Origin of the sequence: Oceanospirillum sanctuarii, from assembly GCF_002150805.1 — a bacterium.
Lineage (GTDB): Bacteria > Pseudomonadota > Gammaproteobacteria > Pseudomonadales > Halomonadaceae > Oceanospirillum > Oceanospirillum sanctuarii.
Genome location: NZ_MTBA01000004.1, coordinates 288,216 through 403,558 on the forward strand (window position 1 = coordinate 288,216; position 115,343 = coordinate 403,558).

Here is a 115,343-nt window from a genome sequence, read left to right on the forward strand (position 1 = left end):
TGCGAAACGCTCGCTCCAGCTCATTTTCTCCCCCGGAGGACCGGCTTCAGGATTACGCCATACGATATAACGTACCGCCGCCAGATAAAGCAGAATCCCCAGCAGACCGGGCAGGAAACCCGCCGCAAACAGCTCACGGATACTGGATTCGGTCAGCAGACCGTAGATCACCAGAATCACACTTGGCGGAATCAGAATACCCAGCGTACCACCGGCTGCGATAGACGCGGTTGCCAGAGAGTCGGAGTAACCAAATTTACGCATTGGCGGCATTGCCACCTTCGCCATGGTTGCAGAGGTCGCCAGAGAGGAACCACAGATCGCGGAGAAGCCACCACAGGCCACAACCGTTGCCATGGACAGACCACCTTTACGATGACCCAGGAAAGCATAAGAAGCCTGATAAAGTTCCTGAGACAGACCGGATTTGGTCACCAGGTTACCCATCAGAATAAACAGAGGAATAACGGACAGACCGTACTCCTGTGCAGTGTCAATAACACGGTTCGACGCCATAGACAAAGCGCCGGTCCAGCGGAAATCAAAGAAGTTGTCAAAGCCCAGCCCCTGCAGGTAGGCGAAGCCGAAGAACCCTACAAAACCCATCGCGAAGGCGATCGGGATTCGCACGATTACAATCAGCGCCAGCAGAATAGCAAAGCCGATAAGTGCTACAGTCATAAACTTGGTCCGGAAAAAACGCAGATGACAAAACTCAGCCTGACCGGTGGCAGACAGAGCCGTTAGCTCTGCAACTGCACCAGACGATGAAACGATAACTCAGGGCCGAGCCACGGGTTTCAAAAAGCCACGAATTTCGATTTAGTCACGGGTTTCGATAATGATCCGATAAACGCCATAGGTGATCATCAGTGCAGCAGTGGCATAACTCATAACTGCGATGTACTGAACGATATAACCTACAGGTATTTCGAGGTACTCCGTTACCACGCCACGACGCAGAGAACGGCCACCCAGGTAGAACATACGTTCCGCCAGGAAGTAGAGTCCGGCAGACATCAGCAGTGCAGAGAACAAACCCAGCACGCGCATCAGTTTGTTGCTGATAAAGCTGTCCAGAATATCAACCACAACATGGCCACCACGCCAGGTAACAATCGGCATCTGGGCGAATACAATCACCGCCAGACCAATTTCTGTCAGCTCTACGGCACCATCAACTGCATTATCGAAGAAATATCGCCCGATTACGTCCATGCAAGTCAGAGCCATCAAAGCAAACAACACTACCGCCGCACAGGCCTCAAGGAAAAAGGCCAGCCATACGACTGGCCCTTTTTCTTCGTAGTGCTCTGCCACCCACTTAGGAAGCATTGCGAGAGACATACACTACTCCACTTAGTTGCTGGCAGTTTTCATGTTGGCTTCGTAGTCGTGAGCGATCTTACGCAGCTCTTTCAGTGCTGCTTTCGCATCAACGTCACGATCTGCAACAGAGTCGATCCAAACCTGATCCATACCTTTGGTCAGTTTCACGAACTCTTTGTACATAGCGTCGTTTTTAGAGATACGCTTCACGTTTACGCCCGCTTCCTGTGCAGCTTTGTAGCCGTCCAGGTCAGCACCGTCCCACGCGCTACCTGCCAGTGCAGACAGACGCAGACCAGATACGCGACGGATCGCTTCACGATCTTTCTCAGACAGGTCTTCCATGAAATCAGGGTTGATGAACATGGAGAAACTACCCAGGTACATACCACCAGGCAGAACGGTTACGTGGTTAGTTACTTCGTTCAGACGCAGAGACTTCTGCTCACCCATAGGGATGAATACGCCGTCAATAACGCCCTGCTGCAGCATTTCGTACACTTTAGGAGCCGGAGCACCTACAGGTGTTACGTGCATACGCTCAGCCAGAACACTCTGAACACCACCACCTACACGGATCTTCTTACCTTCAAGGTCAGTAAGAGAGTTGATTGGATCTTTGGAGTGGATCAGGCCAGGACCGTGGGTGAACATACCCAGAACTTCCAGACCTTCAAATTCGCCCGCCTGTTTGAAGTGCTTGTTGTACACTTTCCAGAGAGCAACGGATGCAGCTTCAGCGCCTACACCCAGACCAGGCTGCTCAACCGCTTGTGGCAGTTTAAAACGACCCGGTACATAACCGTGATAGCTGAAAGATGCGTCGATTACACCATCTTCAACCAGCTGGAACATGGTTTTAGGGTGACCCAAACCTTGTTCGATTTTGATTTTTACGCGTCCTTCAGTCGCCTCTTCTACCCATTTAGCCCATGTAGGCCAAACGATAGCGTTCTGAGCTGCAGTTGGCGGTAACCAGGTACCTACACGCAGAACGGTTTCAGAAAAGGCTGCATTAGAGGCCAGCATAGTGGCACCTAAAGTCAGACCAACCAGGGCTTTTTTGAAGGTTTTCTTCATTATTGTCATTGTTGTCTCCTGCTTAGGTTTTGCCCTATGGCCAGCCGTGCAGTAGGGTTGAGCAGGCCATAGTTCACTCTTCTTATCGTTGTTAGTGCCTTTTAATCCAAGAACACCTTAATTTTCAGAACGCCTCTGCAGATCTCTGCCTGCTGAAACGAGTTTTAAATCACTTTAAAACTCTGAAAAGTATTTTCTGTATCAAATTCAATTCGTTAGCTGAAGCCATACCGGAGGAAAAAGCCGTAGCAGTGCTAATTTCAACCATCAAGGGTACAGATCAAAGCTCCCGAATTTAAAATCTGACTTAGATCAGATTTCCAAGATACAACATTCTTTGCGATACCAAAAGAGAATCCTAAATAAAATTTATGTATCTATTTGATTCGCAAAGCTCAGGCCCCAGAGGATTCACGGGGCCGAGCACTCACTTACCCACAAAAAGGGGATGGATGTTGTTCTTATTGAATTTGAGCACTGGATCCAGCTCTGTCATCTCAAAAGAGATCTGGCAGTAGCCGTTATCCGTAACCGGCTTCATCCAGTCACACAGAATTTCAAACACCTTTTCCGCGACCTGCTTTTTCAGCTCCATATCACGGCCATGGCCGATCTTCAGATTCAGGTTCAGAAAGGCAAACTCATCGCGGCCATCCGCCACACGATAGTCATAGCAACGGATTGCACGGCTACGGACACCACCGATCGGGAACGCACCGGTAGAAACCACGTACTCGTGCAGGGCTTTGAACAGCGGCTGAAAATCAAGCTGCTCATGCAGATTATCGGAATACTCCACAATAAAATGTGGCATAGATCACCTCAGTGTCAGCTAAAAGCACGACCGGAGTGCATTAAATGCACTCCGGCTTATTCCATCAGAAAATCACACGCCCCATTTAGGGATGTGGTGTGAGCCCATGCTGATGCAGACGTTCTTAGGTTCACAGAACACTTCGAAGCTGTAATCACCGCCTTCACGACCGGTACCGGACGCTTTAACACCACCGAACGGTGTACGCAGATCACGTACGTTCTGGCTGTTAACAAACATCATGCCCGCTTCGATGCGGTTAGCGATGCGATGCACCTTGCCCACATCCTGAGTCCACAGGTAAGACGCCAGGCCGTAGTCGTTGTCGTTCGCCATGCGGATCACATCTTCTTCGTCTTTAAACGGAATGATCACCGCCACAGGACCGAAGATCTCTTCACGGGCGATACGCATATCGTTGGTCACATCACGGAATGCAGTCGGACGAACGAAGTGACCGCCTTTCAGGTGATCCGGCAGCTCATCAACCGGCTTATCAGGGCCACCTGCGATCAGGGTCGCACCCTCTTCGATACCCAGCTTGATGTAACCGGTTACTTTCTCCCAGTGCGCCTGACTGATCAGAGAGCCAACCTTGGTGTCCATCTCGGTAGGATCACCCACCTTGATCTTGTTAGCGCGTGCTGCGAACTCTTCACAGAACTTGTCGTAGATACCTTCCTGAACAAACAGACGGGAACCTGCTGTACAACGCTCACCATTGATAGAGAAGATACCGAATACCGCAGCATCCAGAGCGCGCTCGTAGTCACAGTCATCAAAGATGATTACCGGAGACTTACCGCCCAGCTCCATGGAGAACTTCTTCAGGCCTGCATTTGCGATGATGTGCTTACCGGTTGAGGTGCCACCGGTGAAAGAGATCGCATTGATGTTAGGGTCAGTGATCAGAGCGTTACCTGTGGTGCCGCCGAAACCGTGAACGATGTTGAATACGCCTGCCGGAACACCGGCTTCCAGGGCCAGATGCCCCAGGAAATCAGTAGACAGTGGCGACAGCTCAGACTGTTTCATTACAGCGGTGTTACCCAGCGCCAGCGCAGGAGCTGTTTTCCAGGTACCTGTCATAAAAGGCACGTTCCATGGCGAGATCAGAGCACATACACCTGTTGGCTGATACAGGGTGTAGTTCAGCATCTGGTCATCCATCGGATAGGTGTGACCGTTCATCTGACGGGACTTCTCAGCAAAGAAGTAGAAGTTGTTGGAAGAACGTGGAATCAGCGCATTCTGAGTCTGGTAGATCGGCAGACCGGTATCAGCGGTTTCCAGCTGAGCGATCTCTTCTACGTGCTGACCGATCAGATCACCCAGCTTTTCGATAATTTTAGAACGCTTGGCAATCGGCATATTGGCCCAGGCAGGGAATGCATCTTTTGCCGCCTGAGTTGCTGCTGCAACCTGCTCAGGTGTCGCGTGAGCAACCTCAGCCAGAACTTCACCGGTTGCCGGGTTTACGGTTTCAAAAGTTTCCGGGCTTTCTACCCATTTGCCATTAATCAGGTTCTTAATCATTGTTCTTTTCCGTCCTACCGTATGCACTTAGCTGACCGCTCTGGTGAGCCGATCGCCTGTCTGTAAAGAGTGAGCCGCTGTTCTTTCCGGCAGTGAGTCTGAACACATCCTGCCAGCTAACAACTTAACATATTAATCAATTTATTTAACATATTAACGATTGTCAACTCAGAAGTTGCTCCTGAAACTAAAATTGGTCTGATAACTTTAGTCTACTCTTAGGCAAAAACGACAAGAACTGCTCCACAGAGCAGATAAATACGGAACAAACAGAAACTGGTCACGGGATCAGAAATTTAATTAACATATTAAGTTATTGACATTCCCAGCCTTAATCGCAAAACTAGTTAACATAGAAAGTAGTTGGCCTAGACACCCATCTGCATATCCACACATATCCAACAAGAATTCAAAGAATCTGGAGATTTCGCCATGAGGCACAGCCGAATCCTGAAGGATGGCGTAGCAACTGAGCTGGCTATCGACCCGAATCAAAAGCAGGACATGACGTCACAGCAATGGCTGCCTGCAACCACAGGCACCGTGTTTGGCATCGCGCTGAACGACAAAGAGCTTTGCGCCAGCCTGGAGCAGGCTTTTAACGAAAAGCCCCATGTTAATCCGCCGAAAACTCCGGTACTGCACATCAAAACCCCTAATACCCATATCGGTTATGGCGCGGCGATTCCTGCTCCAGCTGATGGCACCACCATCTATGCCGGTCCTTCTGTAGGTATCGTGATCGGCAAACAGGCAACACGCGTTTCTGAAGAGAGCGCTATGGATTACGTTGCCGGTTACACCATCGTGAACGAAGTCTCTCTGGCTGAAGGTTCTTTCTACCGTCCTGCGGTAAAAGCCAAGTGCCGTGATGGTTTCTGCCCAATCGGCCCTTGGGTGGTTAATAAAGAAGATGTATCCAGCCCGGAAAAACTGGCGATCAACACCTTTATTAACGACGAACTGGTTCACAGCACCAGCACCGATCAGCTGGTTCACAGCCTGCAAAAAGTTGTCAGCTACCTGAGCAGCTTTATGACGCTGCAGGAAGGTGACCTGATTATCGCCGGCACACCACTGCGTACTGAAAAACTGGCACTGAAAGCCGGTGATACCGTTGCCATCGAGATCGATTCTATCGGCCGACTGGAAAACACTGTCATCAACGAAGCAGAGCTGGGTTAAGGGGAAGTCACCATGAAACGCGCACGAATTCTTTTAAACGGTGAACTGACCAACGTAACCGTTAACGACAATCTGGATGCTGTTCTGGCTGACGGTACTGTTATTGCTCAGGCAGATGCTGACTGGCAGCCACCTTGCGACGGCAAGATCTTTGTTCTGGCGATTAACTATGCCGACCACGCTGCCGAGCTGTCTTTCAAAGCTCCGGATGAGCCTCTGGTGTTCCTGAAAGCGCCAAACACGCTGCTGGGTCACAACAAAAACACCTACCGTCCGGACGGCATTGACTACATGCACTACGAGTGCGAACTGGTCGCCATCATCGGTAAAACCGCGAAAAACGTTTCCCGTGAAGACGCGATGGATTACATCGGCGGCTACACCGTAGGTAACGACTACGCGATCCGTGACTATCTGGAAAACTACTACCGCCCTAACCTGCGGGTTAAGAGCCGTGATACCTGTACGCCGGTTGGCCCTTACATCGTTGATGCTAACGAAGTTGCTGATCCGCACAACCTGACCCTGCGCACCTATATCAACGGTGAACTGAAGCAGGAAGGCAACACCTCGGATCTGGTATTCAACATTCCTTATCTGGTGGAATACCTGAGCAACATCATGACCCTGGAACCGGGCGATATGATCTTTACCGGTACGCCGGAAGGTCTGGCAGATGTGAAGCCGGGTGACGAGATTGTGACGGAAGTTGAAGGCGTAGGCCGTCTGGTGAACCACATCATCAGCGAAGACGACTACCTGAAAACTCTGGGCTGATCCGCCTGTGGCTGAAACACCGTTTCAGCCACAAGCAGAAACACAACAAGAATAAAAAAACCGCTGGCCGGTCTGACTGAACAGACGTTAAGCAGATCTCAGAAGGACAGCCGGCGGTTCGCACACAGGACTATCAAGATGCTTTCCGAAGAGATTATTAAAGATTGCGCGGCACAGCTGCATCAGGCTGAAAAAGACCGTAAACAGATTCGTCAGATCTCCCTGCAATACCCTGAGATTACCATTCCTGACGCTTATAAGATTCAGAGCGAGTGGCTGAAACTCAAACTGGCGGAAGGCCGTAAGATCATCGGCCATAAAATCGGCCTGACCTCCCGCGCCATGCAGATGTCATCCCAAATTGATGAGCCGGACTACGGTACCCTACTGGACGATATGCTGTTTGAAGATGCCGGTGATATCCCGACCGATCGCTTTATCGTGCCCCGTATCGAAGTGGAACTGGCTTTCATTCTGAAGAAGCCTCTGTCCGGCCCGAACTGCACCATCTTTGATGTTTACAACGCCACCGATTACGTGATTCCGGCACTGGAACTGATCGATGCCCGCTCTCAGTCCATCGACCCTGAATCCGGTCGTCCACGTAAAGTATTCGACACCATCGCTGATAACGCAGCCAACGGCGGCATCATCATGGGTGGTCGTCCGATCAAACCATCCGAGATGGATCTGCGTTGGGTATCCGCCATGATGTACCGTAATGGCGTGATCGAAGAGACCGGCGTTGCCGCTGGCGTACTTAATCACCCGGCAAACGGCGTGGCATGGCTGGCAAACCGTCTGCACCCATACGGCATCACACTGGAGCCAGGTCAGATCATTCTGGGTGGTTCTTTCACCCGTCCGGTTGCGGCACGCAAAGGTGATACCTTCCAGGTGGATTACGGCCCTCTGGGTAGCATCAGCTGCTTCTTTAAATAAGCATCCACCAGAACGTCCCGCGATTAACTTTCCATCTGGCTTTCAGCACATGCGGCTAGCTGCACTGTGCGGAAGCCGGATTTCAGGAGAACACCATGCCTGCTCCAACCAATACCTTTAAGCAAGCCCTGAAACAGGGTGATACCGCGCAGATCGGCCTTTGGCTGGGTCTGGCAAACAGCTACACCGCAGAACTGCTGGCCGGTGCCGGTTTTGACTGGCTGCTGATCGATGCCGAACACGCTCCAAACGACCTGCAAACCATTCTGGGTCAGCTACAGGCGATTGCGCCTTATCCGTCACATCCGATTGTGCGTCCGCCATGGCCGGATGCCGTTCGCATCAAGCAGATTCTGGATTTAGGCGCACAGACCATTCTGGCACCTATGGTAGAAACCGGTGAACAGGCAGCGGATGTGGTTGCTGCAACCCGCTATCCGCCGCAGGGCATTCGTGGTGTGGGCAGCGCTCTGGCGCGTGCTTCCGGTTTCAACCGTATGCCTGAATATCTGCAGACCGCCAATGACGAAATCTGCGTACTGATTCAGATCGAAACCCCGAAAGGCGTTGAGAATCTGGATGCCATTCTGACTACCGAAGGTGTCGATGGCGTCTTTATTGGCCCGTCTGACCTGAGCGCCTCTATGGGCTATATCGGTAATCCGGGTCATCCGGAAGTACAGAAGGTGATCGAAGAGAGCATCGCCAAGATCGTTGCTGCCGGTAAAGCGCCGGGTATTCTGATTGCTGATCAGGCTCTGGCTCAGCGTTATATCGAACTGGGTGCGCTCTTTGTTGGTGTCGGTACGGATACCGGCCTGCTGATGAAGTCTTCCAACGATCTGGCTGCAAAGTTCAAAGCCAATATCGAAGCGCCAAAAGCAGAGAAAGGCTCCGTTTACTGATAGATCTGTGCTGAGACACAAGCAGAAACTGAAATAAAGAGATGCCTCTTGCTGAACCCGGTGCTTTTTCTCCACCCCGAAAAAGACCGGGTGTTTTTTCTTCGCCCAAGACAGGCTAGGTTATGCTTGTCAGTGATAACCAACGATTTGTCAGCAGATTGAAGCCCCATGCCGGTAAACCATAACGACGAATGGATCCCCAACATTGTTATCGGTCAGGATTACGACCAGCACTTTGCCGAAGCCTCCATCCACTTTGATGTACTGGGGCGCATGGCGGATTTCTTTGGTCGTGATATGCCAGTGCATCTGCACGCCCAGTTTCTGCAGATTCACTTTATTCATGGCGGCAAAAGCCACTTCTATATCGATGAAGCGGTTTACAACTGCGAAGGTGCCTGCGTATTCCTGACACCACCTGCGATCCCCCACTCCTTTATGACCCAGCCGGGTATTACCGGCTACGTGCTGACCGTGCACCAGTCACTGATCTGGTATCTGCTCAGCGACAGCCAGAACAACCAGCTGGACAGCGAACATATCCGCCCCATCTGCATTGAAAAACGTCTGTTAAGCGAAGATCAGCTGAAACTCTGGCACCGACTGGAACACAGCTTTGAAGCTCTGCAGGATGAATGGCAGGACGAACATAGCGACAAGAACTTTGCTCTTGAAAGCATCGTGCGCCTCCTGCTACTACAGATGATGCGCCTTGCACCGGAGAAGACCGAAACCCAGACTGTTGCCAGTGAAGAGCTGCGACAGTTCCGCCGCTTCTCCGAGCTGCTGGAAAAAGAGTTCCGTAATCGCTGGCCGCTGAGCAAATACTGCTCCACCATCGGCGTATCCGAAAGCCGCCTGAATCATATCTGCCAGCGGGTCGCCAACTGTCCGCCGAAAAAACTGATTCATGAGCGCGTCCTGCAGGAAAGCAAACGTATGCTGCGCTACTCCAACCTCAGCATTAACGATATCGGCTTTGAGCTGGGCTTTACCGACCCCTCCTACTTCTCACGCTTCTTCCGCAAGCAAACCGGCCTGACCCCGAAAGACTTCCGTCTGCAGAGTTCACTGTAGCTTTCCGCCCGAAAACACTTTGTATCCCTACAAATCCCCGCAGAAGCCTTACATTCCCCGAAAAATCGGTTAGACTAAACAAATACTTAATATGTTAATGAGATTTTGATTTTGACCACCGCAACCACCACGTTAAAAAGCCGGAGTTTTCCTACCGGTATTTTGCTGGTTCTGACCTGGGCGCTGACCCTGACGGATACGCTGCAGCTGGCAGATACCCGTCTGGCGGCGACGGCGTTGGTGTGGTTGTTTATCGGGGTTGAATTTACCCGCCTGACCAAAAAGCAGCGCACGCCGGTTGTCGCCCTGATGGCAGCAGGCAGTGCTTTCGGAGTTTGGGCATGGTGGGAGACCGGCGAGCTGGATCTGTTTGGCCTGCTGGATGAACATATAAAACTGGCGATGCTGCTTACCGCCGTCAGCTTTATCCGGTTGGCGACCAAGGTTCATGCCGGTGGCAAAACCCGTGGCATGAAGAGCTTTGCGGCCACCCTCGGCGGTATGCACCTTTTCTCTTCGGTGGCGAACTTCTCCTCCCTGTTTCTGTTTGGCGATCAGGTTCGGCAGAACCAGAGCAATGGCGCGCAACTGAATCCACTCTCATATCGATTACTGACCCGCGGCTTTTCCCTGGCGGTTTTCTGGTCGCCCTTCCTGAGTATGATTCCGCTGGTGCTGGAACTGGTGCCCGGGGTTGAGATGGGTAAGGTTTACCCTTGGGCACTGGCGATTGTGGCCTTCGGTTTTGCAGTAACCCTGATCGAAGCCCGTATCCGCAACCGTGACGATCTCACGTCCTATCAGGGTTATCCGATTACTCTTTCCTCGCTGGCGCTGCCGGTGCTGCTGATTGCGACACTGCTTTTAGTCCATCAGCTACTGCCGGATCTGCCGATGCTGGTGATCATCTCAACAGTTGCGGTGGCCGTACCTCTGCTCTGGATTCTGCTGCTGAAAGGTGCGACTGAAACCAGTGAGAAAGTTCAGAATCACATCACCGAGCAACTGCCCAACACCCGTCCTGAGATCTCTCTCTTTCTGGCGGCGGGCTTTCTGGCTGCCGGGGTGAAAACCTGCATTGCAGCCGGGCTTATCAGCTCACCTTTTGGCGATACCAGTGCGCTGGTGGCGTCTCTGGTGATGCTGCTGATTTTTGCCATCTCCTGCCTTGGCATTCACCAGTTCGCGCTGGTGGCTATTTTTGCCGGTCTTATGGCACACAACACCGTTACCCCGAACCAGATGGCGATCGCCTACATGATGGGCGTATCACTGGCAATGTCCGGTTCTCTGTTCAGCGGGGTCAATATCATTATTCATAATCAATTTAAGGTTCCCAATCGAGCCATGCTTCGGGACAATATGCCCTACTCTATAATCATGCTGCTCTTTGGCACCGCCATCCTCTTTACCATGGAGGCCAACGGTGTTCGCTGAGCCCAAAAAATACAATACAGCCACTACTGCCGATACGCAGGAACATGAGGCTGATCAGGCCGAGAGCCTGCAACGGAAATTTGATCAGATGCGTAAGTTTAACGATTCGATCCCGCTGAAACTGCTGAAAGCCCGTGAAACGACCATGTCGTTCTTCCGGCCGATTCTTCAGGAAGCGGGGCTGACGGAACAGCAGTGGCGGGTGATCCGGGCGCTGAATGAATATGAAGAGCTGGAATCCAAACAGCTGGCAGAGCTGTGCTGCATTCTCAGCCCCAGCCTGACCGGTATCATCAACCGACTGGAAAGCCAGGGCCACCTGAAGCGCCGCAAGTCCACCGAGGATCAACGTCGTGTTCTGATTAGCCTGACCGATCAGGCCAAAGAGCTGTTCAAAGAACTCAGCCCCCGTCTGGAAGGCCGCTACGGTGATCTCACTAACCAGATCTCGAAAGAGAAACTCCAGCAGCTGAATGAACTGCTGAGCGAGATTATCAATCTCGAGCCCTGATCATTCGTCCAGGCGACACCTGAAAGCAGCCCCTATGGGGCTGTTCTCACTTCAGCCCCCAACGAAACCCTGACCTGTCTCAATAGAAAACTACCCCAAAGACCGCATCCTGCGTTGACAATAGTTAACATGTTATCTATATTTTTACTTAACATATTAACTTTATCCGTTTCGCTCAGTATCGAGCCACGGTACAGCTTGTTATGTGTTTACGGTTCAGGGGCCGGCAAGACGAGACAACAGAGCCAAGTGAAGGATCAGGAATACCTGAGGCAGGCTCTGCCACTAAAACCACTTAGAACAAGAAAAGGTGAAGAAGATGGGTGAAATTACTATTGCCGCTAAGGTGACGCACGTACCCACCATGCTGCTTTCCCAACAGCCCGGTGCTCTGGAGGGCTGCCGCGAACCTGCCATTGAAGGCCACCGTGAACTGGGTCGTCGCGCCCGTGCCGCTGGCGTTGATACCGTTGTGGTACTGGATACTCACTGGCTGGTAAACGCTGGTTTCCACGTTAACAGCAACGAGCTGTTCGAAGGTGTTTATACCAGCCACGAATTCCCGCACTTTATCCAGAACATGGAATACAAGCATCCGGGCAATCCTGATCTGGGTGATGCGATTGCAGCACGCGCTACCGAGAAAGGTGTTCACACCCTGTCTCATCAGGTGCCAACGCTTGATCTGGAATACGGCACTCTGGTTCCTCTGCACTTTATGGATCCGGAAGGCGAGTTCAAAGTGGTATCCATTGCGGCCTGGTGCACGGTTCACAACCTGAACGATTCCCGCAAGCTGGGTGAAGCGATTGCTGAAGCGATCCGTGAAAGTGACAGCAAAGTGATGCTGCTGGCATCCGGTTCTCTGTCCCACAAAATCTGGGAAAACGAACTCTACGCAGCCAACAACGGCACCTTCACCATCTCCAAAGAGTTTAACAAGCAGGTGGATCTGCGGGTGATGGATCTGTGGGCGCAAGGAGAATACGGCACTTTCCTGAAGATGCTGCCGGATTACGCGCTGCAATGTGCCGGCGAAGGTGGTATGCACGACACCGCGATGCTGTTTGGCGCACTGGGTTGGGATAAGTACGACGGTAAAGCAGAAGTGCTGACCCCATACTTTGAAAGCTCCGGCACCGGCCAAACCAATGTTCAGTTCCACCTGTAAGCGAACACTCCTCAGACCTGAAACCTGGGCCTGAGACATAAGCCCTGAATCCAAACATTCTCAAAGAAGGATGATCAGGCAAAACGCCTCAGCGACAGGCACCTGCTCCGATTTACTGCAACGATCTGAGCTTAAATTAAAAGAATAAACAGAACGAAATAACGACTGCATAAGCAGCGAAAAGGCTATCCAGTGGGCAAGATGGGAATCATCGGCCGGTAGCAGAACACCCCAAAGCTCTGAATAAAGAAAATAACAAAGCACTGATAACTAAAAACACTAGCAACGATAACGAGAGCAAAACGCATGACTCTTTCGCTTCAAACACTGCATGAGCTGAGCACCGACTCCGCTCTCTCCATGCTTCAGGCTGCTAAACAGAAAGCAGAGCAACTGGGCATCAAAGTCTGTATCTCCGTTGTCGGCCCCCAGGGCATCACCCTCGCCAGTATTCGTATGAACGGCGCACCTTTGCTTTCAGCCAGTCTCGCTGAAGACAAGGCCTACACCGCCGTCAGTTTCAATCGCGCTACCCATGAGTGGGATGAACGCCTCGCCAGTCAGCCCAAGGTTCAGCAAGCCCTTGGGCAGCAGGATCGATTCACCATGCTTGGTGGCGGCCTGCCGGTTAATGTTCCGGCTGATGACACAGGTAAAGACTCCGGCAGCACAGGTTCCCTGACCTCTTCGAGTTTGCTCGTAGGTGCTGTCGGAGTCTCCGGTGGCGCTGTCCATCAGGATATTGAGTGCGCTGAAGCCGCCATTGCCGCTTTAGGCATTTGATATCCTGCGCGCCTCTTTGAAGGTTCGCTAACAACACGCCCGACCCGTTTCCTATTTCCAAACTATAAAAAAATATTAAAAAACGCGTTAATCCGCTTTTAAAACAGAAAAACAAAACGACGACTACGGAGCCCAGCAAATGCTACAGGCAAGCTACCCTTACTATCTGGCCAACGAGCCGGTGACACCCAATCAGGATCTGGCAGTAACCAACAAGTACACCGGTGAGATCGCAACCCGCGTTGCCATGGCAGATGTTGATGCCATTGATCGCGCTATCGCTGCTGCCAACGAAGCCAGCGATGCGATGCGCAAGATGCCAGCGTTTAAGCGCCAGCAGATTCTGGAATACTGCGTAAAACGCTTTCAGGAACGCTTTGAAGAGCTGGCTCAGGCGCTGTGTATCGAAGCTGGTAAGCCGATCAAAGATGCCCGTGGCGAAGTGACCCGCCTGATCGATACCTTCAAGATTGCGGCCGAAGAAGCCACCCGCATCTACGGTGAAGTGATCCCTATGGATATCAGCCCGCGCGCCAACGGCTACAGCGGTCAGTGGAAGCGCGTGCCAATCGGTCCTTGCTCCTTTATTTCGCCATTTAACTTCCCACTGAATCTGGCGGCACACAAGGTTGCTCCTGCGATTGCAGCCGGTTGCCCCTTTATTCTGAAACCCGCTTCCCTGACGCCAATCGGCGCGCTGATTATTGGTGAAGTGCTGGCGGAAACCGATCTGCCAAAAGGTGCTTTCTCTATTCTGCCGTGTCACCGTGATGGTGCTGATCTGTTCACCACTGACGACCGTCTGAAGCTGCTGAGCTTTACCGGTTCTCCGGAGGTTGGCTGGAACCTGAAAGCGAAAGCCGGTAAGAAACCTGTGGTACTGGAACTGGGCGGCAACGCAGCCTGTATCGTTGATGAAGGCACCGACCTTGAAGATGCGGTTGCCCGTATCGTATTTGGTGCTTACTACCAGTCTGGTCAGAGCTGCATCTCGGTTCAGCGCATCATGGTGCACGAAAGCCTGTACGATGAAGCCCGCGAGCGCCTGATCAAGGCAGTTGGTGCTCTGGTTCATGGTGATCCTGCGGATGAAAACACCTTTATCGGCCCTATGATCTCCGAGAAAGAAGCCGCCCGTCTGCACGGTTGGGTGGAAGCCGCAAAAGCAGGTGGTGCTAAGGTGCTGGCCGGTGGTAACTGCAACGGCGCTATGCTGGAAGCAACCCTGCTGGAAGGCGTTTCCCCTGAGATGGATGTCAGCTGTCAGGAAGCCTTCGGCCCTGTGGCGATTCTGTCCAAGTTCAGCGATTACGATGCCGCGCTGAAAGAGGTGAACAACTCTGACTTTGGCCTGCAGGCCGGTATCTTCACCAAGGATATCTACAAAGCACAGAAAGCCTGGGATGAGCTGGAAGTCGGCGGTGTTGTCATCGGTGACGTACCGTCCTGGCGCGTGGATCACATGCCCTATGGCGGCGTGAAAGATTCCGGTATCGGCCGTGAAGGTATCCGCTATGCCATCGAGGATATGACTGAGATCCGCCTGATGGTTCTGCGTAATCCAAACCCGTAAGCGGTTTAAAACTGTGACCAACAGAGAGCCTTAATGAAAGCAGCATCCATTCATCCGTCATCTTCCCTGATGACACTCTTGTCAGCCATGGCGCTGACCAGCCCGCTGGCACTGAACCTGTTCGTGCCGGCGATGCCGGATGCTGCCCGCTCTCTGGGTGTTGATATCAACACCATCCAGCTGACCTTCACCAGTTATCTGTTGATGCTGGCGGTGGGTCAGCTGATCTCCGGCCCTTTGGCCGACTTTTTTGGCCGTCGTCCGGTACTGCTCTGGGGCCTTGCCCTGCACGTGATTGGCAGTGCGCTGGCGGCAGTCGCTCAGGATATTACCTTTCTGGTAGCCGGTCGTGTGCTGCAGGCGTTAGGCGGCAGTACCGCTATGTCGCTGGCACGTACTGTGATTGTCGATCTTTATGGCCGACAGGGTGCCGCCGGAAAGATGGGCTATATGGTGATGGCGATCGCTATCGCTCAGTCCATTGCGCCAACGCTGGGAGGCTTTCTTAACCTCTGGTATGGCTGGAATGCGACACTGGTGCTGCCGATTGTGATCGGCACTACCGTTATGGCTGCCACTTTCAAATGGCTACCGGAAACCTGCGAACAGAAAAGCGATAACCTGCGACTGGGTCGGGTACTGGGTCAATACGGCAGTGTACTCACCTCATCGGAATATCTCGGTTACGCCCTCTCCACCACCTTTATCGCCACCGCTTTTTATATGTTTGTCGGCAGCTCTCCCTATATTGTCGTGGATCAGTTGGGGGGCAACTCTGCCCAGTTCGGCAGCTGGTTTCTGACGGTTTCCCTCGCCTTTATGGCAGGCAGTTTTCTCTCTACCCGCATGGCCAAATGGCTGAATATTGATCGCATGGTGATGCTGGGTAATGGCCTTTCCCTTGTGGGAGCTGGCCTGCTGCTGATGTTTGCGCTGGAAAGCCAGCTCAGCCTGACCACCCTATTTTTACCTATGGCGCTGGTGACCTTTGGCCGTGGCTTCAGCCAGCCCAATGCGCAATCCGGCGCGATTGCTTGTGCGACAGGTTCAGCCGGAACCGCATCCGGCCTGATGGGCTTTATTCAACTGCTGACCGGAGGCGTCATGGCTCAGGTCACACCCTGGCTTATGCAGCAAGGTTTAGTGGTACTGATGAGCTGCATTCTGGCAGCACCGATGCTCGCCATCTGCTGCCACAGTTATTCCTGGCGCAGACGGCGTCAGAAGATCAGCGCCCAAATGAATACCTAAGACGAATACCTTAGCTAACATCTTAAAAAGCAATCCAAGACGTTAAACGACCAACCCTGACAGTACTTTTTAAACGGCATCTCACTGCAACCGATGCCCGGCAAAACCCAAGAGGATAATAACAATGGGAAAACTTGCACTAGCTGCCAAAATCACTCACGTACCGTCCATGTATCTGTCCGAACTGGATGGCCCGCGCAAAGGCTGCCGTCAGGCTGCGATTGATGGTCATATCGAGATTGGCCGCCGCTGCCGCGAGCTGGGCGTGGATACCATCGTGGTATTTGATACCCACTGGCTGGTGAACTCCGGTTATCACATCAACTGCGCCGAGCACTGGGAAGGCAACTACACCAGTGGCGAGCTGCCGCACTTTATCAGCAACATGGAGTACGACCTGAACGGCAACCCTGAGCTGGGTAATCTGCTGGCGAAGGTGTGTAACGAACAGGGTGTGGAGACGCTAGCCCATGACGGCACCACACTGGCTCCTGAGTACGGTACGCTGGTGCCGATGCGCTATATGAATCAGGACAACCACTTTAAAGTGATCTCGGTATCGGCTCTGTGTACCGTTCACTACCTGAACGACAGCGCCCGTCTGGGTTGGGCGATGCGTGAAGCGATCGAAAAACACTACGATGGCACAGTAGCGATTCTGGCCTCCGGCTCTCTCTCTCACCGCTTTGCTCAGAACGGTCAGGCACCGGACTTCTCCGATAAAGTGTGGAGCCCAATGCTGGAAACACTGGATCACGAAGTGGTTAAAATGTGGGAAAACGCCGAGTGGGATAAGTTCTGCACCATGCTGCCGGAATATGCCATTAAAGGCCACGGCGAAGGCATGATGCACGACACCGCCATGCTGCTGGGCGCACTGGGCTGGTCAGGGTATGACGGCAAAGCCGAAGTCCTCACCCCTTACTTTGGTAGCTCCGGCACCGGCCAGATCAACTGCGTATTCCCGGTGACACCACAGGATGGCAGTAAAGTGCCAGCGCCACAGGCTTCCAAACAGGCTGAACTGACTTATGGTGAGAGCCGGGTTTAAGTTTTCTCTTACCATAAACGCCCTTCCCTGAAGGTAAGGGCGTTTATCCCATTATTCAAAGTCTATCCAGACTCCTGAATGAAATCTCGCAATGAGATTATTACAGCTGCAAAACCATAATCCAACGCCTCTCAAAGCTAACAAGCTCTTTGATTTCAAAAGGTTATAAATTATCCTTTAGTATCAATTTAGTACTGAATCATGCCTTGGGAAAGGAATCTCTCCGCTTAGGAGCAAACCATGAGATTCCTTTTCTTCTGTGCCAGCCTTGTGCTGTCATTGTCTGCTATTGCCGCCCCCAACTTTTCTGCTGCTAAAAAAGATGCCGTAAAGGTCTATCAGGGTCAGGAAACCAGCTTTTACTGTGGCTGCGAGTATCGCCGCGAAGGGAAAAAACTGGTGCCCGACTGGGAGAGTTGCGGCTATTCACCCCGTAAAAACGCCAACCGTGGCTCCCGCATTGAATGGGAGCATGTGGTACCGGCGTGGCACTTTGGTCATCAACTGCAGTGCTGGCAGAACGGTGGCCGCAAAAACTGCACCCGTAATGATCCTAAGTTTGCAGCCATGGAGGCCGACCTGATGAATCTGGTTCCAGCAGTAGGTGAGCTGAATGGCGATCGCAGTAACTACAAGTTTGGAATGATTCCCGGTGAACCCCGCGCCTATGGCCGCTGTGACTTTGAAGTGGATTTCAAAGGCAAAACCGCCGAGCCACCGGAGAATGTCCGTGGCGATATCGCCCGCATCTACTTCTATATGCGAGATACCTACGGTCTGCAGATCAGCCGCCAACAACGACAACTACTGGAAGCCTGGAACCGACAGGATCCGGAATCGGATTGGGAGCGTGAACGCAAACGCCGGATCGAAAAGCTGCAGGGTGCGAAGCTGCCTGTTGCAAGCCCAACACGCCCATCACAACTCAGCTGTGATGAACTGCCTAAAACTTGCAGCCGAATGACCAGCTGCGAACAGGCGCAGGCGGCATTGGCCTGTGGGAATGAAAGGTTGGATCGGGATAAAGATGGCGTGCCGTGCGAGGCGCTTTGTCGGTAGGTAAGCCGTATCAGTTCCAATTCCCGAAGAAAGTATCAGTAGTGTGAGTCGATCCAATCCATCATTGGAACGACTATAAACAGTGGCCGCCAACCTGTGCGGCCTACGCATTTTTCCGCTATAATCCGCCGCTTTCGTTTTACCGTATTCAGACCATTCAGCCTTTACAAAGAATCCTGCCGATATGCCTTTTACGCCTACTACCGCTATTCAGAAGCACCGTCGTTTTTCCGTTGCCCCTATGATGGACTGGACTGACAGGCACTATCGCTACTTTGCGCGTTTGCTCTCCAAAGAAGCCCTGCTGTACACCGAGATGGTGACAACCGGTGCGATTCTGTTCGGTAAGGATCCGGATCGTTTTCTGGCATACAACGATGAAGAGCATCCTATCGCGCTTCAGCTGGGTGGCAGTAACCCGGAAGACTTGGCCAAGTGCAGTGTAAAGGCGACAGAATTCGGTTACGACGAGATCAATCTGAATGTGGGCTGCCCGAGTGATCGTGTACAGAACAACATGATTGGCGCTTGCCTGATGGGCCATGCGGATCTGGTAGCGGAATGCATCTCTGCCATGCAGGCAGCCACTGAGGTTGAGGTAACGGTGAAATGCCGCATCGGTATCGATGAGCAGAACCCTGAAGAAACCCTGCCGCAGTTTATTGAGACGGTTGCCGCAGCAGGCTGCAAAAGCTTTACTCTGCACGCCCGTAAGGCGTGGCTGGAAGGCTTAAGCCCTAAGCAAAACCGTGAAGTTCCGCCGCTGGATTATGATCTGGTTTACCGTATGAAGCAGGCTTATCCGGAGCTTGAGATTGCGATTAACGGGGGTATCACCACTTTCGATCAGATGACGACCCATCTGGAGCATGTGGATGGTGTGATGGTGGGTCGTGAGGCGTATCAGAACCCTTACCTGCTGGCAGAAGTTGATCAGAAGATCTTTGGTCTGGATACGCCGGTCATCAGCCGTCATGAAGCTTTGGCGAAGATGCTACCGTATATCGAGCAGCAATGTTCGGAAGGCACCTATCTGGGACATATCACCCGTCATATTCTGGGGATTTTTCAGGGCTGTCCGGGTGGACGTAAGTTCCGTCGTCACATCAGTGAGAATGCCTATAAAGAGGGTGCAGGCCCTGAGGTTCTGGAACAGGCGATGGCGCTGGTTTCTGAGCAGGCGATTCTGGATGCCGCTTTTAGCGAGTAAAAGCCGCCTAAGGCTGTGACCCACTTCCTATAATGCGACCAGCACCACCTTAGTGCTATTGCGGTTCTGTTGAATTCTCTTTAAAAACAAAGAACTTAACGAACCGCAGGAAGATTCACTATGGCCAGTAAACTGGAACAACTGCGTCAAATGACCGTTGTCGTCGCCGACACCGGTGATATTGATGCCATCGCACAACTGAAACCGCAGGACGCAACCACGAATCCCTCTCTGGTTCTTAAGGTTGCTGACAAGCCTGAGTATCAGGACCTGATCAAACAAGCGGTTCAGAAAGCTAAGCAGGAAACCACGAACCCTGAGCAGCAAAAAGATTTCGCCGTTGACCGTATTGCAGTAGCCATCGGCGCTGAGATCAGCCGTATCATTCCGGGTTTTATCTCTACTGAAGTCAGTGCCCGCCTCTCTTTTGATACCCGAGCTACCGTTGAAAAAGCCCGCCGTCTTATCGGTCTCTATAAAGAGCTGGGCGTAGGTCGCGAACGGGTGCTGATCAAGATCGCCTCCACCTGGGAAGGCATTAAAGCCGCGGAGATTCTTGAGCAGGAAGGTATTACCTGTAACCTGACACTCCTGTTCTCACAGGCTCAGGCGGTGGCTTGTGCCGAAGCCGGCATAACTCTGATCTCACCTTTTGTGGGTCGTATTCTGGACTGGAATAAAGCCGCTTTCCCTGAACAGGATTTCACCGGTGCAAAAGACCCCGGTGTGCTGTCCGTTCAGAGCATCTACAACTACTACAAGCAGCACGCTTACGACACGATTGTGATGGGTGCCAGCTTCCGCAATACCGATGAGATCGAACAGTTGGCAGGTTGTGACCGGCTGACCATCAGCCCGGCACTGCTGGAGCAACTGGCCGCTGATGAGGCTCCACTAGAGTGTAAGCTGCGAGCGAATAAGCCTCTGATGCCACGCCCTGCAGCGCTTACTGAAGCTGAATTCCGCTGGCAGATGAATCAGGATGCGATGGCTACTGAAAAACTGTCAGAAGGTATCCGTCTGTTTGCTGCGGATCAGGCCAAACTTGAAGCCCAGTTAGCGCCTCTTTTTTAAGTAAGCCTAACTAACTCGCCGCTTTAGCAACAGACACAAAAAAGCCCCGGATCACTTTGCTTCAGTTAATAGCAAATGTCGGGGCTTTTCTGTATTTTGAATTTTATCTGAGGAACCGGCTTAGGATCAGTGAAAACTCTTCAGATCCGGCGTTGCCTTACAGTTTTCCAGCGCAAAAACGACGGGTTCAAACTCTTCTTTGTTGCGAGGGTTTAACCCCATCAACGTTCGGTGTGCATCGATCACTTTCTGGCGGATGCTATCAGCGCATTCATCATCCAGTACAGGCGCTTCCTCCAGAGAGTAGTCCAGTGCAATCGGTTGATGGCGCAGATTGAAGTAATGCTCAAAGCCCATACTGTCCAGTACACGGGTAATATCTTCACGGGTGCTGACGATGGTTGGCTTGCGGGTCATTACCTCTTTGGCGTTGACGGCAATTTTTGCCAACAAACCGAGAGCCGTGCTGTCGATGCCATCGGTTTCGGTCAGATCGATTACGACCGATTTAAGGTCTTCACCACCAAAAATTCGTTTAAGCAATGAATCTATGGTTGAGCAGAGTGTTAAGCGCACGTCACCCATAAATTTGAGTACGTACACACCCCGGTTTTCCGCAACCAGAATTTTGCCTTCTTGCATATTAAGAACCTGATACCGCCAACAGGCTGACATCGTCAGGGGCGTCCTGCATGCCTAACTCGGTAAAGTGTCCTACCATGGCGTCATGTTGCCCTGCAAATTGAGTTGCTATCTCTAACAGCGCTTGTTCTTTGGCCGCCAGAGAGGTTTCTTTGATCACTTCAAACACACCGTCTGAAAAGAGGGTGAGATGGTATCGCGGGTGCAACAATAACTCAAACTCCTCATAAGTCGCATCCGCAAAAAGTCCTACAGGCATCCCCTTTCCTTCCAGATAGCGCGCGCCCTCATCATCCACTAACACAGGATAAGGAAAGTGCGCACCATTACAGTAGCGCAGATGGCGGGTTTTGCTATCTAAAAGACCAAGAAAAATAGTCAGGTGTTTACCCAGACCGGTTTCCAGCAACTCGCCGTTCACTCTTTTTAAGATATCGGCAGGATTAACCGGCTCTCCAAGACGCAGAGCCCGTTTGACGTAACGGCGGATATACACCCGAAGAAGAATGGTGATAAACGCAGAGGAGGCACCGTGGCCGGAAACATCAGCCAGATAGAAGACCACCTGATCATCTGTGACCGGAAAGTAATCAACAAAGTCGCCACTCAGGTAAAGTGAAGGACAGATCATGTAACTGAAGTGGTTCTGGTCGAAACTCCAGGGAGAATCCGGCAGCATCTTCTGTTGAACGTAGCGCCCTGCTTGTTGATCCTGGCGCAGAAGATCGAGACTGGTCATCAGTTCAAGATTCAGTTGTTCCAGCTCATCATAGGTCTGCTGACTCTGCAGCAGCTCCTGCTTGCGGCTCACCGCACGCTGCAGTACCAGAGTTGTCAGGCTAAGATTCTGATCCGGGTTGAGAATGTAATCATCAGCACCAGCTTCCAAAGCGCTGATCAGGGTATCAGTAAGCGCCTCATTAGCGATAACAACCAGTGCGTAATCACGGCTGGACACCAACCAGTTCTCAAGAGAAAAAATATCATCTGCTGCTTTAATCTCAAAAACCACCAGTTTGGTCGCTTCCGGCAGCTTCGCAGGGGAGTATTCAGTAGGTAAAGGCTCTGTTTCCAGCGCATCAAGCAGCTTCTGGGATACGTGATGTTCTGAAGATGTATCAGATGATGAACCTGAGACATAAACCGCATCCAGCAATGTTGTAAGCATAAGTTCCAAGTGTCCTTAGCAATATCCTGTTGCCTGTGTCTCAAAATCGAGCAGCAGAGATAGCAAATGGATTAAGCCTGCCTATAGTGAATAGTGTAAACCCTATCATAGACAAGGGAAATGCAGATAAGTGCACTGGATCAAGTGGCTAAAAAAAATGTAATATTTCCGAGACTGCTTTTAAGTATAGGATGTCGACGATGGAATTTTTTCTGCCAAGCGGTGAAAAAAGAGCTTTTCCGAGAACACGTCTGAGCCTGAGCTGCGAACTGCAGCTGACAGAGCAAGAAGATCGTTTGCTGGGTCAGTGCCTTGACCTGAGCACAACAGGTGCACGGGTGGTGCTTTCTGAGGCAATACCATCCGGAACAAAGGCTCACTTTAAGTTGAGGGAGCATCTTGGCAAAGAACCCTTTGAAGCGATAGTGGAAATTACTCGGGTTGCTGAAATGCCTGTTGAAGTGGCTGAGGGTGATCTGGATTCAATGGAAGAACCGACACGCTACTGTGCCGGTCTGAAAATTATCGAAATTATTTGAGGCTGGCTGAAACGCCAGCCCCCACCTTCTTAGATTTTCCATCATGACGAAGCGCAACAGCCTACCTTAAAAGTCTTCGTCAAAGTCCATATCTTCAAAATCATCAAAGCCAGCATCAAAGCTGTCTTCTACGACTCCATCTTTGATCTCATACTCACGATTCTGCAGATAAGCATCACGGAAGAAAACGTATTTATCGCCGCTGATCAGGCTCTCTTTATCCAGTAGGCTTTCTCTGCGATGCACCAGATCTACAGCCAGCACACCGTAAGTTTCTTCTTCTGTCAGAGGCGCATATTCAAGCGGATTCAGCTGATAGTTCGGGTAGATGCTGAGAGAGTCTCTTAACGTGCTTGGACCAAGGAAAGGAATGACGACATAAGGGCCACTACCAACCCCCCAGACCGCCAATGTCTGACCTAGATCCTCTTTATGCTCTTCAATACCGACCCAGGTGGCAACATCAAATAAACCGAAAATACCGACCGTTGAATTGATAACAAAACGCCCGGATGACTTCAGGGCATCACCGGGTTTAGCCTGAAGGAGGTCGTTAACCGCTGTGGGGACTTCACCCAGATTACTGAAGAAATTACTGACACCGGTTCGGACAAAACGCGGCGTGATAAAGCGATAACCTTTCGCCACAGGCCGGGCGATGTAGGTATCCATCACTTCGTTAAACTCATGTACGTTGCGGTTCCAGCCTTCCCAGGGATCTCGATCCTGACTGGCATGACTGGAAACAGAGAGAAAAACTAAACCGAAGGAAAGAAGAATTTTTGTCAGAAAAACACGCATTCACAAATCCAAAAGTAAGACATTCTGTTTATCCGTACCGGAGCGTTTAAGACCCCTTCACCTCCGAGGACCAGAGTATAAAACACTCTGTCTCAGACCTCAGATACTCAGTTGAGCCCCCAACCGAACGCCATGGCCAAAGCCATCTTCCTGATCAGAAACAAAGACTGAATCTGCCTGAGAATAGCGCCACAGAGAATAAACTTTCACATTGGGGTTTGCATACCAGTTATGCCCCAGAAACCAGGAATAATAATTCTCCGTTTTCCCGGTATCTGATCGATTAACATTCAAAGCATCCACACCTGTTATCCATTCGAAACTGCCCCATGCACCTACTGGATTTGGCTGCTGAAGGATACCGTCACGACTGAAATAACGGGGTTCACCTTTGGTTAACCAACTGAGTTCAACGTAATGACCGTTTAACGATTCATCTACACCATCATGGACTGCGTTGATCTGGCGATAAAAGCTCTCTGACTGGACCGTAAAACCTTTACGGTGCCAGACAAATTCCAGAGCGCCACGCTGTTCACTATCAATCGCATTGCTCTCTGAGTTGAACAGGGAAACCGGCGAAATCAGAGCGGAATCACGGAAACCGGTATCCAGCTGGTAAGCACTCTCCTGCCAACGACTACCGACAAAGATATCTTTTAGCCCCAGACTCAGACCAAACTGAAACTGCCCCATCGCCGCAGGTTGCGTTCGGACAGCCAACCGTAAACTCCCACTCCACGGTCGACTGGCGTCACCCACGACATCAGCATTACGGTGATGAAATACTCCGAATTGGGTAGTGGATTGATCGGTAAGATAGGAAAGACGCAATCCTTCCGGATTGTCAGCATCTGTTGCTGCGGATGACGCAACGGATGGTGCCAGAAGAGTGAGATCCTGTGGGCGCGCTTGATTTTGTAAGCCAAATGACTCCCGCATACGACCAGCATGAAGCCAGAGCCCCGAACCCGAAGTCACGCCCGAAGCTATCTTGCTTGCAGGATTCGCTACGGAACGATTATTCACAACGCTGCTATGAAGAAGAATTCGTCGAAGGCGATTTGAATCACGCTGGCCTTGCTCCGGGCTAATCAGATAACCGACATAGGCTTCCTGCAGCCTGAGACGGATGTCATCCGCTTCAAGGGCGACATAGATATCTGTTCGGGGAGCAAACTCCCCTTCAAGATAAACCCGTGCAAGGGGCAGGCTGGCAGCTTCTTCTAACGCCAGAGATTTCGCCTTTGAGATACCCTGGTGATCTTCGAACTGCCCGCGAACCAGCAAGCCAAGTTTCAGATCCTGAGCTGATGCCTGACTTTGCTTTGCCCCAAGCACTCCGGCAATCAAGAGAGTAAACAGAACGAATAGCCTGATGGACAAACCCTCATTCTGAAAAAGCTGACGGTTTATCCAATAACCTGAAATACGCGAACTGGCGAACATACTTGTCCCGGCAATTGCTAAATCAGGATCAGGAAGCGGCCTGAATATCCTGATTCTGAGGTAAAACTTCTTTCATCCATTCCAGAATCAGCGGGAAGTAATCCTCTTCCGCCTTCAGATGTGTACAAAGCTCATTGCGGGCGTAGTTAGCTTTATTACCGACCTTAGAACCCAGCTTGATCATACGGCCATTGTGATGCCCCAGCTCAAACATAAAGGCACGGCAGTCATGCTCAAGGCCTCGCCAGGCTTGTTTTAAGGTAACAAAGTAAAGACTTGGCGGCAGACTGATATTTTCCATAGCTGCCAGATAATCAAAACCATCCCACTGATCTTTCCACTCACCATTACGCCACTGAAGCGCATCGGAATAGAGCGGCAGGGACTCATTTTTCTTACCGATTTTGAAGCGCTGGGAAGGGACAAAGCCCAGAAGTTTGCCCAGCTTCGGCATCATGCTGCGCTCAAGAAAGTCATACCAGAAATTTTTACGTTTGCCGCCCGGAATCAAAGCACGCTGTGGGCAGAAATGCAGAATCCCACGAACCTTATCCAACAGTTCCGGCTGTCGAGCCAACATAGCACTCCAGAGCAGGCTGCCAAACTGATAGCCCACCAGATAGATATCCTGATGACGGCAACGCTTCTCAACGGATGACCAGATAAGCGGCAGATCTTCCTGCAGTACCTGCTTCAGGCCAAAAGGCTCCAGCTTCAACTGATCATTGGTAGCATCACGCCCACGCAGCTGACAAACAAAAACATCGTAACCCTTTTCCGCCAGATAATAGGCCAGACCTCCGCCCCGTACCTGATCAAAGAACACATCACTCCCCTGCATTAAGCCATGCAGCATCAGTACGGTTCCCTTTACCTCACCATTGCGGGGTGTAAAACGGTGCAGCCCTGCGGTCATCATAGGGGTTACCGGTAAAGAGATTCGTTCTTCGATAATTTGGCGATCTAAAGCCATCAGGTTAACTCACTCCATAGTTTATCCAGCCGTTTTGCCGATACCGGCATTGCGGTGCCAAGTTGCTGTGCAAACAGAGATATCCGGTACTCTTCCAGCATCCATCTGAAAGGTAATAACCGGTTGGCACTGCCTTCACGCTGCTTTAATTGTTCTGCTTTGGTTTGGTATTTTTCCCAGAGATCCGCCAGCTCCTGACTCCAGAGCTGATCCCGCCCCCGGTTGATTCCCGCCTTATCCAGACGGATCAGAATACCTTCAAGGTATCGCGGTAATGCCTCCAGCCACTCTGGCCCGGTCTGATGTAAGAAACCGGGGTAGACCATATGTTCCAGCTGAAAGCGAATATCGCTGTAAATAAAAGCCAGCGCCAGCGGAATTTTACCCTTTAAGCTCTTTTGAATCTCATGATTTAATTTAAGAATTGTGTGGCAAAGCTTCAATACTACTTCCGCTTCTTTGCCAATAGATTCTCTACGGCTATTCAATAACTCGGCAAATGCCTCTGCATCACGGGGCACCAAATCGGTTTTCGGGTCTGCTGTCGCATCCAATTTAAAGACACGATCGAACACTGCCAGCTGCAGATCCTGCACAAACTGCTCTTTTTTACCCAAACTGTTAAACAGCAAGGCGGTCTGATTCAGACCCGGCAGGGATTTCTCAATCCATTTCACCTGTTGCGGCAAGGCCAGCATCAGCAGGCGACGGACACCCGGCCAATGGTTGGCTTCGGCTTCGCCCTGCAGATCAAACAGGCTGACATCGACACTATCCTTTTTATCCACCAGCGCTGGGAAGGCTTTCAGGACGATACCCTGCTGTTCCTGTTCCAGAGCCTCCGGCAAGGTCAGATCCGAAGGCCATTCGGTTAAACCCTGACGCTTGAAATTGTCATCACCGCTGATACGTACCTGCTCAACGGAATGGCCGGAGAACTGCTCCAACAGCTCAGCAAGATCCCGGGACTGACCGATCACTTTGCCTTTAACGTCCACCACCTGAATCAACATCTTCAGGTGAGGTTCCAGAGTATCTGTCTGCCACAGGGCCGGATCGATACGCAGGCCGGTTTTACGACGCAGGCGCTCGGCCAGATGGTCGGTCAGCGGCTCATCACAGGGTTCCAGCAACGGCAGAATCTGATCGACATAATCCGGAATCGGCACAAAGTTTTTTCGCACCTGCTTGGGCAGGTTTTTAATCAGCGCGATGCATTTTTCTCGCAGCATACCGGGCACCAACCACTCCAGCCGGTTTTCATTCACCTGCTGCAGACCTGCTACCGGCACCTGAATACTGACACCATCCTGCTGTTTGTTATCCGGCTCGAACCGATAATCCAGCGCCAGCTTCATACCCTGTAACCCCAGCTGATCGGGGTATTGGGTTTCCAGTGCAACCTCATCCGGATCACGCTGTTTCAGGGCATCCGGATCAAAGAACAGAATCTGGGAGTCGTCTTTTTCAGCGGTTTTACGCCACTTCTCAAAGCTGGAACCGTTGTAGATACCCTCAGGAATACGCTCATCGTAGAAGCGGAACAGGGTGTCATCATCCACCAGAATATCCCGGCGGCGCACCTTGGATTCTAACTGTTCGACATCGGCAATCGCCTGTTGGTTATAGCGGTAAAAGGACGCTTTACTGTCGTACTCACCTTCCACCAGACCGTTACGGATAAAGATCTCACGAGAGACCACAGGGTCGATCGGGCCGTAATGCACCCGACGATTTGGCACCACCGGCAGGCCATACAGGGTGACCTTTTCATCCGCGACCACCTGAGCACGCTTTTTCTCCCAGTGGGGTTCACTGTAGCTGCGCTTGGTCAGGTGTTTGGCGTAACGCTCCACCCATTCCGGTTCGATTTTTGCCACCTGACGGGCATAAAGGCGGCTGGTTTCCACCAGTTCTGCCGCCATCAGCCATTTAGGCTGCTTTTTGAACAGTGCTGAGCCAGGGAAAATATGGAACTTACGGTTACGCGCCCCCAAATATTCACGGTCTTCCAGCTTCATACCCAGATGGCTCAACAAGCCCGGCAGCAGGGATTTATGCAGATCCGCAGTACCCGCCGGATTGGAATTAAACTCAAGCTTCAGCTCTTTACTCATCAGTTTCAGCTGATGGTGCACATCACACCATTCGCGCATACGCAGATAAGAGAGGAAATTCTTGTGGCACCACTTGCGGAACTGGCTGTTGGAAAGCTCCTGCCGCTGCTCTTCATATCCGTTCCAGAGGTTCACATAGGCGAGGAAGTCCGAGTGATCGTCTTTCCACTGCTTGTGTTTCTCATCTGCCGCCTGCTGTTTGTCGTGCGGGCGTTCCCGTGGGTCCTGAGCACTCAGGGCACTGGCGATAATCAGCACTTCATTCAGCGCGCCGTGTTGTGCACCGGAGAGCACCATACGACCGATACGCGGATCAATCGGCAGGCGCGCCAGCATACGTCCCACTTTGGTCAGACGCTCTTTGTCATCCACGGCACCCAGTTCATGCAGCAGACGGAAGCCATCACGGATAAAGCGATTATCCGGTTTATCGACAAAAGGGAAAGATTCGATCTTGCCCAGACGCAGATTCAGCATCTGCAGAATCACCGAGGCGAGATTAGTACGGCGGATCTCCGGATCGGTAAACTCCGGTCGTCCCATAAAGTCTTCTTCGCTATACAAACGGATACAGCAACCTTCAGCGATACGGCCACAACGACCTTTCCGCTGATTGGCACTGGCCTGAGATACCGCTTCTACCGGCAGGCGCTGTACTTTGGAGCGGTAACTGTAGCGGCTGATACGGGCAGTACCCGGGTCGATCACATAACGGATGCCCGGCACGGTTAGAGAGGTTTCCGCCACGTTGGTGGACAACACAATGCGGCGTCCAGCATGACTCTGGAACACCTTGTTCTGCTCTTTGGCACTTAAGCGGGCGTATAACGGCAAGACTTCCGTACCCCGCAGATTGGCGCGACGCAGTACTTCAGCGGTTTCCCGGATCTCGCGCTCACCGGGCAGGAAGATCAGAATATCCCGCGGCCCGGTGCCCCACTTGCGTTCCCGCTCGATCTGCTCAATCTCTTCCACTGCTTCCAGAATGCCCTGATGCAGATACTGATCGAAGTCTCGCTCGTCATCTTCTTCCAGCTCCATCAAAGGGCGGTACAGCACATCTGCAGGGAAGGTACGACCAGAGACTTCAATGACCGGAGCATTGTTGAAGTGCTTAGAGAAACGCTCCACATCGATGGTGGCGGAGGTAATAATCAGCTTCAGATCAGGACGTTTCGGCAGCAGCTGCTTCAGGTAACCCAGCAGGAAATCGATATTAAGGCTGCGCTCATGGGCCTCATCGATAATGATAACTTCATAACGATTAAGAAAACGGTCGTTCTGGGTTTCCGCCAGCAGAATACCATCGGTCATTAGCTTAACCAGAGTATTGTCTGTTACCTGATCGGTAAAACGAACCTGATAACCCACCTGCTCACCCAAAGGCACTTTCAGCTCTTCGGCAACACGGTCGGCAACGGTTCGGGCGGCTAAACGACGGGGTTGGGTATGGCCAATCAGACCTTTGGCACCCAAACCCAGATCAAGGCAGATTTTCGGAATCTGAGTGGTTTTACCGGAACCGGTTTCACCGGCGATCACTACAACCTGATTGTTTTTGATCGCTTCAGCAATGTCCTCTTTCTTCTGGCTGACCGGCAGATTTTCAGGGTATTCCACCTTAGGAATCAGCTTGGCCCGCTCTCCCGCTTTCCGGGCTGAATGCGCAATCTGAGCAGAAAGCTTCTGCAGTTTCTCCTCATCATTTTGCTTCTTCGCCTGACGCCAGCCCTGCTGCAGCCGGAAACGGTCTTTCAGCATCACCTTGGCCAACAAGGATTCAACCTGAGCATGGGTTAAGTCTTTCTCAGGTGCAGCCTTATATTCAGGCTGTTCCGGGGCAGCGGTTTGCGGGGTAGTGTCTGAAGCCATGCAGGGAGAAACCTCTGGTAAAACTCAACGCGTATTCTGAGGACAAAACGATTAAGGGGCAGTATTTTACCCTGTTTGCGTATAAAACGCAGAGGATTTCCGGTAACAGCCTGAAAACCCAGTGTTTCCTGTCAGTCTCAGTCAGCTTTAACTGAACATAAAAACCCGGACATAAAAAAAAGGGGCCGAAGCCCCTTACCCACAGACATTGCGCCGCCGATCATGCGATCAGTACCGGCGCTTCAATCTATATTCAGCAATCAGGCAACCTGAGCCTGCTTCTGTTTGATATTTTCCAGTTCTTCGTCACGCAACGTGCGACGCAATACCTTACCTACGTTGGTTTTTGGCAGTTCATCACGGAACTCAACCTGCTTGGGAACCTTATAACCGGTCAGGTGGCTACGGCAGTATTCCTGAACCTCTTTTACGGTCAGGTTCTCGTCACGACGCACCAGGAACACCTTGATCGCCTCACCGGTTTTATCATCCGGCACACCAATCGCCGCCGCTTCGATAATACCGGTATGTGATACGATAACGTCTTCCACTTCGTTCGGATAAACATTAAAGCCGGACACGTTGATCATATCTTTCTTACGATCCACGATGCGGACAAAACCATCATCCTGAATCACGGCCATATCACCGGTATGCAGCCAGTCATCGGCATCGATCATCTCTTTGGTGGCTGACTCATTTTTCCAGTAGCCCATCATCACCTGAGGGCCTTTCACACAAAGCTCACCCACTTCACCGTGTTCCAGATCCCTACCTTCTTCATCGACGGTTTTAAGATCGGTAGACGGAACCGGCAAGCCGATAGTACCGAGCTGAGATTTGCACGGAATATTGAAGGTCACAATCGGCGAGGTTTCAGTCATACCGTAACCTTCGTTGATATGACAGCCGGTAATCGCATGCCACTCTTCTTCTGCGGCATGGGTCAGAGCCATACCACCTGAGATAGTGAGTTTCAGTTTAGAGAAATCCAACTGCTTGAAGTCTTCACGGTTCGCCAGCGCGACAAACAGAGTGTTCAGACCAACAAAGCCGGTAAATTCGTTTTTACCCAACTCTTTAACAAAGGCAGGAAGGTCACGGGGGTTGGTTACCAACAAAGAGTGATTACCGGATTCCATCAGCACCAGACTGACGGTAAAGGTGTAGATGTGGTACATCGGCAGAGGCAGAACGATGCTCTCTTTGCCCTCATCCAAAATGGTGTTCAGGATGATGCGGGCCTGCAGCATATTCGCCACCAGATTACGGTGACTCAGCATTGCCCCTTTAGCAACACCCGTTGTTCCGCCAGTGTATTGCAGCACCGCCAGATCTTCAGACGCAGCGTGATGCTCCTGCAGAGGAAGCGCTTTACCCACTGCCAGAACATCACGGAACGGGATTGCATTTGGCAAACTGTAATCAGGCACCATTTTTTTCACATAACGTACAACACTGTTAATCAGGGTACGTTTAACGAAGCTGTGCATATCGCCCAGCTCGGTCACAATGACGTGCTCGATACCGGTATCCGGCAGCACTTTCTCCGCCAGATGTGCCATATTCGCCAGCACGACCAGCGCCTTGGCACCGGAATCCTGAAACTGGTGACGCATCTCACGTTCGGTGTACAGAGGGTTGGTATTAACGACAACAAGTCCGGCACGCAAAGCACCGAACAGGGCGATAGGATACTGAAGAGTATTAGGCAGCTGAATGGCAATGCGCTCACCAGGCTTCAGCCCCAGATGATTTTGCAGGTAGGCTGCAAAGTCGCGTGCCAGCACGTCCAGTTCTGCAAAGGTGATGCATTTACCCATATTGGAAAAGGCCGGACGATCAGCAAAACGCTTACAGGCCTCGTCGAGAACATCCAGTACAGAGCTGTATGCGGTCAGGTCGATCTCGCTGGATACGCCTTCCGGAAAACGCTCTTTGAAGAACGGACTCATCATGACTTCTTCTCCCGTTTCTTTATTGTTATTGGCTCACTCGCAAGGGAGCTACAGAGGTTGTTATCTTTATGCGCATCAACATAAACCAGTTACAGATAAAAGTAAAACAACCGATTGAAACGCACGTTTGTTTTATTAATCAGATAAATCAAATAGACGTAAATCTATCCTGTCACTGAGGCAAAAGCGAATCCCCTTATCTGACAAGATAGCAGCTGAAAATAACCAAACACACTCTTATTCAGAATAGACCGAAATAAAACAGGAAAGTTTTAAAACAGAGAGAAAGCATTCTAACGCAAACAGCAATGGCGCGCTAAGTAACGGTAAAACCAAGACTTTTTCTCACCGCAATAAAAAAGGGAGCGCAATGCGCTCCCCGAATGCCCAAAGCGGGCAAAATTTTACAGACAGGAAAGGACAGGACCTCCGAAGCGAGTTATTCCGGCACGTCCTGTCTTGAGCCCTAAGGCCCGGTTAAGCCTTAAAGCTCTTTGGCACGATCACGCAGCATAAACTTCTGGATCTTGCCGGTAGAAGTTTTTGGCAGATCGCCAAAAACAACATTCTTCGGAGCCTTAAAGTTCGCCATGTTGTCACGGCAGAACTGGATAACTTCAGCTTCAGTCAGCTCAGCACCCGGATTCAGTGCAACGAATGCACAAGGAGTCTCGCCCCATTTCTCATCCGGCTTAGCAACAACCGCAGCTTCCATAATCTGAGGATGACGGTACAGAACATCTTCAACCTCAATAGAGGAGATGTTTTCACCTCCCGAGATGATCACGTCTTTAGAGCGGTCTTTAATCTCGATATAGCTGTCTTCATGCCATACCGCCAGATCGCCGGAGTGGAACCAGCCACCCTCGAAGGATTCATCGGTGGTATTCGGGTTTTTCAGGTAGCCCTTCATGACCAAGTTACCGCGGATGAAGATCTCACCCATGGTTTTACCATCCTGAGGAACCGGCTCCATGGTTTCAGGGTGAGCAACCATCAGGCCTTCCTGCATCGGTGCACGAACCCCCTGACGGGCTTTCAGTTTGGCACGCTCGCCCGGAGGAAGTTCGTCCCACTCACTGTGCCATTCACACAGTACACATGGGCCGTAGGTTTCGGTCAGGCCGTAAACGTGGGTCACTTTAAAGCCCATCGCTTCCATACCTTCGATCACAGAAGCCGGAGGCGCAGCGCCAGCCGTCATCACCTTCACTTCGTGGTTGATGCCGGCCTTCATCTCTGCATCAGCGTTGTTCAGCATATTCAGAACAATAGGAGCACCACAGAAGTGGTTTACGCCGTGTTCTTTGATCGATTCATAGATAGGCTCAACACGAACGTGACGCAGACTCACACTTACACCACACGCCAGCGCCACACTCCACGGGAAACACCAGCCGTTGCAGTGGAACATCGGTAGCGTCCACAGGTAAACCGGGTGATGCCCCATATCCCAGGAGATCACATTGCTTTGCGCATTCAGGTAAGCACCACGGTGGTGGTAAACCACACCTTTCGGGTTACCGGTTGTGCCTGAGGTATAGTTCAGAGTGATCGCATCCCACTCGTTACCCGGCATTTCCCATGCAAAATCGGTATCGCCTTCAGCGATGAAAGCTTCGTAGTTGGTATCACCGATCAGCTCACCACCTTCGTAGTAAGGATCGTCAATATCGATAATACGGGGTTTGTTGTGCAGCATTTTTACCGCACGACTAATCACATCAGAAAATTCACGATCAACAAAGATCACTTTGGTTTCAGCGTGCTGCAGAATAAAGGCGATTGCCTCAGCATCAAGACGGGTGTTCAGTGCGTTTAAAACTGCACCGGACATAGGTACACCGAAGTGCGCCTCAAACAGAGCCGGAATATTAGGAGACATAAAGGAAACGGTATCGCCCTTCTGGATACCCGCTTTATTCAACGCAGAAGCCAGACGTACGGCACGCTGGTAGGTCTCTTTCCAGGTAATTTTCTCTCCGTGGTGAATCTGCGCAGTGTAGTTCGGATATACGGAAGCCGCACGTTTCAGATAGCTTAACGGAGACAGTGCCTCATAGTTCGCAGGGGTTTGTTCCAGCCCCATATCGTAAATATTCTGATGCATCGGAGATACCTTTGTTTCTGAGCCCTGTTATTATTCTGAGCGTTTAGAGTTTTAGTTATTTTCTGCAGACGGACAATTGGTGCAGCACTTGGCTGTTCCGGGTCCACCCTGTTTGGTGTTAGCGATCGGTTGGCACCTGCACAATGCCGGAACCTGTGCTGACCTAAAGAAGTGGCAGAAGCCTGGTCAGAATCTAAAACTAACCTTGCCAGTTAGCATGTGAATTAAGCATTACGCTGCATCGCAAAAGAATCAGACTTTAGTTGAGTCAATAGCGGATTTTCCTAATAATTTGCGACCAGACAGTCATAATTTATTAGTTTTTTCCTGAATCCCCGCGTTTAGAATCAAACCTCAGCATACTTTTCTATCATCTTGTTTTTTTCAGGATTATCCATCTAATGAGTTCATCTCCGGTTCTTTTTCTGCACAGTTCGATGAGTAGTGGTCAACAGTGGAATGCGCTCAGAGAATCCATCAACCAGCCATCTGTTGCACCGGATATTTCCGGCTACGGTAAAGCCGAAATGCCAACGAGCCAGCGCTCGGAGCATCAGCTGGCGTTTGAACTAAAAGCATTATCGGATCAGATACCGGAACAACCTTTCCACCTGGTAGGACACTCCTACGGCGCAGCCAACGCCCTTCGTCTGGCACGTCTGCGTCCGGAAAAAGTGATTAGTCTGACTTTGTTCGAGCCTGTCGCTTTTCACTTACTGGGTAAGGATGATCCTCAACAGCAAAGCGTGCTCGCCCTGAGCCAGAAGATTGAGAACTTTATCGATCAGGATGATCCGGCATCTGCTGCCGCCTGTTTTATCGATTACTGGAACGGTGAAGGAACCTTCAGCCGCTTAAATGAGAAGATGCAGTCGATTTTCTGTCAGGGCATTATCAAGGTAGCTTATGACTTTGCCGCCCTGCTTAATGAAGACTGCCAGCCCAAGGATTTGAAAACCATCCTCTGTCCGGTTCTGTTGTTGGAGGGTGCAGAGAGCCAACCAACAACTCACGCGGTAATGAGTACACTGCGATCAGTTTTCCATGAAGCAGAACACCACAACCTGCCCTGCGGACACATGGGGCCTTTGACTCATCCTCACCTTGTGAACCCACTGGTCAGTCAGTTTATTGCGACGCACAACAAAGCACGCTAACCTTTCGCAAATTAACTGTGGCTATAGGGAATAGAAATGCGCCTGCCTCTGCAGCCTGTTTTAAACAAAACATCTTGTTTTTATTAACCGTTGATTGCCACAAGTCAGTCCGAACCTCAGATTACATCAGGCGTCATTATCACGTAATATACGTGATCATAATCTGAGTTAAACGCTGGCCTGATAGAAGATCATTGACGACGGATAGAAGGTCAGTGATCAAAGATCTGTGTTCAGAGTCATGCGAAACAAGACAACAGTAAGTAAACGATATCTGGAGAATGAAAATGACCGTACTGGTTAACAAAACCTACGATGAGATTCAGGTTGGCGATACCGCAACACTGGAACGTGCTCTGACCGAAAAGGAACTGGTTCTGTTCGCTGCTGTTTCCGGTGACGTTAATCCGGTGCATCTGGATGCAGATTTCGCAAAAACCACTATGTTTGGTGAGCAGATCGCCCACGGTATGTGGTCCGGTTCTCTGATCTCCGCTGCTCTGGCAACGGTTCTGCCAGGACCTGGCACCATCTATCTGGGTCAGGAACTGAGTTTCCGCCGTCCGGTTAAACTGGCGGACACTCTGACCGTTACTCTGACGGTAAAAGAGAAGCTGAGCAAAAACCGTGTTGTGATCGATACTCTGGTAACCAACCAGAATGACGAAAAAGTTGTTGTGGGTACTGCAACGGTAATGGCACCAACTGAGAAGTCTGAACTTCAGGCGCCTGAGCTGCCAGCCATCACCATCGGCTAAGACCTTAAGTCTGATGCTGCTGATGATAAAAAAGGGAGCTGATCGCTCCCTTTTTTATGGTTTTGAGTTAGCTCTTTTTCGTTAAAAGATTCATCGCTTCAGTGATACCTGACAGCGTTAGCGGAAACATACGATCATGCACCAACTGACGGGTCATACCGATCGACTGTGTGTAATCCCAGTAGCGTTCCTGTACCGGATTAAGCCAGACAATATTCTTCCAGGTATCCGTCACACGTTGCATCCACTGAGCACCACTTTCCTCATTCCAATGCTCAACACTGCCGCCAGCCATGGCAATCTCATAGGGCGACATCGAAGCATCACCAATAAAGATCACTTTATAGTCAGAGCCATACTTGTGCAGCAGATCATAGGTTGAAATGCGTTCATCAAAGCGACGCAGGTTATTTTGCCAGACCGATTCATAAATAAAGTTATGAAAGTAATAGTACTCAAGGTGCTTAAACTCGGTTCGGCAAGCGGAAAACAACTCTTCGCAGGTCTTGATATAACCATCCATAGAGCCACCCACATCAAAGAACAAAAGCACTTTGACACTGTTATGGCGTTCCGGCACCAGTTTCAGGTCCAGCATGCCTCCGTTATGGGCTGTTGAACGTATGGTATCGTCCAGATCCAGTTCAGAAGCCGCACCACTTCGGGCAAACTGGCGAAGGCGCTTCAGGGCAACCTTGATATTACGGGTGCCCAGCTCAACGCTATCATCCAGATTCTTAAACTGGCGCTTATCCCAGACCTTAACGGCACGGTTGTGGCGGTTGCCATCCTGCCCGATACGGATACCCTCAGGGTTGTAGCCATACGCACCAAAGGGCGATGTACCACCGGTACCGATCCACTTGTTACCACCGGCATGGCGCTTTTGCTGCTCTTCAAGCCGCTCTTTAAAGGTATCCAGAAGCTCCTGGAGACTGCCCAGAGATTTAATCTTCTCCCGCTCTTCCGGAGTCAGCATCTTCTCAAACTCTTTACGGATCCACTCTTCAGGAATCAGGCTATCCAGCAGATCCTCTAAGCCTTCCAAGCCGTTGAAGTAAGCACCAAAAGCCTGGTCAAAGCGATCATAGTAGCTTTCATCTTTAACCAGACAGGTTCTGGATAGAAGATAAAAGTCATCCAGATTGGCAAAGGCCACGCCTTTCTCCAGCGCTGCCAGCAGATCCAGCAACTCTCGCAGACTGACAGGGATACCAACTTTGCGGATATCGTTAAAAAAATCGATCAGCATAGCAGCCCCCTAGCGGGATTGACGGCGGTGCATAAAGGCGAGTTTTTCTAACAGAGAAACGTCCTGCTCATTCTTCACCAAGGCACCGTGCAAAGGCGGGATCGCTTTACTGGCATCGCGCTCCTGCAACATCTCAAGGCTCATTTCATCTGCCATCAGGAGTTTCAGCCAATCGATCAGCTCTGAAGTCGAGGGCTTCTTCTTAAGCCCACGCACTTCACGCAGATCAAAGAACACTTCCAGGGCTTCAGAAACCAGCTTCTGCTGAATGCCCGGATAGTGCACATCAACAATCTTCTGCATCGTGTCCTTATCGGGGAAGTTGATGTAATGAAAGAAGCAGCGACGTAGGAAGGCGTCCGGCAGTTCTTTTTCATTATTACTGGTGATCAGGATAATCGGGCGCTGCTTAGCTTTGATGGTTTCTCCGGTTTCATAAACGTGGAACTCCATCTTATCCAGCTCGAGCAGCAGGTCGTTCGGGAATTCGATATCCGCCTTGTCGATCTCATCGATCAGCAGTACGACCTGCTCGTCGGATTCAAAGGCCTCCCAGAGCTTACCCTTGTTAATGTAGTTCTTGATGTCGTGAACCCGATCATCACCCAGTTGGGAGTCACGCAGCCGGGATACCGCGTCGTATTCATAAAGCCCCTGATGAGCCTTAGTCGTGGACTTGATATGCCACTGAATCAAACGCACACCCAAAGCATCTGCCAACTGCTCTGCCAACATGGTTTTACCGGTTCCCGGTTCACCTTTAATCAGTAACGGGCGTTCAAGCGCGATACAGGCATTCACCGCCATCTGCAGTTCATCAGTCGCAACGTATTGATCAGTACCCTGGAATTTCATAGCTGAGAATCTCTTGTTTTTTTAGTCGAGAATATGACCTGTAAAGTCACAAATATTTCCGCCTAGTTTACTGGGTCTTTTAATAAGAGAAAGCCAGTGCATGACCCGAAAGTCATCCATAAACAATTAAATTAAAAATTAATCAAAAAAATGCTAAAGATGTAACCGAATGTGTCGATAGATTCAGAAGAAATATCTCTTTCTATGCTCCATTGCATCATCAGATCGACTTTTAATATCAAAAAGAGATAACAAAAACTGGCTGGGACTGCTTATGCTTTTTGTAAATACAAATGTTAGTGCTCTTAAAGGCATGGACTTTATGTCTAATGTCACAGATCGACTGAACCGATCCTTTGAGCAACTTTCATCTGGGAGCCGTATTAATTCAGCCAGAGATGACGCGGCAGGCCTGCAAATTTCGAATCGACTCGAAACTCAGATTATCGGCACCAATCAGGCAACCCGAAATATTCAGGATGGCCTATCTGCGCTTCAGATTGCTGATGGCGCGATGGGTGAGATCACCAATATCACTCATCGTGTTAGGCAACTCGCTATTCAAATGTCGAGCAACACTCTAAGTCAGGAAGACAGAGATGGCGCGCAGCTTGAAGTTGAAGAACTCATCCGTTCGGCCAATCAAATTGCAGAGTCGGCTAGCTTGGGTGGCAAAACACCTTTGTTACAAGGTCCCACCGTTGACGAAGATCCAAGCACCCCTCTTTCTGATCAGGATATTCTTCTTCAATTAAACGGGGCTCTTGAACAATCTGAAGCTAACATCAAAGCTTATTTCGGTCTCGAAGGAGATGGAGTAGATGAATTCACAGTCAATGTAGGCGCAGCAGGGGGGGCAGTCGCTTCAGTCTCTTTTGGTGTAGGAACAAATAATGTAACTGCTCTTAACATCGACAGAGCTGCTTTTCAGGCTGGTTGGAGTGGTGACACCACACAAAATGACCGCGTCATCATGCATGAAATGGTTCACGCCGTGATGGTAAACCAGCTTTCAACCGGTTTTCAGAGTTCTGACTGGTTTGTTGAAGGCGCTGCAGAGTTAATTCACGGAGCGGATGAACGAGTTTTGGCAGACCTAGGCGCAACTGCGCCTGATACATTTATGGCTGCATTCAGTAATTCTTCTGCTGCATCAGCTGATTATTCTCGCGGCTATATCGCGACCCGCATGCTGCACGATGAAATGAAAACCTTAGGTCATGCTGATGGAATTGCAACTTTCATGCAGTATCTAAAGCCAGAAGGCAGAACCGTCAGTGATGCTCTTGAACACTTTTTAGGAATGACAGAAGCTGAGTACATTACCCATGTTCAAAACACTGGTGGCAGTTATATCACCAACAATATGAATCTCACCAATAGTGATGTAGGAGCTATTGGTGGACTTGATGCAGATGGTATGGGCATCAAAGATGCACATGACTCCGTTGGAGATTCAAAAAGTTATTCTGAGCAGCCTCTGGAAGGTTTCAAAATCGACTGGTCTGCAGTTAGCTTTACCCCACCGCATAAAAAAACATTTCAGCTCCAGACAGGAAGTCAATCAGGCGAACAATCAGGGTTCTCAATTAGGGGGGGAACCGCAGAGCGTATCGGCTTGGCTGGTATAAACGTATCTGCTAATGCGCGAGGATCGATTGAAGTCGCTGACAAAGCACTCAAGAATATCCACGAAATCCGCCGAGAGATCGCAGGAACCATGGCTGAGCTTGAGTCCATGCAGCGTAATAACACCGGAATGGTCGTTAATACCTCTGATGCTAAATCCCGTATTCAGGATACCGACTTTGCTGCAGCAACTGCCGACCTGACCCGAAACCAGATCATTCAACAGGCCTCATCAACCATTCTAGCTCAGGCGAATCAGACTCCAAACATCGCCCTATCTCTTCTCAGATAAACCTCTATCTGAACCTTCAAATAAGAACCTAACCGAATAAGCGGTTAGGTTCTTAGCTTAAAACATTATTGAATTAAGTTCTGATAGCTTTTTTTTCTGCCCCCACCTAATCTAGCTAACAATCGTTGAAACCCTTTTCCGGTATGAATCCATCGGGTTTTAACGCAGCAAACAATCAAGATTAGGGAATAAAAATGAGCAAGGTTTTTGATGATAACTCGCTAACCATCGGCGAAACTCCTCTGGTAAAAATCAACCGCCTGACCTCCCATGGCAAAGTATTCGCCAAACTGGAAAGCCGCAACCCTGCGTTCTCCGTAAAGTGCCGTATTGGCGCTAACATGATCTGGGATGCGGAAAAGCGCGGTGCTCTGAAACCGGGTATGGAAATCGTTGAACCTACCAGTGGTAACACAGGTATTGCACTTTGCTTCGTGGCTGCATCCCGTGGTTACAAAATTACGCTGACTATGCCATCCAGCATGAGTCTTGAGCGTCGCAAGATGATGAAAGCACTGGGCGCGAATATTGAGTTGACTGAACCAGCCAAAGGCATGAAAGGCGCGATTGCTAAAGCCGAAGAGCTGGTTGCCTCAAATCCTGAGCATTATTTTATGCCTCAGCAGTTTGAAAACCCTGCTAACCCTGAAATTCACGAAAAGACTACTGGCCCTGAAATCTGGAAAGATACCGACGGTCAGATTGATATTCTGGTAGCAGGTGTAGGTACTGGCGGCACCATTACCGGTATCTCCCGATACATTAAGAACACTCAGGGTAAAGCCATTACCACAGTGGCTGTGGAACCTGTTGATTCTCCGGTTATCACTCAAACCCTGAACAGCGAGGAAGTAAAACCAGCACCTCATAAAATCCAGGGTATTGGTGCTGGTTTTGTGCCAAAAAACCTGGACCTGTCTCTGGTAGATCAGGTGGAACAGGTTGGTAACGATGAAGCGATCGAGATGGCGCGCCAGCTGATGCTGAAAGAAGGTATTATCTGCGGTATCTCATGCGGTGCCGCTATGGTTGCCGCTCTGCGTTTAGCTGAGAAGCCAGAAAATGCGGATAAAAACATCGTTGTAATTCTGCCGGATTCCGGCGAACGCTATCTGTCTACTGCTCTGTTTGAAGGTATGTTTACTGAGAACGAAACCGTTCAGTAATAGTTCTCAGCAGAAATAGAAAGGCCGCTCAGGATCTGACAATCCTGAACGGCCTTTTTATCATTTTCAGGCTATTGAATATGACATTCGATCCAAGACAGCATCAACCGGAGTTACTCTGCTTCTTCTGTAATGGTCTTGCTGAAATACTGCTGCACAACCCGCCCCTCTTTGAAAACGACTAACTCACCAGTCTGAAGAGTCGTCCAGTTTTCGTTATCCGTCAGTGGTTGCGTTGCTATCACAGTCACCACGTCATGAGGCGTTGTTTCCTCTTTGAAGTCCACTTTCATTTCAACATCGGAAAGCTGCGCCTCACCGAAAGGAGCCTCACGGGTAATCCAACTGAGTTTGGTTGAGCAATAAGCAAACAGATACTCGCCATTTGAGAGCAACATATTGAATACGCCCTTACCCCGTAGCTGCTCACACCATTGGTGAATCGCCTGACTCAAGGGACCAATCGCGCATTTGTCCGTAAAATTGAGACGTATCTGGGCCAAAAGCCAGCAGAAAGCCTGCTCACTATCTGTGGTTCCTACCGGTAAATAGAAGCTCGCCGGAAAATGCACAGCACTCTCTTCCAGCTGACCATTATGGGCATAACTCCAGTAATGCCCCCACAATTCGCGACTGAATGGGTGCGTATTTTCCAGGCAGATTTCACCAACATTCGCTTGTCGGATATGGCTGATCACCGCTTTACTTTTAATCGGATAGTTCTGGATCAGTTTGGCGATTTCTGAATCTACAGATGGATTCGGATCACGAAATTCCCGATAGCCCTGCCCCTCATAAAAAGCAATGCCCCAGCCATCTTTATGAGGTCCAGTTTCACCTCCGCGCTTTACCAGCCCGCTAAAGCTGAAACAGATATCCGTAGGTACATTGGCACTCATGCCCAGCAGTTCACACATGACGTTCGGTCCGTTGTCGAATTCGGTAAGTCTGATCAGACCATAAAAGATGGTCAAAAAAATGGCCCCTGTAAACACAGAGGCCACTTGTTACATCCCTATCATTTTACCTGAAGCTGAAGGAAATTCAGCTAAACCATGGGTTAATCAGAGAGACAGATCATCATTACGCTGATTTTCGCGTGCTTGCTGACGGGCAGCCATGCGGCGCTGAACAAAGCGCTTATACAACCAGAAAGCTCCGGCAAACAAAGCAATATTTGCTAGCGCCACTGCCAGGTATACCCACAGCAGGTTTGCATCACTTGGTTTAGATGAGTCCAGCGGCTGATCATTCGGATCCAAAAGGTTCATCGGTTTTTTTGGTTTATCCTCTTCCTGACCGAAGCCACCAGAAGAACCGGATGGCGCACTATCATCAATAGGTTGAGCATCCATTTGCCCTGGTTGCTCCAGAGTCTCGACCTGAGGCTCAGGGTTTAACGGCGGAATAACGATAGGATCCAGCTCAACATCAAATGCTTTACCCTGAATAGTACCGGAGGCAAAAGCACGAATACGCTGCTCCTGTTCACGGTTCATTTCCGGAAGATCCAGCGACCAGGATTCCTGACTCATCAGCTGGGCACGCTGTCTTAGGCCATTAATCTCAGCAGTGATTGTTAAATCGCTGGCTTTCAGCTCAGGAAGAACCTTCGTGAAGAAGATTTTAGTCGGATCATTCGCATCATCGTAATCAACTTTTGAGCTGACCACATCCTGTACAAATACCGGTTGAGAAACGGAGCGCTGAAAGGTTTTGCCATCCAGGCTCACCTGAATGCGGTAGTTACCCGTGGTGTTAAACGGTCCAAGTTTAGTAACAAATACGCCTGCTTCACCCGGTTTAGCGGTCATCAGATCAGATTTAAGAACCTGATCGCTATCCGCCAGTTGTTGTGCCTGAAGGGTTACAATTTTCAGGAACTCAGGTCGAGTGATGGTCTCTCCCTCTTCCTGAATTGAAGCTTCAATATCCAGGCTTAATCCACGGAATAGAGTTGCCGGCACATCACTCACCTTAAGACTAAGATCCGATACCACTGTTACACGGTTATCCGGGTGCATCTCGGTCTCTACCAGCCACTCGCCATCCTCCGGATCATTCACGGTGATCAGGTCATAACGGCTCTCGTAGTGCCAACGCACATTATCCGGATGTGTCAGCGAGGTATAACGCTCACCCTTCGGTGAGATCAGGAAAACCCGCTGGCTATCCGGCTTATGGAAGATCAGAGCAGTAAATTCATTGATACTGCTATCAACCAGGAAACGGTTATTCTCCAGAGGAACCTGCTCACTTGGAGCAGTACGATCCAGAGCCTGCATAAAGAGCTGCATCAGCTCTTCCGCATTATTCGCTACAGCAGCCAGACCACCGGTACGCTGAGCCAGCTTCAGCATCAGGTCTTTGTCGGCGTTGTCAGAAAGTGCAACGGTATGAATGGTATAACCCGCTTTTTTCAGTTTGGGCAGAAGATCAAACTGAATGCTATCGCGGGACTCATTATTCTCCTGACGCTTGCGGCGCTCATTTCGGGATTCCGAAATATCCACCAGACCATCGGTCAACAGAATAATGTGTCGATCGAAATTACTGTCAGGGCGATCGGCATCGTAACTGGCACGCTCAAGGGCATTTTCAATATCGGTAAACATTGCCGATGAGGTGATATCACGGCTTCGGGCACGGGCATCCTGGCGCCACTGCTCAGAAACACCTTTATGAGGAACCAGTTCATTGGTGTAGGTACCAAAGGTCCAGACACCGGCACGACTTCCTTCAGGAAGCAGATCAACCAGAAGATTCAGCGCAGGAACCCTGAGGTTAGAAGGGTCGTTGTGCTTCATACTCCCGGAAATATCGATAAGCACGCGAACGTCTGGCTTAACGTCGGCTGCAAAGCTGACGGAAGCCGATACGAAGCTAGTCAGCAAAACTACAGCTCGTAGACCGCGCATGCTAATTTTCCGGAGCATTCCAGTCAGCCCCCGGCTATTTCCTGATGATCGATCTGCAAAAACTGGCATTTCGGTTCCTTTACTTACCGTTGAAAACCGGCAAAAGCCGGTTTTTTATCTCTAAATTCTGACAGATTAAACAATAGACTCTGCAAGCTTGCGGCCACGCTCAGTAACGTACCAGCGCATCCCCCAGCCACTGTTAACACGGCCTGCCATACCTTTACCCACAAGAACCGCCAGACTTTTCTGCAGATCCGTTTCATCCAGCTCAGTTTCAGCACACAGGGTAGGCAGGGCACGATAGATATGTCGGCCGCTGGCAAGACTTTTCAAGACTGCAGTCGAAGAAACATCCAGAGTATCCAGTTCAGTCGCAGACACTTCTGCCTGATCTTCATGCTCAGTTTCAGTTTCCAGCAGAGGCAAGAGTGAATCCTGCAGCTGCTTTAGTTGCTGTTTCAGTTCTTCCGTTTCCGTCTTAGCTGTTTCTGCAGCGACCAGCGTACGATCCAGAGTATTCGTAGCCACCATGCGTGATGCAATGGCAGCAATCAGACAGATACCGGTGTAAATTAACAGCTTAGAAGCATCCGCCTGACTCTGGGATACAATATCGCTACCCAACAGATCCAGTGCTACCGGCACAAGAAACGCGGCACTCACACCCACCACAAGAGAACGAGCCAGAGCAATCGTATCTTTATTGTTCTGATTCAGCAGGTAGAAGTTAACCAGGCCACCAAAGACCCCTGCAAAAAGCATTACTAAAACGAGAATAATGACGTGTGTTGTCATACGTAAGTCCTGAAAAATTTTCCTTTAAGCCGTAACAACGACTCACCTGTTAAAAATACTTTCCCATAACCCTGTTTGCTCTTGGACAGACTATGCAAAAGCTCGCTGCCAAAGCGGCAACTGATTTCCGTTGTACTAAGTTCTAGAAAAACCGTTCTAGAAAAATCTTCTTTCTAAACAAATCTTCGAAGCAAAGATTCCGAACAAAGATGTCAGGCAGCTTCCTCACCACCCTCTTCCTCAGTTTCCACCTGACTACGGCGGACCCACAGAAACAGAGCTAACACCAGATAGCCCAAAGCTAAGCCACCCAAAAGTGGTAACCCGGCTCTCATCCAGGAGGCCCCCTCAACACCACCAAAGGTTTCGAAGAAGGTAATAATAACTGCCGGAGCCAGAGGCCCACCGCTCCCCTGGACATACCAGGGGAAAGCAAAGAGTACTGCTGCCGTTGTCACGATAAAACCACGCAGAGTCATTGGCCAGCTGCGTGTGATTCTGAGGGTGACAATCATCACTGCCAAAGCGGATAATAGATAGATGATCCAGCTCAGAAACTGATAGTTCTCAAACGCCATAGTCGTCAATTCCTTTAGCCGCCACATTGCGGCATAACACCCTGATTCTTAAGCGCCCTTATTATGTCTCAAGCCAAACAAAATAACGACCTCAGCACCACTTCAGGTAACCAAATGCCACAATTTTTATCCCGGGAACTTGAGACAGATCCTCTTTCCGCACTGGAAGAAAAAAGCGACGATACTCTGCGTTTCCTGAAAAAATGCAATGAAGATGCCAACTCAGTCCTCAACGAACAGCTTCAGGAAGCCCTTTTCCGGGAAATACGTCATCGAACCCCACTCGATCACGACAGTTATCCGACAGACCTTGAGCACTTTCGCTATTTCGTTCGTCAAAGAGAAGCCTTTGACTACCCGCAGTTCTGGCGAGCGCCACTGACCGAACATAACCGTCAGAATCAGGAATTTCTTGAAGAGGCGAGCTGTTATCTGGACAACAATGCTCTTGCTGAAGGTCACGACTATTTCGACCTGGGAGATATGGCGATCTCCCCGGATGAGCAACTACTGGCCCTGACGACAGATACCGAAGGCGATGAGATCTATGAACTCAGTCTGGTCAATCTCAAAAGTGGTCAATGGCAAACTTTTGACGAACTACCACCACTGGCCTCAGACCTTATCTGGTCTGAAGATCAGGAAACCCTGCTCTGCTTTCCTCTCGATGATACCCAGCGCCCATGGCAGGTTCTGGCACTGAATATTGTGACCGGCGAGCAAAAGATCATTTTCGAAGAGACTGACGCCCGCTTCTGGGTCGGCTGCAGCAAGAGTCGCGACCGAAAACATATTTTTATCGAGAGTCTCAGTAAACAGAGCACCAGCTATTCGATTCTGCCTGCCGATCAGCCTTTAGCAGCGCCAAAACTTCTGATCGAGCGTCAGGATGGCCATGAATATCACGCAGACAGCATCGGAAACCTGATTTATATCCGAAGCAATCTGCAGCAGCCCTTTTTTGGCCTTTATCAACTAAGTACTGCAAGCTTTCAAACACCGATGACTGCGGCTGATTTTATCGCACAGGCACAGGTCATTCATGCACCCTCGGCATCAAAAACCTTCGAAGGCTTTGAGCTGTTTGATCGTCACCTGATGGTACTTCTGCGGGATCACACAATCGGCGGTCAGGAGCTGAGTATTCATGACCTGAATGGCCAGTTAAAGCATCCCTTCAAACCACCTTACCCTCTAGTCAGTATCAATCTGTCAGATAACCCGAACAGCGACACCGATGAGGTGCGCCTTGAACTGGAATCCTTCAATCAGCCACCAACGCTCTACCGCTACAACATGGTGGAGCAAAGGCTGACCCAACTTCGACAGATGCCACTGAATAATACAGATCTGAGCTTGTTCAGCAGCCAACAGATTTTGTTCCCTGCCTGGGATGGCACACCGATACCGGTTAGCCTGGTGGGAAAAACTGAGCTACTGAATTCTGATAAACCTCAGGCAGTTCTGCTGTACGCCTATGGTGCTTACGGCGATCCACTTGACCCCTGGTTTTCCCCAAGCCGTTTGTCTCTGATGGAACGAGATGTGATTTTTGCCGTTGCTCATATTCGTGGTGGTGGTGATTGCGGCGAGCATTGGTATCATCAGGGTCGACTCGGTTACAAAGAGAACAGTATCCGGGATCTTGAAAGCTGTATTGAAGGTTTGATCAAACGAGGTATAACCGATCAAACTCAGTTGGTCATTCAGGGTGGTAGTGCTGCAGGCATTATTCTCGGGGCGCTTTATAACCGTTCACCGGAGCAGGTTTGCGGCATCATTGCTGAGGTTCCTTTTGTCGATGTTCTGCGGACCATGTCCCGGCCCGAGCTGCCTCTGACCGTTGGCGAGTATGAAGAGTGGGGTAATCCGGAAGAGGCAGAAGCTCATTGGCGTATCCGGCATTACAGCCCTCTGGATAACCTTAAGCCTGAGTCTCACCTCAACATTGAGCGGCAACCCAAACTGTGGATCGAAGCGGGACTGAATGATCCCCGTGTACAGTACTGGGAACCTGCAAAATGGGGCTACAGACTAAAAGAGGCCGGTATCGATAAGGTGTGGCTGCGAACCCGAATGGATTCAGGGCATGCCGGTGGATCAGGTCGTGACCAAAGCTATCGCGAGACTGCGGAAACTCAGAGTGTTGCGCTGATGATGCTAAACAAAGACTAACGCCCTAAAAACTCCATTAAAAAAGCGCCACCTTAGTCAATAAGGTGGCGCTTTTTTATGCTTGAACGGCATCTTCAGAAGAGCCAATCACTCAACCCAGTTGATAATGTGGTACTCGAGATCTTCCTGATAAACCACATGTTCACTGATAGCCCGCCCTTTAATACTTTGCCGGGCTTTATGAATACTCTTTGGGTCACCGGTAATCAGATGATGCCATTCCGGTAACGGCTTACCCTCTTTTACCAATCGATAAGCACAAGTTTTGGGCAACCAAACAAACTGATCGATATCTTCGATGCGCAGCTCGACACAATCCGGAACCAGTGTTTTCCGGTTAGGGTAGTCGTTGCAACGGCACTGGGTAATATCCAGCTGTTTACAGGCAACTTCGGTGTAGTAGACCGTATCGTCATCTTCATCCATCAGTTTATGCAAACAGCACTTACCGCAGCCGTCACACAGAGATTCCCACTCTTCGTGACTCATCTCTGCCAGACTTTTCTGTTCCCAAAAGTGTGCCGAGTCGCTCATTGTCAGTATTTGCCTTCAGTCGGAGCCTTATACAAATCTAGCAGGTATTCATCTTTTTTCGGTGGCATCTGCAGGTAGAAACCTTTTTCACGGATTTCACGCAATACGTCTTCCACCTCTGCACGAGCCAGTTTCTTCTCTTCAGTAATCAGAAGTGTCATTGCAGATTTAGGCGTACCAAAAATTTCCAGAAGCTCTTTTGGGACGCGTTTCAGGCCTTCTCTTTTATCCACGTAAAGATACATCTCATCTTTGCGGGGACTTTTAAAAACTTCGCAAATCACTTTCACAGCTTTTTCTCGTTAATTCCAGATAAGTTTTGTACATGATTTGTCGCTTTCAATAACGACAAAGCAATGCATTAACGGCTTCGGAGTTTATCCAACAGGTCAATCAGAGGCTGTCCGACAATAGCCTCACGCCAGCCTTTCCACTCATCAGGCACATAGTTGAGCTCGCCACGAATAGCGCGGTTCAGCACTTGTTCAAGCTGACGTTTTTTCACTAAAAGCTCTGGCGGCAAATTATTAGCCTCTGCAGCTTGGCGAACGGTTTTCTTCATCGCCTTGGACCATTCACGATAAGGATGACCAATCGGCGATGGCAGAGAAGCAGGCCACATCGCCTGAGCACGGTTACGGGCGATATCCACCAGTTCCAGAATATCATCACCATCTTTCTTAATAGTGCCGTGGCGGATGCCCTCAATACGGGACAACTCCATACGGTTGGCCGGTAGTTTCAAGGCGATCAACCAGAGGAGGTTGTCTGATAACAAGCGACCACGGGGAATATTACGCTCCCGCACCTCCTGTTCACGCCAGGCGGCAAGCACCTGAAGTACAGCCAGCTGCTCCTGATTCAGTTTCCACGCCTGCTTTACGCGCAGAAAGTAAAACTCATCATCGGGTGCCTGTTCCGCCAAACGTACAATCTGAGCACATTCCTCAAGACACCAATGCATGCGGTTTTCCTGATTCAGCTTCTGTTCGATCTTTGGCCAGATCTGATAAAGATAGAAAACATCAGCTGCCGCATAGGCACACTGACTATCCGTCAGAGGACGTTGCAACCAGTCAGAGCGGGTCTCTTCTTTCTGCAGAGTGATCTCAAGCCAGTTTTCCACCATTCGCTGATAACCCACAGACAGGGTTTCACCCAGAAAGGCCAGGGCAACCTGAGTGTCCATCATGGGTTTCGGAAGCGCACCGGTTAATTTGGCGAAAACATCCAGATCTTCTGAGCAGGCATGCAACACCTTTAAAACAGACTCTGATTCCAGAACCTCTCTAAAGGATTCCCAATCATTGATCTTCAAGGGGTCAATCAACCAACAGCCCTGATCATCCTGAATCTGAATCAGAGCCGCTTTGGGATAAAAGGTATCCACCCGGATAAACTCAGTATCCAGCGCCAGAACATTGCAGGACAACCAGTGAGAACAACGCTCCTTCAGCAGGGCGTCAGAATCAATAAAACGGTACTCAATTGTATCTTCGGTCATTATTTCGCCATAGGTAACCGGCCGGCCATTGCACGACTCAGGGTTCCACCATCGATATATTCCAGCTCGCCGCCCACAGGAATACCATGAGCCAGGCGGGTTACGGTTACCGGTAAATGTTGCAGCATTTCAGAGATGTAATGAGCGGTGGCTTCGCCTTCCACCGTTGGGTTGGTCGCCAGAATGACTTCCTGTACCTGATCCCGGCGAACCTTCTCTTCCAGCTGATCAAGTCCCAGAGCATCAGGGCCAATACCATCAATAGGGGACAAGTGACCGGTCAGAACAAAATAACGGCCACTGAAACCACCGGCCTGTTCCATCGCAATCTGATCCGCGGGAGTTTCCACCACACACAGAAGAGAAGCATCCCGACGCTCACTGCGACACAAACCGCAAACCGGCTCTTCGGTCAGGGTTCGGCACTCCTGACACTGGCCAACATGCTCCAGAGAGCGCTCCAGGGTTTCAGCCAGACGAAAACCACCTTCGCGTTCACGCTCAAGCAGGTGCAACGCCATACGCTGTGCAGACTTAGGGCCAACGCCCGGTAGGCAACGCAGAGCAGTGATCAGTTCTTCAACCAAAGGGCTGAAAGCCATAAAAGGTCCTTAATCAGGCAAGTGTGGTTCAGTTTAATGACGAAGACAGATAAGACTGCTTGTTAAGAGATGCAGTCTTGTCACCAAAAAGCCGCTCTGCAGCGGCTTTTTGTTTTACCCATTCAGAATGGCATTTTAAAACCCGGAGGCATCTGCATGCCACCTGTGATCTCAGCCATTTTCGCCTGAGTGCTTTCTTCGACACGACGAACCGCGTCATTCACCGCTGCAGCCAGCAGATCTTCCAGCATCTCTTTGTCTTCACCCATCAGGCTATCGTCGATGGATACAGCACTAACATCGTGACGGCCATTCATGGTGACTTTTACCATGCCTGCACCTGCTTCGCCGGTAACTTTCTGGTTCGCAGCTTCTTCCTGCAGTTTCTGCATTTTTTCCTGCATCTCCTGCGCCTGCTTCATCAGGTTACCCATTCCGCCTTTAAACATTGCAATATCCTCGAGTCGTTAAATTCGCAGCTGCCAATACTCCAAAACCAGCTTTTACCGATTTGGGCACTAGCAGCCTGTATTCTTTTGATTTGATAAACAGCTTAGATCAAAGGTTCAACTGATGCGTTGACCACCTCTGCTCCGAACGCCTGCTGAAGCCCCTGAACCACGGGGTCAGCCGCAAACAGGTTTTCAGCCTGCCGCTGACGGGTTTCTTTTAGAGCTGCTTCATAATCTTCTGGTGTATCTAGATCTGTGCTGAAGGCTGCAATTTCAATGGTCAGCGTATCATTAAACAGGGTTTGAATACTTTGCTGCCAACTGGCTTCCCGCTCAGGTGTCAGGAAATTCTCGGTCACAGCCTTCAAGGCAAACTTAAGGTGATTCCCTTCACGGGAAAGAAGTGCAGCATTTTTCGCCAGAGAGCGATCAAGCCCCTTAAGCGGCAGGTGCGCAAATGCCTGCAACCAGTCCTGATTACTAGTCAGCTGAGCCGGGCAAGGACCGACCAAAGGAGTGATCTCAGACTCTTTCGCCTCAGGCAGCTTAGCATCCCGCAACACAGGGGCTTGTCGCGGTTGTTCGGATACCGGTTCCGGCATCATATTCTGATAGCTGGCATCCATAGATTCAGTAGCAAATCCCGACTGTTCAGGATAGCCTGATGAATGCTCATCCATCACCGGTTGACCATACCCCATATCCAGCGGTGGCATTCGCTCATCAAATACGGGAGCCTCATGTCCTGAGACTGAGCTCTGAGGCTCAAACTGACTATCAGCCTGAGGTTGAGTCGGGTCAAACGAGACGACGTTGTTCTCAACAGGATGTGCGGTATCTACAGCTGGAATCGTTTCAATTTGACTGTCTGTGTGAGTTTCAACCTGCTCAGGAATAACCGGCAACTCTTCCCAAGGCGGCACATCTGACGGATTGCCCGGATTAGTCGCCTGAGGTGGAGTTTCTGCTGCTAGCGAGGAAGTCGACTCCATCGCACCAGGCTGACTGGCTCGGGCTTCAGCCTGGGCCACTTTTTCAGCACTCGCGGTCGGAAATTGAACCGTTCGCAGCCCGCCGCCCAAAGAGGCTCTGGCATTCTGTACTGTCGATCCCGCTTCTGGAGAAGGCGCTGGTTGATGCCCTTGTGGCTCCGCAGAATGAGATTGTAGTCCAGAGGGTACTTCTGATTCAGCTTCAACCTGAGGTACTGGACGTGGCCCCGGAGGAGAAAACTTAACCAGCTGTGGTTCCTGGCTATTTGCCGAGGATTCAGGGCTATTTGTCGAAGGTTCAGGACTGTGTGATTTTGATTCAGGGCTGAACGCCGGAGAAGGAGCGGCAGACGTAGGTATCTCTACAACCGGTTCAGGAGCCGTATTCTCAAAAGCAGGTTCAGGAGACCTATTCTCAGAAGCAGCATTAAGGCTCTCCTGAGGAACAGATAAAGATGCGTGATCCTGAGCCTCTGCCGGAACATCAGTTAAGGCTTTTTTTTTAGCCTCATCCTCTTCCGCAATAGGTGCAGAAGCCTGAGGTGATGCCTGATTATTTAAAGGAGCGGCCTGACTGGGTAAAGGGTTGCCATTTTCGCTCGGTACTCCCTGAGGCGCAAAGGCGACCATACGGATCAGCGCCATCTCAAAACCGGTGCGGGCATCAGGTGCCAGCGGCAGATCTTCCTGACTCTTAATAGAGATCTGGTAGTAAAGCTGTACATCTTCTGCTGTCAGGCGTGAAGCATGGGACAAAACCTGCTCACGATCACCCTGAGCATTATCCACCGCATCCGGCAGCACCTGAGCCACAGCCATCCGGTGCAGATAAAGCGCCATATCGGAAAGGATTGTTTCGAAATCTGCAGCCTGTTCCGACAGACGAGCAACTTCAGACAGTAGCGCTTTGGCATCACGATTAATCAGATGATCGATCAGAGCACCAACGTGTCGATGATCCACCAGTCCCAGCATCTCGCTGACCTGAGCAGTGTCGATACTGCCCTGGCCATAAGCGATCGCCTGATCAGTCAGACTGAGCGCATCACGCATACTGCCATCGGCCGCGCGTCCCAGCTGCCATAATGCAGCATCTTCAAACGGGATCTGCTCCTGAGTCAGTACATTACTCAGGTGCTCAACCACACGCTCCGGCGGCATATTCTTCAGATTAAACTGAAGACAGCGGGACAAAACGGTCACCGGCAGCTTTTGTGGATCTGTCGTTGCCAGCAGGAATTTAACGTGCGGAGGTGGCTCTTCCAGTGTTTTCAGAAGGGCATTAAAACTGTGCGTGGACAGCATGTGCACCTCATCGATCAGGTACACCTTGTAGCGGCCTCGGGACGGCGCATACTGCACGTTGTCCAGCAGCTCCCGGGTATCTTCTACCTTGGTTCGGGATGCCGCATCCACTTCAATCAGATCAACAAAGCGACCTTCATCAATTTCGCGACAGCTGGTGCATTCACCACACGGGCGCGACGTAACGCCGGTTTCACAGTTAAGGCACTTGGCGATAATACGGGCGATGGTCGTTTTACCGACCCCCCGGGTACCGGTAAACAGATAGGCATGGTGCAAACGGTCGTTATCCAGTGCACTGACCAGTGCTTTACGCACATGATCCTGCCCGACAAGCTCATGGAAATTTTTAGGACGCCACTTTCGGGCCAGTACCTGATAACTCATATTAACCAGTCTGCTGATAGAAAATTTCGGGTAAACCCGGTTCAGAATACCGCTTCAGGCGGCAGAAATTCGAGCTGAGCATTGTACACCAAATGTTGATTCCGGTGTTGCACTTCTTGATGCCCCTACCCAGCTGCCGACAAGGCTAAGCTATTGCCGGATCAATCTTTTTTTGCCCGAACGCGCCGTACAACCTGGCTCTCGCTCACCACTACATCCGGCACTTCATCCAGCTCCAGATCCGGACCGTAGAACTCTTCCAGCTTGTGGGTCACGCTGTACCAGTAATCCAGAAAGTCTTCCGTGATCTCTTCTTCGATGCGGGTCGCTTCCTGAGTCGGACAGAAGATGGTTACGATAAAGACGTTACGGGCTGTGTCATTGGTTGCGACACGGACTTTCAGATCGGAAACGCTCAACGCGATACCCAGACGTTTTTCGATCAGAGTACTGTAACGATCAGCGACCTCTTTGAAGGGACTGCAATATTCCCGCACCAGATCTTCCAGATAGAGACGGGCATCACGAACGCTGATTGCATCAGCTTCACGAACTATGTTGAAACTGTGGGCGACATAGCGACGCATAAAGTTCAGGTTCTGAATCACACCAGTGCTGAATTTATAATTCGGAATAACAAGACTTCGGCCAGTGTATGAGTAACTCATCCCCTCAACATCAACTTCCAGCAACGTGGTTGTCAGCCAGTCACTACGAACGACTTCACCGTAGTGGTCACCAACTTTGATCCAGTCACCAATACTGAAAGCCCTGCTACTGGCGATATAAATCGCTCCCAGAAAACACTGAATCTGTTCCCGTGTTGCAACCACAAGAGCAACTGCAAATGCGGCAATAGAAAGCGCCACAAAACGCAGCTCACTCAACCATATAATTACCAGGCCGATAATGATGACTAAGCTGGTAATATTGGTGATGGTATTGGTCCATCGGCGGTGCAGATTTTCCTCATCCTTTACCACGCGTTTTACAAAGCGAACGGACAACCAACGCAATACCAGACAGGCAAAGACAAAGGCTATGGAAATAATCCATTGGTTGTCATTCACGATATCTTTCATAGCAGCCTCAAATGATGAATAATGAATAAATCTTCGATGTCAGTAATAACTGACTAACAGGTTATAAAAGCCGGGATTTTAAATGGCTACGGCCAGATGTTAAGGATATTCAGGGTATCACTATGCCTTTAGTGAAGCGCTATTCTACCGGGTTTGTAACCCTGGTTTTATTGTTTTTTTCCGCATCAGCATCTGCTGATGAGTTTGATCAGTTTTTTGAAAAACACTCCGTTGTAATGCTCTTGATCGAACCTCAAAGCGGGAAAATATTTAAAGCCAATCAGGCCGCATCGGAATATTACGGCTACAGCCGCAATAAACTGAATCAGATGTATATTCAGCAGATTAACGCGCTCTCCCCTGAAGCCGTTGCCGCTGAACGGGAACTCGCCCGCAAAGAGAATCGCAACTACTTTATCTTCCGTCATCGTCTGGCCGATGGCTCTATCCGGACGGTTGAAGTTTCATCGGTGCCGGTCAAACTGAATCGTCAGAACTACCTCTTCTCGATTATCACAGATGTCAATGACCTGCGGGCTGCTGAAGATAGTCTCTGGCACTATCAGAACCGTCTTGAAGAGATGGTGGATCAACAGCTCAGCCATCTGCGATCCAAAGATATCTTTATCTACACCCTGCTGGCGATTGCACTGACCTCTCTTTTGATTGCAGCTATCGCTATGGCTTACATGCTCTATCGCAAGCGTAAAACATCGACCCGTCTGCAACTGGAAAAGTCCCGTCTGGACGATATTATCTGGGGCACCAATGCCGGTACCTGGGAGAGGGATTTTCTTTCAGAGCGCATTGAAATTAACCCCCGCTGGGCTGAAATTACAGGCCTTGAACTTCAGGACCTAGAGCCCTTCACCCTCTCTGCACTGGAGTCCATGATTCACCCTGATGATCTGGCGGAGATGCAGCATAAACTGAATCAGCACCTCACCGGCAAACTGGATCACTATCAGTGCGAATACCGTATCCGCCATCAACGCGATCACTGGGTTTGGGTTCTTGATCGGGGACGCATCGTACAAAGAGACCGATCCGGCAATCCGTCCCGCCTGTGTGGGACCTTGCAGGATATCTCCAGTTCCAAACGGGCACACATTCAACTGGAACACATGGCGCATTATGATCAGCTGACACACCTGGCCAACCGCACGCTGTTTTATGATCGCCTGAATCACGCTCTGGCTAGTGCCAAGCGCTATCCAACCCGGTTTGCGGTCATGTTTCTGGATTTAGATGGTTTCAAAGCCGTCAACGATCAATACGGCCATCATGTGGGTGATGCACTGCTGGCTGAAGTCGCCCGACGATTACAGGCCACTATCCGGGAGTCAGATACCTGTGCCCGAATGGGCGGGGATGAATTTGCACTACTGATCTACCATCTGGACAAAGCCAGCTCAGCCACCGTAGTTGCTGAACATATCCTGCAAAGTCTGAGACAACCTTACGAGTTGGAAGGCCACAAACTCACCAATATATCCTGCAGTATCGGTGTAGCCCTCTATCCGGACCATGATTCTTCATCCGGCAACACTCTGGTTCAATTAGCAGATGACGCCATGTATCTGGCCAAGCGTTCCGGCAAGAATAAGTTTGCGTTTGCTGTGGAACGTGCAGGTTCTGCCAATGAGAATGCGGATACCCACCAGCAGTCCGTGGATAGCTAACTCAGGCTTCCAGATAAAAATCTGATCCGCTATCAGCTCCGCCTGAATGTCAGGTTATAACGAAAATGATCCGTTATTGGGTGCTGATAGCGCTGCAGCTTTTTAACACCGTGAAAGCGCATCCGATCAGTACCGCCCCAGACCAGAACATCACCATGCTCTAACAGAAACTCCCGGGCAGATTCCTGCCTTTTAAAACCTCCCCAACGAAATATCACTGGCGCTCCCAACGAGAAAGATACGATTGGAGCTGATAGGTCACTCTCGTCTCTGTCCTGATGCAGCCCCATACCTGCACCCGGAGCGTAACGGTTTATCAGGCAGGCATCCGGCACAAAAGCTCCAAAACCTGCCTGCTCCGAAAACCGGGTTGCCCAACGCAGCCACTGATCCGGCATTGCCAACCAGTTTTCTCCGGTTTCCGGTTCACTCTCGCTGTAGCGATAACCGTCCTGATCCGTCACCCAGCCGCATCGGCCACAATTGGTCATAGCGGCAGACATCAGCTGTCCGCCCGGTGTTCGACGCTGACGAAAGGGGGTTACTTTGGCAATGGCCTCTATTTGCTGCAAAAGATCCAAAGCAACAGGTTTTAACGCCGCCTTAAAAAGCCAGGCCGCATCAGAAACCTGCACCTTAGGTGCGCTAAAATCCGGAGTCTTATTAATACCCTCATCTGACGCACAATCACCTGATGCGCAATCCTCCGGCGAACAGCCGCCCGATGAAGCATCATCCTGCTGAAGAAAGAGATCCTGCTGCATCTTAAGCCTCCTCAATATCAGGTTTGTTATTCAGCTTTAAGTTTAAATTAAGGCGGCCTGCTTAAACTGCAATCCTACTGATGAGCAACAGCATCCAAGATGCCTTGCCCGCTTTTCATTGATGAGGATTTCGCCATTAAGGATAACAGCCGCATTAAAGTCTGGGACCCTTTTGTACGTATTTTCCACTGGTCTTTGGTTCTTCTTTTTATCATTGCCTTCGCCAGCGAAGATGGCCCAGAGAACATCCACGTCTTCGCCGGTTACGGTATCAGCCTCTTGGTGTTGTTCCGGATTTTCTGGGGATTTGTTGGTACCCGATACGCCCGTTTTTCCGACTTTGCCTATGGAAAGGCTTCTCAGAAGCGGTATCTGAAAAGCCTGATCAAACGGAAACCTGAGCACTATACCGGCCACAATCCAGCCGGAGGCCTGATGGTTTTCATCCTGCTCGGAGCCCTTTTAATGCAGTGCTTTCTGGGTATGGTGATAATCTCGGGTGATGGCGAAGGCCCTTTCGCAGGAACCTTTTTGAGTATTTTCAGCAACCCCTTTATTGAAGAGCTGCACGATGCGCTGGGACACGGACTACTGCTTCTGATCGTTATTCATATCGGAGGCGTGATCGTCAGTAGCTTACTGCATCGTGAAAACCTGATCCGGGCGATGGTAACAGGCAAGAAAAACCGTCCAAAAGAGGAGTGCTCTGATGTTACTCACTCCTGATTCATCGTCAAAAACAGGTAGCTCCAGCAAAACATCGGCCTGGATCCTATCAGCCCTGTTACTGACGCTCGCGATTCCGTCATACGCGCAAAGCGCGAATCCTGTCGTCGAGCAGCTACTGAAAGAGTATCGGTCCGAGGGAGTAACAGAGTTCAGCTCAACCCGGGATGGCAATTTATGGCAGCAAAGCTTTGATTACTCAAAAGCTCCTGCCTCACGAAGCTGCACCAGCTGTCACGGCAAGGATATTCGTCAAAAAGGACTGCACATCCGAACCCAAAAAGAGATCAAACCTTTAGCACCCAGCATCAACCCCAGCCGCCTTACCGACGAAAAGCAGATCCGAAAATGGTTAAAACGCAACTGCAAATGGACGCTGGGCAGAGAGTGCAGCCCTCAGGAAAAAGGCGATCTGCTGCTCTGGATTCAGTCTCAATAACGTTCCGTTTCTGATTCGAACAAGCATCGAAATATCTGACTGATGCTTCTTCTGAATAACAACTTTAGGGATACCAAGACAATGAAACTTATCACTAAAATTCGCTGGCCTTTAGGTGGTGCACTCCTGAGTAGCGCACTTGTGATCGGACTGAGTGGTTTTGCACAGCAAGCTCAGAGCAGCTGGTGGGGAGAAGGGCATGAAGAGGGCTATCGGGCGAAAAACGCTGGTAACCCAACCCATATCGAAGAATGTGGCGCCTGTCATATCGCCTACCCCGCGCAACTGTTGCCTAAGGCTGCCTGGCAGGAAATTCTTTCGAATTTGGATAACCACTTTGATGAAGATGCCAGCCTTGATGATGCGACACGGGATGAACTGGCCAGCTTTCTCATGAAACATGCCAGCGATAGCGAAAACGCCGGTAAATTCAAAAAATTCACCCGGGGTATTGAGCTTCAAAACCCACCGATACAGATCACTGAGTTAAAATACTTTGAACGTAAGCATGATGAGATCAATCACCAAAGAATGGTGATCAACAACCCGGATGTTGGCAGTTTCTCTCAATGTCAGGCTTGTCATGAAAAAGCAGAACAGGGCATCTTCGATGAAGACACCGTTAATATTCCAAATTTTGGCCGCTGGGACGATTAGGTCAATTCGTACCACACTCCGGATCACCAGACTCAGAACGGTAAACACACTGCCTTTGATCCTCCTGCTGGCGACTGGGGGCGTAATGTTAAGTCTAATGCCTTCGGTTCAGGCCAGCGACAAATTATCAGCCAACGAAGTTTTGGAGTTAATGCAGCAAGGCAAAATTAAACCTCTGCTCACTCTGATCAGTCAGCATAACTTTGAAGGCACGTTGCTCGATGCAGAGCTGGAACGGGAACATGGCCAACTGATCTATGAACTGGAATATCTGAACGACAAAGGCGAAGTCTGGGAATACGAGCTGGATGCCGCAACCGGTGAGATTCTTGAGCAGGAACGGGAAGACTAAGCTTGCTATTACTCTTACCCAGGCTCTGGCTCTGGCACTGATTTAAAAAATAGGAATTAGCCGCTGTGAAAATACTGCTTGTCGAAGATGACCTGTCACTGTGCAACGCACTCGCCCCTGAACTTCGTCAGGCTGGTTTCGCTGTGGAGCTGGCTCACAACGGTGTTGATGGTCTACATCTGGCACAGGAGGAAGATTTTGATGCCATCATCCTCGATCTGGGGCTACCACAAAAAAACGGGCTGGAGGTATTGGCTGAGCTTCGTCGGCAAAACAATCCGACGCCCGTTCTTATCCTGACGGCTCGGGATACGTGGCATGAAAGAGTCGACGGCCTTAAGGCCGGAGCCGATGACTATCTGGGCAAACCCTTTCACAGTGAGGAACTACTGGCACGCTTGGACGCCGTGTTGAGGCGTCATCATGGGCAGGCCTGCAACCAGATCAGTGTTGACGATATCGTGCTGGATACCGATTCCCGGGAACTGATAATCAGGCAGCAAAAAATTCTGCTGAGCGCTATCGAATTTAAACTACTGCGCTACATGCTACTGCACCCCAATCAGGTGTTATCCAAGAACTGCCTGAGCGAACATATCTATGAAGATGACCACCTGAGGGACAGTAATGTTATCGAGGTTTATATCAACAAGCTGCGTCAGTACCTTGGTAAAAGTCGTATCAAAACCCTGCGCGGCCAGGGCTATCAGTTACTCACCAACACCTCTGCAAGCACAGCTGCAAACTGATGTTATCTAGCGAGGTTTGATGATGCTGGGCTTTCGAAAACGTCAAAGCTCTATTGAGGGTGTTCTTCGCTTCAGGCTGTTGCTGTCACTTTTAATAGTGCTGGGTATTACTCTGGTGCTGATCAACGTCTTCTCCAGAGAGCTGACTCGTAATTATGTCCTCAGTCGACTGGAGCATGATGCAGAGAGTCTGATTGCCGCGCTGGAACCTGACACTAGCGGTAAGCTGGTATTGGAAGGTCTCAGAATACCGAACATCTACCGACGGGCCTTCTCAGGCCACTATTATCAGATCACACTACCGGATCAGGTACTGCGCTCCCGCTCCCTGTGGGATCTTGAACTACCCTCGCAGCTATTGAACAAAACACTGATTCCGCCGGATACCCTGATTGAGGATCAATTACTGCTCACTCTGAAAATGGATGTTCGCCTGAACGGACAGGCTGTATCTGTCTGGATTGCGGAGGATATCCACCCTCTGGCTCATGACACACGGCGATTTAATCTGAGTGTCATGCTATTCCTCCTGATCGCTTTTGCTCTGCTTTGGTGGCTACAGGGACGAAGTTTGCGCCAGAGTTTCCGTTTCTTTGAACAACTCAGGCAAAGAGTACAGTCGCTGCATCAGGGCAATACCGAGAGCACCGGCTTTAGCCCGCCGAGAGAAATTAAGCCGCTAAGCGATGAAATAAATCGCCTGGTGGATCAGCTGGGCCAGCGAACGGAGCGCTCCCGAAATGCCCTGGGCAACTTTGCCCATGAATTGAAGCGCCCATTACAGCAGCTCAATATTCAGAAAAAGGAACTGACGGAAGAGCAGCAACAGAAGATGACCGAAGCCCTGAATCAGATTCAGTATCTGCTTGACCGGGAACTGAAACGGGCACGAATTGCCGGACGCTGCCTGCCCGGTCAGACCTTTTTTCCTCTGGAAGATCTGCCACCACTGATAGAGGTTCTTAAGCGAATTTATCCCGACATCAACTTTACCTGCGATATGCCCACCCCACACAAACTGACTGACGGCATCAACATCGACAGAGATGACCTGCTGGAGCTTTTGGGGAATCTACTGGATAACGCAGCGAAATACGCCGTTGGTCAGGTAAAACTGACACTGAAATATCAGCCGGACAACTCACAGCCGGATGTGATTCTTATCATCGAGGATGACGGTACGGGAGTCAGTGAAGAGTCACGGAAACAACTCACAGAAAGGGGCAATAAACTGGACGAAAGCGTCGCTGGACACGGACTTGGCTTATCCATCTGCCAGTCCATCGTCCAAAGCTATCAGGGAGAATTGAAGTTTGATCATTCTGCCCTGGGTGGACTTAAAGTCACAGCCTTTCTTAAAAGTTAAGAGAAGCAGTCATAAAAAAGCCCCACAGATCTTTTCGATCTGCGGGGCTTTTGTGTTCCGGCTACCCACAAAAGATGAAGGGCAGCCTGCGATTGAACACTTCTGAAAAGGTGATAGTAAGTCGAGCTTACAGTTTACCTTCCAGCTCAGGCAGTGCAGCGAACAGGTCGCCTACCAGACCGTAGTCTGCCACCTGGAAGATCGGAGCTTCTTCATCTTTGTTGATGGCTACGATCACTTTAGAGTCTTTCATACCGGCCAGGTGCTGAATCGCACCAGAGATACCAACCGCGATGTACAGCTCAGGCGCAACGATCTTACCGGTCTGACCAACCTGCATATCGTTCGGTACAAAGCCTGCATCAACCGCTGCACGGGAAGCACCAACCGCTGCACCCAGCTTGTCAGCAACCTTGTTCAGCAGTTCGAAGTTTTCACCGTTGCCCATACCACGGCCACCGGAGATAACTACTTTAGCAGCAGTCAGTTCAGGACGGTCAGATTTCGCCAGCTCTTCACCAACGAATGCAGACTTAGCGGCATCCTGTGCGTTATCCAGAGATTCAACTGCAGCAGAACCGTCAGCAGCAACTGCATCAAAACCAGTACCACGAACAGTGATAACTTTGATCGCATCTTCGGACTGAACCGTTGCAATCGCGTTACCGGCGTAGATAGGACGCTTGAAGGTATCCGCAGATTCAACAGCAATGATGTCAGAGATCTGAGCTACATCCAGCAGTGCAGCAACGCGTGGCATGATGTTTTTGCCGTTAGACGTCGCAGGAGCCAGGATATGGCTGAAACCTTTACCAAGGTCAGCCACCAGCAGAGATACGTTTTCAGCCAGCAGGTGCTCATAAGCAGCGTTGTCAGCAACAACAACTTTTGCAACGCCGTTTAGTTTTGCAGCTTCTTCAGCCGCCGCACCACAGTTGCTGCCTGCAACCAGTACAGTGATATCGCCACCGATCTGCTGAGCAGCTGCAACAGTGTTTGCAGTTGCACCAACCAGAGCGGCATTGTTGTGATCAGCTACGACTAAGATACTCATGATCAGATCACCTTCGCTTCGTTTTTCAGTTTTTCTACCAGCTCGTCTACGCTGCCCACTTTGATGCCCGCACTGCGCTCGGCAGGTGGCTCAACTTTCAGGGTCTTAACTTTAGACGCAACATCAACACCCAGATCAGCAGGGGTCTTAACATCAAGCGGCTTACGCTTGGCTTTCATGATGTTTGGCAGAGACGCATAACGTGGCTCGTTCAGACGCAGGTCCGTGGTCACGATCGCAGGCAGATTCAGTGCAACAGTCTGCAGACCACCATCGATTTCACGGGTTACGTTGACTTTCTCGCCATCAACAACCACTTCAGAAGCAAAAGTACCCTGAGGCATGCCCGTCAGTGCACCCAGCATCTGACCCGTCTGGTTGTTATCAGAATCGATAGACTGTTTACCCAGAACAACCAGACCCGGCTGCTCTTCTTCCACCAGCTTAGCCAGCAGTTTAGCAACACCCAGAGAATCTACTTTATCTGCAGTCTCAATCTGGATCGCACGGTCTGCCCCCAGAGCCAGTGCAGTACGCAGCTGCTCCTGAGCCTCTTTAGGGCCTACAGATACAACAACGATCTCAGTTGCGATACCTTTCTCTTTCAGACGAACCGCTTCTTCCACTGCGATTTCGCAGAACGGATTCATCGCCATTTTCACATTGGTCAGATCAACGTCAGAGTTGTCCGCTTTAACACGAATTTTGACGTTGTAGTCAATGACTCGTTTGACAGCAACTAATACCTTCATAAATTCCTCGTTCTTTGTTCTTAGTACTTAACGTGACGAGCTTGCGCTGGCAGGGCTCTTATATAAGCAGAATAACCTGCCACATCTTTTGGCCAACACAACCTTTCGCATAGGGGTTGCAAGGTCGGCTGTGTTGCCGGAATTCGTTTCAAACGAGCGTTTGCTGCACTCGCAATCCCATAATGACTATTTTTTGAGTTTAGGTCAAATTCCTTTCTAAACTGACTGGTCACAATTTAGTCGCTATACTTGCTGCACCGCATTAAACGCTCAGTTTAATTTATCTGCTGTTTTTTTCGTCTCACCCGGACACTCTGTAATCAGCCTGAGACTTACCCTGAGTTAAAATAAGGGTTGACCAGAAGCAAACGTCCGTTTTAAATGAGACCATAAAATAATTACATGCGTCTTACAGAGTTTTCTGCAGCCAAAAAGCAGAAACCAAGACGCACTACGCTGTTTGAGGAGTGTATCGTGGAAAGAGAAGCGATGGAGTTCGACGTTGTAATCGTTGGCGCAGGCCCTGCGGGCCTTTCGGCGGCAATTCGTCTGATGCAACAGGCGAACGACGCCAGCCAGGAACTGACAGTTTGCGTGGTGGAAAAAGGCTCTGAAGTAGGTGCCCATATTCTGTCCGGTGCTGTTATCGAACCAACAGCTTTAAACGAGCTGATCCCTGACTGGAAAGAGAAAGAAGCTCCTCTACTGACTGCTGTGACCAAAGATCAGGTCGTTATGCTGAAAGACAGCAGCTCTTCCAAAACCTTCCCGAATGCCATCGTACCTAAAAATATGCACAACGATGGTAACTACATCGCCTCTCTGGGTAACGTTTGCCGTTGGCTGGCTACTCAGGCTGAAGAGCTGGGTGTTGAAATCTTCCCGGGCTTTGCTGCTGCAGAACCACTGATTGAAGATGGCGTTGTTAAAGGTGTTATCACAGGTGACATGGGCGTATCTGCTGACGGTAGTGAAAAGCCGGGTATGTATATGCCGGGTATGGAACTGCGCGCCAAGTACACCATCTTCTCTGAAGGTAGCCGTGGTCATCTGGGCAAACAACTGATCAGCCAGTTTAAACTGGATGAAGGCAAAGATGCTCAGCACTATGGTATCGGCATCAAAGAGCTATGGGATATCGATCCGGCGAAACATCAGCCTGGTCTTGTGGTACACGGTTCTGGCTGGCCACTGACTGAAAACGGCGCCAGCGGTGGTTTCTTCCTCTACCACGCTGAGAACAATCAGGTTGTTGTCGGTCTGATTACCGACCTGAACTATGACAACCCGTACCTGAGCCCATTTGACGAATTCCAGCGCATGAAGCATCACCCGGAGCTGAAACAGCATCTGGAAGGTGGTAAGCGCGTATCCTACGGTGCGCGTGCGATTACTAAAGGCGGCTATAACTGCCTGCCTAAGATGACCTTCCCGGGCGGCATTCTGGTAGGTTGTGATGCTGGCACCCTGAACTTCTCCAAGATCAAGGGCACACACACCGCGATGAAGTCTGGCATGATCGCTGCTGAAACCATTTTCGAAGCAGTGAAAGGTGGTGATGAAGGTGGTCAGGAACTGACTGCATTCACCAGCGCATGGGAACAGTCCTGGGCATTTAAAGAGCTGTACGCTACCCGCAACTTCGGCCCTGCAATGCACAAATTTGGCCCTATGCTGGGCGGTGCGTTCAACTTTATCGACCAGAACCTGTTCAGCATTCCAGTAACCCTGCATGACACCCATGAAGATTACTCGATGCTGAAGCCTGCAGCTGACTTCCAGCCGATTGAATATCCGAAGCCGGATGGCGTGCTGAGCTTCGACAAGCTGTCTTCTGTGTTCCTGTCTAACACGAACCACGAAGAAGACCAGCCTTGCCACCTGAAACTAAAAGACGAAACCGTACCTCTGCAGGTGAACCTGCCTAAGTGGGCTGAGCCAGCACAGCGTTTCTGCCCGGCGGGTGTTTACGAAGTGGTGAAAGACGAGGAAACCGGTAACGACCGCTTCCAGATCAACTCTCAGAACTGCGTACACTGTAAAACCTGTGATATTAAAGACCCGTCCCAGAACATTACCTGGGTAACTCCGGAAGGTGCCGGCGGTCCGAACTACCCGAACATGTAACACCGTCGCGAAACGACACAAAAAAGGGAAAGCAGTGCTTTCCCTTTTTTAATGCCTGATCAATCAGGTTTCAGATTCGAGGTAACTGAACCGTAAAACAACTTCCCCCGCGCTCGCCGGGTCGGTAACGAATATCACCGCCACAGGCTCTGATCTTTTTTCTCGCCATAAAGAGACCAAGACCAACACCCTCAATATTAGGTAAGAGATCAAAGTGCAATCGTGAGAAGGGCTGAAACAGGAGTTTCTCTTTCTCTGTTGGAATGCCGATGCCGTCATCAATCACTTTAATCAGCAGACTTTCCTCATCATCGGAAAACATCGCTTTCAGTTCGATCTGACCACCGGGCTGGGAATACTGCAGTGCATTCTCCAGCAAGACCTTAAACACTTCCCGTGCTGTTTCCGCAGGAATCGGGCTCATAGCCTCCTGATCCAGCCCCCATTCGAGCATCTGAACCGATTTCTGAGCCGCCTGCGCCTGATAACGCTGATACATACCGGCAAGGACAAAAAAAGGATCGCATTTTCCCTGCAAGCCCTGGGCAAGACTATCTTCCATCGTCGTCAGTTTTAACGCCTGATCAACAATATCCGTTAGTCGTCCACTGGCTTTGATAATTTCAGCAAGGGAGTCTTTCTGCTCAGAGTCCGTAACCTCTTCCTGCAGCAGCTGTGCAAAACCTGAAATCGCATTGAGCGGTGTTCGCATCTCATGGCTCATCTGGCTGCTGAACCGGGTTTTCTCTTCACTGGCAGCCTGAACTTTGGCCAGAGCTTCATAAAGCTCCTCAGTACGAACCTCCACCAGATCTTCCAGCTGATTCTTATGCGATTCAAGCTCTGCTTCAGCCTCTCTTCTGGCCTGAATCTCCTGATCCAACAAACTAGCTCCGGCTCTCACCCGGTTGACGTACCAGATAAAACACAGACTTATCACCATCAGCATCATCAGAATATTCGGGCCGATGGCATCATAAACATGATCAACCGTAAACGCGGGATACCAGGAAAGTTCAGCCAGCGGTATCCCCTGAATGTTCATCAGAGGCACTGCAGCTCGCTTAACACCAGGCTTACTGATCCGCAATGACGGGTGAGACACCGGATTCCCCGTATCATCAAACAGCGCCAGATGAATATCCGTTGACTGCTTATGACGACTCAGACCATCCAGCACGGACTGATCAATTCTCTTAAGCAGTAGCAAAGCAACTCTGTCATTGGCATCCGGTTGATAGCCATCTTCATCAGAGGTCACTAACGCACCATGAAGGGAGTAAAGGTTGCCATTGAAGCGAAAAAAAGCAGCTCGCGGCTTTGCCGGAACTTCCTGCCAACTGTTCATCAGCCGGGGAACAACCTGCTCCTGCCAGAGAGCCTTTTCCAGATCCTCTTTGGAAATCCCCTGTTGCGCATAGAGATCATCCCTCTGCCACCAGAGAATTTTTCCGTTCTGATCCAGCAACAGGCTCACAGCCAATTCAAAAGGTTTGGTCAGGTTTTCCCCGATCTCTCCTTTGGCCCAGTCCGGATCGAGATGACGGGTAAAATTCAGGGTTTCATCCCAATGAGCATAATCGCTCAGCACCAGATTGAGGCTTTTCTGCTTCTCCTCCAGTGTGACTATCATGGTTTGCTCTGAAAGCTCCGTCACAATCTCCATCTGCCGGGAGCGGGCATCGGATAAACTCCAGGCCAACATAGCCAGCCCCAGGATCACAATAAGAATGACAGGATAGGCCAGACTCAGAACACGTTGGCCGGAGGATATATTCTGAGCAACTTTCTGCTTATTCGGAGGGGAGGACTTCATTCACTCTCGCTTAGCCGCAATCAAATGCAGGGCAACAAACGTCGTATTCCAGGCTAATAAACACATCCGGTCAGCCCGGATTGCGCAGTGCTTGTCGTAACAGCTTATCCATAAGCAGGGGAAGTTTCTGGCTGAGATCAGATTCAAGCCTTGGAATCTCTACAAAGGCTTCAGCCAGCTTGTTTTTTCGTCGCATCCGTTGCGACATACCCGCAAGAGATTTACGGATATGCTCGGCTTTAGTATAGGAAACCAGCCAGTCATTTTTCACCATATAATGCACCATTTGCTGCATTGAATCCGGTTGCAGATCACGATAATGGATTAAAAGCTGATACTGGTTTTCAGCGAACGCAGATAAAGACTGACCGGAGTATGCTGACCAGGATCTCGCCAAATGGTGATCCCAGGCCATATCCAGCACGATACCCGCGTAACGGCGGTACTCACCTGAAAACTTGTCACGCAGCTCTGCAATGAATGGTGAATGATCAACAGTATGATCGATATGCCGATGATAGCGGATACCCGCGATCAACTCTTCCGCGAGCTGTTCAGGATAGTCCTGAGGCAGAAAGTCTAAAGCTTTCTCAACCGGTCCCTTAATGTGATCCGCCATCAGATTACCCAACCGAAAGATCTCTCCTTCTTCCCGGGCAAGAAAAGCATGTGCCAGATAGTTCATATCAACAACCTAAACCCAGCGTCTGAAACTCTGACTAAAGCCTGTTTGTTTCTAAAACCAGCTTATTTAAAGACAGCACGCAGCTCTTAACCGGCAAGACGCTTGATCGGTGCCCGTTCTGCCAGCAACACCTTAGAACCCTGATCAAAGCGGACGGTAATTCGGGTTTGGGCACCCGGCTCAATATGGGTTAACTCTCCCCGACCAAAAACCTCATGCTCGATCAGATCCCCGATGCGATAAAAGGTCGTATGGCTCGCCTTGGAAGCCAGACGCTTCGCTTTAGCCGGCCGTTTTTTTTTCTCAACAGGCCGCGAACCGACCTGAATCCCCTCAAGACCACTGGCAGAGAGGTATTGCCGGATCAGGCTAACATTCTCAACCATAAGCTCACGGTTTTCAGAACCGTCCGCTTTAAGGCGGTCAGCTACCATACGGCAGTCATCAAGATTCATTTCAGCCACAAAACGGCTGGGGCGTTTTTTGCGCTCTTCAGACAAGCCGTGATCCGTTAACAACCAAAGTGTCTCTCTGGCCCGTGTCATCGCCACATAGAAAAGGCGTCGCTCACCCTCCTCTGCCTTTTCATCAAAATCCGTAATATTCTGATAGCAGGGAAAGCTACCTTCCGTCAGTCCTGCAAGAATAACATGAGGCCACTCAAGACCTTTCGCTCCATGAACCGTGGTTATCGTGATGACATCGTCGTGATGGCTCTGACTGGCACCGGATTGTTTCTGCTGCTCAATATGGTTCAGCAACTGAGAAACACTCATCCTTTGCTGTCGAATATAGTTCACCAGCGCCTGAAGGGTTTGCTTACGCTCCTGAGCCTGATCCTTGGTCGCGGCAGCCTTATCGATCAGATCATAGGCATCGGTTTCCTGAAGCACCCGAATCGCCAGAGGGCCAACGGGCTGATCCGCCGGCTGACGTTGCAGCTCAAGAAGCAACTCAAGGCGCTTCTTCAGACGCTTAGCGGTATAAGGCTTCAGATCCATGCCGGAGATAATCGAGTCAGGACTTAAGCCATGATGCTGTACCTGCTGCTGAATCCCTTGTTGCTCGCCCTGACTGAGAAATAATGGCGGGAAGCTCAGCATCTGGCCCAGTGCCTCTCCCCCTATCTCGGCATTAGCCTCACCCGCTGCTAATTGCAGATAAGCCAAAAACTGGCCGACCAATGGCTGATTGAAAACAAAGTGTCCCTGCTGATGCAGTCGGAACGGAATCTGCTGCTGCAGAAACACCAGCTGAACCGGCACACTCAGCGCCCAGCTGCGAACTAAAACAGCGATATTAGCCGCACCGGATTGCTCCAGTACTGGCTGGATCTGGCTCACAAGCTGATTAAGCTCCGGTAGCACCTGAACCTGAGTATCAGCATGATCCGGTGTCGCCAAACAAAGCCCTGCATCCCGGTTTTTATTTCGACCAATCAGATGATTAGCGGCCAGAGCCAGCGTTGCCCCATAGCGAAACGAATAAGACAGCGGGTAACTCACCGGCTGCTGAAACTGCAGAGCAAAGTCCCTCAGCATAAATTCTGGTCGGGCACCACGCCATTCATAGATACACTGATCGACATCCCCTACAACCATCACCCGAGCCCGCTCACCGGCCAGAATGCTCAGCAGGAACTGCTGGATGCTGTTGATATCCTGATATTCATCGACAATAACGTGGTCAAGGTGATTACTGATGCGGGTTTCAAGCTCGGGCTGAGCAAGAATCGCCATAGCAGGCCGGTAAAGCAGGTCCGAGAAGGTCATCACACCTTCACGGGCCATAATCTGCTCAAGCTGCTCAAAGGCTTCGATAAAGTATCTCTGGTCGTCCGGTAAGCCCAGCAAGCGGAACTGATCCTTTGGCGTTTCAAGATCCGCTTTTACCCGCTCAGCAAACTGCATAAAAGCTTCAAGATGATCCTTGTCCAACGCTTTGCGACGGGTCGCCTGATCGGCATTTGGCAATGCCTGATTGATCCCCTGACGTACCAGTTTCTCGTAGGGCCAGCCTTCTCTTACCAGCTGTCTGGGCTGCAGAACACCCCAGCGAACCATGCTTTCGCAAAGTTTATGGCCGATGGAGTGGAAGGTTCTGATATCCGGTTTAGGGTAATGCACCTGCTGACGTTGATATTCTCTTTGCAGCTTGGCTTCAAAGTCGACCCTAGCGGATCGGTTGTACATAAGCACCAGCACACGGCGTGGTTCATAACCCTGAGAAAGCAGAAACAGAACCCTGTGCACCAGTGTTGTGGTTTTGCCGGAACCGGCTACAGCCATCACCCGCGCATGCTCATTACCATGATGCACCACACGTTGCTGTTGGGGTGTCAAATGCAGAGGGGCAGAAAAAATATTAACCGGGTCAGGCTGAACAGATGGGGACACAGGATCTCTCAAAACGTTTAATATCGAACGGATATACTAGCGTAGAACTCAGAAGCTCAGTGCTTGCAGCACTCAAAAAAGAAACAAAACCGAGGAATAGATAAAGATCGGCATCCGAACACAGGATCAGGGATCAGGGATCAGGGATCAAGCAATGAGCGGATTTATTCCGGCAACTCGCCCAACGACCAATAACAGTCATCACTTTTCAGCCCTAGAAAAGTCTTACCATCCTCTTCATAAGGTTCAGCCTGCTCGATCAGCTGATAGAAGAGATTCCGGTGTAACCGCCCCATTAATCCAGCGCGGACATACAGATAGGGTTCAGGCTCACCGGTATCAGAAACTGAAACCGTAAGGGGATGCTCTTTATCCAACAACACCTCATCACCCACATTAGTGACAAAGCGTAGTTTGCTCTCTACAGGCTCAAGCTGTTGAGTAATGACAAAAGGCACATCATCGACCTGGATGCCAACCTTTTCGACCGGAGTCACCAGAAAATAGCGATCATCTTCCCGCTTTAAAATGGTGGAGAACATACGAACCAAGGCAGCACGACCGATCGGTGATCCCATATAGAACCACTGGCCATCTTTAGCGATGCGCATATCGATATCACCGCAAAATTCAGGGTTCCACTTTTCAACCGGAGGGAGGCCTTTTTCCCCGCTGTTTTTGTCGATGTGCTGAGCCAATTGTGCCGGTGAAAAACTGCCGGATAACATACTTTCTCTCCCGTAATTTCTGCCTGATATTTTAACGCAGTAACGGAGAAAATGCTGTGGCTAAAACCACTAGAGATGACTAACCCAACAAAAATAAGACCATATTATTTAAGCGGATAATCCATCAGATAAGGTCATTCAAAATAATAATGAAAACATTTCACGCACAAATTAAGTGCACAAACCAGCCTAATACCCTGAAACAGAAAATGAAGTGGTTATAGTTTAGAAATTGCAGGCATAAAAAAAGCAGCCGAAGCTGCTCTTTTGTTCATCGTAAAACAGACTTACGATGAGTAATATGAGGGCAATTCCTCATATTAACAGGATCAGGAAACTTTCCAGCCCTGTACAGTTTCTTTACCGTACTGCTGGATCCACTCCTGATAATCTTTCTGACGGCCACCGCGTACAGTGATCTCTTCGCCAGTTTGAGGGTTCTTGTAAACACTTGGCGTACGCTTACGACGGGATTTACCTGCCTCAGCTACATCTTCATCGCCTGCAAACAGAGCAATCAGATCAGATTCAGACTTATCGAACTGCTTCAGTACATCTTCAATTGCAGTTTTAAAAGCCAGCTCCTGTTTCAGCTCTTGCTTTTCTTCCATCGCCTGCAGTTCTTCCTGCAGTTGGCGCATCAGACGTTCTTTCTCACGATATTTATTGATAATAGACATTACTATTCTCTTCTTAACATACAGGTGTTGGGGGAAATGGGGTTTCTTATCTCAGGCAACTTTATGCAGTGATGCAGGAGTTACACTCTCTTTGCATTACATACGCGCACGATTGTCTTTCAGACCACCTTCAGTACTCAAAACATTCTTTATTGAATAACTTTAGGGGGAGAATAGACTTTGAAGACCCTTTCAATACGCCTGAACAAGAAGCTTTAATGCAAGTAATACTAATAGTACTTATATGGAATTACAAGAATTAATAAAGCCCCATCAAATGATCCAAAAACGATCTTGCTTGCATTCAGAGGCTTTATTAAACAACAGAGGTTAGCTTATTAAATATTTTGCAGAGCAATATCAGAGAAACGCTCGCTATGTGAAATCGCCTGCTCAATCTGATTCAGCATCATCTCTTTATCCCGACCTAAAGTACCTTTCAGAACCAAACGGTTAGAAATATGATCGGAACGAAAGACCGTTGATTCAAGATTTAGTTCAGAAATAAATCGATGCATTTCTGAGAACAGGCCTTTGTTGTTTAATTCAACAAAGTCGTTACCAAAATCATCAACAAATCGCTTAGGACCTCGATGGAAGGTCAACACCAAGGTCGACAGGTAATCCGGCTGAGCCTGATTGATCAGCCGGGCAGAATTAACAGCATGCTGTTCTGACAATTCAGCTCCGCCTAAACCATTCAGCACCATAACCGACGTTTTAATACCCGCCTGCTTTATTTTTTCCAGAGCCGATAACGTCGATTCAGCGGTTTCACCCTTTTTAATCCGGGTTAGTACTTCATCATCACCTGATTCAACACCGACATAAAGAATAGATAAGCCGTTATTTTTTAACTCAATTAATTCATCAACCGTCTTTCGGGCAACATTACGCGGTAAGCAATAAGCTCCTACACGTCGTAACTCCGGGAAGGCTTTATTCAGCGCCTGAAGAATGGTCAGCAAACGCCGGGAGGACAGCACCATCGCATCACCATCCGCCAGAAATACCCGACTGACGCCTATCAGCTGTTGCCCTGAGCGGTCAATATCCGCAAGAACTTCAGCCTCTTTTCGGGCAGAAAACTTCTTCTGAGGATCAGTATACATCTCTTAACTATAACCATAAAAAACATACCAATCCAGTGAGTGAGTGCGCAAAGCAAGGGCTTTACATATAGTATGCATACTAAATTGACATAACAAAACATCACGGCAAAATGCAGAGGGCTCTGCCCTCTCTTCGCTTCGCTCGATTCACCCGAGGTATTTAATGACCAGCGATGATTTTCCCTGTCGGCAGTAGCGCCTTGTTATCCCAACTAGCAGGTCTCATCGTTTATCATTTTTTGCAAACATCAACTTACCAATCATGAAAATAGACTCACCAACATTGGAGATCAATTGTTGCCCTTGTCTTAGAAATGAGCTCTCTTTGTCGATTCCTGCAAGTTCTAAGGCTTCTCCGATACCTGAACTTGTGGGGTGCGCATCGCCTATTCGCATATCATAAGCACCTACAATTGGCCCAAAAACTCTACGAGCATCATCATTACCAACCTTCTGGGATAGGATGTCTTGTAGTATTTTGATGGAGCCAAGTTTGTCTTTGTTCTCATGCTTTGATAGCGTCCTCAACTCTTTGACATTAAGCCTATCAGAGAAAGCACGGACAATTTCTTTGGCTAGTCTCAGCAATGAGGCTTGATCTTTGCTTTCGAATCTTGATATTTGCTTTAAGGCTTCCGCAAAATCCAACTCATGTGAGAAAAGAGAGACATCAAACTCTCGTCTGAATCCGTCTTCAAGCATGTTCATTACTTCTAAAAACAGCACCTCTACTGCACGTGTGGATGCAGGTTGAGCTTTCACTTGTGAATCGAACAACTCACTAGAAATCTTGCCTTCTGGAACAGCATTATGTGCAGCCCATATATGTTGCTCCCACGAAGGGAGGCGAGCGATGTCATAAGCATATACGGTAATAAAATCCGCAGAGTTTATTCCAAAGTGAACTCGATATCCGGACGTTGAACGGATAGAACCTGTTTCAGATGTATGCCATTCAAGCGAGAAGCCGCGAAGCCCTAACAATTCATTTACAATACTTGAACGAAACCACAGCCATCTTCCAACGTATTCACTGTTCAGCTCCGATGATGGGATACGAGTACTATCTGTTTCGACGATGAATTGAGGTAGATTTGTATCAGCATCCCCTCTGATGCGCTTGCTAATGCCCTGATGATCAACCCATTCATCTCGCCAAAACTCTCCTTCTACCCGCACACCATCATAGCCGGACCTATTCCCTTCAGACTTTTCATAATCAGTATTTTCGTTTGTTTCAGGCCCCATTATGGGAGCATCTTCCTCTTCATCTACATCAGTGCGCCAAGAACGAAGCATTGCCCAACTTCCACCAAAGACATCATTCAAACTCCGAATAAGCAGTTCATATTGGCCTCCATCCCTCTGCTCTTGGTGACTTTCCAGACCAGAGTATTCACTATTTTCAAGCGAGGGTACGTTTTCCACTCTTTGTCGATAGTACGAGAGCTTTAGAGACAAATCTCTAGCAGCTAGATAGTCCAATAGGAACTCTTTTTTGATTTCGATTAGGCGTGGCTGCCCTTGCTCATCGAGAATCTCCCGAGCCACTATTACAAAATTTTCTTCTGGCCTTACCCAGTTATTCCCTTCTTTTATAAGTCGAAGCGCCACCACCAAGTCAGGGTTTAATCCCCATAAGGTTCCGCCAACTACAGGTTGAGGATATTCAAAAACAAGGTGGATTCCGATTGGCTCTTTGTCATTCCATTCATACTGATCAATTGGGGAATAATAGCCATCCTCGTAGGCGTAGGGCTCGGGAGTACGTCCAATACCGATGTCGCCCCAACTAGCTTTCTCAGCTATTTTTCTGTGCTCGGGAGGAAATGCCACAGAACCGCAACCAAAGTATTCGGCAACATGGCCCGCATAGTAAGCATTTCCTTTTTCATCTTTAACGGATGCTCTCAATGGCACCCAGGTGGAGTTTGAAAAAGTCCGGCGTGTTTCCCTCTTTTGAAGAATCCAATCTTGATTCATTAATTGCCAACTCCCTTGGTATCAGCGTACTGCTGGTTGTTTTGAATTTATTTCACTCGGGTGATTTTTTGTCGATTAAGTCTTCTGAATGATATGGGCCTGTCAATTTCTTTTGAGCCTTCATTCTGTATTTCATCAATGCATTCTTCTAGCAGCCCATAAATTTCACTTGCCGGACTTTTGAAATTCGTTAGCGCCAAATTGAATCTATCTTGCGCCAAGCCTCCAAATCTTCTGTGCATACCCAGAACCACAACCTCACCAGTCTCAACAAGCTGCTTTTCTGTAAAAGCAACCAAAACACCGTCTTCTCCGCGCTTACTTCTCATCCTAAAAAGGTAAAGTTCATGGCGCTTTTCATAGGGACACCATGTGCCACATACGAATTCTGTGTGCATAGCCTCAAATTCTGCCATTGATAGTTTGTATCTACTTGCAGAGTGCAAAGCTTCGTTGATGGAATATTCAACGAAATTTGCTATGACTTCCCCCTTAAGCAAACCTTTGAAATCGTTGTCTAAGAATGTGTCATCATCCCAGTTCGAGATACCTCGCGAATCCAATGGGTTTTTCTGACAATGCCGGATAACTTCATATTTAATAGCATCAGAAAAGCCTTCCCTAGAGTAGCTTATTCTTAACCTTCCCAAGTGTTCACTTATGCTATTAAGTATATGTTGTGCTGTTAGTGTGCTTCCCGCAAAACCTATAAAGAAAGGCCGCTTTTCATATACCTGAGAATATCCTCTGAAAGAACCATCTGGCATGAAATCTGGCTTCCATAGCCTTGCTTCCATTTCGTAAACTTTTCTAAATCCATTTAGAATAGTTCTTCCTCCCTGATGGCTGGTGATTGCGCTATCAGCAATAGCAAAAAGGCCATCAACCTTCATTTCAGGAACATAGGGTCGAGCTTCATCGGAGAACCTTGAGTAATCTACCGATTTCTCATGCTCATAACCCGCAATCACTAAAGTCATAACATCCCTCTCTGGTCTTCCTTCTTAGATAGTGTATTGGCTAAGTGAACATAGCCGCATAAAAAGCATGTTCCTTATAATACTTTCAAAAAGTAAGCTATATTCTTAGAAATGGATAAAACTGTAACCAGTTATCCCATATTGCACAGAATGTAGGCGGTAGCTATTATGATTTGGCGGCACAGGGAGAGGTCCCGTTGGCCGTGACCGGCGAGGAGGGGGATCTTGTGCTTTAAACAGCCAACCCCCAATTCCCTTAGGCAGCCTCTTGAAGCAATTCTCGCAAGAAACTTAACCTCCTGTTCGCATTGCTTGTCTTCTTCACAATCTCCGCAAACTCATTTGCTCTGCCGACCAGATGAATCTCTGATTCGGCCCGTGTAATAGCTGTATAGATCCAGGCCCGGTCTGTAATCATTCCCTTTTCTACCGGAACAATAATACGAGGAAACTGAGAGCCTTGAGCCTTATGCAAGGTGATTGCATAGCCAAGCTCAATACAATCGAGAAGGTCTTCACTGATCTGAATTTCTTCACCCGTATCCAGTGTCACGACTCCAAACATGGCAGCGTCATCCTCCTCAGCAGGAGTGAATACCGCTGCTGTTAGCCTGCCGAGGGAGCCGTTTTGGATACCAATCTTATAGTTGTTTTTGGTGAATAGGATAGGGTCCCCCTCCCTTATATCCAGAAAGAGTTCATCCCCATCCATTGTAAACTGAAGCCTGGCACCATCTGCATTGATGAGCTGCTGACAGTCTTTGTTTACGGTGTGTACGAGAGCCTTTGTCGCCCCAAGAATTTGTGTATTGTGTGGTGATTCAGCGTACAGCTCTTTACACTTATCGACTACGTCATCCACATGCGTTTCGTGGAAGGTGATTGAGCCAATAGACAGGCTTTCAGGCAGAGCCCCTTGATTGATCGTTGCAGAGTATTCAGGTATCCCCGTTGAGCCTTCTTGCCGCTTAACGATGTCCAGCTTCACAGTGGCAATCAAACCGGATTCAATGATATCGGACAGAACCTTGCCGCACCCAATAGGAGGCAGTTGATCGGGGTCTCCAGTGAACACGATGCTAACCGATGGATCTATGTGAGTGATGATCTGATACATCGTCGGCAAGTCAATCATGCTGGCTTCATCAATGACAAGGAGGTGCTTTGGTTTAGCCAGACACGGTATGACAGGGTCTTTTAAAAGAAAGCGGGCTACCGTCGAGGTTACAAAGCCAATGCTTTCATGCAAACGCATGGCTGCACGCCCAGATAAAGCCACAGCATGGATCTCGTAGCCCAGCGATTCATAAGCCCTGAGCACAGTCCGCAGAACGGTAGTTTTACCCGTACCAGCGCCTCCTGTAATACAGGAAACAGTGTTCGTTAGGCTGGATTCAACGGCTTTGATCTGTTGTTTCGTCAGGTCGTAGGGAAGCTCTGATACAGCCGCAACCATCGCTTTGAAAACGGTGTCATTTTCAGCCTTTATTTTCGATAGCGCTATCAGTCGCTTGGCAACGACAGACTCCATCATGATCTGGGCAGTAGGATGATAGGTTCCGGTCTCCTTTCGGAGAATGAATTGACCGTTGCGATAACCGTGGGTTAAAGCCTCTGCCGCTAGCTCTTTATCGCCTCCAAGGAGCTTAACGACTTCTGGCTTGAGGGATCGATGGTTGGAATAGGTGTGCCCCTTTTTAATTTGATTTCGCAGAGCACCTTCCACAGCTGCAGCAAGCCTTGCAGGTGAGGATTTACCCATTTCCATTTGTTCAGCAATGGTATCAATATCAGCAAAAGGCACCCCAAAACCCAGTAGCGCATACGGGTTGGACTTGATGACCTTGATCGTCCCTTCATCATGGTACTTGATAATGCGCTGCTGGATACGCATAGGTACACCAAGGGAGGTCAGCCAGTTAGCAGAGGCCAAGTTCTTGTATTTGGCGTACCCCTCGTACAAAGCATCCACTGAGACATCACTGAGGATGCTTCTGAGCTGCAATCGATGTTCAGAAGTATCTGACTGCAGCATGGCGTGGATATCCTTGCCAAACGCATCCCAGAGGGCTCTGGCTTTAGACTCACCAATACCAGTGAAATCTTTCTCCGAAGCGATAAACCGGATCAGCGCTTCACCTGTCTCAGGCAATGTGCATTCCATCTCATCTGGAGACTCATATACGTGCTGCTCCAGTTCATAGCTTCCAGAGGTAATGGTCTTTAGCTCTCGCTTTCCATTAACTCGCCAATGCTGGCCTATTGCAGGCTTAACCGGCAGAGCCTGGAGTTCGCACTGAACAGAGACAATATATTTGCCACTGTTTATGAGGTAGCTATCAGGCCTTAAGGGAACGCCGGTGAATATAGCGTATTTCGAACCGGTATATTGGCAACTGGTAACACGAAAATATGCTTCATTCATGGTGCAATACCGTACTCTGTTAGCACCTCCGATAGCTCACCGTAGCGCTTTAGTTTTGCTTCCAAAGTCGCCACCCTGGCTCTTAGCTCGACAACCTCATGCTCAAGTAATGCAAGCCGCTTTGACTCCATATTTCTCTTTTTCACACCTGGATCGTAGGCCTTTGGAGCAGACTTCTGTGCTTCAGTCTGAGCTGCCATTGGCGGCAGGACATCCCGATCTCGCAAGTCATGTTCTAATGTTTCCAGCGCTTGTTTAATGGCAGGATTTTGGCGTAGTGCGCTTTTACCAATACCGGTGGCTTTAGCGATTTCGCCTCGGTTTAGCTGCCCCCGAAAAATGATTTGCTTGAAGTCTTCGTCAGTTTGCGTAGCGATCCAGCGCTGAAAAGCCGCAAGGTTTAGTCGCGCTTTTTCCTGTCCATTAGCCATGATTCAGACTCAACACTTTTTCAATCGCATTTAGGTATCCATTTGAAAAGATAGTCATGCCATTTACACCTATGACTTTTCCATGCGGCCCTCGAACCCAGCCCTGTCGAGCCAGGAACTCATCAGACACAGCTTCTTTCAATGCATCGATTTCATACTCCAGAAAGTGTGGCAACTGAGGTTCTACCACTGCTTCAGAGCCAGCACGGCAGTCAATTTTCAGTTGCGTGATCGAGGCATATCTCTGATTCTCTGCTCTCAGATGGCGTACTTGAGCAATCAGGTCGAGCACCAGAAAGCGATGAGCCGGATTTTGAAGCTCATCCACCCAATCATGTTTACCTCTCACAGACTTGGCTGCCGATTTTCGATTCTTTTTATGGCTTAACTCACGCCAAGCTTCAATCAAGGCTCGATACGGTTCGCCAGTCTTATTCCTGATGGTCTGGGCCCCAGGCACACCTCGGCTGGCTCCCAAGCGAGCTATCGTAGTGATTTTGAAATCAACCGAGCCCGACTCGAAAAGCTCCTTGCAGACCGTGTGCAGGGATTCAAGCGACTTCCTTGAACGAGCACTTTTTAACTGACTCTGCACTGCTTCATAGACTGCGTTCGGATCACTCATTGTCATTCTCAACTCCGATTGGAAATTTCAGAGATCCGTGCATGACGGATTCGATCTCATGACGTATTTCGCCAAGCTTCAGCGGCTCAGCCAAGTCTTCCAGCAAGATCTGGCCGTTAACCAACCGATCTGCAACATGCCAGTCATTTTGCGTCACTTGCATTATCAACTGGACAACCTGATTCGCAGCCTTGAGCTGCTGATCTTCCGTCAGCCGGAACATCGCCGGAGCAATGCCGTTTGTGTCTGCCAGTTTATCCAAGACCTGGCTGAGTAGAGGCCGCGCTCTTGACGCACTGGCACTTTCGTAGATTTCGGCATTCGCACATACCTCAGCCAAAAGCCGGAAGTCGCTTTGCTGCTCCGCGAGGTGCATAGTCATTTCAACGTAATTGTCGCTCACAATTAACTGATGCTTATCTGACTCGGTTTTGCTCAAGAGCTCTGTAGACTGAGTAATGAGCTGATAAAAATATTGGAGATCACATAGCAGCATATCGAGTTTTTTGGCCTTCTCTTCAAACGCCGAAAGGACTTTTTCCCGCCTCCTTTCCTGTTCAAAAACCTTTCCGGCATCCTGCGCTAAAGACCGCATGTCATTAAGTTTCTCTTTCTCTGAATGAAGATCATGGTACTCCTTGCGGGTTGTATTGATTTCAAGAATGATCTCGTTGGAGATGGCTGATAGGCCTCCGAGGAAGGCTGGACCAGTGATGAAGAACCGGCACCGTGGACAGTTTCGTGCGCCCAAGTAGCCACGGGCAACGGGCGAATAAAGAGCCTCAGCTTTCCGATCCAGCAATATCTCGCCCCCTTCTTCACACTTGTTCCCAGCCATCGGACATATTCCTATGCTCATCACTTGAAAAGCAGCTGCCGGCCAGTCTGAACTCAGGTATTGATCCATTGCATTTCGATCTGTTGCGATCAGCTCTGGTCGTGCCTCATCGATCTTCTTCTGAATGATAAGATCCTGATAACGATCTAAGCTTTGTTCAAGTGATCGTTTCTCCGCAGCCGCCAGCTCCTTTCTCATGTGTGTATGGCCTACTTTTGTGTAGTAAAGCGTCATCACCAGAGATGAATGTCCCACCAGCTTTGAAATCACAGCAATCGGAGCTCGGCCATCGACAATGTAGGCCGTGATCAGGCTGACACGTAGCGAGTGAGGTGTGAACTGACTTTCATAATCAACGGAGTTCTTCTTGGGCTTCATTTCAGCCAGATCTTCACCGGGCTGCTGGCTGTGAAACAGTATCGCAGGCAAAGTCCGCGAGAATGCGGTTACCGTAAACATAGGCGACACTTTATCTTCACAAGCCAACGAAGCCGGGTCACGGAACAGAAATGCTTGCTTTCCACGCTGCTTCAACACATTCGTGTTCTGTCTAAATCGGAGCTTAATTTGCGTCCAAGGGGTTAGTTCTTTAAGTGGGTTATACTTGGCCTGCCAGTCACGCAACTGGATGATCCAGTAGGCCAGATCGTCGGGCAGGTAGGGGATATGGTAACCACCCTCTTTATGACTTGTCTTATTTGTTGTGATGTAGGAGCTTAGATCACCATCATCACTACCTTGTCGAATAAAGCCTTGGTTGCGCTTTCGGGTAGCAAGATGACTGGTGTTTTTTATCCAGCGGATCTTTCCTTCACGAAAAACCGGAATGGAGTCATCACCTTCTCCACTATCAAGCCAACAGATTTGTTGGCCTCGGAGAGGCATGGACAGCAAGACATAATTAGCAACAAGTTTGACGGGCGACCAGAGCTCATAGACCCACTCTTTAAAGCGTTCGCCACCTTTTGGTTTGCGATCTTTTTCCCTAGATCGGTATATGCAATTCGGATCGTTTTTATCAATCAAACTAGGATCAATCTCGAACCAGCAGTCCTCCAAAAAAGGATGCAATGAATAGAGGTCTCGAAAGGATGTAGCATCCGGTGGAATCAGATGCTGCTTGGCCCTGAGAATAGCAGACATGGGTAGAACAGGCTTATTCGACTCACTACGGCGAGCCGATGGCAGCTGATCCAGAAAACCCTTGAGCACCGTTCGCAGCGGATTGCGAAATCCAGGCAGAGCAACCAACTCTCCATCCTCATCCTCATCCGAACAATAATTTTCCTGAACCCAATCGTAAAAATCCACACAGATGTTGTACCGGGCTTTCTTAACGGTATCTCCTGTTGCATGAACAAAATCAATATAAGCTTGCTCTAAAAACGGAATATCCCTCGAAAGCAAAGCCCCCGGATCATCAATTAACTGTTGTTTTGCAACAAAGTCTCGGAGAAATGCTTTCAAATGCATTGTTTTAGAGCTTTGATTTGTCCCTTCCTCAATATAGCGCTCAATGGCTTTCCAAATCTGGGGATAAGCAGTCTGGCTTTCATCAACGGTACCTAAAAAATGAGACCAGCCCTCCCAGTCCTCTGCATAGTACTCACTAGGGCACCCCGCCAGCTTCGGGTCCTGTTTGTAGTCATGTAGGTATTCCGCCTGTGTTTTGAAACCCAACGCCTTCGCGGCGGCTGATGCCTCAGTTAGCGTTGCATATTTTTCTGTACCCAAAAAACGAGGCCAGCTCTCCCAGTCCTCCTTGTAAACTCTCTCAGGATTCGCTGGCAGCTTCGGGTCTTGTTTGTAGCCCTGGTAGTATTCCGGCTGTGATTTGAAACCCAGCAGCTGTGCGGCGACTGAGGCTTCAGCAAGCGTTGCATATTTTTCACCTGGCCTTTCTGTCCCCAGGAAATCAAACCAGCTCTCCCAGTCCTCCTTGTAAACTCTCTCAGGATTCGCTGGCAGCTTCGGGTCTTGTTTGTACCCCCGCAGGTATCCCGCCTGTGATTTGAAACCCAGCAGCTGTGCGGCAGCTGAGGCTTCAGCAAGCGTTGCATATTTTTTTTCTGTCCCTAGAAAATCAAACCAGCTCTCCCAGTCCTCCTTGTAAACTCTCTCAGGATTCGCTGGCAGCTTCGGGTCTTGTTTGTATCCCCGTTGGTATTCCGCCTGTGTTTTGAAACCCAACGCCTTCGCGGCGGCTGATGCCTCAGCTAGCGTTGCATATTTTTCACCTGGCCTTTCTGTCCCCAGGAAATCAAACCAGCTCTCCCAGTCCTCCTTGTAAACTCTCTTAGGATTCGCTGGCAGCTTCGGGTCTTGTTTGTATCCCCGCAGGTATTCAGCCCCTGTTTTGAAACCCAATGCCCGTGCGGCTGCTGAGGCTTCGGCAAGCGTTGCGTATTTCTCTTCTGGCTTTTCTGTCCCCAGGAAATCAAACCAGCTCTCCCAGTCCTCTGCGTAGTATTTTTTAGGGCTCACTGGCAGCTTCGGGTCTTGTTTGTATCCCCGCAGGTATTCAGGCAGTGTTTTGAAACCCAATGCCCGTGCGGCGGCTGATGCCTCAGCTAGCGTTGCATATTTTTCACTTGGCTTTTCTGTCCCCAGGAAATCAAACCAGCTCTCCCAGTCCTCTGCGTAGTATGTTTGAGGGCTCACTGGCAGCTTCGGGTCCTGTTTGTAGCCATGTAGGTATTCCGCATGTGTTTTGAAGCCCAATGCCCGTGCGGCGGCTGAGGCTTCCGCAAGGGTTGCGTATTTAGTCTTCATGTGAAATACCTTTTTTGATTTCAGAGTAAGCTATCTTTGGTGATAGCTGCTTCAAGTGTGCTCGCATCTGCTTGTCAGTGAGACCCGTATAGACCTCCTGACTTTCTATCGATTTATGATGCAAAGCGTTTTTAATAATCAGTGAGCTGGATTTAGCATCAGCCAAAGCCTGACCGTAGGAGTGGCGATGAGCGTGAGCGGTTGTACCTGCCTCTTTGGAGAATGGCAGGCCAATCCGCTCCACTGCCCTTTTGAGCGACTGGTTATAGCCTTTCACTGAATACGGCGCTCCTGTACGACTGGTAAAAGCATACGGGTGCTTGCCGTCATCCGGAGACCGCTGATATTGAAGATACAGTCGCCATAACTCGTAGAAGGTTTCACCAGCAGCCTGAGGGAACCACCAAACCTTCAAGTAGTGCTTATCTTCGTCATCGAGTTTTGGGTCCTTCCAGCCTGCGTGTAATGTATGAGATTTCGGGTATTCGAATCGCGGCTTCAATCCGTACTGCTGAAGCAGCACTTCACGGCGACTTACGCTGCCCTGGCTTCTACCACGGTCAGGATGAAAAACTTTGACGAGTGCCGTTACATTGTCGCCATCATCGAAGGGCATGATGTCTTCCAACCAGAGCTGGAAGCATTCACTGATTCTGAGTCCGCCATGGTGCATAAGCATCGTAATCAGCACATTCTTCAGATCGAGTCGTTCATAGACCTTATTGCTGGTCTCAAAGCCATAACGAACAAATCCATTCCAAAGCAGGTCATCAATACGACCTTCCGGAAAGCTCTTTTTGCTTTCCGTTCCTCCGGATTTTGAAACCCGCCTCGGCATGACATTTCGATAACTTGAAGGGGCAGGTTTGCTCGCCCAGAGGTGTGATAAAAATGCGCGGCGTTTTTTCTGAAAGTAGGCTGCGAGAGCCATCCATTCTTCGTGACTTGTAGGTTTGACCTCAGGATTTATCTTGAATTTTTTGTCTTCGTTCTGAGTCGCAAGCCAGTCGGTGTAGTCCGTAACCAGATTGATCAGAAAATTTGCATCTTTCACCGCGCGCGGCTTCCAGCGCAGCCCGCTCGGGTCTTCACCATCTTCAGCAACGGTGCCGGTATAAAGCGAATTGGCAAACTCACGAAAGAGGTCATACGAATTCGCAAAACAACCTTCATTTTGCTTTGTGTAATCAACTAAAAGACGAACGGCATAAACACTGCGATCTTTCCAGCTCTCAGACTTGTTGCGATGAACAATTAAGTAATCGAGATAACTTCTCAGCAGGCCGTCGTCCGTGATAATCACAGGCAAATCTACAAAGACTCCTGTGTTATCTACTTTGACGCTTGCTTTGACACAGTTACTGTTCAGCATTTTTCCGTACTTTTAGTATTTAGTTTATAGAACTATAAACACAAATCCAGCATAAAAAAAGAGCGAATTCCAGGTTTTCACTCTTTTGGGGCTTGTTTCAGTATGTTTTTTTTATACTACTAATCGCAAAAGCTGCATTGATTCCAGCTGCAGCCATTGGTTACCGGCAGAATAAACGATTTGGCCTCACTGGGAGGCCGATAGACAGGTTCAATATACTGAACAGGAAAATCATCAAACATCATGATTCCTCTCTGTTGCGCCCCCGCTGACCACGGTTACCCATACGCACCCCAATCTCCATCAGGAAGGTAAAGAACTCATCTTTATCCTGAATCACTTCCTGGAAGAAACGGGACTGATACAGTGCTGCAGCACCGTGAACCAGAGCCCAGTGCGCACAGTAATGGAAGTAAGAAGGCACATCTTCCAGCTTGTTTTCATCGATACGCGCGGTAATCAGATCGGTAAGACTTTCCAGATTTCGGGCACGGAATTTATGCAGTTCATCCAGCATATCGGAGTCACCGGAGGACTTGGTCAGCTTTTCTTCCAGACGAGAGAACAGCAGGTACTTACCCGGATCCTGCATGCGGAATTCGAAATATGCGCGGGACAGAGCTTCTTTATCTTCAGAAATCTTCGGGGATTGGAACAGGTCAGCAAGGTCTTTTTCATAATCCAGCATCAGACGCAGATAGATCTCAGATTTACTGCGAAAGTGCTTATAAATGGTGCCCTTACCTATGCCTACATGATCAGCAATCATCTCAACGGTGACACGATCTTCACCATGCTCCAGAAACAGCTCAAGAGCTGCATCCAGAATATTCGCTTCACGCTGGCGAAACTCCTGCACTTTGCGTGCTTGTTTTTCCACTGCTGATAAGGTCATAACATCTACTGCCTAACAAATATGCATCTGTTGAATTACCAGTATCGTGGCGATTAAGGATACTGATACCTGTTAACGCAACCCCTATGCTGCGCTGCACACAATACCATTTTGCACTTAATTTGACCAGATTCTTTTTTTCAGTCACATTTTAGCAGTTTATAAAGCACAAATAAAAAGCCCTGCACTTTTTATCCTCGTGCAGGGCTTTTTCCGCTATTCCGATACTGTCGATAATCCAAAGAGCGGGAAAAACTTTCCGTTATGTCCGGGAGTTAATGTCTCAAAGCACCCAGAGGGATATGTATCAGTTTTGGGTGTACATCCAGTTCCGGATTCATCACATGGACACCACCTGCTTCAAGCACACATTGAAGACTACTCTCACTGATATCAGAAAAAACCAGTTCACTGTTATCATCCCGAATGGTCAGGGAACCTTTGTGATCGATAAAAACTCTGGCAGTAGCCACGTTGAATGCAGGTCCAACCTTAGGCAGTAAGACACGGTTAAATGCTGGGCGTGCAATAATTTCAAACTGATCGACCTGATAAGTTTTCATGTCGAATCCTCCGTGTTTGTTTTTTTATAGTCATTCTCACGTCACAAACCCAGTATATGCTCAGCAGGTTCTGGCATTATGACGCTTTAATGAATTTGCATCCCATGTAATCCTGCAACTTGATCCCTGTCACTATTCGGCATTTAAGCCTGTATTCCCCCTGCATTAACGCCGTATTAACTGATAGACCCAAACCGGTCACACTTCTGCATCGCTATCTCTGACAGATACCCGGATATAGCTTACTCTTAAATAAGAAGTCGCTTTTTCGATACATCCGCCATTTCATCAGGCTCCCGCTGTACAGAACAACCAAGAATCGCGGAGGATACTGCGATGAAAATAACGAGAATGACACGGCCAATCGTTAACTGGCTGACACAGCAAAGACCCTCACCTGAATTTCCTCTGTCGGATTTTGAGCGCATCCGTTATGAGGTTCGTCCCTGTGACGTACTTCTGATCGAAGGACGCTCAAGGGTCAGTGACGTAATTAAGATGATCACCCAGAGCCCCTGGTCCCATGCCGCGCTCTATCTCGGGCGCATACACGATATCGAAGACCCGGAACTGCGAAATACGCTGATGGAGCTGTTTCCTTTCAGCCCGGATACTCAATTGATTGTGGAATCGGAACTGGGTCTGGGGACTGTCGTACGGGATCTGGCCAGCTATAAGCAGGATCATATTCGTATCTGCCGCCCCCGGGGTATCAGCCACAAAGACAGCCAGCAGATGATCCATTACGCCATCAGCCAGTTGGGCAAAGAATATGACGTGCGCCAGATTCTTGATCTGGCCCGTTTTCTGTTTCCCTGGTGGATTATGCCGAGACGCTGGCGGTCCTCGCTGTTTCAGCATAATGCAGGCAAAGCGACCAAAACCGTATGCTCTACCATGATCGCTGAAGCCTTTGGCTTTATTCAGTTCCCGATTCTGCCTCTGGTGAAGAAAAATGGTGATCAGGGCGTACAGCTGTTCCGCCGTAATCCTAAGCTCTGCACCCCGAGGGATTTTGACTACTCACCTTACTTCGAGATCATCAAGTATCCCTTTATGGATTTCTCTGACCATGCGGATTACCGACTGCTGCCCTGGCATGGCAAAGGTATTCTCGATAGTCAGGAGGAGTCGATGTATGTCTACCCGGAAGGCCAAACCAGTGATGAGCCACTACCCGCGCCAAACGGGAATAATGAAAAAAGCGTTAAAGAAACTGACAAGAAAGATAGTAACAGTGAGCTGAGCGAACATACTGAGGCAGAGGAAAATTCAGCTCAAAGTAAAAAGAGACTTAAGGTAAAGAAAGAACCCTTTGTCGCCTTTACCTCACCTCAGACGGACGCGGATTTTTACGAAGGTGAAATGCCTGCCGGAAGAAGGACCCACTAAAACTTTCCGGTTTTCGACCAAAAACTCAAAAGCCGGATCTGTTAGCACAGATCCGGCTTTTAACATTTTCTATAAATGAACTATCAATAAGTACTGCTTACTCTGCAGCCACCGCCTTAGGGGCAGCACCTTTAAACAGGCGGAAGAAATTAGCCGTGGTTTGCATCGCCAGTTCATCATAGGAGATGCCGCGCTGCTCCGCGATAAACTCAGCAACATCACGAACATACTGCGGCTCACACTTCTTACCACGATGGGGAACAGGAGCCAGGTAAGGAGAGTCTGTCTCCACCAGCAATGAATCCAGAGGAATTTTGGTTGCCACTTCGCGAACCTGATCCGCATTGCGAAAGGTAACGATCCCTGAGATCGACACATAATAGCCAAGCGCTATACCACGACGGGCCATGTCCAGATCTTCGGTAAAGCAGTGCAGCACACCACCGGCATCAGGACCGTACTTCTCCAGCATCTCCAGCGTATCTTCTTTAGCATCGCGGGTATGGATAATAACCGGCTTGTTCACTTCCTGTGCCGCCAGCAGATGACGCTTAAAACGCTCCTTCTGGAGCTCTTTAGTCTCAGGAGCGTAGTGATAATCCAGACCGGTTTCACCCACCGCTACGATCAACTCATCTTCAGCTTCTTTCACCAGTTCTTCCACCGTTGGCTCGTGTGGAAGATCCTGCAAAGGATGAACACCCGCTGAAGCAAAAATCGATGTGTACTGACGAGCCAGATCTTTCAGTTCAGCAACATCATCCAGAGTGACACTAACTGCCAGAAAGTGGCTGACACCGCGCTCATGGGCAGCCTCAAGAGCCAGGTTCAGGTCTCCGTTGTATGGTGAAAGATCCAGACGATCCAGATGGCAGTGAGAGTCGATCAGGTACATAAATATCCTAAAGTCATCAATCAGGGCGATTACTCGCCAGAAGTAAACGTGTCGCTAAAGAGTGTGTGTCGGGTGCTGCGAGTTCAGACGGCCAGCCAGATAGCGCTCAATCTTATCCCGCAAAGAGATCTGCTCGTCAGAAAACTGCACACCGATACCTGCGGTTCGGCGGCCATGGGCACCTTGCGGAGTGATCCAAACCACCTGAGCGGTAACCGGAATTTTATCCGGCTCGTTCATCAGGTTCAGCATCAGGGACAACTCCTGTCCGAGACGGAAATTCCCCCGGGTCGGCAGAAAGAGACCACCATTTTGCAGAAAAGGCATATAAGCTTCATAAAGCTCATCTTTATTGGTTAAGTTAACCACCGCTGCCTTAATCGGCTTCTCATCACCTTTGACCTGCGCCATGCGCCCGACTCCCTGAACCGCGAATTAATGAAGATTATAGTAACATCTTACCTGCCCAGCGAATAAGCAGGGCTTCCATCGCTAACTGCAGATTGGGGTTAGCACCGGACAATAGCTGGGTCCGTAAACGCCCAACATCCTGAAACAACAGTCGTGCCTTCTCAAGACTGGAAGAGTGCTGCCATTGACGATACAACGGCAGCATATCAGGGAAAGAGAGATCAGCATCATCCTGAGTCACCATCCAGCGACACCAGTCGTTCAGCCACTGCTGCATCCAACGCAGCGTCCATTGCAGATCACCGTCGATAAAGCTCGGGGCTAATTCGACAGGATCTCCGCCACGGGTCAGGTTTTCCATGGCAAAAAAGAGTTTATCCCGTTGCTTATGCAGAGCCTCATCAGCCAGTTCCTGAGCCAATAAAGGGTTGCCTTGTGCCATTTTCAACAGTTTCTCAGCATGCAAAGCGGCATGGCTGGAAAGATGATGATTCAACCAGTTCAGTGCCTGCTCACGATCCGGAATCGGCAGTGAAAATTGCTGACAACGACTTTTGATCGTTGGCATGACCGCGCTGGTTCGGTTACTCAGCAAAATGAAGAGCACATTATCGCCAGGCTCTTCTAGATTTTTCAGCAACGCGTTGGCGGCATTAATATTCATAGCATCTGCTGGTTGCAGAATCACAACCCGAAAACCACCCTGCTGCGCCGTCTTACTGGCAAAGGTTTGTAACTTTCTGATCTGCTCAATCTTGATCTGCTTGCCTTCGCTCTCCGGCATCACTTCTGCTAAATCGGGGTGTGTGCCTGCATGAAATAAGGTGCAGGACGCACATTCTCCACAGGCCGTTTGAGCCGGATGACGGCACAACAGATAAGCTGCCAAAGCTCTGGCCAGATGGTACTTGCCGATCCCCTGCTCTCCGGCCAAGAGCAACGCATGGGGCAAACGACCAGAGCGATGCTGCTCAGTCAGCTGGCTCCAGCAATCCTGCTGCCAGACAAAAGGCATAAGTGGTGAGTCTTTAACGAGTTCTGTCACTGGGTGTTCCAAATTGGCAGTTATCGAAAGTTGGCTTAGAGAAAGCGTTACTCAAACAAGCAGAGGCGATCAGCTACGCTGCAGAAAGAAGCCCTGCAGCACCTCAGCAATATCCTGCTGAACCTGCTCCAGTGCCTGACCGGCATCGATGATGGCAAAGCGCTCTGGTTCTGCTGCAGCGCGGGTCAGATACCCCTGACGCACACGATCAAAAAACTCGGATTGCTCCTGCTCGAAACGGTCAGTGGTACCACGCTTATTCATTCGCTGGCGGGCAACTTCGGTCGGCAGATCCAGCAAAATAGTCAGATCAGGGCGTACATTTTCCTGCACCAGCTGCTCAAGCTGAGCAATCCAGTCAAGATTCAGGCCCCGGGCATAGCCCTGATAGGCGTAGGTCGCATCAGTAAAACGATCCGAAACCACACAGCCACCGCGAGCCAGTTCCGGCAGGATTTTTTCATCCAGATGCTGGGCACGGGCAGCAAACATCAGCAGAAGTTCCGCTTTCTGGCTGACATTCTCATCCCGCTGGCTCAGCAGAAGCTCACGGATCTCTTCTGCCATAGGGGTACCACCGGGTTCACGGGTCATCATTGGCTGATGCCCCTGCTCTTCCAGCCACTGTTGAATAAACGCCAGATTGGTGCTTTTACCCACACCTTCTGAACCTTCCAGAGTGATAAAGCAGCCACGGGCTGTATTTTCAGTATTCAAAGTCATCTTGTATTCGCTCAAAGCCGTCTTGTTCACTCAAAACAATCTGCGGACTTACCTATCCAGCCGGTACTCGAAGCCACCAGTCGGTACTCACAGCTCTTACTGAGCTGAAGGCGCAGACTGGTAATCCTGCTTGCGCTTGTAGATCTGGTAGTGACGCACCGCCTTATTGTGCTCTTCCAGCGTTTTGCTGAACTTATGACTGCCATCGCCACGGGCAACAAAATACAGGTCGCCTTCTTTCAGGGGATGCAACACCGCATGAATCGCTTCACGCCCGGGAAGAGCAATAGGTGTTGGCGGTAAGCCATTGATTCGATAGGTATTATAAGCTGTTTTTTCTTTCAGATGGCGACGAGTGATATTGCCCTGATAGCGATCGCCTAAGCCATAAATTACCGTAGGATCCGTCTGCAGGCGCATCCGTTTTTCCAGACGCTGAACAAAAACACCAGCAATCCGTGAACGCTCTTCAGGCACACCGGTCTCTTTCTCAACAATGGAGGCCATAATCAGGACTTCGTAGGCACTCTTATAAGGCAGCGCTGCTTTATCCGCCTGCTGCCACTCTTCCTCCAGTACCCGATTCATCTTGTCATAAGCGCGCTTCAGAATCTGAAGATCGGTAACGCCTTTATGATACTGATAGGTATCCGGAAAAAAACGACCTTCATGGTGCTCAACTTCTTCCAGTGGCTTACCGGAAACCTGCTGCATAATCTCAGGAAACGTCAGGTCTGTGGTTTTAATGGTCAGTTTTTCCTGTTGCTGCAGTAACTGAAGGGCCTCAGCAAAGTTAAGCCCCTCCGGCAGCGTTACCTGATACTGAACCGTCTTGCCAGAAGCTAATAACGCCATCAATTCATAAGCATTCAGCCCAGCTGGAATCTGGTATTCGCCAGCTTTAAGGCGAGCTTTCTCAGGATTCAGCTTCAGCCAAACTTTTAACGGCCAGACTTCCGGTAACACTTCCAAAGCCTGCAGCTGAGCCATCACCTGATGAGCTCCCAGACCTGACTTCACCTCATAAACCAAAGGCTCAGTCACGGGTAACGGACGTTCCAGAAGTTGCTGCCAATAAGTCACAACGCCCAACACAAGGACCACACCTAACGCTAAAACAGCACCAATAATCCGGCGATTGAGAAAAGCCATAGTTTTTCCTTAACACAACGCTCCGGAATCACTCCGGTGGAACACAAATACAGTTAATTCAGTCAATCCATTATTGATCGACTCGTTATCGGCCAGCATAAGGTAACGCCAGCTTCTGATGGAAAAGCTCCATCAAAGTAAGGAGGTCAGGATGAGCAGAAGACTCCCATTGCCGAATCTGAACACCTTTAGAGTCAGACCATTCAGTCAGAGGAATAATCCCCCGAACACTGTTACAGATAAATGCCGCATCGGAATTCAACAGCGCACTTTCATACAAAGCCGACTCTTTCGACTCGGTAATTCCCGGCAAGATAGCAACATCTGAATTTAAAATTGCATCCCGCATCACTCCCTGAACGCCACAAAGATCAAGCTTTGGTGTGAGAAGCTGGCTGCCCTGAATGATAAAAAGGTTCGCCATGGTCGCTTCGATTAAAGCACCAGTTTGACTGAACAAGAGGCCTTCAAAATATTCATCCTGCCATTCCGATCTTGCCATCACCTGTTCCAGACGATTCAGATGTTTCATACCGGCAAGCACCGGCTGGTCAGAAAGTTTCAGCTCACAGCTTCGGACCCCAACACCTGAGAGATAGTGATCAGAGTTCGACTCAGGTAAGGGAAAACCCTGAAGTATCCATTGGCTATCAGGCTGATCGGGAACCCGATAGCCACGACCACCACTTCCCCGGGTGACGATAAGTTTGGCAACACCAACCCCATCAGAGATAACCGTTTTAAAACCTGTTTTCAGCTCAGCCTCTGTTAGCGGCAGGGGAATATTCAGACGCTTCAGGGACTCAGATAAACGCTGCCAATGACGATCAAACAGCAATACCTCTCCATCAATCAGCCGAAAGGTTTCAAAAACGCCATCACCATAGGCTAATCCGCGATCGGTTAAGGGAAGGTTTTGATCCGGAATACCATTAATCAGAGTCTGAAAAGCCATATAACCAGCTCAGGTAGCAAACAGCAGAGATAAAAAAGGGCCCAATGGGCCCTTTTCGTGCAACAGCACATGACAGCTCAGAACCGTCATTACACCTTGGAGAACAGCAGAGAACCGTTGGTTCCGCCGAAGCCAAAGGAGTTAGACAGAGCGTGCTCGATCTTCATGTTACGTGCAGTGTGCGGTACGTAATCCAGATTACAACCTTCAGCCGGGTTTTCCAGGTTGATGGTTGGTGGAGCAACCTGGTCACGAATCGCCAGTACAGAGAAGACAGCTTCTACTGCACCAGCAGCACCCAGCAGGTGGCCGATCATAGATTTAGTGGAGCTTACTGCAACATTCTTAGCAGCATCGCCCATCACTTTCTCTACGGCGCGGCTTTCTGCGATGTCACCAGCCGGAGTTGAAGTACCGTGAGCATTGATATAATCCAGCTGCTCAGGATTCAGACCCGCATCTTTAATGGCATTAGCCATAGAAGCTGCAGCACCACGACCATCTTCCGGAGGAGACGTCATGTGGTATGCATCATCGCTCATACCGAAGCCGGTCAGCTCAGCATAGATGGTCGCACCACGAGCTTTAGCGTGTTCGTACTCTTCCAGTACCAGTACACCAGCACCATCAGACAGAACAAAACCATCACGGTCCGCATCCCATGGACGGCTCGCCGTTTCAGGAGAGTCATTGCGGGTAGACAGTGCACGCGCTGCAGCAAAACCGCCCAGTCCCAGAGGAGTGGTTGCCATTTCAGCACCACCAGCAATCATCACGTCTGCATCACCATAAGCGATGGTACGAGCTGAGTAACCGATGTTGTGAGTACCAGTGGTACATGCCGTAGTGATTGCAATGTTTGGCCCCTGGAAACCGTAACGGATCGCCAGGTTACCGGAAATCATATTGATAATACTGCCGGGAACAAAGAATGGAGAGATCTTACGAGGACCTTTATCCAGCAGATTATTGTGGTTCGCTTCGATCATCGGCAGACCGCCGATACCGGAACCTACGGCAACACCAATGCGGGAAGCATTTTCTTCCGTGCACTCCAGACCGGAATCGGTCACTGCCTGAATAGCAGCAGCCATACCGTACTGGATAAAGGTGTCCATTTTGCGTGCATCTTTTGCAGGCATGTATTCGGAGACATCAAAGCCCTTGATTGAACCACCAAACTGGGTGGTGAAACCCGTTGTATCAAAGTGTTCAATCGCCGCGATACCGCTTTTACCAGCCAGAATACCGTCCCAGCTGCTTTCAACACTATTACCGAGGGGCGTGATCAAACCCAGGCCAGTAACAACGACCCTTCTGCGAGTCATTATGCTTCCTCCAAATACGCTTTAAACACTACCGGTGCATTGAGATATTTAGCTTACAACAAATCGCACCCGGCAATAAAAGAAAAGCCGCCTCTGCTACGCAGAAAGCGGCTTCTTTGTAGTCAGTCTCAGACTGATTACTCACCCGATCTTACTGGTGAGAAACTACGTAGTCGATTGCTTCCTGAACGGTAGTAATCTTCTCAGCTTCTTCATCAGGGATCTCAGTTTCAAACTCTTCTTCCAGAGCCATTACCAGCTCAACGGTGTCCAGAGAGTCTGCACCCAGATCGTCAACGAAAGAAGATGCATTGGTGATTTCTTCTTCTTTAACACCCAGCTGCTCACTTACGATCTTTTTTACACGCTCTTCGATAGTGCTCATAACTTAAAATTTCTCCTGTGGGTACAAATATCCGAACAGCAATAAAAGCTGTCCGGTATTTTATAGAGGGTTACTGAGTGGCGCAATAGCTACCAGCCAACAACCGGCTTTAGCGCATATTCATGCCGCCATTAACTTGCAGAGTTTCACCAGTGATGTAACTCGCACCTTCACTCGCCAGGAAAGCGACAGCATTAGCAATCTCTTCTGGCTGGCCCAGACGGGCCAGAGGAATCTGTGTCAGCAGCGCTTTGTGCTGCTCTTCAGGCAATGCATGAGTCATATCCGTAGCAATAAAGCCCGGCGCTACTGCATTAACTGTGATGTTACGGGAAGCCACTTCGCGTGCCATTGCACGGGTAAAACCTTCCATACCCGCTTTAGCTGCTGCGTAGTTACTTTGTCCCATGTTACCCATAGTGGCAACAACAGAACTGATGTTCACGATACGACCCCAACGAGCTTTTGTCATGCCACGCATTGTCGCCTTAGCAACACGGTAAACAGACTTCAGGTTAGTGTCGATCACAGAATCCCACTCGTCCTCTTTCATACGCATCAGCAGGTTATCCTGTGTGATACCTGCGTTGTTGACAACGATCAAAGGAGCGCCGAATTCTTCGGTAATTGCTTTAACAACAGAGTCCACAGACTCCTGAGAAGTTACGTTAAGAACGTAACCTTTACCCTGATAGCCTTGCTCTGCAAGACCTTCAGTGATGTTCTGTGCACCAGATTCAGAAGTTGCAGTACCTACAACGATGGCACCCATTTTGCCCAGAGCATAAGCAGTTGCACGACCGATACCTCGGCTTGCACCTGTTACCAGAGCTACTTTTCCTTCAATACTCATCTGATTCTCCGTAAGAGTAAACTTAGGCGCCTTTAACCAGCTCAATGGTCGAAGTCAGTGACTCAGGGTCATTAACCGCCAGAACTTTCAGGCTGCGCTGAATCTTTTTATTAAGACCGGCCAGAACCTTGCCCGGACCACATTCAACAGTAGTGTCAACACCCTGCTCAACCATATGCTCAACACAGGAAACCCAACGAACAGGGCTATACAGCTGTGCCAGCAGGTTTTCACGAATGGTATCAACATTGCTGTGCGGCTTACCATCAACATTCTGAACCACCGGAATACGCGGCTCTTCAATAGTGATTTTTTCCAGCTCAGCAGCCAGCAGCTCAGCTGCAGGCTTCATCAGTTCGCAGTGGGATGGAACACTTACCGGCAGTGGAACAACGCGCTTCGCACCCAGCTCCTGACATTTAGCACCCGCACGCTCAACAGCGGCAGTACTACCGGCAATCACAACCTGACCCGGGCAGTTATAGTTAACCGGAGCCACTACATCGCCATCAGCCGCTGCCAGGCAAGCTTCTTCAACTTTTTCATCCGCCAGACCAAGAATGGCGGCCATAGCACCTGTACCTTCAGGTACAGCCTGCTGCATAAATTCACCACGCAGCTTAACCAGACGTACCGCGTCGGCAAAGCCCATTGCGCCCGCACAAACCAGAGCGCTGTACTCACCCAGACTATGACCGGATACCATAGCAGGACGTGGACCTTCCAGCTCCTGCCATACACGCCAGATAGCAACGCTGGCGGTCAGGATAGCCGGTTGTGTTTTATCGGTTTGGTTTAATGTCTCTGCAGGGCCTTCCTGAACCAGCTGCCAGAGGTCATAACCTAAAATCTGTGAGGCTTCTTCAAATGTCGTGCGAACTACCGCATAACGATCAGCCAGTTCACTCAGCATGCCTACTGCCTGCGAACCCTGTCCAGGAAAAACAAAAGCCAGGGACTGTGTCATAGCAAACCCTTTACACTGTTATTATTAATTAGGTTTCAGCCTTACCTGCTGTAGAGCTGAACCCCTTATGATCCTTGTATTTTGCCCATAACGATCAGATCATTTTGGACAATCTTCCAACCCTCCGGGCCAGAATAGCGCGCGATTATAGCACAGCAAAAAAAAAATCGAGGCCAAATTTACAAATTCACACCCGAGTTACCATTTGCGACTTTTTCACCTACACGCTGACACAGACCAGACTCAGCCGCATGCACAGCATGAAGGATCGCACGATAAAAACCTTCCACCTCAGCGGCACCGTGGCTTTTCACCACAACCCCCTGAAGCCCCAACAAAACCGCACCATTATATCGTTCCGGATTTAATGATCGCTTGATACTCTTCAGCACAGGTCGAACCAGCACACTGACAAGACGACCATATAAAGTGCGTTTAAAGCCCTGACGGATCTGCTGAAACAAAAAGCGCACTACACCTTCACTGGTTTTTAAAGCAGTGTTGCCGGAAACGCCATCACAGACAATGACATCTACCTGGCCTGCAAAAATATCACTACCCTCAACAAAGCCTTCGTAGCGAACAGCTTTCGACGCAGAAAGAATAGACGCTGCATCACGGACCAGCTCGGTCCCCTTCAATTCTTCTTCACCTACATTAAGTAGCCCAACAGACGGAGAAGGCTTCTGCTGCATCACCTCCGCCATAGCACTACCCATCAGAGCAAACTGGTAGAGATCATCGGCATCACAACCCAGATTCGCCCCCAGATCCAGCATCAGGCACTCGCCACCTTTAACAGGTAACTGACTACAGATAGCCGGACGACTGACACCGGGATACATTTTCAGCAAATAACGACTAATCACTGCTAGGGCACCGGTATTACCCGCACTGACACAGGCTACCGACTCTTTATCAGCTACCGACTGAACCGCAACATGAATAGAGGAACCTTTCTGATGACGCAAGACATGCTTGGGACTATCGCCCATGGCAACGGAAATATCAGAATGACGAAGCTGAATACGCTGAAGAAGCGGAGATTGCTCAGGAAGCAGAGGTTCGATCTCTTTGAGATCACCAACCAGAAGAACAGAAAGACGGGAGTCTTTTTTGAGCGCGCGTAGCGCTGCGGGAATGGCAACGCGGGGACCGAAGTCCCCGCCCATCGCATCAACAGCGATTAACACAAGCCGACCTTATTCGTCGCCTTTGTCAACCACTTTGTTGCCACGGTAGAAGCCGTCTGCAGTCACGTGGTGACGCAGGTGAACTTCACCAGTAGTTTTATCTTCTGAAAGCGTAGACGCAGTCAGCGCATCGTGAGAACGACGCATACCGCGCTTAGAACGGGTTTTACGGTTCTGTTGAACAGCCATGACAACTCACTCCTAAATACAACTAGAGGTTGCAGTTAACGTTTTCCCTTCAGTTGCTCTAACACACTGAAAGGATTTTCCGGTTTAGTTTCAGGTTGGACTTCTTCTGCTTCACCTGAAACCAGCATTTCACTTGTAACAGAGCAGTCACCTTCATCGTGATACGCCGCAATAGGCAGCGTCAGAAGAATTTCATCTTCAATCACAGGCAACAGCTCAAGCTTTTCGTCTTCGACGATCAGCGGTTCATACTGTTTCGGCAAGTTAGCCGCAGCCTCATCAGAAGCAGCGATAGCTAACAGAAATTCGCTATCAACCTCATAAGGCATCGCCTGCATGCATCGCTGACAAGGCACCTGAAACAGGCCCTTCAGCTGACCACGTACAAAGCGGATTCTCTGAGGGTCAATATCGAACTCAAGACGCACATGGCAATGCCCATCGCTATTTACCAGGGCATCAAGCACGCGATGGCATTTTTCAAGGGAGATATCTCCCTCTAAAACACCGGCATCACGAGCTAATTTGTACGGCTCGATTGTAATGGGAAGTCGGTCACCAAACATAAGCGCGCAATAATAGGGATATGACCCGCAACTGTCAAAGGATTGAACACAAGAACAGCAAATAATCTCTGAAAAGATCGGATACAATCGACTTTTCAGGGGGTTATCCATCACCCATGCTTATCTGACGCGCTAAAATGATGCTTCAGCACGCTAGCTGCAGCTGATAAACACCCTTATCAAAAGGATACTATTTACATGCTCTCACTGGTTCTGGCATCCACATCTTCCTACCGCAAGCAACTTCTCGAAAAACTGGGCCTTTCTTTTACACAGAACGCGCCCAATATTGACGAGACAGCCCACGACGGGGAGAGTGCCAGCACACTGGTAGAACGCCTTGCCAGAACGAAAGCTATTGCCCTGGCAGAGAACCACCCTAACAGCCTGATCATCGGCAGCGACCAGGTCGCTACTTTTGACGGGCGCATTATCGGCAAACCGCACACCAAAGACAACGCCCAAAAACAACTTAAAAGCTTCAGCGGCAAAAAAATCACTTTCTACACCGGACTTGCCCTGCACAACACAGCTACAGGCGAAACTAAAAGCCTTGTCGAGCCTTTTGAGGTCCATTTTCGCAGACTGACCGATGACCAGATTATTCACTACATCGACAAAGAGTTACCACTGGACTGCGCTGGCAGCTTTAAATCAGAAGGTCTTGGTATCACACTTTTCGAAAGACTTGATGGCCGGGACCCAAATACTCTGGTCGGCCTGCCTTTAATCGCCCTTTGCGATCTTCTGAAAGAATTTCAGATGTACCCGCTGGACTGAAAATCAGCTCTAACAAAAATAGATCCAACAAACGCTACAGGCAAAAAAATAGCGGACACTTCATACAAACAAAGCTGCCCGCTATTTTCATTCGGCAAAACCGACATCAGCCTTTTAGTAAGACCTAAGATCCGTAATGCGCAGTATCAGTAAAGCTTAGGCTCATTAAACAAAGCTTTTAACTGAACGCCCATCTCACGACTGATCTGCTTCCATGGCGAAGGCTCTGGCGTAAAGTCCATCAGTCGGTTCACACCCACCTGTTCTTCAGCCACCTGTCGCACACTGGCAAGACCGTCAATCAATCCCAGATCAACCGCCTGCTCACCACTCCAGACCAGCCCCGAGAAAATCTCAGGATCGTTCGCCAAGCGATCACCACGCCCATCTTTAACTGCCTGAATAAATTGCTGATGAGTTCGGTTTAGCACCGACTGCCAGAAAGCCGCCTGCTGATCACTCATTTCGGTAAACGGATCCATAAAAGCCTTATTATCACCGGACGTAAACACCCGACGCTCCACGCCCAGCTTATCGATCAGACCACCAAGACCAAAGCCTGCCGAAACCACTCCAATGGAACCCACAAGACTGGCACGATTGGCATAGATCTCATCCGCACCGGCAGCAATATAATAGGCACCGGAAGCCCCCATATCCCGGATCACCGCAAACACAGGAGTATCCGGATGCTTAGCCCGCAAACGCACCAGCTCATCATAAACTTCACCGGAATGCACAGGACTACCACCAGGGCTGTTGATATTCAGAATCAGCGCCCGGGTTCCACTGTCATTAAAAGCAGCACGAATCCCACGAATCAGGGTGTCAGCATTTGCCTCCTGCTCCTCACCGATCTGCCCCAGCACATTGACCACCGCAACATGCTCACTGGCAAATTCATCGCCCGTAACCTGATTCGATGACTTCCAGACAAATACCAGAGCAACAATCAGCACAGCAAAGCGGACAAAGCGGAAAAACAACTTCCAACGACGAGCCCGACGCTGCTCTTTCAATGTTTCCATCAGCCACTGCTGCATCATTTTATTCTGCTGGACCACAGGATCTTCTGATACCGCTTTATTGCTTTCTCTGCTCACAGCTGCAGCCTGACTCTGAAGCACATCGGACTGCTCCTTTATCTCTTCACCAGCTTTTGGCTCATTCCAATCGGATTGACTCATTGATCCCTCTCCTTAAACCCTTACCAAACCACAGTCGCTTTCCAGCATCCCTGCTAACCCGCTAAAACCCAGTCCACCAGCTCAACAAACTCATCCGCCACAAACACAGGGTTATAACCCTGCAAACGATCCGGATGGTGCGCGCCATAGGTTACTGCAATACGATCCATACCTGCATTTTTTGCCATTCCCAGATCATATTCGGTATCACCAACCATCACCGCCTGGCGCACATCAAAACCGGTGACATCCAGCAGCTCATGCAGCATTAAAGGATCAGGCTTTGACAAAGTCTCATCAGCGCAACGGGTATGCTCAAATAAAGATGCCAAACCAACCTCAGGCAACACCCGATCCAATCCACGACGGCTCTTACCGGTCGCAACCGCTAACATACAGCCTGCGTCTTTCAAACGCTGCAAACCCTCTTTAACACCATCAAAAAGCGGCATTTCCAGATTGGAACGCTCCAGAAAGTGATGGGTGTAACCCTGACGAATCGCATCGACACCTTCTTCATCAATCCCCGGGCAAATATGTCGAATCGCCTCAGGCAATGCCAAACCGATAATATTTCGTACCGCTTCATCGGTCAGCGCTGGCTGCCAGCCATAATCATCCGCTGCCGCCTGCATACTGGTAATAATTCGCGCCTCGGAATCCACCAAGGTGCCATCCCAGTCAAAAATAACAAATGGATATTTCACAACTCACCTAATTCTTTAAATAGATAACGCTTGATTCTTAACGCTTAAGTTCTGTCAAACGATCCAGAATACTTTTCAGACTGGACTCATAAGGCGCCTGAATCTCAACAAAAATTCCGCTTTCAGGTTCAGGAAAACCAAGGGATGCCGCATGCAGAAATAAGCGTTTGAAACCCAAGCCTTTGAAATGCTGATGTACCTTGTCATCACCGTATTTCACATCCCCCACCAGACTGTGACCGATCGACTGCGCATGAACACGAATCTGATGGGTTCGCCCGGTCACAGGCTCCGCCTCAACCAGCGTACAGGCAACCCCCTTCGCATCCAGTCGTTTCAGAATACGAAAACGGGTCAGCGACGCCTTACCTTCTTTAGGATCGACTTTTACAACACGCTCACGACCGCCAATATCATGTTTCTTCAACGGAGCATCGATCTCAGTGACCGCATTAGGCCAGCGACCCACCGCAAGGGCATGATATTTCTTCCGGAAGGCTTTAGCCTTCAGCTGCTCCTGCAAAAAGTTAAGCGCTTTACGGTTTTTAGCGATCAGAAGACAGCCCGAGGTATCTTTATCCAGACGATGCACCAACTCGAGATAGCTGCCCTCGGGGCGAATCTGACGCAAACTTTCGATCAGACCACCCTGAATACCGGAACCGGCATGCACAGACAGCCCCTGAGGCTTATTGATCACCAGCCAGTCATCGGTCTCTTTCAGAATTGCTGCTTCCAAAGCTTCGGCTAACTCTTTACTCACAGGCATATCTTCTGCTTTCTCAGCAACCCGAACCGGTGGAACACGCAGTACATCCCCAGACTGCAAACGATAAACCGCCTTCACCCGCTTCTTATTCACCCGAACCTCACCCTTACGGATAATCCGGTAAACAAGCGTTTTTGGCACCCCCTTCAGAAAGGTAATCAGAAAATTATCAACCCTCTGACCTTCATTGTGACTATCGATGGTGACAAAACGGACAGATTGAGCAGCTTCAGCCACATAGCCTCCCGGGGCAGTTCTTCAATTAAATCAAATTGATGGTTTGGACGATAACTGCTATATTGCAGACCGCCTGAAAAAAGACTAACAACAGACATCTATTTGTCGCCTGCACGCCTGAGCGATGGGGTATGAACTCCCCCGACAGGAAAAACAGCCCGGCATTTTCAGGCAGATATCACCGCTAATCTGCTGAGCAACATTCGTAAATGATACGGATCGTCAGCAACCAGCGAGATGGTAACAGATTACACATTGAATGTGAGCTGAATGAGCAGCTTGCAATTTCCGTTAACAGCACACCCAAACAACCTGAACAGTGCGAACGGATCAACTTATGTTTCGTGTCCGGTGAGACTTGCGGAACGACTGGATTGTTTAGCGCTGGCCGATTGCCAGCCCTCGGTATCATCATTTGTCGTCATCCAGTCCTGTACCAAGCCACCAGTATGTTTTTCACCTTTAACTGCCATCTTCCGCAGCACCTATGTTCGCAGGAAGCGTAGTCAGAGTACGGCGCAACGATCAGAAACTGCCCATTTTGCAGCTCAGATAACAAATAGCCGGTCGCTGAAGAGCATTAAGCACGCATAAAAATCTTGATTCCTAGCTCCCGAAGGTTGGTCAGCCCTGCTGACACTGGGTGTCCAAAGGACCCAGAAGACTTCGATGAAAAGAATGCTAATCAACGCAACTCAGCCTGAAGAGTTGCGTGTTGCCCTTGTAGATGGCCAGAGACTTTATGATCTGGACATTGAATCAGGTTCCCGCGAGCAGAAAAAAGCCAACATTTACCGTGGCCGCATCACCCGTATCGAACCCAGCCTTGAAGCTGCCTTTGTTGATTTCGGTGCCGAGCGCCATGGCTTCCTGCCTCTGAAAGAGATCTCAAAAGAGTACTTCAGCAAAAAACCATCTGAAATTCAGGGCCGCATTAACATCAAAGATGTGGTTAAAGAAGGCACTGAAGTTATCGTTCAGGTTGATAAAGAAGAACGTGGCAATAAGGGCGCAGCTCTGACCACTTTCGTTAGCCTGGCTGGTCGCTATCTGGTTCTGATGCCAAACAACGCCCGTGCCGGTGGTATCTCCCGCCGCATCGAAGGCGATGACCGTACTCAGCTGCGCGATGCGATGAACCAACTGAAAACCCCTTCCGATATGGGCGTAATCGTTCGTACGGCTGGTGTTGGCCGTAGCGCAGAAGAACTGCAGGTGGATCTGGATTACCTACTGCAACTGTGGGATGCGATCAAAAGCGCAGCCATGGAACGCCCTGCTCCTTTCCTGGTTTATCAGGAAAGTAATGTCATCATTCGTGCCATGCGCGACTACCTGCGTCAGGATGTTGGTGAAGTTCTGATCGATAACCCAGAAGTTTTCCAGGAAGCGATGAACTTTATCCAGCAGGTGATGCCGGGCTTCAGCAACAAGATCAAACCTTACGAAGATCCTGTCCCTCTGTTCAGCCGTTTCCAGATCGAAAGCCAGATCGAAACGGCGTTCCAGCGTGAAGTGAAACTGCCTTCCGGTGGCTCGATTGTGATCGACCATACCGAAGCACTGGTATCTATCGATATCAACTCCGCACGCGCAACCCGCGGCAGCGATATTGAAGAAACCGCACTGAACACCAACCTTGAAGCAGCCGATGAAATTGCCCGTCAGCTGCGTCTGCGTGACATCGGTGGCCTGATCGTTATCGACTTTATCGACATGACGCCGGTTAAGAACCAGCGTGAAGTCGAAAACCGTATGCGCGATGCACTGAAAGTGGATCGTGCCCGTGTTCAGATCGGTCGTATCTCTCGCTTCGGCCTGATGGAAATGTCCCGTCAGCGTCTGCGTCCGTCTCTGGGTGAAACCAGTGGCGTGGTATGCCCTCGCTGTGAAGGTCAGGGCACCATTCGTGATGTCCAGTCTCTGGCACTGTCTATCATGCGCCTGATCGAAGAAGAAGCGATGAAGGACCGTACCGCTCAGATCCGTGCGATTCTGCCGGTGAGCGTTGCAACCTTCCTGCTGAACGAAAAGCGTAAGACACTCAGCGATATCGAAACCCGTCAGGGTGTTGAACTGCTGATCGTTCCGAATCCGCATATGGAAACGCCGCACTACGAAGTGTCTCGTCTGCGCGATGATCAACTTGAAGCAGCCGGTGAAGAATCCAGCTTCGAAATCAGCGTAGAAGCTCACGATAAAGAAGAAGAGACCGTAGTTACTAAGCCTGCTGAACGTGCTCAGGCAGCCGTTCGCAGTGTTGTGCCTGCTAACCCTGCTCCAGCAGCCCCACAGGCTGAGAAGCCTGCTGAAACTGAAGGCTTCTTCAGCAAGCTGATCAAAGGCCTGGGCAAACTGTTTGCTGGTGACAGTTCAGAAAGCACTGCGAAAGAGAATAAGGCTTCTCAGGAAGACTCTGAGAAAGACAATCGCAACAACCGCGATAAGTCGAACCGCAACCGTCGCCGTAACGAGCGTAAGCCTCGTCGTGATGGCCGTCGTGACAATCGCAACCGCGATGAGCGCAATGGTCGTGAAGAGCAGGACGATAAAGCGACACAATCTGATCGCAAGTCCGACAACAAGAAGTCAGACAAGCGTAATGATCGTAATTCAGATCGCAATAATGACCGTAAACGTCAGAACCGCGATCAGAAAGCAAAAGACGTCAAAGAAGTTACCGAGAACACTTCGGAAGAGACTCAGGAGCAAAAAGCTCAGGCTGAAGCCCGTGAGAACAATCGTCCGAAGAACAAGCGTACCCGCAACAATCCTCGCCGCCGTCGTCGTAACCGTAATGGCGAAGGTACGGAACAGGCTGAAAACCAAACTCAGACTGTAGCGGATAATGCACAGGCAGAAGCCCCGGCGGCACCTCAGGCAAAACCTGAAGTAGCCCCACAGGCTGAACCGGTTCAAGCTGAAGAGAAGAAGGCAGAAGAGAAAAAAGCTGCTCCTGAAGAAGCTCAAAGCAAAGAAACCGCTAAAGCGATCTGGGCAAAAGCGGAAGCGACTATCGCGTCTCAGACTGAAGAACCTTCTGTTCAGGCTGATGCTGAAAGTGCTGCAGAAGCCGCGAAAGCAGCTTCGGTTCCTGCTGGCGGCACTCAGAGTGCTCCGGTTGTATCAACCGAGGTAACTGAAACCGCTAATACCGCTGAAACAGCCGAGAACACTGCTGCTGTTGAAAACACCGAAGCTGCCAAGGTTGAAGAAGCTCCGGCTGCTACTGCTGTTACTGAGCAAACAGTTGAAACCGCGACTCAGGTTGTCGAAGAAGAGCAGGCTCCACAGCAAGCTCAAGCTGAAACCATTGAAGTCGCAGAGGTCGAAACTACTGCGGTAGCAGTGGAAGAAGCTACTAAAGCTGAAGAAGCTCCTGTAGCAGCGGAACAAGCCGCTCCTGCTGAAGTTGTTGAGGATGCGAAGGCTGAAGAAGCACCTGCTGTTGAATCTGCTCCTGCAGAAGAAACACCTGTGATTGAAGAAGCACCTGCCACTGTGGAAGTAACTGAAGCGACTCAACCAGTAGCCGAAGTAGCTCAAGCACCTGCTGCAGAAGCTCAGCCAAGAAAGCGTGTCAGCCGTAAGGTTCGCGCCAAGATCGCAAAAGAAAATGGTGACGTTGAGCTGAAGATTCCAACTCTGACACCAAACGATGAAGCGATTGCTCTGCCAGAGAAGAAAGAAGTTGTTAAGAAAACACGTGAGCGTAAACCGCGCTCTGGCCGCGTTGCTAACGACCCTCGTCTGAACCGGGAATAAAACCTCACCCTGATATCAGGGTGAAGTAACAACCCAAACAGACAAAAAAACCCAGTCTTATGGCTGGGTTTTTTATTGCCTGTTAAAAAGAACAAGTCTGCATTAACGCTTCCGGTTCGGATCAACCAGTTCAGCACCACTATTTAACTTACAGTTTTTTTTCGCCATTCGATCCATGATGTTACTGATTCGTTGCATCGACTCCATCACCGTCGTCAGGCTATCCAGCTGCTGCGACAATTGTCCTTGCAGGTTGTCCAGATGGCGAATAACAGGGTTTTCTTCCTTAGGCTTTCTGCCCACTGCCCGTTCATTACTCTGATTAGGCAATGAAACCTGCTCTGAATAAAATTCAGAGGAATGATTTTTTTTCGAATAGAGTAATTCAGCTTTCGTCCGTGCATTCATAAATCACCTGCTTTTGCTGGAAATAGCCTGAGGACACAACAAGCGCCCATTAACCGCATAAAAAGAATGGTTTAATCAGGTGTCAAAGCGGTGAACAGATACCGACAAAACAATGAAGACTTAAAGTCAGCCCGATGACGACAACAAATATAAACAGAGACCCGGAAGATGTAACAGAAACAAAAAAGGCTGCCAAAGCAGCCTGTTAAATCTTATTTCAGCTTATCAGCTGAGGCTCCCTTTCCAGACGAACCTGAAAACGTCGCTCTACCTCTGAGACAATCTCATCAGCTAATTCCAGCAGTTCACTGGCAACGCCATTACCAAAATGAACCAGTACCAGAGCCTGTTTAGGATACACACCAACAGCACCTCTTTTGGCTCCTTTAAAGCCACACTGTTGAATCAACCAGCCCGCGGCTAACTTAGCGAAACCTGCTCCGGCAGGATACAGCGGCATATCAGGATAACGCTCTTTTAAGGCTTCAGCACGCGCCTGAGGAACCACAGGGTTTTTAAAGAAGCTACCGGCATTGCCTACCTCCGCAGGGTCAGGTAGTTTGCTGCGGCGAATCGAACAAACGGCTTCTGCAATAGCAAGAGGCGTTAGTGCTTTACCTTCAAGCTGAGCTGCCAAATCGCCATAGCCCAGTTTAGGCTCGGCCTTCGTCTGCAGCCTCAGTACCAGAGCGGTAATAACAGACTGGTTCTCACGGCATTGCTGATATGTCTCAGACTTGAAAATACTGTCCCTGTAGCCAAAACAGCACTCATCCTGGCTTAAAGTTATTCGCTGACCATCAATAACCCGAACAACCTCTACGGATTCCAGCACATCCGCAAGCTCAGTTCCGTATGCCCCGATATTCTGAACAGGTGCAGCACCAACTCTGCCTGGAATCAAAGCCAGATTCTCAAGACCAAACAGACCTTTTCCTGCAGTTTCCATCACCAAATCATGCCAGACCACACCAGCACCTACGGTAAGCAGTACACTACCATCGGGCTGAGTCTGGTAATCCCGCTGCTGATTACTCATTTGCAGAGTCAGCCCCGGAATATCCGCAGCCAGAATCAGATTACTGCCGCCACCTAAAGCAAAAACAGGAAGTGTGCGCTCACGAGCCCACTCAAGAGCCTGCTGACAAGTTTCAATAGATTCCGGCTGACAGAAATAAGCCGCATGGGCGGAAAAGCCCAGGGTATTCAATGACTGCAGATCTTTATGTTCTTCAGGCGTGATCAGAGATAGAGGCACAGAATGCTCACTTAACGATAGAGTTACTGGTGTCTGACGAAAACTGCTTTTATCGCAGGCTGATTGGGTCGTAGTCGATAAAGTTGGGATTAACTGTCGTGGTGAATAACCAACTCTACCAGCAGATTTTTACCGGCAGCTTCCACCAGATCCAAAACCTGCTCAAAACCATCAGCCCCACCGTAATAAGGGTCCGGAACCTCTTTAATGCCCAGCTGAGGAGCATAATCGAGGAACAAACCCAACCGCGCGGTCGCATCTGCCGGACGTATCTGCTGCAGATTTTCGAGGTTACTCAGATCCATCGCCAGAATATGGTCATACTCGTAAAAGTCTTCAGCAACAGCCTGACGAGCTCTCAGACTGCTCAGATCATAGCCACGACTGGCTGCCGCTTCCTGAGTACGAGGATCCGGAGACTTACCGATATGCCAGGCAGCAGTACCGGCCGAATCGATCTCAATCAAATCCTGCAGACCTGCATCAGCCACCTGTTTACGGAAAACTCCATCGGCTGTCGGCGAACGACAGATATTGCCCAGACAGACAAATAAAACCTTAATTCTGGACATTAACGCTCATCCTTCGCCAGTTCATGACGGATATGGGCACGAACACGCTCCAGATCCTCAGCGGTATCAACACCTGCCGGATGACTTTCATCCGCAACAGCAACGTGAATACGAACACCGTTCCAGAGCGCACGCAACTGCTCCAACTGCTCTGCCTGCTCAATAGGCGCTGGCTGCCAACCGACAAAATCATTCAGCATCTTGACCCGATAGCCGTACAGACCGATATGACGGTACAGCGGCGAAGGCGGCAGCTGATTCAGCTCTTCTGAAAAAGCATCCCTTGCCCATGAGATAGTTGCCCGGGAGAAGTAAAGCGCATAACCCCTTGCATCGGTGACGACTTTAACCACGTTTGGATTATGAACTGCAGCAAGGTCTTCAATCTGCTCACACAGCGTTGAGATACCCGCAGAAGGATCCGCAGCAAGATTGTGGGCAACCTGATTGATCAGACGCGGGGGAATCAGAGGCTCATCACCCTGAACATTGACGATAATATCGTCCGCGTAAAAACCCAGCCTCTGTGCAACTTCCTGCAGACGATCTGTTCCGGAAGGATGCTGATCTGAAGTCAGACACACCTCTGCACCAAAACCACTGGCAGCATCTGCAATTCGCTGATCATCCGTGGCAATAATGATACGACTGGCTTCACTTTTCTGAGCCTGCTCATACACCCGCTGCAACATGGGTTTGCCTTCAATATCTAACAGAGGCTTGCCCGGTAACCGAGATGACGCATAACGCGCGGGGATGACAACAGTAAATGACATGATCCGATCCTTAAAAACACAGGGTTAAGCGATAGCTCGCTTATTTTTCCAGACGCTCATCAGCAGTCAGGGTACGCGCTTCGTTTTCCAGCATCACCGGAATATTGTCACGCACAGGGAACGCCAAACCATCAGGCTTACAGATCAGCTCATTCTGCTCTTTTTTGTAAACCAGCTTACCCTGACAAACCGGGCAGACCAGAAGTGCTAATAATTGCTTATCCATGGTGTTTTCTCTTTAAAATATTGGCTAATTGGTGGTGTAAATTTTCGATCAGTTCCGGCTTGATTCTGGCTTCAACATCCAGTGCCCAGTGACTTTCTTCACTGAATGAACGGCACTTAACCGCATCTTTAGCGGTCATCAGTACCACCCGGCCATCCGGTACTTCATGGTCTTTAAAAATATGGTGATCAGGAAACGGATGCCGTTCGATATGGACTTCCAGATCCTCTAAGGTCTGAAAAAAACGCTCCGGATTACCGATACCTGCCATAGCAAATGCAGGTCGACGCTCAGAGGTTTTAAAAGGCGGCCGGCTTGCCGAGAAGGTTTCCCCAGTGCGCAGATTACGCCAGTAGCGGGGGGCCAGTTTCATAGGCTGCGCCTGAACCCCGGCAATATCCAGCGGACGTATGCTACCATTGGCAAAAACCAGATCAGCTTTCTTCAGACGCTCAGCGGGTTCTCTCAGAGGCCCCACGGGCAGGCAATGGCCATTCCCAAGTCCTCGACTGGCATCAATAATCACCCACTCAATATCCCGTGGCAGGCTCAGATGCTGTAAACCGTCATCACTGATAATCAGATTACAGGCGGTATGGCCGGGAAAGTTTTTCTGGAAAAAGGTCTTATTCAGCAAAGCAGCCGCAGCCCGATAACGATCCTGATCGATCACAACCGGACACTCCGTCTGAGCCGCCAACATAACCGGCTCATCACCAACCTCTCGGGCATCAGAGTCAGCGGTGACAGCAACAGGACCATCGGTCTTTTTGCCACCATACCCCCGACTGATCACCCCCGGCCGCCAGCCATGATGCTGCAAAACCCGACAAAGCAGAGAAACCATCGGAGATTTACCGGTGCCACCAACAGTGACATTGCCAACAACAATAACCGGCACAGGCAGAGGCTTCTGGCGCGCCAGTTTCTTTGCCTGATCTTTATGAGCCAGATGTTGGTAAATCCCTTCAAGGGGCCAAAGCAGCATGGGCCACTTCGCTCCTGAATACCAGGCTTTCTCCAATGCTTTCACGCTTTAAGCCTCATTATCCTCACTAAACTGCATTGCATGCAGCTGGGCGTATGCCCCTCCTTTTTCCAGCAGATCTTTGTGGCTGCCGGACTCAATAATCTCGCCCTGATCCATCACCATAATGATGTCCGCATTTTCAATGGTGGACAGTCGGTGAGCAATCACGAACGTTGTACGATTCTTCATTACCTCATCCAGTGCTTTCTGAATATAGCGTTCAGACTCGGTGTCCAGAGCTGAGGTCGCTTCATCCAGAATCAGAATCGGTGCATCTTTCAGAATTGCCCGGGCAATGGCCAAACGCTGTCTCTGCCCACCGGAAAGAAGCACACCGTTGTCACCAACCATGGTATCCAGACCGTCCGGAAGCTCTTCGATAAAGGACATCGCATAGGCAGATTTTGCAGCAGCTTCAATCTGTTCCCGGGTCGCATCAGGCTGACCATAAGCGATGTTATTGGCTACGGTATCGTTAAAGAGAGTTACCTGCTGCGTCACCATAGAAATCTGGCGACGGAGACTGGTAAGCGTTACATCAGATAAATTATGACCATCAAAGCTTATCTCACCGGATGTCGGCTCGTAAAACCGGGGAATCAGGTTAATCAGGGTAGATTTACCGCTTCCGGAACGCCCGACAACGGCTACAACCTGTCCAGCCTGGATATCAAAACTAACCTGCTTTAAAACCTGCTTATCGGTATTAGGGTACTGAAAACCTACCTGCTTAACCGATACATCGCCTTTGATCCGGGCCAATTCATGAGAACCTGCATCCGGTTCATCATCCTTATCGAACTGTTCGAAAAGATCTTCCGAAGCCGCAACCCCACGCTGAATCGCATTATTAATCTCTGTGAGCTGGCGGATAGGCTTTGCCATCAGAGACGCCGCAGTGATAAAGGCAATAAACTCCCCAGGAGTCATACCCTGCATAATATTCGGATCAAGCGCTAGCCAGACCAGAGTCCCCATAGCAAAAGCCACAATCAACTGTACCAATGGAGTGCTTAAAGCTCTGGTCACCGCCATTTTGAGAAACTGTTTACGGTTCAGGTCACTAGCCTGATAAAAACGATCACGCTCATACTCTGTACCATCAAACGTCCTTACAACCCGATAACCGGTAATCGCCTCAGAAGCCACATGGGTCACATCCCCCATCGAGCTCTGGATTTTACGGCTGACTTTTCTGAAGCGCTTGCTGGCATAACCAACAACGACGCCAATCAAAGGGGTAAGTGCGATAAAAATCAGTGTTAAGCGCCAATTGTTGTAGAAGAGATAACCTAATAGGCCAATAACAAAAACACCTTCCCGAATCAGAACGGTAACAGCCTGAGTTGCCGCATTTGTAACCTGATCAATATTAAATGTCAGACGGGAAATCAGATGCCCGGATGATTGATTATCAAAGTAAGAAACAGGCAGGGAAAGATACTTATCAAATAGCTGACAGCGAAGTTTGTGAACAACTCCCCGGGCTACAATCTCCATGTAGTAAATACCCAGAAAACTCCCCACACCACGGCAGGCAAAAGATGCCACCATCAGCGTTGGGAATAACCAGCGGAACTCTGGATCCTGATTCTCGATGGAATCAACCAGATACTTCATCAGCTCGGCGAATGCAGTTGTGGATGCGGCATAGATCACATAGCCCAGAATACTTAATCCAAAAGCCCAGCTGTAGGATTTCACATATCGAAGTAAACGAAAATAAGAGCTGGCTGCGCTTTTAGTTGGCACTTCAGAAGCGGCGGTTTGTTGATCTGACAAAGTAATTATCCTAACGATTAAACACTGACAACAGCCTATCTCAAGAAGGCCATAACACTATAACTTTAAGGCGCGTAACGTGTCTGAAAACTGACCTGACTTAACCCTGCCCCGGCCAACGCATCCAGTACCTGTGTCACCTGGCCGTGACGCGCTCTTTCATCGGCAATAACAACAACTCTTTCAGGAACTGTTTCAGCTTCCAGAAAGCGTTCCAGCGATTGAGCTAAATCCTCAACCGCTTCACCGTTGAGGTAGATGGGGCCGGATTCCGGAACCTCAACTTTCAAGGAGGTAGCTTGATCTGAGCTTTGGCCATTTACCGCCTCCGGTAATTGCAGATCCAGTTCACTACTCTGATCGAAGGTGGTAGATACCATAAAAAAGATCAACAAGAGAAAAACCACATCAATCAGCGGTGTCAGATTCAGGCTGACGGGCTCAGAGCTTCTACGTTGAAACTTCACGCCGAAGCAACCTTTCTCTGGCACTCCTTCTGGGACGCAGCTCTATCACTTATGGCAGAAGCAGGCTTGGCACGCTGGCCATAGAGTTCATCGACCAATTTGATCGATTCCTGCTCCAGATGAACCACCATATCCTGTACACGACGTTCAAAAAAACGATGGAAAAGCACGGCAGGAATTGCTACAGACAAGCCCGCAGCCGTAGTTACCAAAGCCTGTGAAATACCGCCCGCCAATGCAGGTGCTTTACCAGCACCCTGCTCCATGATGACCGCAAATACATCGATCATACCCAGAACCGTACCCAGCAAACCAAGCAGAGGGGTAATCGCCGCGATAGAACCCAGAAGACTCAGAAAACGCTCCAACTCATGAACCACAGCAGCAGCGGCTTCTTCGATCGACTCCTTCATCACTTCCCGGCTGAACTCCAGATTCCGTAATCCGGCTGCGAACAGGAAACCTAACGGTGAGCCCTGCTCAAGTTCATAAAGCTGCGTTGAAGTCATCGGTGCAGAAAGCGCCTGACGAACCACCTGTTGTCTCAGAGATACCGGAGCGATACGCGCACGGCGAAGTACCCAGAAACGCTCGAGAATGATTGCCGCAGCAGCCACAGAAGAGGCTAAGATCGGCAGCATAAGCCAGCCACCGGCAGAAAAAATGAAATCCACTTTTTTTCCTTTGCTGAACAAGTGATTGTCTGAAATCGAGCCTGCAAGTTTACACTATTGTGCCCCCGGGCTGAACGCAAAACACCGCAACATGAATGCAAGACCATCCGGATTGATTCGGGTCATCCATTTTGCATACCTTGTTACCCAACGACTGCTTATCTCGCCTGAGAGTACCTATCTTATTCTGAGAGTACCTACCTCACTCTGAGATGAGCTATCTCAATTTACGCCAAAGCCAACGCTCAGGAATTTGCTCTCTCTGGCTCAGCAACTCCCAACGACCATCACCGGTCAAATCTTTGAGTCTGATACCACCAAGATCCGCCGTGTTGTACTCCCGATAAAATAAAGGAAAGCCGCCAAAGTTAATGTTTCTTTTTGAATCCGGCAGAACAGATCGGAGATAAGCCAAGCGGTGCTGGACTTTTCTGGCCGGATGCCCATAACTGTTCCGGTAACCCGCTGAATAGATCACGCCTTCCGGTGAAACGGCTGACAGGAAAGCCAGACTATTGCCTCCTGCACTCCCATGGTGACTGGCGACCAACCAACGAGCCGTAAGATCCTGCCCTGATGACAATAGCCACTGCTCAGCTTTCACATCAATATCTCCCGTCAGTAAAATACTTTGCATCGGTTGTTTTGATGATTGAATCCTGAGTACACAGGAGCGCTCGTTATCTGAGATGCTCTGTACCCTCATCATCTTTTGTGGAGGGTAAAGCACTTCAGTAAGAACCTCTCCCCAACGCCACTTTTGCCCCTGAAAGCAAGCCGATATGGGAAGACCTTCATCAAAAATTCTCTCTGGCTGACCAGCTAATACTTTGGCGCTTAGTGGCAATAAATCCCCAAGCCCACCGGCATGATCCTTATCATCATGACTGATCACCAAGAGATCGATATCACGATCTTCAGAAGCTAATCTTGGCGGCAGAAGCATTGAAACAGGCGCGAAACCTGAACGAAATACGGGCCCCGAATCGTAAACCAGAAGCTGACCGTTAATATTCACTGCTACCGCCAGCCCCTGACCAACATCAAGGACTTCAATCTCAAATATCTCCTCTTCCATAGCAGCCTTATTACTACCCTGATCAGCGATAGCAACGAGAAGAGCCATCGAGACCACCGCCCTGCCCGGCAAAGACGGCAAAGCCCAAATCAGGGCGAACAGCAGTAATAACCCGTAAAACCAAACTGAAAACTCCGGCACACCAAAACCGTAGACCAGGCCTACGTCCAATAGCTGCCAGAAAATATGTTCTAACCCTCCCAGCAAAAATGCGAACAGGGATTCCAGCCAGGTAAAAGGTGACAACGCCATGAACAGAGCAACGGGCAAAATAAGAAGTGAAACCAGGGGGATTGCGACCAGATTAACCAACCCTGAAATCAGATCCGGAGTATTCAGCCAGAAGTGCTGCAAAGGCAACAACCCCGCCATCAAGACCAACTGAATCCTGATAAAGAGTCCCAAATGCCTGTCACCAGAAACCAACATAAGCAGTAAAGCTACCGCCCAAACGCTGTAATAGAACCCCGGCCGCAACAGATAAATCGGTTGCACGATCAGCAAGAAAGTTACGGCAACGATCAGAATCCTGAAGGGTGAAACCATAATCCCTTTGGCCCGCATCAGAATAAATAACAAAACCATCAAAAGGGCACGGGATACAGCAACCCCTGACGGCCAAATCAGAAGCATGGGCAGCAGAAGAAAAACCGGTGTAAAGAGTAGAAACAGTCTCTGCCAGTACCGATCAACAGGTAAAAGTCTTGATATAAAAGAAAGCAGAAGCCAACCGGCTCCCAAGAGAACACCCAGATGCAAACCGGAAACCACTACAAGATGCACAGTTCCGGTTTGCTGTAATAATCGCCAATGTTCTGGTGACAAGGAATCGCTTTGACCGGTCAGAAGCGTAGACGCCAAAGGCAACCCGAGAGCATGAGCCTCCTCTTCAAAGACCGACACCCAAGTGTTTTGCCACCGCCGCCACGCATTAGCTTGTTCAAGACGGACGCTTTTCTCATCGCCTCTCACATAACCACGAGCCATCACCCCTTTCGCCAACTGCAATAGTCGGTATCGGCTTTGCCCCCGATTCACAAAACCTCTAATCGGATAGAGACGAACGCTAAACTGCCATTCCTCTCCTGACTTTGCATGAACAAGAGTGGAATTTTTCCGGGTAAGTGTTTGAGCAGAGGTACTCTTTTGAGAAGGTGAACTGAAATATCGATTAAGGATCACTTCGCCGGTAAACCCGCACCCTACGGCCAAATCAGATTCAACTGACGCTATCTTATCTCCCTGAGATGGCGATGCGATCAGGCAGTGATCAACACGAAACCGGATCTGCTGTTGAGACTCAGATTGCTGCAGAACATCAACAACTTCGCCACGGGTCAGCAACGTCTGTCCATGAAGGGTTTCCGGAAGAGAATTATCAAATATGACAGCCAGATACACGTTTGCATACAGATACGCTAGAATGCCAACCCCTGTAGCAACCGATATCCGACAGGTTCGGTATCGCCTGAAAAGTGAAAAGGCTACAAAGGCCAGCAAAATTGCGGCTTCAGTGGGCGGCCAGTCATCATCCATCAGACCAGCCACAACCCCAAAAATAACAACAATAAACCACATCGACCTGACCTCCTGTCCGGATGATGTTTTTTTGACCTTAGTCTCTAGAGCCAAGGTCGAATATGTGGATAATGATCCGCTCTCAGAAGGTGAGCCCAAATATGCCAAGACGTATCATCAAGAAATACATGCCCGATCCTAAAAAGCTGCAGGAGCAGAAGTCTCTGCGCTTTCTTGGCAAACTTCTTGAAGATCC

General features: G+C 49.7%; 104 protein-coding genes (2 of these 104 cut by a window edge). 33 read left to right on the forward strand and 71 right to left on the reverse strand.

Annotation, left to right across the window (positions count from 1 at the left end):
- The 5 genes from BV405_RS08300 to hpaE form a co-directional block, all read right to left on the reverse strand.
- On the reverse strand, window positions 1-681 hold the 5' portion of the coding sequence (locus BV405_RS08300; RefSeq protein ID WP_086480403.1) for a TRAP transporter large permease. 648 nt of this gene lie to the left of the window's left edge; only the first 681 of its 1,329 coding nucleotides appear in the window; it begins with the start codon at window positions 679-681; the stop codon falls past the left edge of the window.
- Window positions 682-822: 141 nt separating this feature from the next.
- A complete protein-coding gene (locus BV405_RS08305; protein WP_086480404.1) occupies window positions 823-1,347 on the reverse strand; it encodes a TRAP transporter small permease in 525 nt (174 codons plus the stop codon).
- A gap of 12 nt (window positions 1,348-1,359) precedes the next feature.
- Complete coding sequence (locus tag BV405_RS08310; protein ID WP_086480405.1) at window positions 1,360-2,409, reverse strand: TRAP transporter substrate-binding protein; 1,050 nt, start codon at window positions 2,407-2,409, stop codon at window positions 1,360-1,362.
- 427 nt (window positions 2,410-2,836) lie between these two features.
- Window positions 2,837-3,223, reverse strand: coding sequence for a 5-carboxymethyl-2-hydroxymuconate Delta-isomerase (locus BV405_RS08315; protein ID WP_086480406.1), 387 nt, complete (start codon window positions 3,221-3,223; stop codon window positions 2,837-2,839).
- A 72-nt stretch (window positions 3,224-3,295) separates the two neighbouring features.
- Window positions 3,296-4,759: a 5-carboxymethyl-2-hydroxymuconate semialdehyde dehydrogenase gene (gene hpaE / locus BV405_RS08320; protein ID WP_086480407.1), complete on the reverse strand. Its 1,464-nt coding sequence runs from the start codon at window positions 4,757-4,759 to the stop codon at window positions 3,296-3,298.
- 432 nt (window positions 4,760-5,191) lie between these two features.
- Here hpaE and BV405_RS08325 point away from each other — a divergent pair, with 432 nt between their 5' ends.
- From BV405_RS08325 to tal, 15 genes are all read left to right on the forward strand, one after another.
- The gene (locus BV405_RS08325; RefSeq protein ID WP_086480408.1) at window positions 5,192-5,944 is read left to right on the forward strand and encodes a fumarylacetoacetate hydrolase family protein; all 753 of its coding nucleotides are present in this window, start codon (window positions 5,192-5,194) and stop codon (window positions 5,942-5,944) included.
- A 12-nt stretch (window positions 5,945-5,956) separates the two neighbouring features.
- Window positions 5,957-6,721, forward strand: coding sequence for a fumarylacetoacetate hydrolase family protein (locus tag BV405_RS08330; RefSeq protein WP_086480409.1), 765 nt, complete (start codon window positions 5,957-5,959; stop codon window positions 6,719-6,721).
- 138 nt (window positions 6,722-6,859) lie between these two features.
- Window positions 6,860-7,663 (forward strand): 2-oxo-hept-4-ene-1,7-dioate hydratase, encoded by an 804-nt coding sequence (gene hpaH / locus BV405_RS08335; protein ID WP_086480410.1) that lies wholly within the window; start codon window positions 6,860-6,862, stop codon window positions 7,661-7,663.
- Window positions 7,664-7,758: 95 nt separating this feature from the next.
- Window positions 7,759-8,568 (forward strand): 4-hydroxy-2-oxoheptanedioate aldolase, encoded by an 810-nt coding sequence (gene hpaI, locus BV405_RS08340; protein ID WP_086480411.1) that lies wholly within the window; start codon window positions 7,759-7,761, stop codon window positions 8,566-8,568.
- Between the two features lie 168 nt (window positions 8,569-8,736).
- Window positions 8,737-9,645 carry a 4-hydroxyphenylacetate catabolism regulatory protein HpaA gene (gene hpaA, locus BV405_RS08345; RefSeq protein WP_086480412.1) on the forward strand — a complete coding sequence of 303 codons (909 nt, stop codon included), beginning with the start codon at window positions 8,737-8,739 and terminating at the stop codon, window positions 9,643-9,645.
- 111 nt (window positions 9,646-9,756) lie between these two features.
- A complete protein-coding gene (locus tag BV405_RS08350; RefSeq protein WP_086480413.1) occupies window positions 9,757-11,082 on the forward strand; it encodes a hypothetical protein in 1,326 nt (441 codons plus the stop codon).
- Window positions 11,072-11,593, forward strand: coding sequence for a homoprotocatechuate degradation operon regulator HpaR (gene hpaR / locus BV405_RS08355; protein ID WP_245832279.1), 522 nt, complete (start codon window positions 11,072-11,074; stop codon window positions 11,591-11,593). The genes BV405_RS08350 and hpaR overlap by 11 nt, the downstream gene beginning before the upstream one ends.
- A gap of 319 nt (window positions 11,594-11,912) precedes the next feature.
- Window positions 11,913-12,764 (forward strand): 3,4-dihydroxyphenylacetate 2,3-dioxygenase, encoded by an 852-nt coding sequence (hpaD, locus tag BV405_RS08360; protein ID WP_086480414.1) that lies wholly within the window; start codon window positions 11,913-11,915, stop codon window positions 12,762-12,764.
- A 306-nt stretch (window positions 12,765-13,070) separates the two neighbouring features.
- A complete protein-coding gene (locus tag BV405_RS08365; RefSeq protein WP_086480415.1) occupies window positions 13,071-13,547 on the forward strand; it encodes a GlcG/HbpS family heme-binding protein in 477 nt (158 codons plus the stop codon).
- Window positions 13,548-13,686: 139 nt separating this feature from the next.
- Window positions 13,687-15,120: an aldehyde dehydrogenase family protein gene (locus BV405_RS08370; protein ID WP_086480416.1), complete on the forward strand. Its 1,434-nt coding sequence runs from the start codon at window positions 13,687-13,689 to the stop codon at window positions 15,118-15,120.
- Window positions 15,121-15,153: 33 nt separating this feature from the next.
- Window positions 15,154-16,371: a multidrug effflux MFS transporter gene (locus BV405_RS08375; protein ID WP_086480417.1), complete on the forward strand. Its 1,218-nt coding sequence runs from the start codon at window positions 15,154-15,156 to the stop codon at window positions 16,369-16,371.
- Window positions 16,372-16,495: 124 nt separating this feature from the next.
- Window positions 16,496-17,422, forward strand: coding sequence for a 3,4-dihydroxyphenylacetate 2,3-dioxygenase (gene hpaD / locus BV405_RS08380; protein ID WP_086480418.1), 927 nt, complete (start codon window positions 16,496-16,498; stop codon window positions 17,420-17,422).
- Window positions 17,423-17,662: 240 nt separating this feature from the next.
- Window positions 17,663-18,481, forward strand: coding sequence for an endonuclease (locus BV405_RS08385; RefSeq protein ID WP_086480419.1), 819 nt, complete (start codon window positions 17,663-17,665; stop codon window positions 18,479-18,481).
- Between the two features lie 184 nt (window positions 18,482-18,665).
- The gene (dusA, locus tag BV405_RS08390; RefSeq protein ID WP_086480420.1) at window positions 18,666-19,691 is read left to right on the forward strand and encodes a tRNA dihydrouridine(20/20a) synthase DusA; all 1,026 of its coding nucleotides are present in this window, start codon (window positions 18,666-18,668) and stop codon (window positions 19,689-19,691) included.
- Between the two features lie 120 nt (window positions 19,692-19,811).
- Window positions 19,812-20,765, forward strand: a complete 954-nt coding sequence (tal, locus tag BV405_RS08395; protein ID WP_086480421.1) for a transaldolase — start codon at window positions 19,812-19,814, stop codon at window positions 20,763-20,765.
- Window positions 20,766-20,891: 126 nt separating this feature from the next.
- On the opposite strand, the gene BV405_RS08400 is transcribed toward tal, so the two are convergent.
- The gene (locus BV405_RS08400; protein WP_086480422.1) at window positions 20,892-21,407 is read right to left on the reverse strand and encodes an STAS domain-containing protein; all 516 of its coding nucleotides are present in this window, start codon (window positions 21,405-21,407) and stop codon (window positions 20,892-20,894) included.
- A gap of 1 nt (window position 21,408) precedes the next feature.
- Window positions 21,409-22,575 (reverse strand): PP2C family protein-serine/threonine phosphatase, encoded by a 1,167-nt coding sequence (locus BV405_RS08405; RefSeq protein WP_086480423.1) that lies wholly within the window; start codon window positions 22,573-22,575, stop codon window positions 21,409-21,411.
- Window positions 22,576-22,775: 200 nt separating this feature from the next.
- Here BV405_RS08405 and BV405_RS08410 point away from each other — a divergent pair, with 200 nt between their 5' ends.
- Complete coding sequence (locus BV405_RS08410) at window positions 22,776-23,114, forward strand: PilZ domain-containing protein (protein WP_176330088.1); 339 nt, start codon at window positions 22,776-22,778, stop codon at window positions 23,112-23,114.
- Between the two features lie 66 nt (window positions 23,115-23,180).
- On the opposite strand, the gene BV405_RS08415 is transcribed toward BV405_RS08410, so the two are convergent.
- The 6 genes from BV405_RS08415 to BV405_RS08440 all read right to left on the reverse strand — a co-directional run bounded on the left by BV405_RS08415 (window position 23,181) and on the right by BV405_RS08440 (window position 34,394).
- On the reverse strand, window positions 23,181-23,915 hold the full coding sequence (locus tag BV405_RS08415; protein ID WP_086480425.1) for an MlaA family lipoprotein: 735 nt from the start codon (window positions 23,913-23,915) through the stop codon (window positions 23,181-23,183).
- A 99-nt stretch (window positions 23,916-24,014) separates the two neighbouring features.
- Window positions 24,015-25,364: a porin gene (locus BV405_RS08420; protein ID WP_086480426.1), complete on the reverse strand. Its 1,350-nt coding sequence runs from the start codon at window positions 25,362-25,364 to the stop codon at window positions 24,015-24,017.
- Between the two features lie 28 nt (window positions 25,365-25,392).
- Complete coding sequence (locus BV405_RS08425) at window positions 25,393-26,337, reverse strand: alpha/beta hydrolase (protein ID WP_086480427.1); 945 nt, start codon at window positions 26,335-26,337, stop codon at window positions 25,393-25,395.
- Window positions 26,337-30,326 (reverse strand): ATP-dependent RNA helicase HrpA, encoded by a 3,990-nt coding sequence (gene hrpA, locus BV405_RS08430; RefSeq protein WP_086480428.1) that lies wholly within the window; start codon window positions 30,324-30,326, stop codon window positions 26,337-26,339. The genes BV405_RS08425 and hrpA overlap by 1 nt, the downstream gene beginning before the upstream one ends.
- A gap of 260 nt (window positions 30,327-30,586) precedes the next feature.
- Window positions 30,587-32,284, reverse strand: a complete 1,698-nt coding sequence (locus BV405_RS08435; RefSeq protein ID WP_086480429.1) for an AMP-binding protein — start codon at window positions 32,282-32,284, stop codon at window positions 30,587-30,589.
- Between the two features lie 484 nt (window positions 32,285-32,768).
- A complete protein-coding gene (locus BV405_RS08440; protein ID WP_086480430.1) occupies window positions 32,769-34,394 on the reverse strand; it encodes an acyl-CoA synthetase in 1,626 nt (541 codons plus the stop codon).
- 401 nt (window positions 34,395-34,795) lie between these two features.
- Here BV405_RS08440 and BV405_RS08445 point away from each other — a divergent pair, with 401 nt between their 5' ends.
- Both BV405_RS08445 and BV405_RS08450 read left to right on the forward strand, forming a co-directional pair.
- Entirely contained in the window at window positions 34,796-35,551 is a 756-nt protein-coding gene (locus BV405_RS08445) for an alpha/beta fold hydrolase (RefSeq protein WP_086480431.1), read from the forward strand.
- Between the two features lie 287 nt (window positions 35,552-35,838).
- Window positions 35,839-36,309, forward strand: a complete 471-nt coding sequence (locus BV405_RS08450) for a MaoC/PaaZ C-terminal domain-containing protein (protein ID WP_217895607.1) — start codon at window positions 35,839-35,841, stop codon at window positions 36,307-36,309.
- A 67-nt stretch (window positions 36,310-36,376) separates the two neighbouring features.
- Here BV405_RS08450 and BV405_RS08455 read toward each other — a convergent pair whose 3' ends face one another.
- Both BV405_RS08455 and BV405_RS08460 read right to left on the reverse strand, forming a co-directional pair.
- The gene (locus BV405_RS08455) at window positions 36,377-37,561 is read right to left on the reverse strand and encodes a vWA domain-containing protein (protein ID WP_086480433.1); all 1,185 of its coding nucleotides are present in this window, start codon (window positions 37,559-37,561) and stop codon (window positions 36,377-36,379) included.
- Between the two features lie 9 nt (window positions 37,562-37,570).
- Window positions 37,571-38,416, reverse strand: coding sequence for an AAA family ATPase (locus BV405_RS08460; protein WP_086480434.1), 846 nt, complete (start codon window positions 38,414-38,416; stop codon window positions 37,571-37,573).
- Window positions 38,417-38,690: 274 nt separating this feature from the next.
- On the opposite strand from BV405_RS08460, the gene BV405_RS08465 reads away from it, so the two are divergent.
- On the forward strand, window positions 38,691-40,337 hold the full coding sequence (locus BV405_RS08465) for a flagellinolysin (protein ID WP_086480435.1): 1,647 nt from the start codon (window positions 38,691-38,693) through the stop codon (window positions 40,335-40,337).
- Between the two features lie 194 nt (window positions 40,338-40,531).
- Entirely contained in the window at window positions 40,532-41,503 is a 972-nt protein-coding gene (gene cysK / locus BV405_RS08470) for a cysteine synthase A (RefSeq protein WP_086480436.1), read from the forward strand.
- Between the two features lie 113 nt (window positions 41,504-41,616).
- Here cysK and BV405_RS08475 read toward each other — a convergent pair whose 3' ends face one another.
- The 4 genes from BV405_RS08475 to BV405_RS08490 form a co-directional block, all read right to left on the reverse strand.
- Entirely contained in the window at window positions 41,617-42,420 is an 804-nt protein-coding gene (locus tag BV405_RS08475) for a class II glutamine amidotransferase (protein WP_086481133.1), read from the reverse strand.
- A gap of 147 nt (window positions 42,421-42,567) precedes the next feature.
- Window positions 42,568-44,421 carry a VWA domain-containing protein gene (locus BV405_RS08480; protein ID WP_176330089.1) on the reverse strand — a complete coding sequence of 618 codons (1,854 nt, stop codon included), beginning with the start codon at window positions 44,419-44,421 and terminating at the stop codon, window positions 42,568-42,570.
- Window positions 44,422-44,556: 135 nt separating this feature from the next.
- Window positions 44,557-45,219: a YEATS-associated helix-containing protein gene (locus BV405_RS08485; protein WP_086480438.1), complete on the reverse strand. Its 663-nt coding sequence runs from the start codon at window positions 45,217-45,219 to the stop codon at window positions 44,557-44,559.
- A gap of 212 nt (window positions 45,220-45,431) precedes the next feature.
- A complete protein-coding gene (locus tag BV405_RS08490) occupies window positions 45,432-45,797 on the reverse strand; it encodes a hypothetical protein (protein ID WP_086480439.1) in 366 nt (121 codons plus the stop codon).
- 114 nt (window positions 45,798-45,911) lie between these two features.
- Here BV405_RS08490 and BV405_RS08495 point away from each other — a divergent pair, with 114 nt between their 5' ends.
- A complete protein-coding gene (locus BV405_RS08495; protein ID WP_176330090.1) occupies window positions 45,912-47,972 on the forward strand; it encodes a prolyl oligopeptidase family serine peptidase in 2,061 nt (686 codons plus the stop codon).
- Window positions 47,973-48,059: 87 nt separating this feature from the next.
- On the opposite strand, the gene BV405_RS08500 is transcribed toward BV405_RS08495, so the two are convergent.
- From BV405_RS08500 to BV405_RS08530, 7 genes are all read right to left on the reverse strand, one after another.
- The gene (locus BV405_RS08500) at window positions 48,060-48,506 is read right to left on the reverse strand and encodes a YcgN family cysteine cluster protein (protein WP_086480441.1); all 447 of its coding nucleotides are present in this window, start codon (window positions 48,504-48,506) and stop codon (window positions 48,060-48,062) included.
- Window positions 48,507-48,508: 2 nt separating this feature from the next.
- Window positions 48,509-48,796, reverse strand: a complete 288-nt coding sequence (locus tag BV405_RS08505; RefSeq protein ID WP_281251656.1) for a YcgL domain-containing protein — start codon at window positions 48,794-48,796, stop codon at window positions 48,509-48,511.
- Window positions 48,797-48,867: 71 nt separating this feature from the next.
- Window positions 48,868-50,010, reverse strand: coding sequence for a ribonuclease D (gene rnd, locus BV405_RS08510; protein WP_086480442.1), 1,143 nt, complete (start codon window positions 50,008-50,010; stop codon window positions 48,868-48,870).
- Entirely contained in the window at window positions 50,010-50,612 is a 603-nt protein-coding gene (recR, locus tag BV405_RS08515; RefSeq protein ID WP_086480443.1) for a recombination mediator RecR, read from the reverse strand. The genes rnd and recR overlap by 1 nt, the downstream gene beginning before the upstream one ends.
- A gap of 122 nt (window positions 50,613-50,734) precedes the next feature.
- Window positions 50,735-51,061 (reverse strand): YbaB/EbfC family nucleoid-associated protein, encoded by a 327-nt coding sequence (locus tag BV405_RS08520; protein WP_086480444.1) that lies wholly within the window; start codon window positions 51,059-51,061, stop codon window positions 50,735-50,737.
- Window positions 51,062-51,165: 104 nt separating this feature from the next.
- Window positions 51,166-53,748: a DNA polymerase III subunit gamma/tau gene (gene dnaX / locus BV405_RS08525; protein WP_086480445.1), complete on the reverse strand. Its 2,583-nt coding sequence runs from the start codon at window positions 53,746-53,748 to the stop codon at window positions 51,166-51,168.
- Window positions 53,749-53,909: 161 nt separating this feature from the next.
- The gene (locus tag BV405_RS08530; protein WP_086480446.1) at window positions 53,910-54,830 is read right to left on the reverse strand and encodes a mechanosensitive ion channel domain-containing protein; all 921 of its coding nucleotides are present in this window, start codon (window positions 54,828-54,830) and stop codon (window positions 53,910-53,912) included.
- A gap of 122 nt (window positions 54,831-54,952) precedes the next feature.
- Here BV405_RS08530 and BV405_RS08535 point away from each other — a divergent pair, with 122 nt between their 5' ends.
- Window positions 54,953-56,512, forward strand: coding sequence for a diguanylate cyclase domain-containing protein (locus tag BV405_RS08535; RefSeq protein WP_086480447.1), 1,560 nt, complete (start codon window positions 54,953-54,955; stop codon window positions 56,510-56,512).
- A 32-nt stretch (window positions 56,513-56,544) separates the two neighbouring features.
- On the opposite strand, the gene alkB is transcribed toward BV405_RS08535, so the two are convergent.
- Complete coding sequence (gene alkB / locus BV405_RS08540; RefSeq protein ID WP_086480448.1) at window positions 56,545-57,276, reverse strand: DNA oxidative demethylase AlkB; 732 nt, start codon at window positions 57,274-57,276, stop codon at window positions 56,545-56,547.
- 99 nt (window positions 57,277-57,375) lie between these two features.
- Here alkB and BV405_RS08545 point away from each other — a divergent pair, with 99 nt between their 5' ends.
- The 6 genes from BV405_RS08545 (at window position 57,376) to BV405_RS08570 (ending at window position 61,565) form a co-directional block, all read left to right on the forward strand.
- Window positions 57,376-58,002 carry a cytochrome b/b6 domain-containing protein gene (locus BV405_RS08545; protein WP_086480449.1) on the forward strand — a complete coding sequence of 209 codons (627 nt, stop codon included), beginning with the start codon at window positions 57,376-57,378 and terminating at the stop codon, window positions 58,000-58,002.
- Window positions 57,986-58,441, forward strand: coding sequence for a DUF1924 domain-containing protein (locus BV405_RS08550; RefSeq protein ID WP_086480450.1), 456 nt, complete (start codon window positions 57,986-57,988; stop codon window positions 58,439-58,441). The genes BV405_RS08545 and BV405_RS08550 overlap by 17 nt, the downstream gene beginning before the upstream one ends.
- An 81-nt stretch (window positions 58,442-58,522) precedes the next feature.
- The gene (locus BV405_RS08555; protein ID WP_176330091.1) at window positions 58,523-59,098 is read left to right on the forward strand and encodes a diheme cytochrome c; all 576 of its coding nucleotides are present in this window, start codon (window positions 58,523-58,525) and stop codon (window positions 59,096-59,098) included.
- Between the two features lie 85 nt (window positions 59,099-59,183).
- The gene (locus tag BV405_RS17660; RefSeq protein WP_176330092.1) at window positions 59,184-59,450 is read left to right on the forward strand and encodes a PepSY domain-containing protein; all 267 of its coding nucleotides are present in this window, start codon (window positions 59,184-59,186) and stop codon (window positions 59,448-59,450) included.
- Between the two features lie 65 nt (window positions 59,451-59,515).
- Entirely contained in the window at window positions 59,516-60,199 is a 684-nt protein-coding gene (locus BV405_RS08565) for a response regulator transcription factor (RefSeq protein ID WP_086480453.1), read from the forward strand.
- A 22-nt stretch (window positions 60,200-60,221) separates the two neighbouring features.
- Window positions 60,222-61,565, forward strand: a complete 1,344-nt coding sequence (locus tag BV405_RS08570; RefSeq protein ID WP_176330093.1) for a sensor histidine kinase — start codon at window positions 60,222-60,224, stop codon at window positions 61,563-61,565.
- A 127-nt stretch (window positions 61,566-61,692) separates the two neighbouring features.
- Here BV405_RS08570 and BV405_RS08575 read toward each other — a convergent pair whose 3' ends face one another.
- Both BV405_RS08575 and BV405_RS08580 read right to left on the reverse strand, forming a co-directional pair.
- Window positions 61,693-62,619 (reverse strand): electron transfer flavoprotein subunit alpha/FixB family protein, encoded by a 927-nt coding sequence (locus BV405_RS08575; protein ID WP_086480455.1) that lies wholly within the window; start codon window positions 62,617-62,619, stop codon window positions 61,693-61,695.
- Between the two features lie 2 nt (window positions 62,620-62,621).
- Entirely contained in the window at window positions 62,622-63,371 is a 750-nt protein-coding gene (locus BV405_RS08580; RefSeq protein ID WP_086480456.1) for an electron transfer flavoprotein subunit beta/FixA family protein, read from the reverse strand.
- A 489-nt stretch (window positions 63,372-63,860) separates the two neighbouring features.
- Here BV405_RS08580 and BV405_RS08585 point away from each other — a divergent pair, with 489 nt between their 5' ends.
- A complete protein-coding gene (locus BV405_RS08585) occupies window positions 63,861-65,498 on the forward strand; it encodes an electron transfer flavoprotein-ubiquinone oxidoreductase (RefSeq protein WP_245832309.1) in 1,638 nt (545 codons plus the stop codon).
- Between the two features lie 70 nt (window positions 65,499-65,568).
- Here BV405_RS08585 and BV405_RS08590 read toward each other — a convergent pair whose 3' ends face one another.
- The 15 genes from BV405_RS08590 to BV405_RS08665 form a co-directional block, all read right to left on the reverse strand.
- Entirely contained in the window at window positions 65,569-67,314 is a 1,746-nt protein-coding gene (locus BV405_RS08590; RefSeq protein WP_086480457.1) for a sensor histidine kinase, read from the reverse strand.
- A gap of 70 nt (window positions 67,315-67,384) precedes the next feature.
- Entirely contained in the window at window positions 67,385-67,999 is a 615-nt protein-coding gene (locus BV405_RS08595; protein ID WP_086480458.1) for an acyl carrier protein phosphodiesterase, read from the reverse strand.
- 86 nt (window positions 68,000-68,085) lie between these two features.
- A complete protein-coding gene (locus BV405_RS08600) occupies window positions 68,086-70,395 on the reverse strand; it encodes an ATP-dependent helicase (RefSeq protein WP_140054534.1) in 2,310 nt (769 codons plus the stop codon).
- Window positions 70,396-70,559: 164 nt separating this feature from the next.
- Window positions 70,560-71,123 (reverse strand): DUF1285 domain-containing protein, encoded by a 564-nt coding sequence (locus BV405_RS08605; protein ID WP_086480460.1) that lies wholly within the window; start codon window positions 71,121-71,123, stop codon window positions 70,560-70,562.
- A 329-nt stretch (window positions 71,124-71,452) separates the two neighbouring features.
- Window positions 71,453-71,803 (reverse strand): histone-like nucleoid-structuring protein, MvaT/MvaU family, encoded by a 351-nt coding sequence (locus BV405_RS08610; RefSeq protein ID WP_086480461.1) that lies wholly within the window; start codon window positions 71,801-71,803, stop codon window positions 71,453-71,455.
- A gap of 338 nt (window positions 71,804-72,141) precedes the next feature.
- Entirely contained in the window at window positions 72,142-72,915 is a 774-nt protein-coding gene (locus BV405_RS08615; protein ID WP_086480462.1) for a radical SAM protein, read from the reverse strand.
- Between the two features lie 222 nt (window positions 72,916-73,137).
- Window positions 73,138-74,898, reverse strand: a complete 1,761-nt coding sequence (locus BV405_RS08620; protein ID WP_086480463.1) for a hypothetical protein — start codon at window positions 74,896-74,898, stop codon at window positions 73,138-73,140.
- A gap of 47 nt (window positions 74,899-74,945) precedes the next feature.
- A complete protein-coding gene (locus BV405_RS08625) occupies window positions 74,946-75,878 on the reverse strand; it encodes a hypothetical protein (RefSeq protein WP_086480464.1) in 933 nt (310 codons plus the stop codon).
- A 256-nt stretch (window positions 75,879-76,134) separates the two neighbouring features.
- On the reverse strand, window positions 76,135-78,303 hold the full coding sequence (locus tag BV405_RS08630; RefSeq protein ID WP_086480465.1) for an AAA family ATPase: 2,169 nt from the start codon (window positions 78,301-78,303) through the stop codon (window positions 76,135-76,137).
- Entirely contained in the window at window positions 78,300-78,734 is a 435-nt protein-coding gene (locus tag BV405_RS08635) for a VPA1267 family protein (protein ID WP_086480466.1), read from the reverse strand. Before BV405_RS08635 ends, BV405_RS08630 begins: the two co-directional genes overlap by 4 nt.
- Entirely contained in the window at window positions 78,727-79,365 is a 639-nt protein-coding gene (gene gmtX / locus BV405_RS08640) for a gamma-mobile-trio protein GmtX (protein ID WP_217895609.1), read from the reverse strand. Before gmtX ends, BV405_RS08635 begins: the two co-directional genes overlap by 8 nt.
- Window positions 79,352-82,969, reverse strand: a complete 3,618-nt coding sequence (gmtZ, locus tag BV405_RS08645; protein ID WP_086480468.1) for a gamma-mobile-trio integrase GmtZ — start codon at window positions 82,967-82,969, stop codon at window positions 79,352-79,354. Before gmtZ ends, gmtX begins: the two co-directional genes overlap by 14 nt.
- The gene (gmtY, locus tag BV405_RS08650) at window positions 82,959-84,341 is read right to left on the reverse strand and encodes a gamma-mobile-trio recombinase GmtY (RefSeq protein ID WP_086480469.1); all 1,383 of its coding nucleotides are present in this window, start codon (window positions 84,339-84,341) and stop codon (window positions 82,959-82,961) included. Before gmtY ends, gmtZ begins: the two co-directional genes overlap by 11 nt.
- 241 nt (window positions 84,342-84,582) lie before the next feature.
- A complete protein-coding gene (locus tag BV405_RS08660) occupies window positions 84,583-85,236 on the reverse strand; it encodes a TetR/AcrR family transcriptional regulator (protein WP_245832280.1) in 654 nt (217 codons plus the stop codon).
- Window positions 85,237-85,511: 275 nt separating this feature from the next.
- Window positions 85,512-85,799 (reverse strand): hypothetical protein, encoded by a 288-nt coding sequence (locus BV405_RS08665; RefSeq protein WP_086480471.1) that lies wholly within the window; start codon window positions 85,797-85,799, stop codon window positions 85,512-85,514.
- Window positions 85,800-86,135: 336 nt separating this feature from the next.
- On the opposite strand from BV405_RS08665, the gene BV405_RS08670 reads away from it, so the two are divergent.
- Window positions 86,136-87,191 (forward strand): YiiX/YebB-like N1pC/P60 family cysteine hydrolase, encoded by a 1,056-nt coding sequence (locus BV405_RS08670; RefSeq protein ID WP_176330094.1) that lies wholly within the window; start codon window positions 86,136-86,138, stop codon window positions 87,189-87,191.
- A 97-nt stretch (window positions 87,192-87,288) separates the two neighbouring features.
- Here BV405_RS08670 and BV405_RS08675 read toward each other — a convergent pair whose 3' ends face one another.
- From BV405_RS08675 to BV405_RS08735, 13 genes are all read right to left on the reverse strand, one after another.
- Window positions 87,289-88,086 (reverse strand): TatD family hydrolase, encoded by a 798-nt coding sequence (locus tag BV405_RS08675; protein ID WP_086480472.1) that lies wholly within the window; start codon window positions 88,084-88,086, stop codon window positions 87,289-87,291.
- A 54-nt stretch (window positions 88,087-88,140) separates the two neighbouring features.
- On the reverse strand, window positions 88,141-88,497 hold the full coding sequence (locus tag BV405_RS08680) for a PilZ domain-containing protein (protein WP_086480473.1): 357 nt from the start codon (window positions 88,495-88,497) through the stop codon (window positions 88,141-88,143).
- A gap of 34 nt (window positions 88,498-88,531) precedes the next feature.
- Complete coding sequence (locus BV405_RS08685) at window positions 88,532-89,542, reverse strand: DNA polymerase III subunit delta' (RefSeq protein ID WP_140054536.1); 1,011 nt, start codon at window positions 89,540-89,542, stop codon at window positions 88,532-88,534.
- 69 nt (window positions 89,543-89,611) lie between these two features.
- The gene (tmk, locus tag BV405_RS08690; RefSeq protein WP_086480475.1) at window positions 89,612-90,265 is read right to left on the reverse strand and encodes a dTMP kinase; all 654 of its coding nucleotides are present in this window, start codon (window positions 90,263-90,265) and stop codon (window positions 89,612-89,614) included.
- Window positions 90,266-90,361: 96 nt separating this feature from the next.
- Window positions 90,362-91,417, reverse strand: coding sequence for an endolytic transglycosylase MltG (gene mltG / locus BV405_RS08695; RefSeq protein ID WP_086480476.1), 1,056 nt, complete (start codon window positions 91,415-91,417; stop codon window positions 90,362-90,364).
- A gap of 85 nt (window positions 91,418-91,502) precedes the next feature.
- A complete protein-coding gene (gene pabC, locus BV405_RS08700; RefSeq protein WP_086480477.1) occupies window positions 91,503-92,372 on the reverse strand; it encodes an aminodeoxychorismate lyase in 870 nt (289 codons plus the stop codon).
- Between the two features lie 89 nt (window positions 92,373-92,461).
- Entirely contained in the window at window positions 92,462-93,700 is a 1,239-nt protein-coding gene (gene fabF, locus BV405_RS08705; RefSeq protein WP_086480478.1) for a beta-ketoacyl-ACP synthase II, read from the reverse strand.
- Window positions 93,701-93,851: 151 nt separating this feature from the next.
- The gene (acpP, locus tag BV405_RS08710) at window positions 93,852-94,085 is read right to left on the reverse strand and encodes an acyl carrier protein (protein ID WP_077242679.1); all 234 of its coding nucleotides are present in this window, start codon (window positions 94,083-94,085) and stop codon (window positions 93,852-93,854) included.
- Between the two features lie 109 nt (window positions 94,086-94,194).
- Window positions 94,195-94,938, reverse strand: coding sequence for a 3-oxoacyl-ACP reductase FabG (gene fabG / locus BV405_RS08715; RefSeq protein WP_086480479.1), 744 nt, complete (start codon window positions 94,936-94,938; stop codon window positions 94,195-94,197).
- A gap of 22 nt (window positions 94,939-94,960) precedes the next feature.
- The gene (gene fabD, locus BV405_RS08720; RefSeq protein ID WP_086480480.1) at window positions 94,961-95,905 is read right to left on the reverse strand and encodes an ACP S-malonyltransferase; all 945 of its coding nucleotides are present in this window, start codon (window positions 95,903-95,905) and stop codon (window positions 94,961-94,963) included.
- Between the two features lie 179 nt (window positions 95,906-96,084).
- Window positions 96,085-97,098, reverse strand: a complete 1,014-nt coding sequence (plsX, locus tag BV405_RS08725; protein ID WP_217895610.1) for a phosphate acyltransferase PlsX — start codon at window positions 97,096-97,098, stop codon at window positions 96,085-96,087.
- Window positions 97,099-97,107: 9 nt separating this feature from the next.
- Entirely contained in the window at window positions 97,108-97,287 is a 180-nt protein-coding gene (rpmF, locus tag BV405_RS08730; protein ID WP_086480481.1) for a 50S ribosomal protein L32, read from the reverse strand.
- A gap of 35 nt (window positions 97,288-97,322) precedes the next feature.
- Window positions 97,323-97,964, reverse strand: a complete 642-nt coding sequence (locus BV405_RS08735) for a YceD family protein (protein ID WP_245832281.1) — start codon at window positions 97,962-97,964, stop codon at window positions 97,323-97,325.
- Window positions 97,965-98,051: 87 nt separating this feature from the next.
- Here BV405_RS08735 and BV405_RS08740 point away from each other — a divergent pair, with 87 nt between their 5' ends.
- On the forward strand, window positions 98,052-98,633 hold the full coding sequence (locus BV405_RS08740) for a Maf family protein (RefSeq protein WP_086480483.1): 582 nt from the start codon (window positions 98,052-98,054) through the stop codon (window positions 98,631-98,633).
- Window positions 98,634-98,779: 146 nt separating this feature from the next.
- On the opposite strand, the gene BV405_RS08745 is transcribed toward BV405_RS08740, so the two are convergent.
- The 4 genes from BV405_RS08745 to BV405_RS17665 all read right to left on the reverse strand — a co-directional run bounded on the left by BV405_RS08745 (window position 98,780) and on the right by BV405_RS17665 (window position 102,006).
- Window positions 98,780-99,820 carry a S49 family peptidase gene (locus tag BV405_RS08745; protein ID WP_086480484.1) on the reverse strand — a complete coding sequence of 347 codons (1,041 nt, stop codon included), beginning with the start codon at window positions 99,818-99,820 and terminating at the stop codon, window positions 98,780-98,782.
- Between the two features lie 53 nt (window positions 99,821-99,873).
- Entirely contained in the window at window positions 99,874-100,527 is a 654-nt protein-coding gene (locus BV405_RS08750) for an HAD family hydrolase (RefSeq protein ID WP_086480485.1), read from the reverse strand.
- 37 nt (window positions 100,528-100,564) lie between these two features.
- On the reverse strand, window positions 100,565-101,533 hold the full coding sequence (locus BV405_RS08755; protein WP_086480486.1) for an RluA family pseudouridine synthase: 969 nt from the start codon (window positions 101,531-101,533) through the stop codon (window positions 100,565-100,567).
- Window positions 101,534-101,868: 335 nt separating this feature from the next.
- Window positions 101,869-102,006: a hypothetical protein gene (locus BV405_RS17665; RefSeq protein WP_176330095.1), complete on the reverse strand. Its 138-nt coding sequence runs from the start codon at window positions 102,004-102,006 to the stop codon at window positions 101,869-101,871.
- Window positions 102,007-102,202: 196 nt separating this feature from the next.
- On the opposite strand from BV405_RS17665, the gene rne reads away from it, so the two are divergent.
- Window positions 102,203-105,298, forward strand: coding sequence for a ribonuclease E (gene rne / locus BV405_RS08760; protein ID WP_176330096.1), 3,096 nt, complete (start codon window positions 102,203-102,205; stop codon window positions 105,296-105,298).
- A gap of 102 nt (window positions 105,299-105,400) precedes the next feature.
- Here the strand turns inward: rne and BV405_RS08765 are convergent, their stop codons facing one another.
- The 10 genes from BV405_RS08765 to BV405_RS08810 form a co-directional block, all read right to left on the reverse strand.
- Entirely contained in the window at window positions 105,401-105,628 is a 228-nt protein-coding gene (locus tag BV405_RS08765; protein WP_140054537.1) for a hypothetical protein, read from the reverse strand.
- Window positions 105,629-105,923: 295 nt separating this feature from the next.
- Window positions 105,924-106,964 carry a UDP-N-acetylmuramate dehydrogenase gene (gene murB, locus BV405_RS08770; protein ID WP_245832282.1) on the reverse strand — a complete coding sequence of 347 codons (1,041 nt, stop codon included), beginning with the start codon at window positions 106,962-106,964 and terminating at the stop codon, window positions 105,924-105,926.
- An 89-nt stretch (window positions 106,965-107,053) separates the two neighbouring features.
- Window positions 107,054-107,536, reverse strand: coding sequence for a low molecular weight protein-tyrosine-phosphatase (locus tag BV405_RS08775; RefSeq protein WP_217895611.1), 483 nt, complete (start codon window positions 107,534-107,536; stop codon window positions 107,054-107,056).
- Entirely contained in the window at window positions 107,536-108,312 is a 777-nt protein-coding gene (kdsB, locus tag BV405_RS08780) for a 3-deoxy-manno-octulosonate cytidylyltransferase (RefSeq protein ID WP_086480489.1), read from the reverse strand. The genes BV405_RS08775 and kdsB overlap by 1 nt, the downstream gene beginning before the upstream one ends.
- A 40-nt stretch (window positions 108,313-108,352) precedes the next feature.
- Window positions 108,353-108,538 (reverse strand): Trm112 family protein, encoded by a 186-nt coding sequence (locus BV405_RS08785; protein ID WP_086480490.1) that lies wholly within the window; start codon window positions 108,536-108,538, stop codon window positions 108,353-108,355.
- The gene (gene lpxK, locus BV405_RS08790) at window positions 108,531-109,526 is read right to left on the reverse strand and encodes a tetraacyldisaccharide 4'-kinase (protein WP_217895612.1); all 996 of its coding nucleotides are present in this window, start codon (window positions 109,524-109,526) and stop codon (window positions 108,531-108,533) included. Before lpxK ends, BV405_RS08785 begins: the two co-directional genes overlap by 8 nt.
- A 48-nt stretch (window positions 109,527-109,574) precedes the next feature.
- On the reverse strand, window positions 109,575-111,350 hold the full coding sequence (msbA, locus tag BV405_RS08795; RefSeq protein WP_245832283.1) for a lipid A export permease/ATP-binding protein MsbA: 1,776 nt from the start codon (window positions 111,348-111,350) through the stop codon (window positions 109,575-109,577).
- A 65-nt stretch (window positions 111,351-111,415) separates the two neighbouring features.
- Complete coding sequence (locus BV405_RS08800) at window positions 111,416-111,817, reverse strand: ExbD/TolR family protein (protein ID WP_086480492.1); 402 nt, start codon at window positions 111,815-111,817, stop codon at window positions 111,416-111,418.
- Window positions 111,814-112,458, reverse strand: coding sequence for a MotA/TolQ/ExbB proton channel family protein (locus BV405_RS08805; RefSeq protein WP_086481142.1), 645 nt, complete (start codon window positions 112,456-112,458; stop codon window positions 111,814-111,816). Before BV405_RS08805 ends, BV405_RS08800 begins: the two co-directional genes overlap by 4 nt.
- 250 nt (window positions 112,459-112,708) lie before the next feature.
- Complete coding sequence (locus BV405_RS08810) at window positions 112,709-115,147, reverse strand: DNA internalization-related competence protein ComEC/Rec2 (protein WP_086480493.1); 2,439 nt, start codon at window positions 115,145-115,147, stop codon at window positions 112,709-112,711.
- Window positions 115,148-115,248: 101 nt separating this feature from the next.
- On the opposite strand from BV405_RS08810, the gene BV405_RS08815 reads away from it, so the two are divergent.
- Window positions 115,249-115,343: the 5' portion of a DUF2062 domain-containing protein gene (locus BV405_RS08815; protein ID WP_086480494.1), read on the forward strand. 460 nt of this gene lie beyond the right edge of the window; the window shows 95 of its 555 coding nt (coding positions 1-95); it begins with the start codon at window positions 115,249-115,251; its stop codon lies beyond the right edge, outside the window.

What these genes read in the sequence shown, in the direction of transcription:
- BV405_RS08305 (WP_086480404.1), bottom strand. Translation starts at nt 1,347, where the DNA reads ATGTCTCTCGCAATGCTTCCTAAGTGGGTGGCAGAGCACTACGAAGAA.
- BV405_RS08310 (WP_086480405.1), bottom strand. Translation starts at nt 2,409, where the DNA reads ATGAAGAAAACCTTCAAAAAAGCCCTGGTTGGTCTGACTTTAGGTGCC.
- BV405_RS08315 (WP_086480406.1), bottom strand. Translation starts at nt 3,223, where the DNA reads ATGCCACATTTTATTGTGGAGTATTCCGATAATCTGCATGAGCAGCTT.
- hpaE (WP_086480407.1), bottom strand. Translation starts at nt 4,759, where the DNA reads ATGATTAAGAACCTGATTAATGGCAAATGGGTAGAAAGCCCGGAAACT.
- BV405_RS08325 (WP_086480408.1), top strand. Translation starts at nt 5,192, where the DNA reads ATGAGGCACAGCCGAATCCTGAAGGATGGCGTAGCAACTGAGCTGGCT.
- BV405_RS08330 (WP_086480409.1), top strand. Translation starts at nt 5,957, where the DNA reads ATGAAACGCGCACGAATTCTTTTAAACGGTGAACTGACCAACGTAACC.
- hpaH (WP_086480410.1), top strand. Translation starts at nt 6,860, where the DNA reads ATGCTTTCCGAAGAGATTATTAAAGATTGCGCGGCACAGCTGCATCAG.
- hpaI (WP_086480411.1), top strand. Translation starts at nt 7,759, where the DNA reads ATGCCTGCTCCAACCAATACCTTTAAGCAAGCCCTGAAACAGGGTGAT.
- hpaA (WP_086480412.1), top strand. Translation starts at nt 8,737, where the DNA reads ATGCCGGTAAACCATAACGACGAATGGATCCCCAACATTGTTATCGGT.
- hpaD (WP_086480414.1), top strand. Translation starts at nt 11,913, where the DNA reads ATGGGTGAAATTACTATTGCCGCTAAGGTGACGCACGTACCCACCATG.
- BV405_RS08365 (WP_086480415.1), top strand. Translation starts at nt 13,071, where the DNA reads ATGACTCTTTCGCTTCAAACACTGCATGAGCTGAGCACCGACTCCGCT.
- BV405_RS08370 (WP_086480416.1), top strand. Translation starts at nt 13,687, where the DNA reads ATGCTACAGGCAAGCTACCCTTACTATCTGGCCAACGAGCCGGTGACA.
- BV405_RS08375 (WP_086480417.1), top strand. Translation starts at nt 15,154, where the DNA reads ATGAAAGCAGCATCCATTCATCCGTCATCTTCCCTGATGACACTCTTG.
- hpaD (WP_086480418.1), top strand. Translation starts at nt 16,496, where the DNA reads ATGGGAAAACTTGCACTAGCTGCCAAAATCACTCACGTACCGTCCATG.
- BV405_RS08385 (WP_086480419.1), top strand. Translation starts at nt 17,663, where the DNA reads ATGAGATTCCTTTTCTTCTGTGCCAGCCTTGTGCTGTCATTGTCTGCT.
- dusA (WP_086480420.1), top strand. Translation starts at nt 18,666, where the DNA reads ATGCCTTTTACGCCTACTACCGCTATTCAGAAGCACCGTCGTTTTTCC.
- tal (WP_086480421.1), top strand. Translation starts at nt 19,812, where the DNA reads ATGGCCAGTAAACTGGAACAACTGCGTCAAATGACCGTTGTCGTCGCC.
- BV405_RS08400 (WP_086480422.1), bottom strand. Translation starts at nt 21,407, where the DNA reads ATGCAAGAAGGCAAAATTCTGGTTGCGGAAAACCGGGGTGTGTACGTA.
- BV405_RS08405 (WP_086480423.1), bottom strand. Translation starts at nt 22,575, where the DNA reads ATGCTTACAACATTGCTGGATGCGGTTTATGTCTCAGGTTCATCATCT.
- BV405_RS08410 (WP_176330088.1), top strand. Translation starts at nt 22,776, where the DNA reads ATGGAATTTTTTCTGCCAAGCGGTGAAAAAAGAGCTTTTCCGAGAACA.
- BV405_RS08415 (WP_086480425.1), bottom strand. Translation starts at nt 23,915, where the DNA reads ATGCGTGTTTTTCTGACAAAAATTCTTCTTTCCTTCGGTTTAGTTTTT.
- BV405_RS08420 (WP_086480426.1), bottom strand. Translation starts at nt 25,364, where the DNA reads ATGTTCGCCAGTTCGCGTATTTCAGGTTATTGGATAAACCGTCAGCTT.
- BV405_RS08425 (WP_086480427.1), bottom strand. Translation starts at nt 26,337, where the DNA reads ATGGCTTTAGATCGCCAAATTATCGAAGAACGAATCTCTTTACCGGTA.
- hrpA (WP_086480428.1), bottom strand. Translation starts at nt 30,326, where the DNA reads ATGGCTTCAGACACTACCCCGCAAACCGCTGCCCCGGAACAGCCTGAA.
- BV405_RS08435 (WP_086480429.1), bottom strand. Translation starts at nt 32,284, where the DNA reads ATGATGAGTCCGTTCTTCAAAGAGCGTTTTCCGGAAGGCGTATCCAGC.
- BV405_RS08440 (WP_086480430.1), bottom strand. Translation starts at nt 34,394, where the DNA reads ATGCATCAGAATATTTACGATATGGGGCTGGAACAAACCCCTGCGAAC.
- BV405_RS08445 (WP_086480431.1), top strand. Translation starts at nt 34,796, where the DNA reads ATGAGTTCATCTCCGGTTCTTTTTCTGCACAGTTCGATGAGTAGTGGT.
- BV405_RS08450 (WP_217895607.1), top strand. Translation starts at nt 35,839, where the DNA reads ATGACCGTACTGGTTAACAAAACCTACGATGAGATTCAGGTTGGCGAT.
- BV405_RS08455 (WP_086480433.1), bottom strand. Translation starts at nt 37,561, where the DNA reads ATGCTGATCGATTTTTTTAACGATATCCGCAAAGTTGGTATCCCTGTC.
- BV405_RS08460 (WP_086480434.1), bottom strand. Translation starts at nt 38,416, where the DNA reads ATGAAATTCCAGGGTACTGATCAATACGTTGCGACTGATGAACTGCAG.
- BV405_RS08465 (WP_086480435.1), top strand. Translation starts at nt 38,691, where the DNA reads ATGCTTTTTGTAAATACAAATGTTAGTGCTCTTAAAGGCATGGACTTT.
- cysK (WP_086480436.1), top strand. Translation starts at nt 40,532, where the DNA reads ATGAGCAAGGTTTTTGATGATAACTCGCTAACCATCGGCGAAACTCCT.
- BV405_RS08475 (WP_086481133.1), bottom strand. Translation starts at nt 42,420, where the DNA reads ATGTGTGAACTGCTGGGCATGAGTGCCAATGTACCTACGGATATCTGT.
- BV405_RS08480 (WP_176330089.1), bottom strand. Translation starts at nt 44,421, where the DNA reads ATGCGCGGTCTACGAGCTGTAGTTTTGCTGACTAGCTTCGTATCGGCT.
- BV405_RS08485 (WP_086480438.1), bottom strand. Translation starts at nt 45,219, where the DNA reads ATGACAACACACGTCATTATTCTCGTTTTAGTAATGCTTTTTGCAGGG.
- BV405_RS08490 (WP_086480439.1), bottom strand. Translation starts at nt 45,797, where the DNA reads ATGGCGTTTGAGAACTATCAGTTTCTGAGCTGGATCATCTATCTATTA.
- BV405_RS08495 (WP_176330090.1), top strand. Translation starts at nt 45,912, where the DNA reads ATGCCACAATTTTTATCCCGGGAACTTGAGACAGATCCTCTTTCCGCA.
- BV405_RS08500 (WP_086480441.1), bottom strand. Translation starts at nt 48,506, where the DNA reads ATGAGCGACTCGGCACACTTTTGGGAACAGAAAAGTCTGGCAGAGATG.
- rnd (WP_086480442.1), bottom strand. Translation starts at nt 50,010, where the DNA reads ATGACCGAAGATACAATTGAGTACCGTTTTATTGATTCTGACGCCCTG.
- recR (WP_086480443.1), bottom strand. Translation starts at nt 50,612, where the DNA reads ATGGCTTTCAGCCCTTTGGTTGAAGAACTGATCACTGCTCTGCGTTGC.
- BV405_RS08520 (WP_086480444.1), bottom strand. Translation starts at nt 51,061, where the DNA reads ATGTTTAAAGGCGGAATGGGTAACCTGATGAAGCAGGCGCAGGAGATG.
- dnaX (WP_086480445.1), bottom strand. Translation starts at nt 53,748, where the DNA reads ATGAGTTATCAGGTACTGGCCCGAAAGTGGCGTCCTAAAAATTTCCAT.
- BV405_RS08530 (WP_086480446.1), bottom strand. Translation starts at nt 54,830, where the DNA reads ATGAAAGATATCGTGAATGACAACCAATGGATTATTTCCATAGCCTTT.
- BV405_RS08535 (WP_086480447.1), top strand. Translation starts at nt 54,953, where the DNA reads ATGCCTTTAGTGAAGCGCTATTCTACCGGGTTTGTAACCCTGGTTTTA.
- alkB (WP_086480448.1), bottom strand. Translation starts at nt 57,276, where the DNA reads ATGCAGCAGGATCTCTTTCTTCAGCAGGATGATGCTTCATCGGGCGGC.
- BV405_RS08545 (WP_086480449.1), top strand. Translation starts at nt 57,376, where the DNA reads ATGCCTTGCCCGCTTTTCATTGATGAGGATTTCGCCATTAAGGATAAC.
- BV405_RS08550 (WP_086480450.1), top strand. Translation starts at nt 57,986, where the DNA reads ATGTTACTCACTCCTGATTCATCGTCAAAAACAGGTAGCTCCAGCAAA.
- BV405_RS08555 (WP_176330091.1), top strand. Translation starts at nt 58,523, where the DNA reads ATGAAACTTATCACTAAAATTCGCTGGCCTTTAGGTGGTGCACTCCTG.
- BV405_RS17660 (WP_176330092.1), top strand. Translation starts at nt 59,184, where the DNA reads ATGTTAAGTCTAATGCCTTCGGTTCAGGCCAGCGACAAATTATCAGCC.
- BV405_RS08570 (WP_176330093.1), top strand. Translation starts at nt 60,222, where the DNA reads ATGCTGGGCTTTCGAAAACGTCAAAGCTCTATTGAGGGTGTTCTTCGC.
- BV405_RS08575 (WP_086480455.1), bottom strand. Translation starts at nt 62,619, where the DNA reads ATGAGTATCTTAGTCGTAGCTGATCACAACAATGCCGCTCTGGTTGGT.
- BV405_RS08580 (WP_086480456.1), bottom strand. Translation starts at nt 63,371, where the DNA reads ATGAAGGTATTAGTTGCTGTCAAACGAGTCATTGACTACAACGTCAAA.
- BV405_RS08585 (WP_245832309.1), top strand. Translation starts at nt 63,861, where the DNA reads ATGGAGTTCGACGTTGTAATCGTTGGCGCAGGCCCTGCGGGCCTTTCG.
- BV405_RS08590 (WP_086480457.1), bottom strand. Translation starts at nt 67,314, where the DNA reads ATGAAGTCCTCCCCTCCGAATAAGCAGAAAGTTGCTCAGAATATATCC.
- BV405_RS08595 (WP_086480458.1), bottom strand. Translation starts at nt 67,999, where the DNA reads ATGAACTATCTGGCACATGCTTTTCTTGCCCGGGAAGAAGGAGAGATC.
- BV405_RS08605 (WP_086480460.1), bottom strand. Translation starts at nt 71,123, where the DNA reads ATGTTATCCGGCAGTTTTTCACCGGCACAATTGGCTCAGCACATCGAC.
- BV405_RS08610 (WP_086480461.1), bottom strand. Translation starts at nt 71,803, where the DNA reads ATGTCTATTATCAATAAATATCGTGAGAAAGAACGTCTGATGCGCCAA.
- BV405_RS08615 (WP_086480462.1), bottom strand. Translation starts at nt 72,915, where the DNA reads ATGTATACTGATCCTCAGAAGAAGTTTTCTGCCCGAAAAGAGGCTGAA.
- BV405_RS08620 (WP_086480463.1), bottom strand. Translation starts at nt 74,898, where the DNA reads ATGAATCAAGATTGGATTCTTCAAAAGAGGGAAACACGCCGGACTTTT.
- BV405_RS08625 (WP_086480464.1), bottom strand. Translation starts at nt 75,878, where the DNA reads ATGACTTTAGTGATTGCGGGTTATGAGCATGAGAAATCGGTAGATTAC.
- BV405_RS08630 (WP_086480465.1), bottom strand. Translation starts at nt 78,303, where the DNA reads ATGAATGAAGCATATTTTCGTGTTACCAGTTGCCAATATACCGGTTCG.
- BV405_RS08635 (WP_086480466.1), bottom strand. Translation starts at nt 78,734, where the DNA reads ATGGCTAATGGACAGGAAAAAGCGCGACTAAACCTTGCGGCTTTTCAG.
- gmtX (WP_217895609.1), bottom strand. Translation starts at nt 79,365, where the DNA reads ATGACAATGAGTGATCCGAACGCAGTCTATGAAGCAGTGCAGAGTCAG.
- gmtZ (WP_086480468.1), bottom strand. Translation starts at nt 82,969, where the DNA reads ATGAAGACTAAATACGCAACCCTTGCGGAAGCCTCAGCCGCCGCACGG.
- gmtY (WP_086480469.1), bottom strand. Translation starts at nt 84,341, where the DNA reads ATGCTGAACAGTAACTGTGTCAAAGCAAGCGTCAAAGTAGATAACACA.
- BV405_RS08660 (WP_245832280.1), bottom strand. Translation starts at nt 85,236, where the DNA reads ATGACCTTATCAGCAGTGGAAAAACAAGCACGCAAAGTGCAGGAGTTT.
- BV405_RS08665 (WP_086480471.1), bottom strand. Translation starts at nt 85,799, where the DNA reads ATGAAAACTTATCAGGTCGATCAGTTTGAAATTATTGCACGCCCAGCA.
- BV405_RS08670 (WP_176330094.1), top strand. Translation starts at nt 86,136, where the DNA reads ATGAAAATAACGAGAATGACACGGCCAATCGTTAACTGGCTGACACAG.
- BV405_RS08675 (WP_086480472.1), bottom strand. Translation starts at nt 88,086, where the DNA reads ATGTACCTGATCGACTCTCACTGCCATCTGGATCGTCTGGATCTTTCA.
- BV405_RS08680 (WP_086480473.1), bottom strand. Translation starts at nt 88,497, where the DNA reads ATGGCGCAGGTCAAAGGTGATGAGAAGCCGATTAAGGCAGCGGTGGTT.
- tmk (WP_086480475.1), bottom strand. Translation starts at nt 90,265, where the DNA reads ATGACTTTGAATACTGAAAATACAGCCCGTGGCTGCTTTATCACTCTG.
- mltG (WP_086480476.1), bottom strand. Translation starts at nt 91,417, where the DNA reads ATGGCTTTTCTCAATCGCCGGATTATTGGTGCTGTTTTAGCGTTAGGT.
- pabC (WP_086480477.1), bottom strand. Translation starts at nt 92,372, where the DNA reads ATGGCTTTTCAGACTCTGATTAATGGTATTCCGGATCAAAACCTTCCC.
- fabF (WP_086480478.1), bottom strand. Translation starts at nt 93,700, where the DNA reads ATGACTCGCAGAAGGGTCGTTGTTACTGGCCTGGGTTTGATCACGCCC.
- acpP (WP_077242679.1), bottom strand. Translation starts at nt 94,085, where the DNA reads ATGAGCACTATCGAAGAGCGTGTAAAAAAGATCGTAAGTGAGCAGCTG.
- fabG (WP_086480479.1), bottom strand. Translation starts at nt 94,938, where the DNA reads ATGAGTATTGAAGGAAAAGTAGCTCTGGTAACAGGTGCAAGCCGAGGT.
- fabD (WP_086480480.1), bottom strand. Translation starts at nt 95,905, where the DNA reads ATGACACAGTCCCTGGCTTTTGTTTTTCCTGGACAGGGTTCGCAGGCA.
- rpmF (WP_086480481.1), bottom strand. Translation starts at nt 97,287, where the DNA reads ATGGCTGTTCAACAGAACCGTAAAACCCGTTCTAAGCGCGGTATGCGT.
- BV405_RS08735 (WP_245832281.1), bottom strand. Translation starts at nt 97,964, where the DNA reads ATGGATAACCCCCTGAAAAGTCGATTGTATCCGATCTTTTCAGAGATT.
- BV405_RS08740 (WP_086480483.1), top strand. Translation starts at nt 98,052, where the DNA reads ATGCTCTCACTGGTTCTGGCATCCACATCTTCCTACCGCAAGCAACTT.
- BV405_RS08745 (WP_086480484.1), bottom strand. Translation starts at nt 99,820, where the DNA reads ATGAGTCAATCCGATTGGAATGAGCCAAAAGCTGGTGAAGAGATAAAG.
- BV405_RS17665 (WP_176330095.1), bottom strand. Translation starts at nt 102,006, where the DNA reads ATGGCAGTTAAAGGTGAAAAACATACTGGTGGCTTGGTACAGGACTGG.
- rne (WP_176330096.1), top strand. Translation starts at nt 102,203, where the DNA reads ATGAAAAGAATGCTAATCAACGCAACTCAGCCTGAAGAGTTGCGTGTT.
- BV405_RS08775 (WP_217895611.1), bottom strand. Translation starts at nt 107,536, where the DNA reads ATGTCCAGAATTAAGGTTTTATTTGTCTGTCTGGGCAATATCTGTCGT.
- kdsB (WP_086480489.1), bottom strand. Translation starts at nt 108,312, where the DNA reads ATGTCATTTACTGTTGTCATCCCCGCGCGTTATGCGTCATCTCGGTTA.
- BV405_RS08785 (WP_086480490.1), bottom strand. Translation starts at nt 108,538, where the DNA reads ATGGATAAGCAATTATTAGCACTTCTGGTCTGCCCGGTTTGTCAGGGT.
- lpxK (WP_217895612.1), bottom strand. Translation starts at nt 109,526, where the DNA reads ATGCTGCTTTGGCCCCTTGAAGGGATTTACCAACATCTGGCTCATAAA.
- BV405_RS08805 (WP_086481142.1), bottom strand. Translation starts at nt 112,458, where the DNA reads ATGCTGCCGATCTTAGCCTCTTCTGTGGCTGCTGCGGCAATCATTCTC.
- BV405_RS08810 (WP_086480493.1), bottom strand. Translation starts at nt 115,147, where the DNA reads ATGTGGTTTATTGTTGTTATTTTTGGGGTTGTGGCTGGTCTGATGGAT.